The sequence below is a fragment of the Roseateles sp. genome (assembly GCF_039595295.1).
GTDB lineage: Bacteria > Pseudomonadota > Gammaproteobacteria > Burkholderiales > Burkholderiaceae_C > Roseateles.
This window is the reverse complement of the sequence record NZ_JBCNLU010000018.1, coordinates 1-106,902: the sequence shown is the minus strand read 5'-3', so window position 1 is coordinate 106,902 and position 106,902 is coordinate 1. Positions and strand designations below refer to the sequence as shown.

General features: G+C 68.8%; 90 protein-coding genes. 57 read left to right on the top strand and 33 right to left on the bottom strand.

The window, feature by feature from the left end:
* Window positions 1-801, bottom strand: an 801-nt coding sequence (locus ABDW59_RS14865; protein ID WP_343630610.1) for a DUF72 domain-containing protein, incomplete at its 3' end; no start/stop codon positions are given.
* Between the two features lie 151 nt (window positions 802-952).
* On the opposite strand from ABDW59_RS14865, the gene tadA reads away from it, so the two are divergent.
* The 12 genes from tadA (at window position 953) to ABDW59_RS14805 (ending at window position 17,280) form a co-directional block, all read left to right on the top strand.
* Complete coding sequence (gene tadA / locus ABDW59_RS14860; RefSeq protein WP_343630617.1) at window positions 953-1,573, top strand: tRNA adenosine(34) deaminase TadA; 621 nt, start codon at window positions 953-955, stop codon at window positions 1,571-1,573.
* A complete protein-coding gene (locus tag ABDW59_RS14855) occupies window positions 1,570-2,685 on the top strand; it encodes an LD-carboxypeptidase (protein ID WP_343630609.1) in 1,116 nt (371 codons plus the stop codon). The genes tadA and ABDW59_RS14855 overlap by 4 nt, the downstream gene beginning before the upstream one ends.
* A 150-nt stretch (window positions 2,686-2,835) precedes the next feature.
* Window positions 2,836-5,169, top strand: coding sequence for an ABC transporter substrate-binding protein (locus ABDW59_RS14850; protein WP_343630608.1), 2,334 nt, complete (start codon window positions 2,836-2,838; stop codon window positions 5,167-5,169).
* Window positions 5,169-6,152 carry an ABC transporter permease gene (locus tag ABDW59_RS14845; protein ID WP_343630607.1) on the top strand — a complete coding sequence of 328 codons (984 nt, stop codon included), beginning with the start codon at window positions 5,169-5,171 and terminating at the stop codon, window positions 6,150-6,152. Before ABDW59_RS14850 ends, ABDW59_RS14845 begins: the two co-directional genes overlap by 1 nt.
* Window positions 6,153-6,187: 35 nt before the next feature.
* Window positions 6,188-7,651 (top strand): ABC transporter permease, encoded by a 1,464-nt coding sequence (locus ABDW59_RS14840; protein ID WP_343630606.1) that lies wholly within the window; start codon window positions 6,188-6,190, stop codon window positions 7,649-7,651.
* Window positions 7,652-7,664: 13 nt separating this feature from the next.
* Window positions 7,665-9,566, top strand: coding sequence for a dipeptide ABC transporter ATP-binding protein (locus tag ABDW59_RS14835; protein WP_343630605.1), 1,902 nt, complete (start codon window positions 7,665-7,667; stop codon window positions 9,564-9,566).
* 474 nt (window positions 9,567-10,040) lie between these two features.
* Window positions 10,041-12,794, top strand: a complete 2,754-nt coding sequence (locus ABDW59_RS14830; protein WP_343630604.1) for a TonB-dependent receptor — start codon at window positions 10,041-10,043, stop codon at window positions 12,792-12,794.
* Between the two features lie 656 nt (window positions 12,795-13,450).
* A complete protein-coding gene (locus tag ABDW59_RS14825; RefSeq protein WP_343630603.1) occupies window positions 13,451-14,095 on the top strand; it encodes a hypothetical protein in 645 nt (214 codons plus the stop codon).
* A 100-nt stretch (window positions 14,096-14,195) separates the two neighbouring features.
* Window positions 14,196-15,047 (top strand): MotA/TolQ/ExbB proton channel family protein, encoded by an 852-nt coding sequence (locus ABDW59_RS14820; protein ID WP_343630602.1) that lies wholly within the window; start codon window positions 14,196-14,198, stop codon window positions 15,045-15,047.
* A 24-nt stretch (window positions 15,048-15,071) separates the two neighbouring features.
* The gene (locus ABDW59_RS14815) at window positions 15,072-15,500 is read left to right on the top strand and encodes a biopolymer transporter ExbD (RefSeq protein ID WP_343630601.1); all 429 of its coding nucleotides are present in this window, start codon (window positions 15,072-15,074) and stop codon (window positions 15,498-15,500) included.
* A gap of 12 nt (window positions 15,501-15,512) precedes the next feature.
* On the top strand, window positions 15,513-15,944 hold the full coding sequence (locus ABDW59_RS14810) for a biopolymer transporter ExbD (protein ID WP_343630600.1): 432 nt from the start codon (window positions 15,513-15,515) through the stop codon (window positions 15,942-15,944).
* An 85-nt stretch (window positions 15,945-16,029) separates the two neighbouring features.
* On the top strand, window positions 16,030-17,280 hold the full coding sequence (locus ABDW59_RS14805; protein WP_343630599.1) for a hypothetical protein: 1,251 nt from the start codon (window positions 16,030-16,032) through the stop codon (window positions 17,278-17,280).
* Window positions 17,281-17,442: 162 nt separating this feature from the next.
* Here ABDW59_RS14805 and ABDW59_RS14800 read toward each other — a convergent pair whose 3' ends face one another.
* The 8 genes from ABDW59_RS14800 to ABDW59_RS14765 all read right to left on the bottom strand — a co-directional run bounded on the left by ABDW59_RS14800 (window position 17,443) and on the right by ABDW59_RS14765 (window position 22,363).
* On the bottom strand, window positions 17,443-18,201 hold the full coding sequence (locus ABDW59_RS14800; protein WP_343630598.1) for a 3-hydroxyacyl-CoA dehydrogenase: 759 nt from the start codon (window positions 18,199-18,201) through the stop codon (window positions 17,443-17,445).
* Window positions 18,201-18,350, bottom strand: coding sequence for a hypothetical protein (locus tag ABDW59_RS14795; RefSeq protein WP_343630597.1), 150 nt, complete (start codon window positions 18,348-18,350; stop codon window positions 18,201-18,203). Before ABDW59_RS14795 ends, ABDW59_RS14800 begins: the two co-directional genes overlap by 1 nt.
* Window positions 18,351-18,391: 41 nt before the next feature.
* On the bottom strand, window positions 18,392-19,045 hold the full coding sequence (adk, locus tag ABDW59_RS14790; protein ID WP_343630596.1) for an adenylate kinase: 654 nt from the start codon (window positions 19,043-19,045) through the stop codon (window positions 18,392-18,394).
* Between the two features lie 189 nt (window positions 19,046-19,234).
* The gene (kdsB, locus tag ABDW59_RS14785; protein ID WP_343630595.1) at window positions 19,235-19,993 is read right to left on the bottom strand and encodes a 3-deoxy-manno-octulosonate cytidylyltransferase; all 759 of its coding nucleotides are present in this window, start codon (window positions 19,991-19,993) and stop codon (window positions 19,235-19,237) included.
* Entirely contained in the window at window positions 19,990-20,193 is a 204-nt protein-coding gene (locus tag ABDW59_RS14780; RefSeq protein ID WP_343630594.1) for a Trm112 family protein, read from the bottom strand. The genes kdsB and ABDW59_RS14780 overlap by 4 nt, the downstream gene beginning before the upstream one ends.
* Window positions 20,174-21,229 carry a tetraacyldisaccharide 4'-kinase gene (gene lpxK / locus ABDW59_RS14775; protein ID WP_343630593.1) on the bottom strand — a complete coding sequence of 352 codons (1,056 nt, stop codon included), beginning with the start codon at window positions 21,227-21,229 and terminating at the stop codon, window positions 20,174-20,176. Before lpxK ends, ABDW59_RS14780 begins: the two co-directional genes overlap by 20 nt.
* A 13-nt stretch (window positions 21,230-21,242) precedes the next feature.
* Entirely contained in the window at window positions 21,243-21,656 is a 414-nt protein-coding gene (locus ABDW59_RS14770) for a biopolymer transporter ExbD (RefSeq protein WP_343630592.1), read from the bottom strand.
* Window positions 21,653-22,363, bottom strand: coding sequence for a MotA/TolQ/ExbB proton channel family protein (locus ABDW59_RS14765; protein WP_343630591.1), 711 nt, complete (start codon window positions 22,361-22,363; stop codon window positions 21,653-21,655). Before ABDW59_RS14765 ends, ABDW59_RS14770 begins: the two co-directional genes overlap by 4 nt.
* A gap of 329 nt (window positions 22,364-22,692) precedes the next feature.
* Between ABDW59_RS14765 and xseA the strand changes: the two genes are divergently transcribed.
* Together xseA and ABDW59_RS14755 are read left to right on the top strand one after the other, a co-directional pair.
* Window positions 22,693-23,991, top strand: coding sequence for an exodeoxyribonuclease VII large subunit (gene xseA / locus ABDW59_RS14760; protein ID WP_343630590.1), 1,299 nt, complete (start codon window positions 22,693-22,695; stop codon window positions 23,989-23,991).
* A 175-nt stretch (window positions 23,992-24,166) separates the two neighbouring features.
* Entirely contained in the window at window positions 24,167-24,751 is a 585-nt protein-coding gene (locus ABDW59_RS14755) for a Fe-Mn family superoxide dismutase (protein ID WP_343630589.1), read from the top strand.
* A gap of 161 nt (window positions 24,752-24,912) precedes the next feature.
* Here the strand turns inward: ABDW59_RS14755 and ABDW59_RS14750 are convergent, their stop codons facing one another.
* Window positions 24,913-25,383, bottom strand: a complete 471-nt coding sequence (locus tag ABDW59_RS14750; protein WP_343630588.1) for a DUF192 domain-containing protein — start codon at window positions 25,381-25,383, stop codon at window positions 24,913-24,915.
* Window positions 25,384-25,418: 35 nt separating this feature from the next.
* Between ABDW59_RS14750 and ABDW59_RS14745 the strand changes: the two genes are divergently transcribed.
* The 8 genes from ABDW59_RS14745 (at window position 25,419) to ABDW59_RS14710 (ending at window position 33,025) form a co-directional block, all read left to right on the top strand.
* A complete protein-coding gene (locus ABDW59_RS14745) occupies window positions 25,419-27,776 on the top strand; it encodes a cation-translocating P-type ATPase (RefSeq protein ID WP_343630587.1) in 2,358 nt (785 codons plus the stop codon).
* Between the two features lie 49 nt (window positions 27,777-27,825).
* A complete protein-coding gene (gene ccoS, locus ABDW59_RS14740; protein ID WP_343630586.1) occupies window positions 27,826-27,972 on the top strand; it encodes a cbb3-type cytochrome oxidase assembly protein CcoS in 147 nt (48 codons plus the stop codon).
* A gap of 96 nt (window positions 27,973-28,068) precedes the next feature.
* Window positions 28,069-29,508 carry a cytochrome-c oxidase, cbb3-type subunit I gene (gene ccoN, locus ABDW59_RS14735; RefSeq protein ID WP_343630616.1) on the top strand — a complete coding sequence of 480 codons (1,440 nt, stop codon included), beginning with the start codon at window positions 28,069-28,071 and terminating at the stop codon, window positions 29,506-29,508.
* Between the two features lie 24 nt (window positions 29,509-29,532).
* A complete protein-coding gene (ccoO, locus tag ABDW59_RS14730) occupies window positions 29,533-30,159 on the top strand; it encodes a cytochrome-c oxidase, cbb3-type subunit II (protein ID WP_343630585.1) in 627 nt (208 codons plus the stop codon).
* Between the two features lie 12 nt (window positions 30,160-30,171).
* Window positions 30,172-30,351 (top strand): cbb3-type cytochrome c oxidase subunit 3, encoded by a 180-nt coding sequence (locus ABDW59_RS14725; protein ID WP_343630584.1) that lies wholly within the window; start codon window positions 30,172-30,174, stop codon window positions 30,349-30,351.
* The gene (gene ccoP, locus ABDW59_RS14720) at window positions 30,344-31,246 is read left to right on the top strand and encodes a cytochrome-c oxidase, cbb3-type subunit III (protein WP_343630583.1); all 903 of its coding nucleotides are present in this window, start codon (window positions 30,344-30,346) and stop codon (window positions 31,244-31,246) included. The genes ABDW59_RS14725 and ccoP overlap by 8 nt, the downstream gene beginning before the upstream one ends.
* A complete protein-coding gene (gene ccoG / locus ABDW59_RS14715) occupies window positions 31,233-32,675 on the top strand; it encodes a cytochrome c oxidase accessory protein CcoG (protein WP_343630582.1) in 1,443 nt (480 codons plus the stop codon). Before ccoP ends, ccoG begins: the two co-directional genes overlap by 14 nt.
* Window positions 32,676-32,737: 62 nt before the next feature.
* Window positions 32,738-33,025 (top strand): hypothetical protein, encoded by a 288-nt coding sequence (locus ABDW59_RS14710; RefSeq protein WP_343630581.1) that lies wholly within the window; start codon window positions 32,738-32,740, stop codon window positions 33,023-33,025.
* Window positions 33,026-33,080: 55 nt separating this feature from the next.
* Here the strand turns inward: ABDW59_RS14710 and ABDW59_RS14705 are convergent, their stop codons facing one another.
* Window positions 33,081-33,827 (bottom strand): cyclic nucleotide-binding domain-containing protein, encoded by a 747-nt coding sequence (locus ABDW59_RS14705; RefSeq protein ID WP_343630580.1) that lies wholly within the window; start codon window positions 33,825-33,827, stop codon window positions 33,081-33,083.
* Window positions 33,828-34,032: 205 nt separating this feature from the next.
* On the opposite strand from ABDW59_RS14705, the gene hemN reads away from it, so the two are divergent.
* From hemN to icd, 3 genes are all read left to right on the top strand, one after another.
* Window positions 34,033-35,487, top strand: coding sequence for an oxygen-independent coproporphyrinogen III oxidase (hemN, locus tag ABDW59_RS14700; RefSeq protein ID WP_343630579.1), 1,455 nt, complete (start codon window positions 34,033-34,035; stop codon window positions 35,485-35,487).
* 24 nt (window positions 35,488-35,511) lie between these two features.
* Window positions 35,512-36,327 carry a sulfite exporter TauE/SafE family protein gene (locus tag ABDW59_RS14695; protein WP_343630578.1) on the top strand — a complete coding sequence of 272 codons (816 nt, stop codon included), beginning with the start codon at window positions 35,512-35,514 and terminating at the stop codon, window positions 36,325-36,327.
* A 108-nt stretch (window positions 36,328-36,435) separates the two neighbouring features.
* The gene (gene icd / locus ABDW59_RS14690; RefSeq protein ID WP_343630577.1) at window positions 36,436-37,689 is read left to right on the top strand and encodes an NADP-dependent isocitrate dehydrogenase; all 1,254 of its coding nucleotides are present in this window, start codon (window positions 36,436-36,438) and stop codon (window positions 37,687-37,689) included.
* Between the two features lie 187 nt (window positions 37,690-37,876).
* Here the strand turns inward: icd and ABDW59_RS14685 are convergent, their stop codons facing one another.
* Window positions 37,877-38,170, bottom strand: coding sequence for a cold shock domain-containing protein (locus ABDW59_RS14685; RefSeq protein ID WP_343630615.1), 294 nt, complete (start codon window positions 38,168-38,170; stop codon window positions 37,877-37,879).
* 254 nt (window positions 38,171-38,424) lie between these two features.
* Here ABDW59_RS14685 and clpS point away from each other — a divergent pair, with 254 nt between their 5' ends.
* Both clpS and clpA read left to right on the top strand, forming a co-directional pair.
* Complete coding sequence (gene clpS / locus ABDW59_RS14680; RefSeq protein WP_067062985.1) at window positions 38,425-38,781, top strand: ATP-dependent Clp protease adapter ClpS; 357 nt, start codon at window positions 38,425-38,427, stop codon at window positions 38,779-38,781.
* On the top strand, window positions 38,778-41,099 hold the full coding sequence (clpA, locus tag ABDW59_RS14675; protein ID WP_343630576.1) for an ATP-dependent Clp protease ATP-binding subunit ClpA: 2,322 nt from the start codon (window positions 38,778-38,780) through the stop codon (window positions 41,097-41,099). Before clpS ends, clpA begins: the two co-directional genes overlap by 4 nt.
* Before the next feature lie 94 nt (window positions 41,100-41,193).
* Here clpA and ABDW59_RS14670 read toward each other — a convergent pair whose 3' ends face one another.
* Window positions 41,194-42,597 carry an alpha/beta fold hydrolase gene (locus tag ABDW59_RS14670; RefSeq protein WP_343630575.1) on the bottom strand — a complete coding sequence of 468 codons (1,404 nt, stop codon included), beginning with the start codon at window positions 42,595-42,597 and terminating at the stop codon, window positions 41,194-41,196.
* A 286-nt stretch (window positions 42,598-42,883) separates the two neighbouring features.
* Between ABDW59_RS14670 and ppk2 the strand changes: the two genes are divergently transcribed.
* Window positions 42,884-43,822 (top strand): polyphosphate kinase 2, encoded by a 939-nt coding sequence (ppk2, locus tag ABDW59_RS14665; protein ID WP_343630574.1) that lies wholly within the window; start codon window positions 42,884-42,886, stop codon window positions 43,820-43,822.
* On the opposite strand, the gene ABDW59_RS14660 is transcribed toward ppk2, so the two are convergent.
* The 6 genes from ABDW59_RS14660 to ABDW59_RS14635 all read right to left on the bottom strand — a co-directional run bounded on the left by ABDW59_RS14660 (window position 43,816) and on the right by ABDW59_RS14635 (window position 51,129).
* Window positions 43,816-45,066 (bottom strand): MFS transporter, encoded by a 1,251-nt coding sequence (locus ABDW59_RS14660; protein WP_343630573.1) that lies wholly within the window; start codon window positions 45,064-45,066, stop codon window positions 43,816-43,818. The genes ppk2 and ABDW59_RS14660 overlap by 7 nt on opposite strands.
* A 162-nt stretch (window positions 45,067-45,228) precedes the next feature.
* A complete protein-coding gene (locus ABDW59_RS14655) occupies window positions 45,229-47,184 on the bottom strand; it encodes a tetratricopeptide repeat protein (RefSeq protein WP_343630572.1) in 1,956 nt (651 codons plus the stop codon).
* 146 nt (window positions 47,185-47,330) lie between these two features.
* The gene (locus ABDW59_RS14650) at window positions 47,331-48,416 is read right to left on the bottom strand and encodes an aldo/keto reductase (protein WP_343630571.1); all 1,086 of its coding nucleotides are present in this window, start codon (window positions 48,414-48,416) and stop codon (window positions 47,331-47,333) included.
* 84 nt (window positions 48,417-48,500) lie between these two features.
* On the bottom strand, window positions 48,501-48,818 hold the full coding sequence (locus ABDW59_RS14645; protein WP_343630570.1) for a hypothetical protein: 318 nt from the start codon (window positions 48,816-48,818) through the stop codon (window positions 48,501-48,503).
* 30 nt (window positions 48,819-48,848) lie between these two features.
* A complete protein-coding gene (locus ABDW59_RS14640) occupies window positions 48,849-49,565 on the bottom strand; it encodes a response regulator (RefSeq protein WP_343630614.1) in 717 nt (238 codons plus the stop codon).
* 43 nt (window positions 49,566-49,608) lie between these two features.
* Window positions 49,609-51,129: an ATP-binding protein gene (locus tag ABDW59_RS14635; RefSeq protein ID WP_343630569.1), complete on the bottom strand. Its 1,521-nt coding sequence runs from the start codon at window positions 51,127-51,129 to the stop codon at window positions 49,609-49,611.
* A 279-nt stretch (window positions 51,130-51,408) separates the two neighbouring features.
* Between ABDW59_RS14635 and ABDW59_RS14630 the strand changes: the two genes are divergently transcribed.
* The 3 genes from ABDW59_RS14630 to ABDW59_RS14620 are packed head-to-tail and all read left to right on the top strand — an operon-like array spanning window position 51,409 to window position 57,439.
* Window positions 51,409-52,746: an efflux RND transporter periplasmic adaptor subunit gene (locus ABDW59_RS14630; protein WP_343630568.1), complete on the top strand. Its 1,338-nt coding sequence runs from the start codon at window positions 51,409-51,411 to the stop codon at window positions 52,744-52,746.
* Window positions 52,746-55,970, top strand: coding sequence for an efflux RND transporter permease subunit (locus tag ABDW59_RS14625; protein ID WP_343630567.1), 3,225 nt, complete (start codon window positions 52,746-52,748; stop codon window positions 55,968-55,970). The genes ABDW59_RS14630 and ABDW59_RS14625 overlap by 1 nt, the downstream gene beginning before the upstream one ends.
* Window positions 55,967-57,439, top strand: a complete 1,473-nt coding sequence (locus tag ABDW59_RS14620; protein WP_343630566.1) for an efflux transporter outer membrane subunit — start codon at window positions 55,967-55,969, stop codon at window positions 57,437-57,439. The genes ABDW59_RS14625 and ABDW59_RS14620 overlap by 4 nt, the downstream gene beginning before the upstream one ends.
* 91 nt (window positions 57,440-57,530) lie before the next feature.
* On the opposite strand, the gene ABDW59_RS14615 is transcribed toward ABDW59_RS14620, so the two are convergent.
* On the bottom strand, window positions 57,531-59,270 hold the full coding sequence (locus tag ABDW59_RS14615) for a hypothetical protein (protein ID WP_343630565.1): 1,740 nt from the start codon (window positions 59,268-59,270) through the stop codon (window positions 57,531-57,533).
* 297 nt (window positions 59,271-59,567) lie between these two features.
* On the opposite strand from ABDW59_RS14615, the gene ABDW59_RS14610 reads away from it, so the two are divergent.
* The 3 genes from ABDW59_RS14610 to upp all read left to right on the top strand — a co-directional run bounded on the left by ABDW59_RS14610 (window position 59,568) and on the right by upp (window position 61,795).
* Entirely contained in the window at window positions 59,568-60,302 is a 735-nt protein-coding gene (locus ABDW59_RS14610; RefSeq protein ID WP_343630564.1) for a heparan-alpha-glucosaminide N-acetyltransferase, read from the top strand.
* Between the two features lie 21 nt (window positions 60,303-60,323).
* Entirely contained in the window at window positions 60,324-61,079 is a 756-nt protein-coding gene (gene rlmB / locus ABDW59_RS14605; protein ID WP_343630563.1) for a 23S rRNA (guanosine(2251)-2'-O)-methyltransferase RlmB, read from the top strand.
* An 83-nt stretch (window positions 61,080-61,162) separates the two neighbouring features.
* Complete coding sequence (upp, locus tag ABDW59_RS14600) at window positions 61,163-61,795, top strand: uracil phosphoribosyltransferase (RefSeq protein WP_343630562.1); 633 nt, start codon at window positions 61,163-61,165, stop codon at window positions 61,793-61,795.
* A gap of 94 nt (window positions 61,796-61,889) precedes the next feature.
* On the opposite strand, the gene ABDW59_RS14595 is transcribed toward upp, so the two are convergent.
* The 4 genes from ABDW59_RS14595 to ABDW59_RS14580 all read right to left on the bottom strand — a co-directional run bounded on the left by ABDW59_RS14595 (window position 61,890) and on the right by ABDW59_RS14580 (window position 65,369).
* Window positions 61,890-63,068, bottom strand: coding sequence for a glycosyltransferase (locus ABDW59_RS14595; protein ID WP_343630561.1), 1,179 nt, complete (start codon window positions 63,066-63,068; stop codon window positions 61,890-61,892).
* 158 nt (window positions 63,069-63,226) lie between these two features.
* Complete coding sequence (locus ABDW59_RS14590) at window positions 63,227-63,787, bottom strand: chromate transporter (protein ID WP_343630560.1); 561 nt, start codon at window positions 63,785-63,787, stop codon at window positions 63,227-63,229.
* Window positions 63,784-64,365, bottom strand: coding sequence for a chromate transporter (locus ABDW59_RS14585; protein ID WP_343630559.1), 582 nt, complete (start codon window positions 64,363-64,365; stop codon window positions 63,784-63,786). The genes ABDW59_RS14590 and ABDW59_RS14585 overlap by 4 nt, the downstream gene beginning before the upstream one ends.
* Window positions 64,362-65,369 (bottom strand): D-2-hydroxyacid dehydrogenase family protein, encoded by a 1,008-nt coding sequence (locus tag ABDW59_RS14580; protein ID WP_343630558.1) that lies wholly within the window; start codon window positions 65,367-65,369, stop codon window positions 64,362-64,364. Before ABDW59_RS14580 ends, ABDW59_RS14585 begins: the two co-directional genes overlap by 4 nt.
* Before the next feature lie 205 nt (window positions 65,370-65,574).
* Between ABDW59_RS14580 and ABDW59_RS14575 the strand changes: the two genes are divergently transcribed.
* Window positions 65,575-66,081, top strand: a complete 507-nt coding sequence (locus tag ABDW59_RS14575; RefSeq protein ID WP_343630557.1) for a DUF1993 domain-containing protein — start codon at window positions 65,575-65,577, stop codon at window positions 66,079-66,081.
* A 364-nt stretch (window positions 66,082-66,445) separates the two neighbouring features.
* Here the strand turns inward: ABDW59_RS14575 and ABDW59_RS14570 are convergent, their stop codons facing one another.
* Both ABDW59_RS14570 and ABDW59_RS14565 read right to left on the bottom strand, forming a co-directional pair.
* Window positions 66,446-67,051, bottom strand: a complete 606-nt coding sequence (locus ABDW59_RS14570; protein ID WP_343630556.1) for a hypothetical protein — start codon at window positions 67,049-67,051, stop codon at window positions 66,446-66,448.
* A 132-nt stretch (window positions 67,052-67,183) separates the two neighbouring features.
* Window positions 67,184-67,717 (bottom strand): hypothetical protein, encoded by a 534-nt coding sequence (locus ABDW59_RS14565; protein WP_343630555.1) that lies wholly within the window; start codon window positions 67,715-67,717, stop codon window positions 67,184-67,186.
* 415 nt (window positions 67,718-68,132) lie between these two features.
* On the opposite strand from ABDW59_RS14565, the gene ABDW59_RS14560 reads away from it, so the two are divergent.
* The 5 genes from ABDW59_RS14560 (at window position 68,133) to ABDW59_RS14540 (ending at window position 76,540) form a co-directional block, all read left to right on the top strand.
* Window positions 68,133-69,989, top strand: coding sequence for a tetratricopeptide repeat protein (locus ABDW59_RS14560; protein WP_343630554.1), 1,857 nt, complete (start codon window positions 68,133-68,135; stop codon window positions 69,987-69,989).
* Window positions 69,990-70,025: 36 nt separating this feature from the next.
* Window positions 70,026-72,428, top strand: coding sequence for a type I secretion system permease/ATPase (locus tag ABDW59_RS14555; protein WP_343630553.1), 2,403 nt, complete (start codon window positions 70,026-70,028; stop codon window positions 72,426-72,428).
* 37 nt (window positions 72,429-72,465) lie between these two features.
* Window positions 72,466-73,674 carry an HlyD family type I secretion periplasmic adaptor subunit gene (locus ABDW59_RS14550; protein ID WP_343630552.1) on the top strand — a complete coding sequence of 403 codons (1,209 nt, stop codon included), beginning with the start codon at window positions 72,466-72,468 and terminating at the stop codon, window positions 73,672-73,674.
* A gap of 356 nt (window positions 73,675-74,030) precedes the next feature.
* The gene (locus tag ABDW59_RS14545) at window positions 74,031-75,389 is read left to right on the top strand and encodes a TolC family protein (protein WP_343630551.1); all 1,359 of its coding nucleotides are present in this window, start codon (window positions 74,031-74,033) and stop codon (window positions 75,387-75,389) included.
* Between the two features lie 290 nt (window positions 75,390-75,679).
* Window positions 75,680-76,540 carry a PEP-CTERM sorting domain-containing protein gene (locus tag ABDW59_RS14540; protein WP_343630550.1) on the top strand — a complete coding sequence of 287 codons (861 nt, stop codon included), beginning with the start codon at window positions 75,680-75,682 and terminating at the stop codon, window positions 76,538-76,540.
* 114 nt (window positions 76,541-76,654) lie between these two features.
* Here ABDW59_RS14540 and ABDW59_RS14535 read toward each other — a convergent pair whose 3' ends face one another.
* Window positions 76,655-77,635 carry a ThiF family adenylyltransferase gene (locus tag ABDW59_RS14535; RefSeq protein WP_343630549.1) on the bottom strand — a complete coding sequence of 327 codons (981 nt, stop codon included), beginning with the start codon at window positions 77,633-77,635 and terminating at the stop codon, window positions 76,655-76,657.
* A 265-nt stretch (window positions 77,636-77,900) separates the two neighbouring features.
* Here ABDW59_RS14535 and ABDW59_RS14530 point away from each other — a divergent pair, with 265 nt between their 5' ends.
* The 17 genes from ABDW59_RS14530 (at window position 77,901) to ABDW59_RS14450 (ending at window position 99,234) form a co-directional block, all read left to right on the top strand.
* The gene (locus ABDW59_RS14530; RefSeq protein WP_343630613.1) at window positions 77,901-78,533 is read left to right on the top strand and encodes an XrtA/PEP-CTERM system exopolysaccharide export protein; all 633 of its coding nucleotides are present in this window, start codon (window positions 77,901-77,903) and stop codon (window positions 78,531-78,533) included.
* A gap of 89 nt (window positions 78,534-78,622) precedes the next feature.
* The gene (locus tag ABDW59_RS14525) at window positions 78,623-80,215 is read left to right on the top strand and encodes an XrtA system polysaccharide chain length determinant (protein WP_343630548.1); all 1,593 of its coding nucleotides are present in this window, start codon (window positions 78,623-78,625) and stop codon (window positions 80,213-80,215) included.
* A 12-nt stretch (window positions 80,216-80,227) separates the two neighbouring features.
* Window positions 80,228-81,232 (top strand): XrtA-associated tyrosine autokinase, encoded by a 1,005-nt coding sequence (locus tag ABDW59_RS14520; protein WP_343630547.1) that lies wholly within the window; start codon window positions 80,228-80,230, stop codon window positions 81,230-81,232.
* Window positions 81,233-81,240: 8 nt separating this feature from the next.
* Window positions 81,241-82,893, top strand: coding sequence for a TIGR03016 family PEP-CTERM system-associated outer membrane protein (locus ABDW59_RS14515; RefSeq protein ID WP_343630546.1), 1,653 nt, complete (start codon window positions 81,241-81,243; stop codon window positions 82,891-82,893).
* Between the two features lie 15 nt (window positions 82,894-82,908).
* A complete protein-coding gene (locus ABDW59_RS14510; RefSeq protein ID WP_343630545.1) occupies window positions 82,909-83,988 on the top strand; it encodes an XrtA/PEP-CTERM system-associated ATPase in 1,080 nt (359 codons plus the stop codon).
* Window positions 83,989-84,029: 41 nt separating this feature from the next.
* Complete coding sequence (locus ABDW59_RS14505) at window positions 84,030-84,866, top strand: XrtA system polysaccharide deacetylase (RefSeq protein WP_343630612.1); 837 nt, start codon at window positions 84,030-84,032, stop codon at window positions 84,864-84,866.
* Window positions 84,863-85,996, top strand: coding sequence for a FemAB family XrtA/PEP-CTERM system-associated protein (locus ABDW59_RS14500; RefSeq protein WP_343630544.1), 1,134 nt, complete (start codon window positions 84,863-84,865; stop codon window positions 85,994-85,996). The genes ABDW59_RS14505 and ABDW59_RS14500 overlap by 4 nt, the downstream gene beginning before the upstream one ends.
* Before the next feature lie 10 nt (window positions 85,997-86,006).
* Window positions 86,007-87,230 (top strand): TIGR03087 family PEP-CTERM/XrtA system glycosyltransferase, encoded by a 1,224-nt coding sequence (locus ABDW59_RS14495; protein ID WP_343630543.1) that lies wholly within the window; start codon window positions 86,007-86,009, stop codon window positions 87,228-87,230.
* The gene (xrtA, locus tag ABDW59_RS14490; RefSeq protein WP_343630542.1) at window positions 87,227-88,840 is read left to right on the top strand and encodes an exosortase A; all 1,614 of its coding nucleotides are present in this window, start codon (window positions 87,227-87,229) and stop codon (window positions 88,838-88,840) included. The genes ABDW59_RS14495 and xrtA overlap by 4 nt, the downstream gene beginning before the upstream one ends.
* Window positions 88,837-90,045, top strand: a complete 1,209-nt coding sequence (locus ABDW59_RS14485) for a TIGR03088 family PEP-CTERM/XrtA system glycosyltransferase (RefSeq protein WP_343630541.1) — start codon at window positions 88,837-88,839, stop codon at window positions 90,043-90,045. The genes xrtA and ABDW59_RS14485 overlap by 4 nt, the downstream gene beginning before the upstream one ends.
* Before the next feature lie 38 nt (window positions 90,046-90,083).
* The gene (locus tag ABDW59_RS14480; protein WP_343630540.1) at window positions 90,084-92,003 is read left to right on the top strand and encodes an XrtA/PEP-CTERM system amidotransferase; all 1,920 of its coding nucleotides are present in this window, start codon (window positions 90,084-90,086) and stop codon (window positions 92,001-92,003) included.
* Window positions 92,004-92,010: 7 nt separating this feature from the next.
* A complete protein-coding gene (locus tag ABDW59_RS14475; RefSeq protein ID WP_343630539.1) occupies window positions 92,011-93,240 on the top strand; it encodes a glycosyltransferase family 4 protein in 1,230 nt (409 codons plus the stop codon).
* A 47-nt stretch (window positions 93,241-93,287) separates the two neighbouring features.
* Entirely contained in the window at window positions 93,288-94,448 is a 1,161-nt protein-coding gene (locus tag ABDW59_RS14470) for a glycosyltransferase family 4 protein (RefSeq protein WP_343630611.1), read from the top strand.
* Entirely contained in the window at window positions 94,441-95,757 is a 1,317-nt protein-coding gene (locus tag ABDW59_RS14465; RefSeq protein WP_343630538.1) for a putative O-glycosylation ligase, exosortase A system-associated, read from the top strand. The genes ABDW59_RS14470 and ABDW59_RS14465 overlap by 8 nt, the downstream gene beginning before the upstream one ends.
* Window positions 95,757-96,719: a polysaccharide deacetylase family protein gene (locus ABDW59_RS14460; RefSeq protein WP_343630537.1), complete on the top strand. Its 963-nt coding sequence runs from the start codon at window positions 95,757-95,759 to the stop codon at window positions 96,717-96,719. The genes ABDW59_RS14465 and ABDW59_RS14460 overlap by 1 nt, the downstream gene beginning before the upstream one ends.
* 14 nt (window positions 96,720-96,733) lie before the next feature.
* Window positions 96,734-97,759 carry a hypothetical protein gene (locus ABDW59_RS14455; RefSeq protein WP_343630536.1) on the top strand — a complete coding sequence of 342 codons (1,026 nt, stop codon included), beginning with the start codon at window positions 96,734-96,736 and terminating at the stop codon, window positions 97,757-97,759.
* Window positions 97,760-97,956: 197 nt separating this feature from the next.
* On the top strand, window positions 97,957-99,234 hold the full coding sequence (locus ABDW59_RS14450) for a hypothetical protein (RefSeq protein WP_343630535.1): 1,278 nt from the start codon (window positions 97,957-97,959) through the stop codon (window positions 99,232-99,234).
* A gap of 6 nt (window positions 99,235-99,240) precedes the next feature.
* On the opposite strand, the gene ABDW59_RS14445 is transcribed toward ABDW59_RS14450, so the two are convergent.
* The 6 genes from ABDW59_RS14445 to ABDW59_RS14420 form a co-directional block, all read right to left on the bottom strand.
* Window positions 99,241-100,902: an asparagine synthase-related protein gene (locus ABDW59_RS14445; RefSeq protein ID WP_343630534.1), complete on the bottom strand. Its 1,662-nt coding sequence runs from the start codon at window positions 100,900-100,902 to the stop codon at window positions 99,241-99,243.
* Window positions 100,899-102,029 (bottom strand): glycosyltransferase family 2 protein, encoded by a 1,131-nt coding sequence (locus tag ABDW59_RS14440; RefSeq protein ID WP_343630533.1) that lies wholly within the window; start codon window positions 102,027-102,029, stop codon window positions 100,899-100,901. Before ABDW59_RS14440 ends, ABDW59_RS14445 begins: the two co-directional genes overlap by 4 nt.
* A complete protein-coding gene (locus ABDW59_RS14435; protein WP_343630532.1) occupies window positions 102,026-103,477 on the bottom strand; it encodes a lipopolysaccharide biosynthesis protein in 1,452 nt (483 codons plus the stop codon). Before ABDW59_RS14435 ends, ABDW59_RS14440 begins: the two co-directional genes overlap by 4 nt.
* Before the next feature lie 10 nt (window positions 103,478-103,487).
* Complete coding sequence (locus tag ABDW59_RS14430; protein ID WP_343630531.1) at window positions 103,488-104,510, bottom strand: glycosyltransferase family 2 protein; 1,023 nt, start codon at window positions 104,508-104,510, stop codon at window positions 103,488-103,490.
* On the bottom strand, window positions 104,507-105,745 hold the full coding sequence (locus ABDW59_RS14425) for a GNAT family N-acetyltransferase (protein ID WP_343630530.1): 1,239 nt from the start codon (window positions 105,743-105,745) through the stop codon (window positions 104,507-104,509). Before ABDW59_RS14425 ends, ABDW59_RS14430 begins: the two co-directional genes overlap by 4 nt.
* The coding region (locus tag ABDW59_RS14420; protein WP_343630529.1) for a glycosyltransferase at window positions 105,742-106,902 on the bottom strand (1,161 nt) is incomplete at its 5' end. The genes ABDW59_RS14425 and ABDW59_RS14420, both read right to left, overlap by 4 nt.

The window sequence follows — 106,902 nt, the reverse complement described above, 5'->3', positions numbered from 1 at the left end:
GGCGATCACCGCCTCCGGCGCCGCATCGCGCAGCGAGGGCAGGGCGGCGAGCATCGCATGCAGCCGATCGAGCTGCTCGGGCATGCGGTCCAGCATCGCCAGCGGCAGCGGGCTGAGCTGGAAGACGAGGGCGCCGATACGTGACCCCAGACCTTCGAGCGCAGGCTCGATGAACTCCCGGATCGCGAGCCGCGGATCCAGGAAGGCGGTGTTGGCCTGCCGGCCTCGCCCATCCTCGCTGCGGACCTGCGCGTCGGTGACGAGGCTGGGCGCCTTCACCGTGAAGCGGAAGTCCTCCGGCACCTGCTGCGCATAGCGCTCGTACTGGCTCGCGGTCAGCGACTGGTAGAAGCCTCGATCGATGCTGACCGCGCGCAGCAGCGGGTGCCGCGCATAGGCGCTCAGGCCGTTGCGGGCCAGATTGGACTCGCCGTGCCGGCCCTCCCAGACGCTGCCTTGCCAGCCGGGATAGCTCCAGGACGAGGTGCCCAGCCAGATGCGCGGCGACAAGCGCTGCGCCAGCAGCCGCAGCGCGTCCTCGGCGGGCTGCGGCTGGATGCCGGCGCGACGTGGCTTGTGCGCCTTGCCGGACTGCGACGAGTCCGGATCGGCAGCGCCGTCGAGGTCCTGGTTGTCCGCCTCCCCGGCGGCATCGTCGAAGGCGCGGACCTGCTCGGGCGCCTCGTCACCGCTCGCCTCGCGCTTCGCCCGAACCCGTGCAGGGGCGGTGGACAAGGCCTCGTCGGGGACCGGCAGATCGCCGAAGAGCTCGTTCTGATGGGCGTCGGACTCCGAATGCATGGGCCGGCAGCATAGCCGCGGCGGCTACACTGCCGCGCGAGTCCCCGCCATGACCATCGAGTCTCCTTCCCCTTCTTCCGCTTCATCTCCCGCCTCCGTCTCCATCGCGTCCGTCGCGCCCACCGAGGTCGCGCCCGCCGATGAATACGCGATGCGGCTGGCCCTTGACCAGGCGCAGAACGCCTGGCTGGTGGGCGAGGTGCCGGTGGGCGCTGTGATCATGCGCGCCGGGCAGGTGATCGCCACCGGCTACAACCGCCCGATCACCACCCACGACCCCACCGCCCACGCCGAGATCGTCGCCCTGCGCCACGCCGCCCAGCTGCTGGGCAACTACCGGCTGCCCGAGTGCGAGCTCTACGTGACGCTGGAACCCTGCGCCATGTGCGCGATGGCGATGATGCACGCGCGGCTCAAACGCGTGGTCTTCGCCGCGCCGGATCCCAAGACCGGCGTGGCCGGCTCGGTGCTGGACCTGTTCGCGCAGAAGCAGCTCAACCACCACACCGCGCTGTGCGGCGGCGTGCTGGCCGAGCCTTCCGCCAAGCTGCTGCGCGAGTTCTTCGCCGAGCGCCGCGAGGCCGCGCGACAAGCCCGCGAAGCGCGCCGCCGCGCCGCGAGCGAGGCCGGCCTTGATGCATCGCTCGCCACCGACGGCCTGGGCCTGCTGCCCGCGCTGCCCGAGGTCCAGGAGTTTCCCGAGATCCCCGTCGGCGAGGCGCAATACCTGACCCTGAACATCGATCCCTCGCGGGACGATCCGAAGCCATGAGCTCCCTGATCCTCTACACCCCCTCCGGCGTCCTGGCGCAGGCGCAGCCGCTCAAGCGCGCCGCCAAACGGCTGGGCGCGCTCGGCTTCGACGTGGCCATCGACGAGGCCGCGCTGGCCAAGCATCAGCGTTTCGCCGGCGACGACGACACCCGCCTGGCCGCGCTGCACCGCGTCGCGGATGCCGCCCCCTCGGTGGCGCTGGCCACGCGCGGCGGCTACGGCCTGACGCGCCTGCTCGACCGCATCGACTGGACGCGCATCGCGCGCAGCGTCGAGCGCGGCACCCGCTGGGTCGGCCTGAGCGACGTGACGGCCTTGCAGCTCGCGCTGCTCGCCCACACCAAGCAGACCAGCTGGGCCGGCCCGATCGCCTGCGACGACTTCGGCCGCGCCGACACCGATGGCGGCGTGGACGAGATCACCCGCGACTGCTTCCTCGAAGCGATGGACGGCTCGCTGGAAGCCGTGGGCTTCCGCACCGAGCCGGGACTGGACGGCGTCGAGGCGCGCGGCACGCTGTGGGGCGGCAATCTCACGGTGCTGTGCTCGCTGCTGGGCACGCCGCACTTCCCGAAGATCAAAGGCGGCATCCTCTTCCTCGAGGACGTGAACGAGCACCCGTATCGCGTCGAGCGCATGCTGCTGCAGCTGGCGCAGGCCGGCGTGCTGGACGCGCAGAAGGCCGTGCTGCTGGGCAGCTTCAGCGGCTGGAAGAAGTCGCCGCTGGATCGCGGCTATTCGATGAAGAGCGTGGTCGAGGCGCTGCGCGCGCGCGTGCAAGTGCCGTTGATCTCCGGGCTGCCCTTCGGCCACGTGCCGACCAAGGTCTGCCTGCCCGTGGGCGCGAAGGCCGAGATGATGGTCGAGGGCCGCGACGTGATCGTCGCCTGGGGCCACGTCGGCCATGGCCATGATCATCACGACCACCACGGTCATGAAGGCCATGACGGGCACGACGAGCATTCGCACGATCACGTCCACGGTCATGCGCACGGGCATGACCACGACCACGACCACGACCACGACCACGATCACGATCACGATCACGATCACGATCACGGGCAAGCAGCGGCGCCGGCGAAGGCCGCCGGCAAGCGCCGTCGCTCTTGACGCGATCCTGACGCGGACGCGCACATCGTCCGCGACACCGCCGCTATGATCCGGGCCCAGCGCCAGCCGCGCCCCATGAGGGCAGGGCCCTGGCAATGATCTGGCAACGCCGCATCCGCACGATGCGGCTTTGTTTTTGGAAGGATGACGATGTCGTCGGGGCTGTGGAGCGCGTCGCGTGACGCGCAGGGTTGGCGAGGCCAACTGGCGCAAGGGGCGGGAGCCCTGACGCGGGGGCTGGCCCTGCTGGCGGCGGGCGCGGCCGCGGTGCTGCTCGCGGCCTGCAACAACAGCCCGTATCCGGCCGGATCGGCCAAGGACAACACGCTGTACCTGTCCTTCGACGAGCGCTCCCCTCGGTATCTCGATCCGACCGCCTCCTACACCTCGCCCGAGTCGGTCTATACCTACCAGATCATGGAGCCGCCCTACGGCTACCACTATCTGAAGCGGCCCTACGAGCTGATCCCGCGCGCCGCGGATCACGTGATCAAGCCCTATTACCTGGACGCCGCCGGGCAGCGCCTGCCCGACGACGCGCCCGTCGAGAAGATCGCGCAAAGCGTCTACGACGTGCCCATCCGGCCCGGCATCAAGTACGCACCCAGCCCCGCCTTCGCCAAGGATGCGCAGGGGCACTATCTCTATCACCACCTCAGCGCCAAGGACCTCGGCGACAAGCGCTCGCCATGGCAGTTCGCGCAGCAGGGCACGCGTGAGCTGGAGGCGGAGGACTTCGTCTACGCCATCAAGCGCCACGCCACCACGCGCATCGAGGCGCCCATCTACGGTCTGTTCTCCGAGCACGTCGTGGGGCTCAAGGAATACGGGGAGCTGATCCGCGCCGAGAACGCCAAGCTGCTCAAGGGCCTGCCGGAGAGCTCGCCCGACAAGCCCTTCCTGGACTTCCGCCGCTGGCCGCTCGCCGGGGCCGAGGCGGTGGACAAGCACACGCTGCGCATCCGCATCAAGGGCAAGTATCCGCAGTGGTCCTACTGGATGTCGACGACCTTCCTGGCGCCGATCCCCTGGGAAGTGGATCTGTTCTACGCCCAGCCCGGCATGGCCGAGCACGGCCTGTCCTGGAACCAGTGGCCCGTGGGCACCGGCCCGTACATGATGACGGAGTACCAGCAGGACCGCCGCCATGTGATGTCGCGCAACCCGAACTACCGCAAGGACGACCTCTATCCCTGCGAGGGCATGCCCGACGACGGCCCCGCCGGCCGGCTGGCCGACTGCGGCAAGCCCATGCCCTTCATCGACAAGATCGTCGCGACGCTGGTGAAGGAGCGCGTGCCCCGCAAGGAGCTGTTCAAGCAAGGCTATCTGGACATCCCCGATCTGGAGCGCGGCGACTGGGGCGTGGAGTTCTACGCCGATGCCAGCGACTCGCGCGAGGTCGAGGACTTCTTCAAGCAGCGCGGCTTCGCCTTCCCGCGCTCGACCGACCCGAACAACTGGTACCTGGGCTTCAACATGCTGGACCCGGTGATCGGCAAGGGCAAGACACCGGAGGACGAGGCGCGCCATCGCAAGCTGCGCCAGGCCCTGTCCATCGCGATCGACTGGGAAGAGGGCTACGGCCGCATCTTCAAGAACCGCGGCGGCGTGACCGCCTTCGGCCCGGTCCCGCCCGGCGTCTTCGGCTCGCGCGAGGCGCAGCCCGGCTTCTTCAATCCGATCACGCACAAGATCGTCGACGGCCAGGTCCAGCGGCGCTCGCTCGACGATGCCAAGCAGCTGATGGCCGAGGCCGGCTACCCCGACGGCCGCGACGCGAAGACGGGTCAGCCGCTGGTGCTGAACTACGACTTCATGCGCACGGTCACGCCCGAGGTGAAGGCGGAGAACGACTGGCTGGTCAAGCAGTTCGCCAAGCTGGGCATCCAACTGGACGTGCGCGCCACCGACTACAACCAGTTCCAGGAGAAGGTGCGCCAGGGCAAGCACCAGGTCTTCTGGTGGGGCTGGTTCGCGGACTACCCGGACGCGGAGAACTTCCTCTTCCTGCTCTACGGCCCCAACAGCAAGTCGCTGCATGAGGGCGAGAACTCGGCCAACTACGAGAACCTCGAGTACGACCGGCTGTTCAAGCAGGTGCAGGTGCTGGACGACGGCCCCGAGAAGCAGAAGGTCATCGACCGCATGGTCGAGATCGTGCAGCAGGACGCGCCCTGGGCCTTCGGCTACTGGGCCTGGACCGGGCAGGCGTATCAAAGCTGGGTGCACAACGGCAAGCCCAGCATCGTGATCCGCGATCCGGTGCGCTTCTACCGCATCGATCCGGCGCGTCGCGCGACGCTGCAATCCGATTGGAATCACCCGGTGTGGTGGCCGCTGCTGGTGCTGGTCGTCGGCGGCGTGGCCATCATCTGGATGACGCGCCGCAGCTTCCAGGCGCGCGAGACTGCCACCGCGCGCGGCACGAGCGCTCCGCTCGATCCCGTGTCGACCTCGACCGCTCCGCGAGGAGCCGACTGATGCTCAAGTACCTCGCACGACGGCTGGCCTACGGGCTGGCCATCCTGGTCGGCGTGAATCTGCTGACCTTCTTCCTGTTCTTCACCGTCAACACGCCGGACGACATGGCCCGGCTGAACATCGGCGGCAAGCGGGTGACGCAGGAACAGATCGACAAGTGGAAGGCCGAGCGCGGCTACGACAAGCCGCTGTACTGGGATGACTCGCAGCAGGGCGCGAGCCGCGTCACCCACACCGTCTTCTGGGAGCGCTCGGTCTCGCTGATGCTGCTGAACTTCGGTCGCTCCGACGCGCGTCAGGCGGTGGACATCGGCCACGAGATCAAGAAGCGCATGGGCGTGAGCCTGCAGCTGGCGGTGCCCATCTTCGTGCTGCAGCTGATCGTGAGCGTGGCCTTCGCGCTGCTGCTCACCTTCTTCCGCAACTCGCGCATCGACTTCTGGGGCGTGGTGCTGTGCGTGCTGATGCTGTCCATCTCCAGCCTCTTCTACATCATCGTCGGCCAGTACTTCTTCTCGCGCGTGCTGCGCCTGGTGCCCATCAACGGCTATGAGCCGGGCCTGGACGCGATCCGCTTCCTGGCCCTGCCCATCGTGCTGTCGCTGCTGTCGCGCCTGGGCGGAGAAGCGCGGCTGTACCGCGCGATGCTGCTGGAGGAGGTCGGCAAGGACTACGTGCGCACGGCGCGGGCCAAGGGCCTGTCCGAGCCCGTGGTGCTGATGCGCCATGTGCTGCGCAACGCGCTGATCCCCATCATCACCAGCGCCGGCGCCTATCTGCCCTACGTCTTCCTGGGCAGCCTGGTGTTCGAGAGCTTCTTCGGCATCCCCGGCCTGGGCGCCTTCGTCATCGAGGCGATCACCGGCCAGGACTTCGCCATCGTGCGCACCATGGTGTTCCTGGGGGCGGTGCTGTACATCGCCAGCAACGCGCTGATCGACGTGGTCTACACCTGGGTCGATCCGCGCGTGCGGCTGACCTGACGCGCGCGGCGCGAAGCACTGGATAGAGATTCGACATGGGATTCAAGGTCGTCATCCTCTGGACCGACGCGGCGCTGTGGGCGATGTTCGCGGCGCTGGTCCTCTACATCGTGCGGCTGGTCCGCCGTCCGCATCTGCGCGCCAACTGGCAGCGCGTGGCGCGCGACCCCGCGGCGCTGAGCGCCGGCGTGGTGCTGGCGCTGTTCCTGGGCATCACCGCGCTGGACAGCCTGCACTTCCGCCGCGCGCTGGCCGACAGCCCCAGCGGTCAGCAGTTCTACGAGACCCGCACCGAGTCCGTGCTGGACCTGCTGCTCGCGCGCCAGATCGAGATGCGCGAGACCAGCTACTCCGCGCCGCTCGCCTACCAGGGCTTCAACATGGACAGCGTCGCGCACGGCAAGGAGATCGTGCGCGAGTTCCCCCGCCTGGCCTTCGGCGGTGCGCACCTGAAGGATCCCGAACGCGAGTGGGCGGGCGACGTCACGGCCCGCGCGCTCGCGGGCCTGGCGGGCGGGGCGCTCGCCTCGGTGCTGATGGCGCTCGCCATCGCGGCGACCCTGGCGCCGCATCACGGCGGCTTCCGCCGCGGCCTGCGCGACCTGCTGGGCGACCGCACGCACTACCCGTGGCGCGCCGCCTGGGCGACGCTGTCGGTGGCGGCGCTGCTGGCCGGTCCGGCCATCGCGCTGATGGGCCACTATCACGTGTTCGGCACCGACCAGACCGGCAACGACGTGCTCTATCAGGCGCTCAAGAGCATCCGCACCGCCTTCGTGATCGGCGCGCTGTCCACGCTGGCCACGCTGCCCTTCGCGCTGGTGCTGGGCATCCTGGCCGGCTACCTGAAGGGATGGGTGGACGAAGTCATCCAGTACTTCTACACGGTGCTGACCTCGGTGCCCAATGTGCTGCTGATCGCGGCCTGCGTGCTGATGGTGCAGGTCTTCCTGGACAAGCACCCCGAGGCCTTCGCCACCGGCGCCGAGCGGGCCGACCTGAAGATCTTCCTGCTGTGCGCCATCCTGGGCGTCACGGGCTGGGCCACGCTGTGCCGGCTGGTGCGCGGCGAAACGCTCAAGCTGCGCGAGGCCGATTTCGTGCAGGCCGCCACCGCCTTCGGCGTGCGCGACACGACGATCATGGTCCGCCACATCGTGCCCAACGTGATGCACCTGGTGCTGATCTCGCTGGTGCTGAATTTCTCCGATCTGATCCTGTACGAGGCGGTGCTGACCTACGTCGGCGTGGGCGTCGATCCGGGCATGAACAGCTTCGGCGGGATGATCAACCTGGCGCGCTCGGAGATGAGCCGCGACCCGGTGGTGTGGTGGAGCTTCATCGCTGCCTTCGGCTTCATGGTGAGCCTGGTGCTGGCGGCCAACCTGTTCGCCGACGGCGTGCGCGATGCCTTCGATCCGCGCTCGCGCAAGCTGCGGCCGCAGGTGCTCTCCTTGAAGAAGAAAGCCGCGGCCAAGGCCGGCGGCGCGCAGGCCTGAGGGACGACGCGAGATGTTGAAGATCGACGACCTGCGGGTGCACCTGGACGCCGACGCCGGCCTGGTGCGCGCCATCGACGGCATGCGGCTGACGCTGGCGCAAGGCCAGACCTTCGCGCTGGTGGGCGAGTCCGGCTGCGGCAAGAGCATGACGGCGCTGGCGCTGATGCGGCTGCTGCCCGACAACGGCCGCATCGCCGGCGGCCGCCTGGACCTGGACGGCCAGGACCTGTTCGACCTGAGCGAGGCCCGCATGCGCGACGTGCGCGGCGGGCGCATCGGGATGATCTTCCAGGAGCCGGGCACCAGCCTGAATCCGGTGATGAAGGTGGGCGCGCAGATCGTCGAGGCGATCGAGGCCCACACGCCGCTGCGCGGCGAGGCGGCGCGGAAGAAGGCCGTCGACTGGCTGCGCCGGGTCGGCATCCCCGAGCCCGAGCGCCGCATCGACGAGTACCCGTTCCGGCTCTCCGGCGGCCAGAAGCAGCGGATCATGATCGCGATGACGCTGGCGGCCGAACCCGATTTCCTGATCGCCGACGAGCCGACCACCGCGCTGGACGTGACCATCCAGGCGCAGATCCTGGAGCTGCTCAAGGACTTGCAGCGCGAGCGCGGGCTGGGCCTGCTGCTGATCACGCACGACCTGGGCGTGGTGTCGGGCATGGCGCACCAGGTGGCGCTGATGTATGCGGGCCAGATCGTCGAGGTCGCGCCCGCGGCGGACTTCTTCGCCGCGCCCAAGCATCCGTATGCGCGATTGCTGCTACGCGCGCTGCCCGACGCCGAGCGCCGCGGCGAGCCGTTGGCTGCGATTCCCGGCACCGTGCCGCCGCTGTGGCAGGACTTCGACGGCTGCCGCTTCGAGCCGCGCTGCGACCGCGCCATGGTCCATTGCGGCTCGACCTGCCCGTCGCTGTCGGCGGTGCAGGACCGGCCGGCCGGCCACGAGGTGCGCTGCCTGCTCTACACCGATCCGCGCGAGGCGCTCATGCGTCCTGCAGCACGGCCGGCCGAGACGGCCGCCACAGCGAAGTCGTCGACGGACCAGGCGAACGGCAAACGGCCATTGCTGTTGGAGGTCAAGGATCTGAAGGTCCGCTATCCGCTGGCGCGCGGGCTGCTGGGCGGCACCAAGCGCTGGTTCGACGCGGTGGGCGGAGTGTCCTGGTCCATCGAGTCCGGCCGCACGCTGGCACTGGTGGGCGAGTCCGGCTGCGGCAAAACGACGACCGGCAAGGCCATCGTCCAGTTGCTGCGCCGCGTGGCGACCATCGAGGGTCAGGCCTTGCTCCATCCGCCGACGGATGCCGCGACGGGGCAGGGCGGGGCGCCGCGCGACCTGTTCGCGCTCGACGGCGAGGCCCTGCGCGAGGCGCGCCGGCAGGTGCAGATCATCTTCCAGGATCCGTTCGCGTCGCTGAACCCGCGGCTGCGGGTGCAGGAGGTGCTGGAGGAGGGGCTGCTCGCGCTCCGGCCGGAGCTCGATGCGTCCGCGCGGCTGGCGCTGCTGCATGAGCTGGTCGACCAGGTCGGGCTGCGCCGCGATGCGCTGGGCCGCTTCCCGCACGAGTTCTCCGGTGGCCAGCGTCAACGCATCGCGATCGCCCGCGCTCTGGCGGTCGAGCCGCGTCTGATCGTCTGCGACGAGCCGACCTCGGCCCTGGACGTCTCGGTGCAGGCGCAGATCCTGAACCTGCTGCGCGAGCTGCAGCGCAGCCGCGGACTGTCCTTCCTCTTCATCACCCACAACATCGGCGTCGTCGAGTACATCGCCGACGAGGTCGCGGTGATGCAGTCGGGCCGCATCGTCGAGGCCGGCGCCTGTGACGCGGTGCTGGGAAGCCCGCGTGAGGCCTACACCCGGACCCTGCTCGCGGCCGTCCCGCGCGTGGAGCGGCGCACCGCCGCCTGATCCCCGCAGCGCCTCGCCCTGTCCGGGGCGAGGCGGAATCCTGAACGTTACATGAACGACACGAAGCGCTTCGGCGCTTCGTGTCGCGCACTGCTGTGCGATCCGTGTCGTAACGCGTGACGAAGGCCGTGGGCGAAAACGACCCATGACTTCCTTCCGGTTGTCCGAAATCCGGTCAATCGCGGGTCGATTTGGGCGCTGGGAAGCGTGAAACGTCCGTTTACAACCCGTTAGGGCGAGTGTCGCCCGTTGCTGCGCAGCAACGTCGAGCGGCTGTCGCACGCTTGGTGTTTTCCCGCGAAATCCGCCCTCCGACCCCCGTTTGCCGGCCTGTTTAGGGAGATTACGGGGAGGTTAACGGGTGTACCCCCCCCGACACTCGCTCGCACGCTGGCGTGAGACGGATGCTCACCCGGTGGAGACCGACCGCCAACACCCTCGGCGGCGGTCCCAACACATCTAGGAGTGCGACACATGTTCAAAAGAAATACGCTCAACGCGGCCGTGATGGCGGCGCTGGGTCTTGCGGGGATCGCGGCTCAGGCACAGGAGGCCGCTGGGTCGCAACAACTCGAGCGGGTGGAAATCACCGGCAGCTCGATCCGTCGCGCCGCGGCCGAAACCGCCCTGCCGGTGACCACCATCACCCGCGAGGAAATCACCCGCACCGGCGCCACCACCGCCCAGGACCTGATCGGCCTGCTGCCGTCGAGCTTCGGCGGCACCGTGGTGTCCAACAACGTCGGCGCCACCGGCGGCGCGGCCACCGCCAACCTGCGGGCGCTGGGCTCCAAGTACACGCTGGTGCTGCTCAACGGCCGTCGCATCGCCAACTTCGCCTTCGGCAACAACCCGGTCGACCTGAACTCGATCCCGCTGTCGGCGGTCGAGCGCGTGGAAGTGCTGCGGGACGGCGCCTCCTCGCTGTACGGCGCCGACGCGGTCGCGGGCGTCATCAACTTCATCCTGCGCAAGGATTACCAGGGCGCCGAGGCGAATTACGCCGAGTACAAGGGCGACCATGGCAAGGGCGGCAACTCGTCGGTCATCACCGGCGTGGCCGGCTTCGGCGACCTGGCCAAGGATCGCTTCAACGTCATCGTCTCGGCCAGCCGCGAGGAAGTGACCGCCCTGAAGGCCGTCGACCGCGAGTTCGCCAAGACCGCCGTGCGTCCGGACCTGGGCATCAACAAGTCCTCGCCCCGCAACGGCATTCCGAACCTGAGCTTCACCGACACCAACGGCAACAAGTACGTCGGTGTGAACCCGCTTCGCTTCGGCGGTTGCAACGCCCCAGAGTTCGCGCTGGTCCCCGTCGCCAACCCCAACCAATGCGGCACCGACTACGCGCGCTTCATCGACCTGATCCCCGAGCAGTGGCGCGTGAACGGCACCGCTCGCGGCGTGTTCCAGCTCAATGAGGACAACCAGATCATCGCGGAGGTCATGCAGAACCGCGATCGCGTCCAGTCCTTCTATTCGCCGGCTCCGTACACCGTGCCCATGACCTACCCGGCGAACGGTCGCTTCTATCCGACCTCGATCACGCTGCCGGACGGCACCAAGGTCACCCCGACCGGTCCGATCACCGGCAACTGGCGGACGGTCGCAGGTGGCGGTCGCTCGGATATCACCGAGACCAAGATGACCCGCGCGCTGATCGGCGCCAAGGGTACGGTGGCCGGCTGGGACTACGACACCGCGGTGACGTATTCGAAGAACCAGGGCGAGATCTTCTTCGGCCCGGGCCAGTACAGCTATGCGAAGCTGACGCCGCTGATGAACGCCGGCGCGATCAACATCTTCGGACCGCAGGACGCCACCAGCAAGGCCGCTCTGGACAGCGCGCAACTGACCGGCCGTCAGCAGGAAGCCTCCTCCACCTCGACCGAAGTCGACTTCCGCGTCTCGCGCGAGATCTATCAGCTGTCGGCCGGCGCGGTCGGCCTCGCGCTGGGGACCAACTTCCGCAAGGAAAAGCTGGACCAGTTCTCCGAGCCGGTGCTGGCCTCGGGTGACGTGGTCGGCGGCAACGGCCCGGTGCCCAGCGTGAGCAGCGGCCGCAAGGTCTTCGGCGTGTTCGGCGAACTGGTGGTGCCGATCCTCAAGAACCTGGAAGCCAACTTCGCCGGTCGCTATGACAAGTACAAGAACGACTTCGGCACGAGCTTCACCAGCTTCAGCCCCAAGGCGACGCTGCGCTATGAAGTGAGCAAGGACCTGGTGCTGCGCGGCTCGGTGGCCAAGGGCTATCGCGCGCCGACGCTGTACGAAAACCTGCGCCCGTTCACCACGGGCAACAACACCTCGGCCAACTGGAGCGACCCGATCCGCTGCCCGGGTGGCGTTCCCCTGACCGATGCTCAGACCTCCAACCCGGTCGGCCTGTACAAGGACGAATGCGAGGTCCAGCTGGATTCCGCCACCTCCGGCGACCGCAACCTGAAGCCGGAGAAGTCCAAACAGTTCTCGCTGGGCATCGCCTTCTCGCCGATCCAGGACCTGACCACCTCCATCGACTACTGGAACGTGGACATCAAGGACCCGATCGTCGCCAAGTCCGAGATCCAGGTGTTGAGCAATCCCAGCGCCTACAGCCAGTACATCTACCGCTACGACCCGGTGAACGATCCGGACATGAAGAATCCGATCGCCGGCAGTCAGAACAAGGACTTCCCGATCGCCTACGTCTACCTGCCGCAGGAGAACACCGGCAAGACCTACGCGTCGGGCCTGGACTTCAGCGCGCAGTACCGTCTGAAGGCGGGCGAATGGGGCACCTTCGGCGCCCAGTTCGACGGCATGCTGCTGCTGACGCACGGCTACCAGTACATCGGCGTGCCCAAAACCTCGGACCTGGGCAAGTTCAAGGACTTCGGCGCGGTGCCGCGCTGGCGCCATGCGGTGACGTTCATGTGGAAGCGCAGCTTCTGGGACGTCTCGCTGACCAACAACTTCACCAAGGGCTATGAGGATTACACCGACCCGACCGCGGTCGGTGCCGATTACCCGCTGGTGCGCAAGGTCGGCAACTACTCGACCTGGGACGGACAGGCGTCGCTGTCGCCGACGAAGGCGCTGACCTTCACCTTCGGCATCAAGAACCTGTTCGACAAGGAGCCGCCGTCGTCCCGCAACAGCCTGAACTTCCAGGTGGGCTACGACGCGACCTACACCAACCCGATCGGCCGCCAGTTCTATGGCCGCGTGAACTACAAGTTCTTCTGATCGGGCACGCTGCTTGCTCCCACAAGACCGCCTTCGGGCGGTCTTTCAGCTTCCAAGGGGCGGACTTTCGTTTTCGGACGCGATCCGCCCCGCGGTGGTGCACCTTAAGGGTTACCTCTAGGGTGGGGCGGGGGAGCGCTGTGTCCAATACCAGTAAGATACCAGGACACCTATTCAAGCGAGCCCACAGCCGGACCGTGGGCGTGTAGAGCAGGTCCTGGCGAGTTACATCGGGTGATCAAGATGCTGGGCGAGGGTCGCATGCTGGGGCAAACCCCATGACTTGCGGTTCTGCCAAGTCGTTTATGATCAGCGTCGCGAAAGGTGGTCAATCCTGTAGTTTTGCTACAGAAATTTGACCGATCCTTGAGACGCCCGCGGCCACAAGTCGACGGGCATTTTTGTTGAGTCGGGTTCGTATCGTGCCCTGGGTTTTCGAGTCTTCGTGTGTCCCATCCCTGCATTCGGCAGGTCGGCGGTCCCTGACGCTTCGGCGGCTCGGCGTCCGCTTGGCTGGCCGCTCGCACAGCCGGCAAGACAGGCGCTGCTGACCCCAGGTTGCGGCGAGAACGCCTGAACAGACCCCACGCTGTGTCGAGTCGAACTCCCCTTGTAGTCTCGATGAAAGAAATTCGCAGTTTGATGAAGGAGCGCGCATGAACTTTGCGCAGGATAAAGGCGGGTCGTCGCGCCTGACGGGTCTTGGCCTCGTCGTGCTGGTCCACGTCCTGATCATCGGCGCCCTGGCCAGCGGCCTGGCGACGAAGATCAAGGAAGCCGTCAAGGGGCCGATCGACGTCAAGGTCGTCGAGGAAAAGGTCAAGCCGCCGCCGCCGCCGGAGAAGGTCATTCCTCCTCCGCCGGACATCAAGGCGCCGCCGCCCCCGTTCGTTCCTCCGCCCGAAGTGGTCGTGACGGCACCGCCGCCCCCGACCCCAGCGGTCGCGGTGCAGTCGAACACGCCGCCGCCGGCCCAGGAATTCCGTCCCGCGCCGCCGCCCGCCGCTCCGGCACCTCCGGCCCCTCCGGCCAACAAGGTCCGTTCGGCGATCGGCAGCTGCACCAAGATGGGCAAGCCGGAGATGCCGGCCCTCAACTGGAGCGGCAGCGCGAGCTACAAGGCCACGTTCACCGTCAAGGCGGGCAAGATCACCGAGATCTCGCTGGCGACGCTGCGCGGCGCCAACGACCGCAAGGCGGACCGCGCTCTGAAGAACGCGATCACCTCCGCGCTGGCCGAGACGTACGAATGCCCTGGCGACGCGATCCTGGAACAGGAATTCGTGTTCAACATGGAATGATCGGCGGATCGCTCCGATCCGATCGACCGAATGAAGGGGCCACCTCCGGGCCCCGACCCCTCAACCTGAGTTCAAGACTTTTTGCGTAGGAGCTAACTCCATGATCTCTCGTCTGTCTGCCTTGTTCGCGGCCATCGCCTGCGCCGCGACCCTGGCCGTCTCCCCGCTGGCCGCCCAAGCGCAAGACCAGGCCGCCTCGGCCGCCGCCTCCGCCGCCGACACGACTGCCGCTCCCGCTGCCGACATCGCTCCTGCCGCTGTTGCCGACGCTCCCGCCAAGCCGGTGGACAACCCCTACAGCCTGGGCAACATCGTTGCTCACGGCAACATCGTCGACCAGATCGTCCTGGCGATCCTGTTCGTGATGTCGCTGGGCTCCTGGTACATCCTCTTCACGAAGCTGTGGGACACCTCCAAGATCGCTCGTGAAGCCAAGGACGTCCGCGCCACCTTCTTCAAGAAGGCGTCGCTGGCCGAAGGCATCAAGGGCCTGAGCGAAACCGGCGCGTTCCGCTACATCGCCCAGACCGGCGTGGAAGCCTCGGACCACCACGAAGGTGCGCTGACCGAGAACATCGACCACAACACCTGGGTCACGATGAACATCGACCGCGCCGTCGGCGAAGTGAACTCGCGCCTGCAAGGCGGCCTGGGCTTCCTGGCCACCGTCGGCTCGACCTCTCCCTTCATCGGCCTGTTCGGTACCGTGTGGGGCATTCTGCAAGCGCTGACCCAGATCGGCGTCGCCGGTCAAGCCTCGATCGACAAGGTCGCCGGCCCCGTGGGCGCCGCGCTGATCATGACCGCCATCGGTCTGGGCGTGGCCGTTCCGGCCGTGCTGGGCTACAACTGGCTGGTCAACCGCAACAAGTCGGTCATGGGCCAAGTCCGTGCCTTCGCCGCTGACCTGCACGGTGTCCTGATGGGCAGCCGCAAGGTCGCGGGCCGCTAATCCACCCTTCCCGGAGAAGCCAATATGGGGATGAACGTAGGTTCGTCCGGTGGCGACGATGAAGTGGTCTCGACCATCAACACCACGCCCCTCGTGGACGTGATGCTGGTGCTCTTGATCATCTTCCTGATCACCGTTCCGGTGGTGACGCAGTCGGTGGGGGTGACCCTGCCGAAGGAGACGAATGTCATCCGCGTCACGAAGCCGGAAAACATTGAAATCGCGGTGACCAAGGATGGCGACATCTACTGGGGCGTGCAGCTGGTTCCGGACACGGAAACGCTGGTGGCACGTCTGAAGAAGGTGGCGGTTCTGAATCCTCAGCCGGAAGTTCACATCCGTGGCGATGAAAAGACGCGCTACGAGAACGTGGGCAAGGTGATGGTCGCGTGCCAGCGCGCGGGCATCATGTCCATCAAGTTCGTCACCGAGCCCCCGGCTCGTGGTGGCTGAAGGAGCTGAACAATGGGTATGAATGTTGGAAGCTCCAGCGGTGGTGACGATCCCGAAACCATGCTGGACGTCAACACGACGCCGCTGATCGACGTGATGCTGGTGCTGCTGGTGATGCTGATCATCACCATCCCGATCCAGCTGCACTCGGTCAACCTGGACATGCCGCCGCCCAACAACAATCCGCCTCCGCAGGAGCCGGTTGTTCACGAAGTCGCGATCGACTTCGACGGCACGGTGTTCTGGGACGGCTCGGCCGTGCCGAATCATGCGGCGCTCGAGTCCAAGCTGGCGGAAGTGGTGGCGACGCCGGATCAACCGGAAGTGCACATCAAGCCGAACAAGCTGGCCGAGTATGCGTATGTCGCCAACGTGATGGCGTCGGCGCAGCGTCTGGGCGTCAAGAAGATGGCGATGGTCGGGAACGAGCAGTTCCTGAACTGAGACCGGATGTCCGTCTGACGATGTCTGCACGAAACGCGCTGCCCGCGAGGGCGGCGCGTTTTTTTCTTTCGTAGGAGAGCAATCGATGAAACTCAAACTGCTGGCAACCGCCGCCGTGGGCGCCGCGGCCCTGGTCCTGGGTCAGGGCCCCTCGGGCAGCCTGAGCGTCCTGTCCCAAGCCGCCGCGCAAGTGCGTCCGCAAGTCGGCGGCGCCCTGAAGGCTGCGTCCGACCTGCTCAAGGCGGGCAAGGCGCAGGAAGCCATGGGCAAGATCCGCGAAGCCGAGGCCATCCCCGGCCGCAACGCCGACGAGAACGCGACGCTGGAAGGCCTGCGCCTGTCCGCCGCCTCGCGCCTGGGCGATGCCGACGGCATGGTCAAGGCCTATGACGCGCTGACCGCCGCCGGCAAGCTGCCCGCGGCCAACAAGCTGCCCACGATGGAAGCCATCGCCGGCACCTACCTGCGCGCGGGCAACGGCGCCAAGGCGCTGGAATGGGTCAACAAGTACACCGCCGCGGGTGGCAACAGCCCGGCGATCAAGCAGATCCAGGCCGCCGCCCAGCTGCGCTCGGGTGACGTGACCACGATCCTGAAGGACACGCTGGCCGACATCTCGGCCGACGAGAAGGCCGGTCGCACGCCCTCGCAGGACAAGCTGAACACCGCGCTGTGGGCCGCCAACAAGAAGGGTGACGGCGCGACCGAGTCGGTCCTGATCCAGAAGCTGCTCAATTACTACCCCACCAAGCAGCTGTGGGCGCAGTCGCTGGGCACGCTGCAGAGCAAGAAGGGCTTCGCCGCCGGCCGCTATCAGGTCGACGTGCTGCGTCTGAAGCTGGCCACCGACAACATGAAGGATGGCAACGACTTCATGGAGCTGGCCCAGCTGGCCGGCGCCGCCGGCTATCCGGATGAAGGCAAGAAGGTGCTGGACAAGGCCTTCGCCGTCGGCGCGCTCAAGCCCACCGACGACAACGCCCGTCCCAAGCGCCTGGCTGATCTGCTGGACAAGCGCATCGCCGAAGCCAAAGCTGGCGCCGCTGCCGCCGAAACGGCCGCTCGCGGCGCCCGTGAAGGCGACGAGCTGGTGAAGGTCGGCTTCGCGCAAGTGCAGCGCGGCCAGGCCGCCGCCGGCATCAAGCTGATCGAGGAAGGCATCGCCAAGGGCAACCTGAAGCGTCCGGACGACGCCAAGCTCTACCTGGGCCTGGCCCAGTTCCTGGGCGGCGACAAGGCCAAGGCGCAAGCCACGTGGCGCACCGTCAAGGGCACGGACGGCTCGGCGGATCTCGCCGGCCTGTGGTCGGTCTACGCGCGCAGCGCGAAGAACTGATCGCGCCGAACGAGGGCGCGCTCAAGCGCGTCTCTCGTCGCGGCTGCTCGTAGCCGCTGCTCGCGAACGCTCTCAAGCGACAAGGCCTCCCGGCGCAAGCCGGGAGGCCTTTCACATTGACGCGACCGGATCGGATCGCGCCGCTGGCCGCTCGCGCGGCGCTTACTTGGGCTGCATCCGGATTGCGCCGTCCAGGCGGATCACCTCGCCGTTGAGCATGTCGTTGGTGATGATCTGGTGGACCAGCTTGGCGTAGTCCTCGGGGCGACCCAGGCGCGAGGGGAAGGGCACGCTGGCGGCCAGTGCGTCCTGCACTTCCTGGGGCATGCCGAACAGCATCGGGGTGCCGAAGATGCCGGGGGCGATGGTCATGTTGCGGATGCCGTTGCGGGCCAGGTCGCGCGCGATGGGCAAGGTCATGCCGACCACGCCGCCCTTGGAGGCCGCGTACGCCGCCTGACCCATCTGGCCGTCGAAAGCCGCGACGGATGCCGTCGAGATGAGCACGCCGCGCTCACCGGTGGCTTCCGGTTCGTTCTTGGACATGGCTTCCGCGGCCAGGCGGATCATGTTGAAGGAGCCGACCAGGTTGACCGTGATCGTCTTCGAGAACACGGCCAGCGGATGCGCGCCGTCCTTGCCGACGGTCTTGGCCGCGGGCGCGATGCCGGCGCAGTTCACCAGCCCCATCAGCTTGCCCAGCGACACGGCCTTGGCCACGGCTGCCTGCCCGTCGGCCTCCTGGCTCACGTCGCACTTCACGAAAGCGCCGTTCAATTCCTTGGCCAGAGCCTCGCCACGCTCGACCTGCAGGTCGGCGATGACCACGGTCGCGCCCTCGCGCGCCAGCATGCGGGCCGTGCCCTCGCCCAGACCGGACGCGCCGCCGGTGACGATGAAGACCTTGTTCGCGATGTCCATCAGATGTCTCCTTCCACGTTGTTCACCTTGCTCAGGTTGTCGATGTCGTTCCTGCCGGCGCGGCGTCGACGGGGGTCGTCGCACGCCGATCGGCACTCGAAGTTGCCGTTGACGTAAACGTCAATTGTGGACGAGAAAATGGCGGCCACGCGGGCCGCCATCGTTCCGGTGCGCGGTCGGCGCGCGCCGATCAGCCCAGCGCGGCCAGCGCGCGCGAGGTGATCTCGTCGACGCTGCCGATGCCTTCGATGCGGCGGTATTGCGGGGCTAGCGCGTCGCCGCTGGCGGCCCAGGTCGAGTAGTAATCGACCAGCGGGCGCGTCTGGGCCTGATAGACCTCCAGGCGCTTGCGCACGGTTTCTTCCTTGTCGTCGTCGCGCTGGACCAGGTCCTCGCCGGTGACGTCGTCCTTGCCGGCCGTCTTGGGCGGGTTGAACTTCAGGTGGTAGCTGCGGCCCGAGCCCGGATGCACGCGGCGGCCGCTCATGCGCTCGATGATGGCGTCATCGGGGACGGCGATCTCGAGCACGAAATCCAGCTTCACGCCGGCGGCCTTCATCGCGTCCGCTTGCGGGATGGTGCGGGGGAAGCCGTCGAACAGGAAGCCCTTGGCGCAGTCGGGCTGCGTGATGCGTTCCTTGACCAGGCCGATGATGATGTCGTCGCTGACCAGACCGCCTGCGTCCATGACCTTCTTGGCGGCCACGCCCAGTTCCGAGCCCGCCTTGACCGCTGCGCGCAGCATGTCGCCGGTGGAGATTTGCGGGATGCCGAACTTTTGGCAGATGAAGGCCGCTTGGGTGCCTTTACCGGCGCCAGGGGCGCCCAGAAGAATCAGTCGCATGGGTCTCCTCGATACGTGGAGAGGGCGCGCCGCAGGAACGACGCGCCCTCGAAAACTGCGGGCGAGGATAGCATGGGCCAGCCTTCTCCCCGCTGACGCGGCGCCCGAATGAATTGAGGTGTAACCCTGTCGGGCCATGACCCCGCGACGCCCGCGAGGGCCGTGTTCATCGGGGGAAACCGCCGGTGATCAACCCGCGATGAGGCGCCGCACGCGCTCCAGATCCTCGGGCGTGTCGACGCCGGGACCGGGGCGCTCGTCGCTGACATGCACCGCGATGCGCTCGCCGTGCCAGAGCACGCGCAGCTGCTCCAGCGCCTCGATCTGCTCGAGCGGGCTGACCGCCAGCGTCGGGAAGCGGCGCAGGAATCCGGCGCGATAGGCATACAGGCCGACATGACGCAGCACCGCGTCCGGCTTGACGCGAGCGCCGCCGCCGGGCGCGTCGCGCCACCACGGGATGGGCGCGCGGGAAAAGTACAGCGCCAGGCCCTGGGCGTCGGTCACCAGTTTGACGACGTTGGGGTTGGCGAACTCCGAATCGTCGTCGATGGCGTGAGCGACGGTAGCCATCGCGCATGGCGGCTTCGCGGCCAGCAGCTGCGCGCAGGAGCGGATCATGGCCGGAGCGATGAGCGGCTCGTCGCCTTGCACGTTGACCACCAGCGCGTCGTCGGCCAGGCCGAGCAGCTCGACGGCTTCGGCGAGGCGATCGCTGCCGCTCGGATGGTCGGCACGGGTCATGAGCGCGCGCACGCCGTGGGCCTCGCACGCCTGGCGGACTTCATCCGCGTCGGTCGCGACCACGACCTGCGCGGCGCCGGCCAGCGCGGCGCGGCGCGCGACCTGCACGATCATCGGCGCGCCGCCGATGTCCGCCAGCGGCTTGTTGGGCAGCCGCGTCGACGCCAGTCGCGCCGGGATGACGATGTGGAACTCGGCGCTCACGCCGCGTCGCCCTCGGCGTCGGTGGGGCGCGCCTCCACCGCCAGCATCACCGGGATGCCGTCACGGATGGGGAAGGCCAGGCGGTCGGCAGGGCACACCAGCTCGCGGTCGGGCAGGCCGGTGCCGGGGGCGTTGCGGCGGTCTTCCAGCGGGCCCTTGCAGACGGGGCACACCAGCATCTCAATCAGTCGATGGTCCATGGGGGAGCAGCCGCCGCAGCTCGCGCTGCAGCGCCTCTTCAAAAGCGGGTTCGGGGCGGAAGTCTAGCGCCACCACCCAGATGCGGCAGCCTTGCAGCGCCTCGGGACGCAGCTTGACCGCGTCCTTCTCGGTGATGACGACCTCGTCGGTGCGGGCCCAGGGCAGGGGATCCAGGGTCGCGTGATCCGGCAGCGCCAGCGCGCGGAAGTTCAAGCCCTGCTCGCCGAGCATGTCGAAGAAGCGCTCCGGCCGGGCCAAGCCGGCGGCGGCGGTCAGCGCCTTGCCGCGCAGCGCGTGCAGACGGTCCATGCGGCCGGGCTCGCCGCGCCACCAGTCGGCCAGCGCGACGGCGCCGGCGAGTTGCCGGGTGCCGACGTAGCCGGGCAGGGCGGTGCTCGGACGGCCGGTGCTGTAGAGCACCAGCCGGTCCGCCGACGAGCCGGGCGGCGGCGGCAGATCGCGGGCCTGACGCAGCGGGCCGGCGGGCAGCAGCCGGCCGTTGCCCAGGCCGCGTTCGTCGAAGACCAGGATGCTGAGCTGCCGCGGGAGCCGCCAGTGCTGCAGGCCGTCGTCGGCCACGAGGATCTGGGTGTCGGGGTGGGCCGCCAGCAGGGCATGCGCCGCGGCGATGCGGTCGCGGCCCACCGCCACCGGGACGCGGGCGCGCAGGCGGAGCAGCAGCGGCTCGTCGCCCACGTCCTCGGCCCGGTCGCCGTCGGCGATCACCCGGACCGCGTTCTCATCCTTGCGGCCGTAGCCGCGCGAGACCACGCCCGCGCGCACGCCCATGCGGTTCAGCACGTCCAGCAGGGCCAGCGTCGTCGGCGTCTTGCCGGCGCCGCCCACGACCCAGTTGCCGACGACGATGACCGGCACCGGCAGCGTGGCGCTCTTCTTGAAGCCGTGGCGATACAGCGCGACGCGCAGACGCAGGACGGCGCCATGCAGCGCGGCCAGCGGCCGCAGCAGGTGGGCGAGGCGGTCGTCGTCCCGCCACGCCCGTTGCAGCCGGTGCTCGAGCGCGGCCCGGTTCATGTCCGGCGCGGGCTCATTGCGGCTTGTTGGCCGCGAAGGTCAGGCGCGGCAGATTGGCGCGCCGCGCCGCATCCATCACGTTGACGACCGCCTGATGCGGTGTCGCCGCGTCGGCGGAGATGATCACCACCGGCTCCTGCTTGCCCTGCGCGGCCTGCTGCAGCGCGGTGGTCAACAGCTCCACGCTGCGGCCCTCGACGACCTGTCGATCAATCGCATAGCGGCCGTCGGCGGCGATGGCCACGATGATCTCGGCCGGCCGGTCCTTGAGCTGCTGCGCGTCCGCGGTGGGCAGCGTGACCTGAAGTTCGGTGAACTTGGAATAGGTCGTCGACAGCATCAGGAAGATGAGCACCACCAGCAGCACGTCGATGAACGGGATCAGGTTGATCTCCGGCTCCTCGCTCTGACGACGGCGGAACTTCATTTGGCCGCCTTCGCGGGCTTGCCTTGCGCGGGCGCGGCCACTGGCGGCGGCACGGTGGGCGGGCCTGCGTGGTGCACGGGAGCGACCGGGGGCATGGCGCGGTTCACCAGGTGCGTCAGCAGGCGTTCGCTGGCCTGCTCCATGTCGATGACGTAGGCCTCGATACGGCCGCGGAAGTAGCGGTACATCATCAGCGACGGGATCGCCACGATCAGGCCGAAGGCGGTGTTGTAAAGCGCGATGGAGATGCCGTGCGCCAGCAGGCCGGGGTTGCCGCCGGTAGGGCTCTGGCTGCCGAAGATCTCGATCATGCCGACCACCGTGCCCAGCAGGCCCAGCAGCGGCGCGGCCGCGGCGATCGTGCCCAGGGTGTTCAGATATCGCTCCATCTGGTGGATCGCATGGCGGCCGGCCAGTTCGAAGACCTGTCGCAGGCGGGCTTCACCGCCGCGTGGATCGACCTGCGAGGCGCGCAGCCCCGCAGCCAGCACCTGACCGAGCAGCGAGTTCTCCGCCAGCTTGCCCACGACCTCGTTGCTGGGGATCTGCAGCTGCGTCACGCCCAGCACTTCCTCGATCAGGCTGGCCGGGGCGACGCGGGCGGCGCGCAGGCTCACCAGGCGCTCGATGATCAGGGCCAGCGCCACCACGGAACACAGCAGCAGCGGCCAGATCGGCCAACCGGCGGCTTGTATGATCGAAAACAAGGCATTCCCTCCGTTCGGGCATCTCCGGCCCGGCGGCGCGATTATGGCGCCACGCCGCTCCCGCGCCGAACACCGCCAACCCTCATCACAAGCCCTTACAAACATCCACCGATCCTGTGGATAACTTTGTGGGCAAGTCCTGGCGGAACGGCGCCAGAGCCCGTCGGCAAACGGCCCGGAACAGGTTGCCCAAAAAACAGGCAGGAAAAAGCTTTTGAAAAACAAGCGCTTATCGATATGTGACGCGGGCATGACGGCCGATATGGCCCGCGGGACCAGCATTGGCGCGGCTGTGGAGTTCCGAACCCGCGCCAGCATTGGGTTTGCGCATGGTTGATGCCCTGAAACCCGCATCGCCACGGATGGTCTGGGGTGTATCGGCCCTGTTGACGGCCCTTTCCGACGCATTGCAGGCGCGCTTCCCCGTCATTGCTGTGCAGGGCGAGCTGTCCGGCTTCACCCGCGCGGCCAGCGGCCATTGCTACTTCAGCCTCAAGGACGCCGAAGGCCAGCCGGCGATGCTGCGCTGCGCGATGTTCCGGCGGGCGGCCAGCCTGGTCGATTTCGCGCCGCGCGACGGCATGACCGTGGAGCTGCGCGGTCGCCTGGACCTCTATGGTCCGCGCGGAGAGCTTCAGTTCATCGTCGAGGCGATGCGCCGTTCCGGCGAAGGCGCGCTGTACGAGCAGTTCCTGCGGCTGAAGGCGCGGCTGGAGGCGCAGGGGCTGTTCGACGTCGACCGCAAGCGTGTGCCGCCCCCTTACGCGCGCCGGATCGGGGTCATCACCTCGACCGGCGGCGCCGCGCTGCACGACGTGCTGACCGCGCTGAAGCGCCGGGCCCCGCATGCCCGGGTCTTCGTCTATCCGACGCTGGTCCAGGGCAACGAGGCGCCCCCCCGGATCGTGCGGGCGCTGGCCCTGGCCAACGAGCGCCGCGATGCCGAGGTGCTGCTGCTGGTGCGCGGCGGGGGCTCGCTCGAGGACCTCTGGGCCTTCAACGACGAGCGCGTGGTGGCCGAGGTCGCCGGCTCGGCGCTGCCGGTCATCTGCGGCGTGGGCCACGAGACCGACATCACCCTGGCCGACCTCGCGGCGGACCTGCGCGCGCCGACGCCCACCGCGGCCGCCGAGCTCGCCACCGTGTCGCGCCAGCAGTGTCTGGAGACGCTGGACGGGCTGGAGCGCCAGCTGGTGCGGCGCGTCGAGCAGCGCCTGGACGCGGCGGCGCAGCGGCTGGACCGGATGGCGCTGCGCCTGGCCCGGCCGGGCGACGCGCTGGCCCGCCAGCGGCGCCGGCTGGATCTGCTGTCGCAGCGGCTGGGCCAGGTCGGGCCGCGGCGGGTGGGACTTCAGACGCAACGGCTGGAGCACCTGGAGCAGCGGCTCGCCCGCGCGCTGCCGGGGCAGGCGCAGCGCGGCGCGCATCGGCTGGACGCGCTGGCGGCGCGGCTGGAGGCGCTGGACCCGCGCCAGGTGCTGGCGCGCGGCTATGCCTGGCTGGACGACGGGCAGGGGCGGGCGCTGAGCTCGGTCCGCCAGCTGTCCGAGGGTCAGGACTTGCGCGCCGTCCTGGCCGACGGCGAGGCCGAGCTGCGCGTCGGGCGCGTCGTCTGCCGGGACGAGTGAGCGCGGGACGCCGGCGCAAGAGAGGCCTGCGCCGCCGCAGGGCTTTGTTTCCGGGAAACGCCACTGCGAGCGAGCATGGCCAGGCGCGATATGCGTGCTCCTGCCAGGGGCATGATTCGGATGCCTACAATCGCCCGCGACATTCGTCCACCACCTCATCCAACAGGAGTCCCACATGGAACACGTTCTGCCCGAGCTGCCGTACGACAAGAAGGCGCTGGAGCCGCACATCAGCGCGGAGACCTTCGAGTACCACCACGGCAAGCACCACAAGGCCTACGTGGACAACCTGAACAACCTGCAGAAGGGCACGGAGTTCGAGAACAAGACGCTGGAAGAGATCGTCAAGACCTCCAGCGGCGGCATCTACAACAACGCCGCCCAGATCTGGAACCACACCTTCTTCTGGTCCTGCATGAAGCCCAACGGCGGCGGCGCGCCGACCGGCAAGCTGCTCGACGCCATCAACGCCAAGTGGGGCAGCGTCGACGCCTTCAAGGAAGCCTTCCAGAAGAGCGCCGTGGGCAACTTCGGCTCGGGCTGGACCTGGCTGGTCAAGAAGGCCGACGGCTCGGTCGACATCGTCAACACCGGTGCCGCTGGCACGCCGCTGACGACCGCCGACACCGCGCTGCTGACCGTCGACGTGTGGGAACACGCCTACTACATCGACTACCGCAACGCGCGTCCGAAGTTCGTCGAGACCTTCCTGAAGAGCCTGGTCAACTGGGACTTCGCGCAAGCCAACTTCGGCAACTGATCGCGCGGCGCCCGTCACGGGCGCCTGCGACACGGCGCTCTTCGAGAGCGCCACGAGCAACGGCCCGGGAGCGATCCCGGGCCGTTGTCGTTGGGGCCGCCGCGACGGCGGCGCCGGTCCCCGTACCCAGTCGCGCGATCACGCGCTGGGATGAGGACTGTTTACTTGGGCCAGGGGCCGCCGCGCAGCTTGGCGCCGGCCTTGAAGCCGCGCTGGTCGAACCAGCCCTTGTTCATTTCGAGCACGTAGCGCACCGGCTTGGCCGAGCAGTGCGAGGCGTCGGATAGCGGCTTCATCTCGACGATGTTGACGATGGCGCCGTCGTCGGCGACGAAGGCCACCGCCAGCGGGATGAGGGTGTTGCGCATCCAGAAGCACTGGACGTTGGCGTCCTCGAAGACGAAAAGCATGCCGTTGTTGGCCGGCATCTCGCGACGATTCATCAGGCCGATGGCGCGCTGCTCTTCGGTGCGCGCGACTTCAGCGTGGATCAGATGCATGCCGGCGCCGAGCTCGACGACGGGCAGGCCGGTCTGCGGACCTTGCGCCTGGGCCAGCGCCGCGCCGGTCGAAAGAAGAAGCGCGGCGGCCGCCAGGGCCATCCGCGATGCTGCGGTCTTGATATTGAACATGGTCGACCCTTGAGGTTTGGCGGATTATCGCGGCCATGTTGCCCGCTCCAGCCGCCGCGGCACCCGCCGCCGGCCCAGGCGCGGCGGCCCGCCTCCTCAGCGAATCCGAGCCCGATGCCCGCGCGATCCCCGTCGATCCCGCGGGCTTGCGCGCTCCTGGCGACGCTTCGCCCACATCGGGCACCGATCAGCGGCTGGCGGGCTTTACCGAATGGAAAAGCGATGTGTCGGGCGCGCGCCACGCGTGCTCGCGCTTGCTGCTGTCGGGCATGCACTGCGCGAGCTGCGCCGGCCTGATCGAGTCGCTGCTGCAGGCGCAGCCGGGCGTGAGGCTCGCGCAGGTCAGTCCGGCCACGCAACGCCTGACCCTCGACTGGCATCCCGAGACGACCACGCTGGACGCGCTGCGCGCGGCGCTGGCCAGCGCCGGTTACGACTTCGCGCCCGATCTGGCCGCCCCCGCGCGCGAGCTGCGCCGGCGTGAGCATCGGCAGGCCGTGTGGCGGTTGTTCGTCGCGGGCTTCCTGATGATGCAGGTCATGATGCTGGCCTGGCCGTCCTACGTCGCGGCGCCGGGCGAGATGCCCGATGACCAGGCCGCTTTGCTGCGCTGGGGCCAGTGGGTGCTGACACTGCCGGTGATGCTGCTGTCCGCCGGCCCCTTCTTCAAGGCGGCGTGGACGCAGTTGCGCGGTGGACGGCTCGGCATGGACGTGCCGGTGTCCTTGGGCATCGCGGTGGCCTTCATCGCCGGCAGCGGCGCGACGCTGGATCCGGGCGGCGTCTTCGGGCACGAGGTGTACTTCGACTCGATCACGATGTTCGTCAGCTTCCTGCTGGGCGCGCGCTATCTGGAATTGCGCGCTCGGCACCGCGCCGCCGAAGCGCTGGAAGAGGCGGCCGGCGGCGTACCCGAGCAGGTCGAGCGGCGACGCGCCGACGGCGGCTGGGAGTGGGTGGATCCGGAGCGGCTCACGCCGCGGGATCTGGTGCGTGTCGCCGCGGGCCAGCGCGTGCCGGCCGATGCCGTCGTCGAGCAGGGCGACAGCGCGACCGATGAATCGCTGCTGACCGGTGAATCGCGCGCCGTCCGGAAGTCCGCAGGCGACGAGGTGCTCGCGGGCAGCGTGAACCTGAGCGGCGCGTTGCTGCTGCGGGTACGGCATGTCGGCGAGGACACCCGGCTGGCCGGCATCCGGCAGCTGATGACGCAGGCCTTCCAGGACCGGCCCGAGTCCTTGCGCGCGGCCGATCGCGTCGCGGGATGGTTCCTGGCCGCGGTGCTGGTGCTGGCCGGGGGCGCGGCTCTGGCGTGGCTGTTCATCGATCCGTCGAAAGCGATCGCCGTCAGCGTGTCGGTGCTGATCGTGACCTGCCCCTGCGCGCTGTCGCTCGCGGCGCCGGCCGCATGGGTGAGCGCCGCCGGCGCGTTGGCGCGGCGGGGGCTGCTGCTGTCGCGGCTCGACGCGATCGAGTCCCTGGCCGATGTGGACCTGATCGTCACCGACAAGACCGGCACGCTGACCGACGCCACGCCGCGAATGTCCCGGCAGTGGCCGGCGTCGCTGGACACGGAGGCGCTGGCGGCGGCCATGACCTTGGCCGGCGGCTCTCGCCATCCCATGTCGCGCGCCTTGATGGCGTCGCTGGAGCGGGCCGACGAGCCGGCGCCGCGCGCCGACGGACCGACGTCGACGCGGTGGCGGGCGATCGAGGAGATCGGTGGCCGAGGCTTGCAAGGCATGGACGAACAAGGGCGGACGTGGCGACTCGGCTCGGCGGCGTGGGCCTCGGGTGGCCGATCGGACGATGCGCAACTGGTGCTCGCATGCGAGGGCGTCGAGCGGGCGTCCTGGCAGTTCGTCGAGGCGCTGCGCGAGGGCGCCCGCGAGGCCGTGAGCGTGTGGCGCGATCAACGGCTGGACGTGGAACTGCTGTCCGGCGACGCGCCGCCTCGGGTTGCGCGGATTGCGGCCCTGGCCGGCATCGATCGCTGGCGCGGCGCCGCGACGCCGGAGGACAAGCTGTCCCATGTCGCCACGCTGCAGGCGCTGGGGCGGCGCGTGCTGATGATCGGCGACGGCATCAACGACGCGCCGGTGCTCGCGCGCGCGCAGGTGTCGATCGCAATGGGGCAGGGCGCGGACCTCGCGAAGGCGCGTGCCGATGCCCTGCTGGTGGGCGGGCGGCTCGATGCCGTCGCCGCTGCCTTGCCGCTGGCACGTCGTACGCGTCGCGTGGTGCGCCAGAACCTCGCCTGGGCGGCCCTCTACAACGCCGTGTGCGTCCCGCTCGCCCTGCTGGGCTGGCTGCCGCCCTGGGCCGCGGGGCTGGGCATGGCGCTCAGCTCGGCGTGGGTGATCGCGAACGCGGCACGCCTGGGCAAGTCCTGACCCTCCTCACGTCGACTGTCATTTCCGCCGCCCGCTCAAGGACCCTTCGATGGACATCCTCTATCTGCTGATTCCGCTCTCCGTGGTGCTGGTGCTGGTCGTGCTGGCGGTCTTCGGCTGGGCGCTGCAGGACGGTCAGCTGGAGTCTCTGGATCGAGAAGGTCAACGAATCCTCGAGGACGAAACACAAGCTTGACAGTCGTCAAGGTGCTCCGGATGCCGCGGCCAAACAATCGCCGCCATCTGCAAAAGACAGGCACAAGGAGCCGACATGTCAGGCACGACAAGTCCGATGGGAGGGGGGGCTCGAACCCCTGGATACGAGGATGGAGTGGTCCGAGCGTTCTCGCTGGCCTCGGTCCTGTGGGGCGTGGTGGGGATGCTGGTCGGCGTCATCATCGCAGCGCAGCTCGCCTGGCCCGAGCTCAACCTCGGCATCCCCTGGCTGAGCTACGGCCGCCTGCGGCCGCTGCACACCAACGCGGTGATCTTCGCCTTCGGCGGCTGCGCGCTGATGGCCACGTCCTTCCATGTGGTCCAGCGCACGAGCCAGGTGCGGCTCTTCGCGCCGGCACTGGGCTGGTTCGTGTTCTGGGGCTGGCAGCTGGTGATCGTGCTGGCCGCTATCACGCTTCCGATGGGGCTCACGACCGGCAAGGAGTACGCCGAGCTTGAATGGCCGATCGACATCCTGATCGCCGTGGTCTGGGTCGCGTACGCGATCGTCTTCTTCGGCACGATCGGCGTGCGCAAGGTCCGACACATTTACGTCGCCAACTGGTTCTTCGGCGCCTTCATCATCGCGGTGGCGCTGCTGCACATCGTCAACAGCGCCGAGATCCCCGTCTCGCTGACCAAGAGCTACTCCGCCTACGCGGGCGTGCAGGACGCGATGGTGCAGTGGTGGTACGGCCATAACGCCGTGGGCTTCTTCCTGACCGCCGGCTTCCTCGGGATGATGTACTACTACATCCCCAAGCAGGCCAACCGGCCTGTCTACAGCTACCGGCTCTCGATCGTCCACTTCTGGGCGCTGATCTTCACCTACATGTGGGCCGGTCCCCACCACCTGCATTACACCGCGCTGCCCGACTGGGCGCAGAGCGTGGGCATGCTGTTCTCGCTGGTGCTGCTGGCCCCGAGCTGGGGCGGCATGATCAACGGGATGATGACGCTCAGCGGTGCCTGGCACAAGCTGCGCGACGACCCGATCCTGAAGTTCCTGATCGTGGCGCTGTCGTTCTACGGCATGTCGACCTTCGAGGGGCCGATGATGTCGATCAAGACGGTCAATGCGCTCTCGCACTACACCGACTGGACCATCGGCCACGTGCACAGCGGCGCGCTGGGCTGGGTGGGGCTGATCTCGATGGGCTCGCTCTACCACCTGATCCCGCGCATGTACGGCCGCACCGAGATGTACTCCAAGCGCGCCATCGAGCTGCATTTCTGGATCGCCACGCTGGGCATCGTGCTCTACATCGCCGCGATGTGGATCGCCGGCGTGATGCAGGGCCTCATGTGGCGCACGGTCAACCCGGACGGCACGCTGGCCTGGACCTTCGCCGAGAGCGTCAAGGCGACCTACCCGTTCTACGTGGTGCGTCTGATGGGCGGCCTGCTGTATCTCGGCGGCATGCTGCTGATGGCCTGGAACGTCGTGATGACGGTCCGCGTCGGACGCGTCAGCCCGCAGCCCATTCCCCCGGTCGCCATCGCGGCGGCCGCCTGATCGCACGGACCCCAGGAGCAAGCCATGGCCAACGCCCATGCCAAACCCGCCGGACACGAGCGCATCGAGACCAGCAACTTCCTGATGATCGTGCTGGTGCTGCTGACGGTGATCGTCGGCGGCATCGTCGAGATCGTCCCGCTGTTCTTCCAGCGCTCGACCACGCAGCCGGTCGAGAACCTCAAACCCTATACGCCGCTGCAGCTCGCCGGCCGCGACGTCTACATCCGCGAGGGGTGCTACAACTGCCACTCGCAGATGATCCGGCCGTTGCGCGCGGAGACGCTGCGCTACGGGCATTACTCGGTCGCCGGCGAGTTCGTCTACGACCACCCCTTCCAGTGGGGCAGCAAGCGCACCGGTCCTGACCTGGCGCGCGTCGGCGGCAAGTACAGCGACGAGTGGCATCGCCTGCACCTGACCAATCCGCGCGACCTGGTCCCCGAGTCCAACATGCCCGCCTACGCCTGGCTGAACGGCGCGGCCCTCAACCCGCAAGAGCTGGCCCCGCGCATGCGGGCGCTGCGGACCGTGGGCGTCCCTTACACGGACGAGCAGATCGCCGCCGCCGCCGAGGAGGTCAAGGGCAAGACCGAGATGGAAGCGGTCATCGCCTACCTGCAGGTGCTGGGCACCGCGCTCAAGCGCTGAACGGAGGTCGTCATGCATGCAATCGACTTCGACCTCAACACGCTGCGATCGGCGGTGACGCTGATCTCGCTGCTGGTGTTCCTCGGCATCGTCGTCTGGGCCTATGCCCGGCGCAACCGTGAACGTTTCGAAGACCTGGGCGCGCTTCCGCTGATGGACGACGTGGCGCCCGAAGGAGGTCGTCATGAGTGATTTCGTTTCGAACGGCTGGGCACTGTTCGTCGCCGCGGCCACCGTGCTGGGGCTGGTGCTCTGCCTGGCGCTGCTGATCATCGCCAGCCGTCGCAAGGTGATGGCCGATGACAACTCCACCGGCCATGTCTGGGACGAGGACATCCGCGAGCTCAACAACCCGCTGCCGCGCTGGTGGATGGTGCTGTTCGTGCTGACCGTGGTCTTCGGCGGCATCTACCTGGCGCTGTATCCCGGGCTGGGCAGCTACGCCGGCACGCTGAAGTGGAGCAGCACCGACCAGTACAAGGCCGAGGAGGCTCAGGCCCGCGAGGCCATGCACACGATCTACGCGACCTTCGACGCCAAGCCGGTCGAGGCGCTGGCGCGCGACCCGCAGGCCATGGGCATCGGTGAGCGGCTGTTCGCCAACAACTGCGCGACCTGCCACGGCTCCGATGCCAAGGGCTCGAAAGGCTTTCCGAACCTGACCGACGAGGACTGGCTCTACGGCGGCAGCTTCGAGACCATCATCGAGACCGTCACCAACGGTCGCCAGGGCACGATGCCGCCGATGGCCGCGGCGGTGGGCTCCAGCGAGGACGTGCGCAACCTCGCCAACTACGTGCTGAGTCTGTCGGGCAGCCCTCACAACGACATCGCGGCGGCGCTGGGCAAGCCCAAGTTCGCCGTCTGCGCGGCCTGCCACGGCATGGACGGCAAGGGCAACCAGGCGCTTGGCGCGCCCAACCTCACCGACAAGGTCTGGCTGCACGGCTGGGGCGAGGGCGCCGTCATCGCGATGGTGAACAACGGCAAGCACAGCGTGATGCCCGAGCACGGCTCGCGCCTGAGCCCGGAGCAGATCCGCGTACTGGCCGCCTATGTCTGGGGCAAGTCCCATGACCGTCCCTGAACCACGGATCGAGCCACGGGCCGAGCCCCGGGTCATCCGGCTGTACGAGTCCGAAGCCAAGATCTATCCCCGCGCCGTGCACGGCTGGTTCGCCGTGTGGCGCTGGGTGCTGGTGTGGGCGACGCAGGCGCTGTTCTACGGCCTCCCGTGGCTGAACTGGAACGGTCGCCAGGCGGTGCTCTTCGACCTGGACGCGCGGCGCTTCCTGATCTTCGACCTGGTCCTGTACCCGCAGGACTTCATCTATCTGACCGCGCTGCTGGTGGTGTCGGCCTTCGGGCTGTTCTTCTTCACCGCGGTGGCGGGGCGGCTGTGGTGCGGCTACGCCTGCCCGCAGACGGTCTACACCGAGATCTTCCTGTGGATCGAGCGCCACATCGAGGGCGACCGCGCGGCGCGCATGCGGCTGGACAAGGCTGGATGGGGCGTCGAGAAGTTGCTGCGCAAAGCTGGCAAGCATGTGGCCTGGATCGCGGTGTCGCTGTGGACCGGCTTCACCTTCGTCGGCTACTTCGAGCCGATCCGGGCGCTGGGCGGCGGCGTGTTGAGCGGCGCGCTCGGTGGTTGGGAGATTTTCTGGATCCTGTTCTACGGCTTCGCGACCTACGGCAACGCGGGCTATCTGCGCGAGCAGGTCTGCAAGTACATGTGCCCGTATGCGCGCTTCCAGAGCGCGATGTTCGACAAGGACACGCTGATCATCAGCTACGACGCCGCGCGCGGTGACCCGCGCGGACCGCGCTCGAAGAAGGTCGATCCGGCGGCGACGGGACTGGGCTCCTGCGTGGACTGCGCGCAATGCGTGCAGGTGTGCCCGACCGGCATCGACATCCGGAAAGGTCTGCAATACGAGTGCATCGGCTGCGCGGCCTGCATCGACGTTTGCAACGACGTGATGGACAAGTTCGGCTACGAGCGCGGTCTGATCCGCTACGCGACGCAGAACGGCATCGACCGTCGGTGGACGGCGGCGCAACAGTGGCGACGCGTGCTGCGCCCGCGCGTGCTCATTTACGGCGCGATCCTGCTGACCGTATCGTCGGTGCTGGTGTGGAGCCTGGCGATGCGTATGCCCTTCAAGGTCGACGTGGTGCGGGATCGCGCGACGCTGGCCCGGCAGATCGAGGACGGCGTGGTGGAGAACATCTATCGGCTGCAGTTGATGAACGCGGCGGAATCGACGCAGCGCTTCCGCCTGGACGTGACCGGCCTCGACGGATTGACGGTGGGTTCGCCGCATGGGGAGCTCATGCTCCAACCCGCCGAGGCGCGTTGGATCACCGTTTCCCTGCGCTTGCCGCCGGACGCGGCGACCCGCATCGGCGGCGGCGTGCATCCGATGCGCTTCCGCATCGAGCGCGTGGGCGCCGACGGCATGAGCGCGGACCGGGAGCTGTTCGAGAAGTCGACCTTCGTAGTGCCGCGTTGAGGCCGCAGGCATCGCTGACCTCACGGCCCTCGCTGAAGCGTGACCCCGCAAATGGAGCTGACATGAACACCATCCTCACCCGCCCTGGCGCGGAACTCCCTGACAGCGGTCCCTGGTGGCGGCATCCGATGATGTGGTTGGCGCTGGGCGGGCCGGCGATCGTGGTGGTCGCCAGCATCGTGACCCTGACGCTGGCGGTCACGCATCCGGATCCGGTCATCGAGCATCGCGGTTCGGACGGCACGATGCGCCGGGCCGCCGAGGATGCCGGCGACGACAACGCCACCGCCGCGCACGAGCCCGCGATGAGGGCCCGCAATCACGCGGCCACCGGCGGGCAGCCGCATTGACGGCGGCATTGACGGCCGCCTTGAAGGCCGCCTTGAAGGCCGCATGGTCCGCCGGCTAAGCGGCCTGTCGCACCAGCTGCGACAGTTGCCGCTGCTTGAGCAGCCGGACCTCGCGGGCGCGGATCTCCAGCATGCCCTCGTCCTGCAGCTTGGACAGCGTGCGGCTGATCGTCTCCAGCGTCAGGCCGAGGTAGCTGCCGATCTCCTCGCGCGTCATCCGCAGCACCACGCTGGACGACGAGAAACCGCGCACCTGCAAGCGCTTGAGCAGATTCATCAGGAAGGCGATGACGCGCTGCTCGGCACGCATGGCGCCGAGCATCAAGAGCACTTGCTGCTCGCGCACGATCTCGCGGCTCATCAGGCGGTGGAACTGCTGCTGCAGCTGCTCGAAGTCGCGGGACAGATCGTCCAGCTTCGCGTAGGGGATGACGCAGACCTGGGAATCTTCCAGCGCCACGGCGGTGCAGGTATGCGCGCCGCCGCAGATGCCGTCCAGGCCGAGCAGCTCAGCCGCCATCTGGAAGCCGGTGACCTGATCGCGACCGTCCTCCGCGATGGCCGAGGTCTTGAAGAAGCCGGTGCGGACGACGTAGATGGATTCGAAGGTCTCGCCGGCGTGGAACAGCACCGTGTTGCGCGGCACCACGCGGCGGCCGTGGACCATGCGTTCGAGCTGTTCGATCTCGGCCGGCGCCAGACCGGTGGGCAGGCAAATGTGGCGCAGGCAGCAGGTCGAGCAGGCGACCTTGAAGGGTTCGAGCCGAGGGAAGGGGGGAGGGGGAGCGGTGTGTCTCGCCATAGGTGCGGCGCTGGGCAGGCGCGAGTGGAGGCGTGGGCGGTGCGAGGCCTGGCTAGGCAGCGGAACAAGGGCGCGGGCGGCGTCGTGCTGCGGGCCGGGACGGGCGGTGGCTTGGGGGAAGCCGCGGATTCTTCGCGGCGCGAATGGCGTCGGCAATGACATCAATCAATGACCAATTGCCAACAAAGGGTGAGGATGCCAGCCCATGAGACCTGACCCCGCCCAGTGCCAGTGGGACCCTGCGATCCCGGACCCCGATCTGCTGCGCCGCTTCGATGTCGCAGGACCACGCTACACCTCCTATCCCACGGCCGACCGTTTTCATGGCGGCCATGACGCCGTGGCCGCCAGCGAGGCGCTGGCGCTGCGCGCGTTCGGCCCCTCCGCATCGCAGCCGCTGTCGGTCTATGTCCACATTCCCTTCTGCGAGTCGGTCTGCTACTACTGCGCCTGCAACAAGGTCGTGACGCGGCATCACGAGCGCGCGACCGAGTACCTGAAGGCGCTCGAGACCGAGATGGGGCTGGTGCTGCGCCAGCTCGGTGAGCGACCGGTGGTGTCGCAGCTGCACTTCGGCGGCGGCACGCCGACCTTCCTCTGCGATGCCGAGCTCTCGGGCTTGATGGCGTTGCTGCACAAACACTTCCGCATCGCCGCCGATGCCGAGGTCTCCATCGAAGTCGACCCCCGGACGATCGACGTCGCGCGGCTGCGCCACCTGCGCTCGCTCGGGATCAACCGGCTCAGCTACGGCGTGCAGGATTTCGACCCGGCCGTGCAGAAGGCCGTCCATCGCGAGCAGAGTGTCGAGAGCGTGGCCGCGCTGATGGCAGCGGCGCGCGAGATGGGCTTCCGCTCCATCAACGTGGACCTCATCTACGGCCTGCCGCTGCAGACGCCGATCTCGTTCGCGCGCACCATCGATCAGGTGGCGACGCTGCGTCCCGACCGTGTCGCGCTGTATGGCTACGCGCATCTGCCCCACCGCTTCAAGCCGCAGCGCCGCATCGAGGCATCTGCGCTGCCGGTGGCCACTGACAAGCTGCGCATGCTGTCCGGCGCAATCGCCGGCTTCATCGCGCGCGGCTACAGCTACATCGGCATGGATCACTTCGCGCTGGCCAGCGACCCGCTCGCGGTCGCCAAGCGGGAAGGGCGCCTGCATCGGAACTTCCAGGGCTACAGCACGCAGCCCGATTGCGACCTGATCGCGCTGGGCGTGTCGGCGATCTCCAAGGTCGGCCCGTCCTTCGCGCAGAACCTCAAGACGCTGCCGGAGTATTACGCCGCGCTGCGTGAAGGTCGGCTGCCGGTCGAGCGCGGCCTCAAGCTGGATCAGGACGATCTGGTGAGACGCGACGCGATCATGGCGCTGATGTGCCAGGGACGGCTGGAGTTCGATCCGATCGAGCGCTCGCATGGCGTCGTCACGGCGGACTACTTCGCGCCGGAGCTCGAGCGTCTGCGGCGCATGGAGGCCGACGGACTGGTGACGCTGGAGCCGCGCGCGGTCCAGGTCACGCCGACCGGCTGGTTCTTCGTCCGGGCCGTGGCGATGGTCTTCGATCGCTACCTGAGGCGCGACCCCGCCACATCGGCGTCCGCCGGCGGCGCGACCGACGTGCCCTCGTCGCCGGTGCGCTTCTCCCGCATCCTCTGACCGCGCCAGCGGCGGGAGGCTCTCATGCTCGATGTGGCGCTGGCCGGTTCCGCCTTCCTGATGGGCGTCGCGGGCAGCCTGCATTGCGCGGCGATGTGCGCGGCCCCTTGCGCGGCGGTGACGGGGGGGCGGCGGGGCACCGGCGCGGCCTTTCAATCGGGACGATTGATCGGCTACGCGGCGGGCGGCGCGATCGTGGCCGCGAGCGTCGGTGGCCTGTTGCGCTGGGAGTCCGCCGCAGGCTGGCTGCGGCCGCTGTGGCTGGCGATGCATCTTGCGGTGCTTGCCCTCGGGATCATGCTGGCCTGGCGGGCGGAGCAGCCGCTCTGGTGGCGCCGGCTGTGGACCTCGCGCACGCCGGCTTCGCTGGGCGTGCCGGCATCGGCGCTGGCCGGCGGAGGCGTCGCCTGGGCCGGAGCGGGTCGCTCGGCGGGTCGGACGGCCGGCGCGTTGGGCGCGGGTCTGGCCTGGCTGGCCTGGCCCTGTGGATTGCTCCAATCGGCGCTGATGACGGCGGCACTGGCCAACGGGCCCTGGCAGGGCGCGGGCGTGATGGCGGCCTTCGCGCTGGGCTCGTCGCCCGGACTGCTGGCGGGGCCGTGGTTGCTTGCCCGCCTTGGACGCTTGGGACGCTTGGGACGCTTGGGACGCTTGGGTCGAAACGGCCGACGGAACGGGCCCGACGCGCAAGTCCCTGCTGACGACGCGGACGGCCCGATCATCGCGGGCGGCGCCGGTGTGCGATGGGCGACGCGGCTGTCGGGTCTGCTGCTGGCGGCGGGGGCGCTGTGGGCCCTGGGTCACGGCGCCTGGGCGCAGGTCCGCGCGTACTGCGGCTGATCCGGTGTGGCGGGCATGCGCGCCAACAGCCGCTTGAAAGTTTCGCTGTCATAGAATCAGCGCTTCCGGTTAACCCCACCCACCCACGCGATTCGCGGAGACGACTCCATGTACCAGCACATCAAGGTGCCCGAGGGCGGCCAGAAGATCACGGTCAACACCGACTTCTCGCTCAACGTTCCGAACAACCCGATCATTCCCTACATCGAGGGTGACGGCACCGGCTTCGACATCACCCCGGTGATGATCAAGGTGGTGGACGCGGCCGTGGCGAAGGCCTATGGCGGCGCCAAGAAGATCCACTGGATGGAGATCTACGCCGGCGAGAAGTCGACGAAGGTCTACGGTCCGGACGTCTGGCTGCCCGAGGAGACGCTGCAAGTCCTGAAGGACTACGTCGTGTCGATCAAGGGCCCGCTGACGACGCCGGTCGGCGGCGGCATCCGCTCGCTGAACGTCGCGCTGCGTCAGGAACTGGACCTGTACGTCTGCCTGCGCCCGGTGCGTTGGTTCGAAGGCGTCCCGTCGCCGGTCAAGGAACCGCACAAGACGGACATGGTCATCTTCCGTGAGAACTCGGAAGACATCTACGCCGGCATCGAATTCGAAGCCCAGAGCGACAAGGCCAAGAAGCTGATCAAGTTCCTGCAAGAGGAATTCGGCGTCAAGAAGATCCGCTTCCCGGAAACCTCGGGCATCGGCGTCAAGCCGGTGTCGAAGGAAGGCACGGAGCGTCTGGTTCGCAAGGCCATCCAGTACGCGATCGACAATGACAAGCCCAGCGTCACGATCGTGCACAAGGGCAACATCATGAAGTTCACCGAAGGTGGCTTCCGTGACTGGGCCTACGCGCTGGCCCAGAAGGAATTCGGCGCCGAACTGATCGACGGCGGCCCGTGGTGCAAGTTCAAGAACCCGAAGACCGGCAAGGACATCGTGGTCAAGGACAGCATCGCCGACGCGTTCCTGCAGCAGATCCTGCTGCGCCCGGCCGAGTACTCGGTCGTCGCGACGCTGAACCTGAACGGTGACTACATCTCCGACGCGCTGGCGGCTCAAGTCGGCGGCATCGGCATCGCCCCTGGCGCGAACCTGAGCGACTCCGTCGCCATGTTCGAAGCCACCCACGGCACGGCCCCGAAGTACGCCGGCAAGGACTACGTGAACCCCGGTTCCGAGATCCTGTCCGCTGAAATGATGCTGCGCCACATGGGCTGGACGGAAGCGGCCGACCTGATCATCGCGTCGATCGAGAAGTCCATCCTGTCGAAGAAGGTCACGTACGACTTCGCCCGTCTGCTGGACGGCGCGACGCAAGTGTCGTGCTCCGGCTTCGGTCAGGTCATGATCGAGAACATGTGAGAGCCTGCCCGGTCGTGAACCGGGCTGCCTCCAGAACCCCAGCGCGACTCGTCGCCTGGGGTTTTTTCATTGGGGCGTACGAGAGCGGGGGCGCTCGCGCACGCAAAAAGGCCCGCTTGCGCGGGCCTTCTTCGCAAAGCCCGCTGAAGCGCGGGCCCTGGGTCCTCAACGAGCGTCCGTCAGCGTGTCAGGCCGCGGCCTGCTGCTGTCCGCCGAGTGCTTCCGCCATCAGCGGAATTCCCACCGGCGTGGCGAGCTCATCACCACCTTCCGCGCCCTCGACGGGGCGGATGTTCTGAGCCAGCTGCCCCTTGGGGCCCTGGACCAGTTCGTAGGTGACCTTGCCGCCCTGCTTGAGCGTGCGGAAGCCTTCCATCTGAATGGCCGAGAAGTGCGCGAAGACGTCGCCCCCTCCTTGTTCGGGTTCAATAAAGCCAAACCCCTTGGCATCGTTGAACCACTTGACCGTGCCTGTTGCCATCTTTTTCTCCATCCCGGTGTCCTTGTCGCACCGGGGCGGATTCTCAAATCCGTGTCAAGCCAGTGTCAATTGAGGAACTCCCCGGGGTCGGGCGTCGCGAAGGTGCCAAACTCGGGGAGTCGGGCGCGGGAAATCCCGGAAATCGCCGGGTGCGAGCCACGGATTTCACCCGGTCCAGCGCATCGGGACAACAGCCTTGATAGGCTGTCGTCTGGCCCCATGTGGGGAGCTCCCGCTGTTTATAGAATCGGTTCATGTCCTTGCTTTCCCAACAATCCCCAGCGGGTCCCGGGGAGCCTCAGGTTCCGGACGATGGTGGCGCATCCACCACGCTGGAGCGCGTGGCTCAGAAGACCGAGCCGCCGCGCCTGTATCAGGTGCTGATGCTCAACGACGACTTCACGCCGATGGAGTTCGTGGTGATGGTCTTGCAGGAGTACTTCCGCCATGACCTGGATACGGCCACCCAGATCATGTTGAAGATTCATCACGACGGTCGCGGCGTCTGCGGTGTATTCACCAAGGACGTGGCGGCCACCAAGGTCGAAATGGTCCTGGCGGCGGCACGGCGCGCCGGACATCCTTTGCAGTGCATTATGGAGGCCGCATGATTGCGCAAGAGCTTGAAGTCAGCCTGCACATGGCGTTTGTCGAAGCACGCCAGCAGCGCCACGAGTTCATCACCGTGGAACACCTGCTGATGGCGCTGCTCGACAACCCTTCGGCGGCGGAAGTGCTGCGCGCGTGCGCGGCCAACATCGAAGACCTGCGCAAGTCGCTTGCGCAGTTCATCAAGGAAAACACGCCCACCGTCGGCGGGACCGACGAGGTCGATACGCAGCCCACGCTGGGCTTCCAGCGCGTGATCCAACGCGCGATCATGCACGTGCAGTCGACCGGCAACGGCAAGAAGGAAGTGACGGGCGCCAACGTGCTGGTCGCGATCTTCGGCGAGAAGGACTCCCACGCCGTCTACTACCTGCACCAGCAGGGCGTGACGCGTCTGGACGTCGTCAACTTCATCGCCCACGGCATCAAGAAGAGCGAACCGCCCGAGCCCCCCAAGGGTCCGGAAGGCAACGGTGCCGAGTCCGAGCGCGAAGAGGGCGAGGGCCAGGGCCAGGGCGGAGGCAAGGGCAGCCCGCTCGAGCAGTTCACCCAGAACCTCAACCAGATGGCTCGTGACGGCAAGATCGATCCGCTGATCGGCCGTGAGCTGGAGGTCGAGCGCGTGGTGCAGGTGCTGTGCCGCCGTCGCAAGAACAACCCGCTGCTGGTCGGCGAGGCCGGCGTGGGCAAGACCGCGATCGCCGAGGGCCTGGCCTGGCGCATCACCGAGGGGCAGGTCCCCGACGTGCTGTCCGAGGCGGTGGTCTATTCGCTGGACATGGGCGCGCTGCTGGCGGGCACCAAGTACCGCGGCGACTTCGAGCAACGCCTCAAGGCGGTGATCAAGCAGCTGAAGGACCAGCCCGGCGCGGTGCTCTTCATCGACGAGATCCACACCCTGATCGGCGCCGGCGCGGCGTCGGGCGGCACGCTGGACGCGAGCAACCTGCTCAAGCCGGCGCTGTCCTCGGGTCAGCTCAAGTGCATCGGCGCGACCACGTTCAGCGAGTACCGCGGCATCTTCGAGAAGGACGCGGCCCTGTCGCGTCGTTTCCAGAAGATCGACGTGAATGAGCCGACCGTCGACCAGACGGTGGAAATCCTGAAGGGCCTGAAGTCGCGCTTCGAGGAGCACCACAGCGTCAAGTACGCGCTGGGCGCGCTGCAGGCGGCGGCGGAGCTGTCGGCCAAGTACATCAACGACCGCCATCTGCCCGACAAGGCGATCGACGTGATCGACGAGGCCGGTGCGGCGCAACGCGTGCTGCCCAAGAGCAAGCAGAAGAAGACCATCACCCGCGCCGAGGTCGAGGACATCGTCGCGAAGATCGCGCGCATCCCTCCCGCGTCCGTGTCGTCGGACGATCGCGGCAAGCTCAAGAGCCTGGATCGCGATCTCAAGAGCGTGGTCTTCGGTCAGGATCCGTCGATCGACGCGCTGTCCGCGGCGATCAAGATGGCGCGCTCGGGCCTGGGCAAGCCGGACAAGCCGATCGGCTCCTTCCTGTTCAGCGGCCCGACGGGCGTGGGCAAGACGGAAGTCGCGAAGCAGCTCGCCTACATCCTGGGCATCGAGCTGATCCGCTTCGACATGTCCGAGTACATGGAGCGTCACGCCGTCAGCCGCCTGATCGGCGCGCCTCCGGGGTACGTGGGCTTCGACCAGGGCGGTCTGCTGACCGAGGCGATCACCAAGAAGCCGCACGCGGTGCTGCTGCTGGACGAGATCGAGAAGGCTCATCCAGACGTCTTCAACGTGCTGCTGCAGGTGATGGACCACGGCACGCTGACCGACAACAACGGGCGCAAGGCCGACTTCCGCAACGTGATCATCATCATGACCACGAATGCGGGCGCGGAGGCGATGACCAAGTCCACGATCGGCTTCACGACCAAGCGCGAGCAAGGTGACGAGATGGCCGACATCAAGCGTCTGTTCACGCCGGAGTTCCGTAACCGTCTGGACGCCATCGTCAACTTCGGCGCGCTGAACGAGGACATCATCCTGCGGGTGGTGGACAAGTTCCTGCTGCAGCTGGAGAGCCAGTTGCAGGAGAAGAAGGTCGAGGTCACCTTCAGCGACGCGCTGCGCAAGCACCTGGCGGCCAAGGGCTTCGACCCGCAGATGGGCGCGCGGCCGATGCAGCGCCTCATCCAGGACACGATCCGTCGTGCCCTGGCGGACGAGCTGCTCTTCGGTCAGCTGGTCGACGGCGGACGCCTCAACGTGGACGTCGACGACAAGGGCGAGGTCCAGCTGGACATCACCCCGCTGAAGAAGGACAACAAGCCCAAGGCCGAGCCGGCGACGGCCGACTGACGCGCTAAATCACGCCGATCAAGGTCGGCGCGGAACGAGAAAACGGGTGGCCTTGGCCACCCGTTCTGCTTGGGGACGCTTGGGAAAGCGGTCCTCAGCCGCGCAGCGGCTTGAACGCTTTGCGCATCTCCGACGCGAACAGCTCCGGCTGTTCCCAGGTGGCGAAGTGGCCGCCCTTGTCGACTTCATTGAAGTAGTACAGCGACGGATAGGCGCGCTGGGTCCAGCTCTTCGGCGCGCGATAGATCTCGCCCGGGAACACGGTCACCGCGACCGGCACGGTGATCTCGGTCGTGTGCTGATGCGCCGAGCTGAAATTGTTGTTGTTGTTCTCCCAGTAGAAGCGCGAGGACGCGGCGCCCGTGTTGGTCAGCCAGTACAGCGAGAGGTCGTCCAGGATCGCATCGCGGCCGAGGATGGCCTCGGGGTTGCCGCTCGGGTAGGTCCACTCGAAGATCTTTTCGTAGAGGAAGGCCGCCAGCATCACCGGCGAGTCGCACAGCCCGTAGCCGATGGTCTGCGGCCGCGTGACCATCAGCGCGCCGTAGGCGGCGTTGCGGCCGAAGAACTTGGCCAGGGTTTCGAAGGCCAGACGCTCATCGGGCGCGAGTCCGGCGGGCGGTGTGTCGCCGCTGTTGATGCCCTTGACCAGCTCCGGCGGCACGGTGGGCGGCATGTTGACGTGGATGCCCAGCAGACCGGCCGGCTTCTGCCGTGCCAGCGCGTCCGACACGACGGAGCCGTGGTCCCCGCCCTGAGACACGTAGCGCGTGTAGCCCAGCCGTTTCATCAGCACATCCCAGGCCTTGGCGGTGCGCTCCGGACCCCAGCCCAGCTCGGTCGGACGGCCCGAGAAGCCGTAGCCCGGGATGGACGGGATGACGACGTCGAAGGCGTCCTCGGCGCGGCCGCCGTGAGCGGTGGGATCGGTCAACGGGCCGATGGCCTTGACCATCTCCAGCACCGAGCCCGGCCAGCCGTGCGTCAGGATCAGCGGCAGCGCGTTGGCGTGGCGCGAGCGCACGTGGATGAAGTGGATGTCGACGCCGTCGATCTGCGTCATGAACTGCGGCAGCGCGTTGAGGCGGGCCTCGACCTGGCGCCAGTCGTAGGACGTGCCCCAGTAGCCGCACAGCGATTGCAGCCGGGCGAGCTGCACGCCCTGCGAGGTGTCGCGGACGGTCTCGCGATCGGGCCAGCGGGTTCTGGCCAGGCGGCTGCGCAGGTCGGCGAGGGCCGCGTCGGGGATGGCGATGCGGAACTCGCGGATCGAGTCGTCGCCCGGGGCGGCGGTGGCCGCGTCGCTGGGGCCCGTGTAGACGGACTTGCCGCCGGCGCTGATCGAGCCGGCGGACGCGCCTGCGGCGCCGACTTCGCCCGCGAATTGCAGCAGGCCCAGGCCGGTGGCGCCGGCGAGCGCCGAGCTCGCCAGGAACTGGCGGCGGCCGGGCATCAGGTCGGCGTTGGCCGAGGGAAGCTTGGAGGTCGGATCGGACATGGGGATCTCCCTGGATCAATGAGAACGGCCGAGGCCGTTCGGGTCCGCCGCACCGGGATGGGGCGGCGGTCTGGTGGGGAGGGATCACACCAAAGAAGGGTCGGCGCGCCCATTCGACGAAGGGTTGAGGACCCCCTACCAAGGGTTGCCCCCTGAGCACGACGAGAGGGGGATGGATCTGAGGCATTCCCCGACCCGAGGGGCGGGCGACCGCCGAGTCACGACACCGTCATCCGGCGCCCGAATGATCAGCGCTTCCTCCGACCACGGACTCCGCCGGCAAGACATGACCCCTGACGATCAAGACGACTTGGTGGAGCGCATCCGCCGCGAGCTGCTCGACGGCTATGACGAGGAACTGGAGCTCGAGATCGAGGACCGCTCGGTCGATGCCGCGCTGCTGGGCATCGATCAGCCCGATGGCGACGGGTCGAGCGACGGCTCCGGTGCTCATGCCGAGCGCCTGGCCTACTTCAAGCACCTTTTCCGCTTGCAGCGCGAGCTGGTCAAGCTGCAGGACTGGGTGCAGCACACGCGGCAGAAGGTGGTGATCCTCTTCGAGGGTCGCGATGCGGCCGGCAAGGGCGGCGCCATCAAGCGCATCACCCAGCGACTGAACCCACGCGTCTGCCGCGTCGTCGCGCTACCCGCGCCCAACGACCGCGAGCGCACCCAGTGGTACTTCCAGCGCTACGTGCCGCATCTGCCGGCGGCCGGCGAGATCGTGCTCTTCGACCGCAGCTGGTACAACCGCGCCGGCGTCGAGCGGGTCATGGGCTTCTGCGGCGAGGACGACGTCGAGGAGTTCTTCCGCTCCGTGCCGGAGTTCGAGCGCATGCTGGTGCGCTCGGGCATCACGCTGATCAAGTACTGGTTCTCCATCAGCGACGAGGAGCAGCACCTGCGCTTTCTGGGCCGCATCCACGATCCGCTCAAGCAGTGGAAGCTGTCGCCGATGGACCTGGAGTCACGCCGGCGCTGGGAGGGCTACACCCGGGCCAAGGAAGTGATGCTGGAGCGCACCCATATCCCCGAGGCGCCCTGGTGGGTGGTGGCCGCCGACGACAAGAAGCGCGCGCGGCTGAACTGCATCCAGCATCTGCTGGACCAGTTCCCCTATCACGAGGTGCAGCGCGCCGAGGTCCTGCTGCCCGCCCGCGAGCGGCATGAGGACTACATGCGCCATCCGGTGCCGCCGGAGATGTTCGTCCCCGAGCGCTACTGAGTCCGCTTGGGCGGAATCCATCGAGCGAGCATGGCCGCGGCGGCCAGCGCCATGAGCCCGGTCGCGGCGATGCCGCCGGCCAGCGACGCGCCGGCGATCAGCACCGACAGCAGCGCCGGCCCGCAGGAGCCGCCGACATCGGACAGGAAGCGCCAGACGCCCAGGAAGTAGGCGCGGCCGTGGCGTGGCGCGTGGTCGGCGCCCAGCGTCATGATCAGCCCGGAGCCGATGCCGTTGCCGATGCCCACGGCGGTCGCGGCCACCAGCAGTGTGATGAAGCCGATGCTGAAGGGCATCAGCAGCATCGCGATGCCGATGATGAGCATGGACGGCACGGCGACCCAGCGCCGGCCCTTGACGTCCATGACCCGGCCGGCGGGATAGAAGAACAGCATCTCGACGCCGCCGGAGATCCCGTAGATCAGCGAGGCCACGGCGGGCGCGAGCATCAGGTGATCCGACCACAGCGGGATCACCGCCTGACGCGACGCGCGCACTGCGCTGACCAGCACGACGCCCAGTCCCAGCGTGAGGAAGACGCGGCGATGGTTGGCGAGGATGGACTTGAACGAGACCGGCGCGGGCGCGGCTTGGCCGGCGGGATGCGCGGGGTGGACCAGGTCCGGCAGGCGCGCGCCGATGGCCGCGGCGGCGAGTACGCCTGCGATCCCCACGACGAAGGCGGCCGGCAGGCCGAAGGCGTGCACCGCGGCGGCGGAGAAGAAGGGGCCGATGAACATGCCGATGCGCATCACGCCACCCAGCGTGGACAGCGCGCGGGCGCGATAGATGACGGGCACGGCCTCGGTGAGGTAGCTCTGGCGGGCGAGGTTGTAGACGGCCTGGGACATGCCCACCATGAAGCACCCGGCGGCGAAGGGCACGAGGCCGTGGCTCAGGACGCTGAGCGCCATGCCCAGCGCGCTCCAGATGCCGGCGGCGACGATGGCCCAGCGCTCGCCCCAGCGCATGGTGATGATGGAGGCGGGGATGTTGTTGAGCAGCGAGCCCAGGCCGATCAGCGTCACGACGAAGGCGGCCATCGAGACCGAGGCGCCGAGGTCGCGCGCCATCAGCGGGACGATGGGCAGGATGGCGCCCTCGCCGAAGCCGAAGAGCAGCGACGGCCCGAAGGCGGCGACGGCGATCTTGCGGAAGGAGAACGCCGGCGTGGACGCGGTGTCCGCCGCGGTGGCGGTGGCGGTCGCTGACGCGGCATCGGCCGGGGAGGGCTGGGACGACATGGGCGGGCGTCGCCGGGCTGCGGCGGGTCTCGGGGGGAGTCCGGAATTGTGGCCGTCGCGGGGCCCGATGGGCATTGCGCAAAGCGCATCGCTCCGCTCGGGCGACGCTGCGCGCACGTACGGCGCATGGCACGTCGAGATGGCGTGAAGAGCGGGGCGCGCTCAGGGCGCCCGAGTCGCCGCGACGGTCAAGGCTCTCGTGAACGCCCGTTCCAGATTCGGCGTGAACTTCGCCGGATCGAAAAGCGGCAGCGTCTCACGTCGGCGGATCAGCTGATCCCGATGTGCGCGAAGCGAGCCCGGATCACGCGCGAAGTCGATGGCCAGCTCGACGTAGCGATCCTCGCTGTCCGCGATGAACTCGGGCATCTGCGCGGCGCTCACGACGCTCGCGCCGATGCGGCCCGAGAAGGACCGGCCCGACGTGGTGAGCACCGGCAGCCCCATCCACAGCGCGTCGCTCGCGGTCGTGCCCGCGTTGTAGGGCAGGGTGTCGAGGAAGAGATCGGCCGCGCCCAAGCGCGCGAGATAGGTCTCGCGATCGCAGCGCGCCGCGAAGATCAATCGCTCTGGCGCGATGCCGAGCGCGCTCGCATGGGCACGCAAGTTGAGCGCGGCCTCCTCGCCTTCGCCCAGCAGCCACAGTACGGCGTGCGGGCACTCGCGCAGGATGCGAGCCCAGATCCGGAACATCGGCGGGGTGAGCTTGGCCGGGTTGTTGAAGCAGCAGAAGACGAAGGCGTCCGCTGGCAGGCCCGCAGCCTCGCGGCTCAGCGGCGCGGGATGCGGGCGCTCGGTGTCGTTGGGCTGGTACCAGGGCAAGGATAGGAGGCGCTCGTCGTAGAAGGCGCGGGAGGCCTCGGGGATCAGCACCGGGTCGGCGAGCAGGTAGTCGTGATGCGTCGCGCCCGAGGTCCCCAGATAGCCGAGGAACAGCATCTGCACCGGTGCGATCCGTTTGGCGAAGAGCGCGCTGCGGGCCTCGTCGGTGTAGCCGCCCAGATCGACCGCGATGTCGATGGACAGCTCGCGGCAGGCGTTGCGGATCGCGTCGTCGGAGAGATGGCCCACATCGAGGAAGGTGTCGACCGAGGCGCGGATCCGCTGCTGCATCGGGTCTTCCTTCACCGCGCCGATGTTGAGCGCGACGATGTCGAAGCGCTCCCGGTCGTGGGCGCCAAAGACGCCGGCCATCAGGAAGGAGACGGCGTGGGGGCGGAAGTCGCGGGAGACGTAGGCGACGCGGATCTTGCGGTCGGTCGGAATGCCGGCGCAAGGCAGCGGCGGCGCGGGCGGCGGCAGCGTGGTTCGCGCCCACAGCCGTGCGGCGGCCTGCTGGATCGCCGGATCGTCGACGAGTCCTTCCACGATGAGCGGATGGGCGCTGGGCCTGCCTTGTGCGATGCCTTCGAGGATGCGCGCGCGTTGCGCGTCGAAGTCGCGCCAGTCGTAGATGTGCAGGGCCGCGTACAAGCGAAGTCCGGCTTCCCACGGCATGTCGGGCTCGCGCGCGAGCACCGCGTCCAGGTCCGCGACGGCGAGCGCGTAGCGGTGCTGCGCCATGTGCAGGTTGGCGCGGTTGTGCAGCGCGCCGACGAAGCTGGGGTTGGCCGCGATCGCGTCGTCGAAGGATTGGAGCGCGACGTCGGCATGGCCGGCGCTCTTGTAGATCAGGCCCTGAAGGCTGCGTGATTCGGCGTAGATGGACGAGCTGGGCGGGATCTCCGCGATGACGTCGAGCGACTCGACCACACGGCCCGCCAGACGCAGCAGGCGCGCGTACTGGAGCTGATGCGCCGCATCGCCCGGCGCATTGCAGAGCGCGCATTCGATGCCGACGAGTGCCGCGTCGATCGCGCCCATCCGCTCGTAGGAGACGCTCAGGCCGTGGAAGGCCAGCGCGTACTGCGGATTGAGCGCGATGGCCTGCTCGAACTGGGCGACGGCCTCGTCATGCCGCGTGAGCTCCTGCAGCGATACGCCCCAGTTGTAGCGGGCGGAGGGGCTGTCCGGGAGCAGCTGGGCGAGGCGGCGATAGCAGGATTCGGCGTCCGGCCAGAGGCCCGCCTGTGCCAGTCGGCCGGCGCGGGCAGCGAGCTCGCGAGGGGACTCATTCATTCGGACCGTCCGGGAGGGCAGCGATGGCGGATCATCGCCGAGATCCCCACAGGCTTCCGAGCCCGAGCCCGAGCCCGAGCCCGAGCCCGAGCCCGAGCCGGGGCCGGGGCCGGGGCCGGGGCCAACAGGCACGGATGGTTGAGCGATCAGTACCGCGCGGCGTCGCTGTCCGGAGCGCCCCACCAGGAGGGTCGGGCCTTGCCATTGACGGTGGTCGCGTGATGGATCAACAGGTCCGAGTAGGTCTCGAGCTTGCTGATGAAGTTGGGCGGTGGGGCGGAGAGGCCGTCCAGCCGGGCGATTTCCTCGGCCGACAGCGACAGCTCGAGCGCCCGAACGTTGGCGTCCAGGTGCGCCACGGTCCGCGCGCCGAGCAGGGTGGCGCTCACGCCCGCCCGCGAGCGGACCCAGGCGAGGGCGACCGCCGCGACGCCGGTCTCGTGGCGTTTGGCGATCTCGCCCAGGGCGTCGATCAGGGTGAACTCGCGCTCGCCGAAGGGGATGCCGAACTGCGTGGCGCGAGCGCCGTCGACCTGGCCCCGGTTGGCCCGGGTGTATTTGCCGGAGAGCATGCCGTTGGCCAGCGGCGACCAGGCGACGACGCCCAGCCCCAGCTCCTGCGCCATCGGCGTGAGCTCGGTTTCCACGCTGCGCTCCAGCAAGGAGTACTCCAGCTGCACGCCGATCAGAGGCGCCCAGCCGCGCAAGGTGGCCAGGGTCTGTGCCTGGGCGATCTTCCAGGCCGGCGTGTCGGAGAAACCGATATAGCGCACCTTGCCCGCGGCGACCAAGTGCTCCAGCGCGCGCAGCGTCTCCTCCACCGGCGTGGCGGGGTCGGGCACGTGCATCCAGTAGAGGTCGATGTAGTCCGTCTGCAACCGGCGCAGCGACTGCTCGCAGGCGCGGACGATGGACTTGGCGCCGGCGCCGCCGCCGTTGGGGTCGCCCGGGTAGAGATTCATTCCGAACTTGGTCGCGATCACCAGGCGATCCCGCAGCGCGCGGTCCCGGCCGACGTGCTGGCCGATGATCTGCTCGGCATGGCCGAAGGTGTAGCCGTTGGCCGTGTCGATGAAGTTCCCGCCCAGATCGAGGTAGCGCGTCAGCACTGCGGACGAGGTGGTCTCGTCGGCGCCCCATCCCCATTCCTGGCCGAAGGTCATCGTGCCGAGCGCGAAGGGGCTGACGCGCAGGCCGGATCGGCCCAGGGAGACGTAGGAGGAGAGCGACATGATCGGCCTTTGCTGCGATGGGATCCGCGCGCGGCGGAGTGCCGCGCCGGAGCCGATCACATCAGGCCCGCGATGCGCCGTCGATCAGACCTTGGTATGGGGCCGGGGCGCGGCCGTGACGAAGAGCTCCGTCGGCGTGATCGGCACATCGAGATGAAGCAGCCGGCCGCCGCGTTCGATGAAGCCCTCCAGCAGCGTGAAGAGCAGCCGTTGCGCCAGCTGAAGCGCCTGCCAGGAGTCGACGCCCTGGATGTCGCCCAGCTTGGGGAACAGCGGGGTGAGGCTGACGGGGCAGGCCCAGTCGACGTCGACTGCGCGCGGCGCGTCGATGCGCAGCGTCAGCTCGAAGCGCGAGCCGTCGGGGTCGATGGCGGTGAGGGTTCTGTCGATGAAGGCGGTCATGAGGCCCAGGCCACGTGGGGAGACGGCGCATCATCCCTCAAACCGATACCCCACCCCATAGATCGACCGGATCCGCTCGCTCCCCGCGCCGGCGCGTTCCAGCTTGCGGCGCAGGTTCTTGATGTGGCTGTCCACCGCGCGGTCGGTGACCTCGCGGCCGTCGACGTGCAGCAGGTCCAGCAGCTGCGCTCGCGCGTACACGCGGCCCGGCTGCGCGGCCAGGATGTGCAGCAGCCGGAACTCGATCGGCGTCAGGTCCAGCGGCTGGCCACGCCAGCTGGCGCGCCAGCCGGCTTCATCGATGGACAGGGCTGGCGCGTCGGTCGACGCGGCCGCCACCGCGGCGGCGGTCGCCGCTTCGTGCGCCTGGCCGCGGCGCAGCGCGGCCTTCACCCGCGCCATCACCTCGCGCGGACTGAAGGGGTTCTTCGCGATGTAGTCGTCGGCACCGAGCTCCAAGCCCGTCAGGCGGTCCGATTCCTCGGCCCGCGCCGTCAGCATCAGGATGGGCACGCTGGTGATGGCGCGCAGCTCGCGGCACAGGGTGAAGCCGTCGACGCCCGGCAGCATCAGGTCCAGCAGCACCAGGTCGTGCCGCCGCGCGGTCCAGGCCGCGATCACCTCGCGGCCGTCGGCAACGCACTCGGGCTCGTGACCCGCCGCGCGCAGGTAGTCGGCCAGCAGCGCCGACAGCTTGGGCTCGTCCTCCACCACCAGCACGCGCGCCGGCGCGACGTCCTTGGGCATGGGCGACGGCGCTGCCGCCGTCACCACGATCGGTGGCCGGGGATCAGTCATGGACCGGCAGCTCCACGCGGATCCACAGCCCGCCCAGCGGCGACGGGGTCGCCGTGATGCGGCCCTCGTGCGCCTCGACGATGCGCTGGCAGATCGACAGGCCCAGCCCCGAACCGCCACCCTGTCGACTGCGTGAGCCGTCGACGCGGTAGAAGCGCTCGAAGAGGCGGGGCAGGTGCTCGGGACCGACGCCCGGCGCGGTGTCCTGCAGATCGACCACGACCTGCCGCCCGCTCACGCGCGCGCTGATGCTCAGCGCGCCGCCCGCATCGGTGTAGCGGCAGCTGTTCTCCAGCAGATTGCCCAGCAGCTGGCGCAAGCGGCGCTCATCGCCGAACACGGGCAGCGGCTCCTCCGGCAGGTCCAGCCGCAGCGCCAGACCGCTGCCGTGCAGCCGCTCGCCAAAGGCGCCGGCCGTCACGCCGATCAGCGCGCCCAGGTCCACCACGTCCTTGCGATAGGCCAGCCCGCCGACGTCCGCCAGCGACAGCTCGTGCAAGTCCTCGACCAGCTTGTGCAGCACCGCCACCTCGCCTTGCAGCGAGCGCAGCGCCTGCGCGTCGGGCTGGCGCACGCCGTCCTCGATGGCTTCCAGCTCGCCATGCAGCACGCCCAGCGGCGTGCGCAGCTCATGCGAGATGTCGGCCATGAACTCGCGCCGCATCGCCTCGTTGCGCTGCAGGGTCAGCGCCAGCTGATTGAAGTCGCGCCCCAATCGCGCCAGATCGTCGTCGCCGCGGCCCTCGGCCACCCGCACCGCGAAGTCGCCGGCCGCGAGCTGATGCGTCGCCGCGGCAACATGCCGTACCGGCCGCAGCAGCCGACGCGTGACCCACGCCGCCACGCCGCCCGCGAGCAGCACCGCCGCCGCGCCCACGATCCAGACCGAGCGCATCTGCGCGTCGTAGAAATGCTTCTCCGCGCCCGGACTCACCGATTCGATCGGGGTCAGCGCCAGCCAGCCCACCGTCAGGCCGTCGACGATGATGGCCCGCTCGATCGCGCGCTGCGCCTGCTCCGCCGTCGCCGGATAGCCGGCAATGCGCTCGCGATTCGAGTCGAAAAGCGTGAAGCGCCGCGTCGCGCCGGTGAGCTCCGCCGGCCCGTGCTTGGCCTTGATCGCCAGCATCTCGGCCTCCGGCACCAGGGGCCGCAGCAGCCGGCCCCACAGCTCGGGCTTCTCGCGCAGGAAGTCCCAGCTGTTGCCGTTGTCCCGGTAGCCCGCCGTCACGCTGGTGCGCGCCAGCTCCAGCCGGCTGATGGCCTGCTCGTTCAGATAGCCGATGAAGTCCCGGTTCAGGTTGACGTGCGAGAACACGCCCATCGCCAGCGCCACCGCCATCGCCGTCGAGAACACCGCGGCGAAGAGCCGCGCGGTCAGGTTCAGCCGCGGCAAGGGCAGGCGCGGCCACCCCGAGCGCGCGCGCTCGGCCGGCGCGGCCGGCACGCCCGACGAGCTGGCGGTGGTCGACGACGGCGCGGCCGTTGCGGAAGAAGAGGGCGTTGAGGACATGCGATGACGGGGAACGGATCGTCGGATCCATGGCTCTCGGCGGACGCGGCGCCGCGCGCGGAAACGAAAGTCATGGAGCGACGGCCCTTCTGGGGCGGCCGTCGCGCGCGAAGGGCGCATGATGGCCGCGTCGCGGACCGGGCGGCAAGCATCTCCGCGAGCGAGGGCGGACCTTCAAGGTCTCTCCACATTCCACGCGCAGCATGCGCCGCCATGCCCAGGATTCTCACATTCCGCGCGCGCGCGGCCGCCCGCCTCGCCAACGCCACATCCGCGACGATGACTTCCTTCACCCCCGATGGCCGCATCGCGCTACCCGCGCTGAGGGTGCTGCCCGCGCTGCTGCCGGTGGTGCTCGCGCTCGGGCTGAGCGCCTGCAAGAGCGACAGCGACGGCAAGGGCAAGGGCCCGCAGACGCCGCCCGAGGTCGGCGTGGTCATCGTCGGCACGCAGGACGCGCCGCTGACGCTGGAGCTGCCCGGCCGGCTGTCCGCCAGCCAGGTCGCCGAGATCCGTCCGCAGGTCAGCGGCATCGTGCTCAAGCGCCTCTTCGTCGAAGGCTCGACGGTGCGCGCCGGTCAGCCGCTGTATCAGCTGGACGCCGCGACCTATGAAGCCGAGCTCGCCCGCGCCGCGGCGGCGCTGCAGAAGGCCGAGGCCCAAGCCGGCGTCGCCCGCACCCGCGCCGAGCGCGACGCCGAGCTGCTCAAGGCCGATGCGCTGAGCCGCCAGGCTGCCGACGACAGCGCCAGCACCGCGCGTCAGATGCAGGCCGAAGTGGCCGTGGCCCGCGCCGCGCTGGACGCTGCGCGCGTGCAGCTGGAGCGCACCCGCATCAGCGCGCCGATCGCCGGCCGCACCGAAGTCTCGTCGGTCACCGCCGGGGCGCTGGTCACCGCCAATCAGACGCAGGCGCTGACCACCGTGCAGCAGCTGGACCCGATGCAGCTGGACATCGTGCAGAGCAGCGCCGAGATCCTGCTGCTGCGCCGTCAGCTCGATAGCGAAGGCAAGGGCGATCAGGGCGCGAGCCGCCAGATCCGGCTGCTGCTGGAGGATGGCAGCGAGCATCCGCAGGCCGGCACGCTGCAGGTCAGCGGCGTGACCGTGGACCGCGGCACCGGCGCCGTCACGCTGCGCGCCACCGTGCCCAATCCCAAGGGTACGCTGATGCCCGGCATGGTCGTGCGCGCCAAGCTGGTCGCCGGCGTGGACGGCGACGCCATCGTCGTGCCGCAGCAAGGCGTGACCCGCACGCCCACCGGCGACGCGTCCGCGCTGGTGGTCGGCGAGGGCAACAAGCTCGAGCTGCGCCGCCTCAAGATCAAGCGCGCGCTCGGCAACCAGTGGGTGATCGGGTCCGGGCTCAAGGTCGGCGACAAGCTGGTCGTCGAGGGCCTGCAGCGCGTGCGCGCCAACCAGGTCGTCACGCCGGTGCCGGCGGGCTCGACCAAGAACGGCAAGAAGAAGGGCGGCGCCGAGGGCGCGGCCAAGCCCGCGTCGGCGCCGGCCTCGGCCGCGTCGGTGGCCGCGGCGGCGACGCCCGCCACGGCGGCGGCGATCACGGCTGCCGCTGCGGCTGCCATGACGATGTCGACGACGCGCGGGAGCGTCTGATGGCCTCGTTCTTCATCGACCGGCCCATCTTCGCGTGGGTCATCGCCATCGTGATCATGCTGGCGGGCGGCGCCGCGGTGAGGATGCTGCCGCTGGAGCGCTATCCCGACATCGCCCCCACCCGCATCTCGATCAACACCAGCTATCCGGGCGCGGCCGCCAAGGCCATCGAGGACTCGGTCACGCAGGTGATCGAGCAGAACCTCAAGGGCATCGACGGCCTGTTCTCGATGGAGTCCTCGAGCAACGCCTCGGGCGGCGCCAGCACGGTGCTGAGCTTCGTCGCCGGCACCGATCCCGACCTGGCGCAGATGCAGGTCCAGAACAAGGTCTCGCAGTCGCTGTCGCGGCTGCCGCAGGCGGTGCAGGCGCAGGGCGTGCGCGTGACCAAGGCGGGCACCGAGAACCTGATGGTGATCATGCTCACCAGCGACGACCCGAACATGAGTTCGGCCGACCTGGGCGACTACCTGTCCAGCACGCTGGTGGACATCATCAGCCGCATCGAGGGCGTGGGCGACGTCAACGTCTTCGGCTCCGGCTACGCGATGCGCATCTGGCTGGACCCGACGCAGCTGCAGCGCTATGCGCTGGTCCCCGGGGACATCCGCAGCGCGCTGCTGGCGCAGAACACCGAGGTCTCCGCCGGTCAGCTCGGCGCGCAGCCCGCGCCCGAAGGCCAGCGCCTGACGGCCATCATCACCGCGCGCGCCAAGCTCACGACGGCCGAGCAGTTCCGCAACATCGTGCTGCGCGTGCAGCCTGACGGCTCCGCGCTGAAGCTGGGCGACGTCGCCCGGGTCGAGCTGGGCCGCGACAGCTACACGACCAACGTCAAGAGCACCGGCCAGACGGCCGCCGGCATGGCCATCCTGCCGGCCAGCGGCGCCAATGCGCTCAAGACCGCCGAGCTGGTCAAGGCCAAGCTGGCCGAGCTCGAACCCTTCTTCCCCCACGGGATGAAGTCGACCATCACCTATGACACGACGCCCTTCATCAGCGTCTCCATCGAGGGCGTGGTCCACACGCTGATCGAGGCGATGGTGCTGGTGGTGGCGATCATGTATCTGTTCATGCAGAACCTGCGGGCGACGCTGGTGCCCGCGATCGCGGTGCCGGTGGTGCTGCTCGGCACCTTCGGGGTGCTGGCGCTGGCGGGGTACTCGATCAACTCGCTGACCATGTTCGGTCTGGTGCTGGCCATCGGCCTGCTGGTGGACGACGCGATCGTCGTGGTCGAGAACGTCGAGCGCCTGATGCGCGAGGAGGGCCTGAGTCCCCGCGACGCGACCCGCGCCAGCATGAAGGAGATCAGCGGCGCCCTGGTGGGCATCGCGGTCGTGCTGTCGGCGGTGTTCATTCCGATGGCCTTCTTCGGCGGCTCGACCGGCATCATCTACCGCCAGTTCTCGATCACCGTGGTGAGCGCGATGATCCTGTCCGTGCTGGTGGCGATGAGCCTGTCGCCGGCGCTGTGCGCGACGCTGCTCAAGCCGGTGCACAAGGGCGAGCACGCCGCCCACGGCGGCCCCTTCGGCAAGCAGCTGGACGGGTTCTTCGGCGGCTTCAACCGCCAGTTCGACAAGTTCACCGAGCGCTACGTGACGCGGGTGCGCTGGCTGACGGCGCGCGGCGTGCGCAGCTTCCTGGTCTATCTGCTGCTGATCGGCGGCATGGCGCTGCTCTACAAGTCGCTGCCGACCTCCTTCCTGCCCGACGAGGACCAGGGCAGCCTGCAGATGCAGGTCCGCATGGCACCGGGCGCCACGGCCGAGCGCATGGAGGCCGTCGCGCAGGCGATGGAGGCCTATCTGGGCGAGCAGAAGGAAGTCCAGTTCTACAACCTGGTCCGCGGCGCCAGCGGCGACCAGGGCTCGGGTCAGGGCTTCATCCGGCTGACCGACTGGAAGGAGCGCCCCGATCGCCGGCAGAGCGCCGCCGCGTTGGCCGAGCGCTTCAGCCGCGAGCTGGGCAAGAAGATCCGCGACGCCAACATCTTCATCGTGCAGCCGCCGACGGTGCGCGGCCTGGGCGGCAGCGCCGGCATCCAGCTCTTCCTGCAGGATCTGGGAGGTGTCGGCAACGAGGCGCTGGCCGAGGCGCGCGATCGCCTGATCGACGAGGCTAACAGGCATCCCGAGCTGGCCCGCGCGCGCATCAACAGCCTGACCGAGACGCCGCAGCTGCAGATCAACATCGACGATCAGAAGGCCGGCACGCTGGGCGTGGCGACCACGACGATCAACGACACGCTGTCGATCGCGCTGGGCAGCAGCTATGTCAACGACTTCATCGACCGTGGCCGCGTCAAGCGCGTGCTGGTGCAGGGCGAGGGCGCCTACCGCGCCGATCCCGAGGCGCTGCGTCACTGGTACGTGCGCAACGCCAGCGGCACGATGGTGTCCTTCAACGCCTTCGCGACGGCGACCTGGCAGAACGGTCCGCGTCAGCTGGTCCGCTACAACGGCAGCGCCGCGTATGAGATCCAGGCCGACGTGCCGCCGGGCGTGAGCTCGGGCGCGGCGATGAAGGCGATGGAATCCATCATGCGCGAGATGCCGCCCGGCATCGGCTTCGAGTGGTCGGGCCGCAGCTATCAGGAGCGGCTCTCGGGCGACCAGGCGCCGATGCTCTACGCAGTGTCGGTGCTGTTCATCTTCCTGTGCCTGGCGGCGCTGTACGAGAGCTGGTCGGTGCCCTTCAGCGTGATGCTGGTGGTGCCGCTGGGCATCATCGGCGCGCTCGCGGCCAGCCATCTGGGCGGGCAGCAGAACGACGTGTTCTTCCAGGTCGGTCTCTTGACGACGGTGGGCTTGTCGGCGAAGAACGCGATCCTGATCGTGGAGTTCGCCGAGACCCTGCTGGGGCAGGGCATGGGCTTGCTGGAAGCGACGCTCAAGGCCTGCAAGCAGCGATTGCGGCCGATCCTGATGACCTCGCTGGCCTTCATGATGGGCGTGCTGCCGCTGGCCTTCGCGAGCGGCGCGGGCTCGGGCTCCCAGCGCGCGATCGGGGTCGGCGTGCTGGGCGGCATGGGCTCGGCGACGCTGCTGGGCATCTTCTTCGTACCGCTGTTCTATCTGTGGGTGAAGCAGCGCTTCAGCCGGGCGGGCAGGGTCGCGCCGGACGTCGGCGCGCCATCGTCCGGCTCTGATGCCGAGGGCAAGGGCCACGACCAGGACCACGGCGATCGGGGTCTGGGCAACGCGGAGGTGAAGGCATGAAGCGCAAGCTCCGAATGAAGCCGTTGACGACGTCGGCGGCGGCCCCGATGACACGTGCCGTGATGGCGCTGTGCGGCCTGCTCGCGCTGAGCGCTTGCGGCAGTCTGGTGCCCGCGACGGACCCCATCCGGCCGCCGGTGCGGGAGGACTTCCGCGTGCAGACGCCGGCGGTGTCGGCCGCGGCCTCGGGGCCGAGCGCATCCGTGCCCGCATCCGCATCCGATGCGGTCGTCGCCAACGAGTGGCGCGGTTTCTTCGCCGATGAGCGCATCGATCACGTCGTCGCCATCGCGCTGGGGCAGAGCCGCAGTCTGCGGGCGAGCGCCGCGACGGTGGAGCGCGTGCGGGCGCAGTACCGGATCGCGGAGTCGGATCGGCTGCCGCAGCTGTCGGCCGGCGCGTCGGCGACGCGGCAGCGCATGGCGACCAGCGATCCCGCCACGACCTATGCGGTGAACCTCGGCCTGGCGGCCTACGAGATCGATCTGTTCAATCGCCTCGGCAGTCTGGAGGGCGCGGCCTTGTCGCGCTTCCTGGCGGAAGAGGAGAACCAGCGCAGCGCGCGGCTGAGCCTGGTGGCCGAGGTCACCAATGCCTGGCTGACGCTGGCGGCGGAACGGCAACGTCTGATGCTGGCCGAGCAACTGCGAGACAGCCAGCGCCGCACGCTGGATCTGACCGAGCGGCAGTACCAGCTGGGCGCGAGTTCCGGGCTGGAGCGAGCGCGGGCGCGGGCGGCCTTCGAGTCGGCGCGCGGTGACGCGGCGCGCAGCGCGGGCGCGGTGGAGCAGGCGCGCTTGCGCCTGGAGCTGCTGGCGGGACAGCCGCTGGCGGATGAGCTATTGCCTTTGGGGCAGGACACGCGGGTCGCGACGGCGTTGCCGGAGATTCCAGGCGGACTGCCCGCGGATGTGCTGCTGCAGCGGCCCGATCTGCGCGCGGCCGAGCAGCGTCTGCGGGCGGCGGCTTTCGATGTCGGCGCGGCACGTGTGGCGCGCTTCCCGCGATTGACGCTGACCGCGAGCGCCGGAACGCGGAGCGGGGACCTGGAGGGATTGTTCAAGTCGGGCAGCGGCGTGTGGAGCTTGATGCCATCCATCGACTTGCCGATCTTCGACGGCGGCGCGCGCCGGGCGAGGGTCGAGGTCAGCGAGGCGACGCGCAAGGAGGCCCTGGCGAATTACGAACTGGCGTTGCAGTCGGCGTTCCGCGAGACGGCGGATGCGCTGGCGGTGCGGGATCGACTTGCCGAGCGGCTGGATGCGCAGCAGGCGCAGGTCGCGGCGGCTGAGCAGACGCTGCGGCTGGCGGAGCAGAGCTATCGGCTGGGGAGCATCAGCCAACTGGAGCTGCTGGATGCGCAGCGGCAGTTGGCGACTGCGCGGCAGCAGCTGGTGACGCTGCGGCAGACGGAGCAGGCGAATCGCGTGGAGCTGATGCGCGTGCTGGGGGGGCGCTGGGGGGCTTGAGGAGGAGGGTGGGGCTCGCTGTGTGCACCGGCCCTCATCCCAACCCCTCTCCCACTTCATGGGAGAGGGGCTTCGTTGCCCTTGCTCTGCCTTAGTCCGCCGTCCCGATGACCGGCAGATCCCGAACGAAGTCGTCCATCTGATACGGGAAGCACACCACGTGCGTCCGGATCGGGCTCTTGTTGATCCTGAGGATCAGCTTCACCAGCTCCGAGTTCTCATGGCAGCGCTCGCGCTCCACGCTGGCGAAGCGATTCGGCGCCTGCCGCAGCGACGTCACCAGATCCACGCTGTTCTGCGACGGAATCAGCGCATCGCTCACGAAGTGATAAACCTGGACCCGCGCCTCGGGCAGGTCATAGCGCTGGCTCGATCCCGGCAGGCTGTTCACGTTCAGCTGCGCCACCAGCGCGTTCTGCTTCCCCTCCAGATAGGACTTCCAGAACGCCGGCAGCACCTGCTTCCCATCGGCGCTGAAGACCTCTTCGGGCTTGTACGAATAGCCCTGATAAGCCTGATACGCGTCCATCACGCGTCGCAGATGCTGCGGGATCAGATCCAGATTCCCATACCGCGAGTAATCGTCCCGCGGCAAGCCCGCCAGCGCGCGCAGCGCCGAGTCCGCGGTGCGATACGAATCGAACGGCCCACCGCCGACGGAGACCTGCTTGATCGTGACATCCTCGGCCGCCAGATTGGGCAGCGACGCCATCGCGCCGAAGCCGCCCAGCGAGCCGCCGGTGACGCGCAGCTCGCGACCGAGTTCCGCCCGCTCGTGCTGGCGGAAGTATTCGCGCACCGCGATCAGCATGTCCTGGGTCTGCGCCGCCGTGTCAGTCGCGACCAGATAGGACTGCGGCAGCTTGGCCGAGTCGCCCAGGCCGATCAGATCCGGCACGAAGAAGACGTGGCCGCGGCCCGCTGCCATCAGACCAGGAATCGTGAGCACGTTGTTGCCCGCCGAGGGCGCATCGGTCGCATCGTTGTCCGCGGCGCCGCGATGTCCGATCACCATCGGCATGCCGTTGTAGTTCGGTCGCGATCCGTCGGCGTCTTGCGTCGGCATCAGCAGCATGCCGCTCAGCGTCACCGGATTGCCCTTGGCATCGGCGCTGCGGTAGGTCAGCTTGAGCGCCTTCGCCCCGTAGCGAGCGCCGGGGCTGACCAGATGCGGCAATTCCAGGCGCGCCAGCACCTTGAGGGCCTCGCGTTCGAACGCATTTCTCGTCTCGCGGCGCGCCAGCACGTCGATGAGGTCGTTGATCTGAGCGTGTGACAGCGTCGACTGCGGATGATCCCGGTCCAGCTTGAGCGGCAGGTCGGTCGCGTCGACGAGACTGCCGCGACGCAGGGTGCCCACCCCGAACCACGCGATGCGTTTTCCGCCCGCCCGGAGTTCGTAGGTTTCATCGGTCGTCAGCGCCTCTTGCGGCATCAAGGTGATGTGACCGGCGACGCCGCCCTGAGGCAGCGCCCGCTCGCTGGACGACACCGTCCGCATCGGCACCGGGCTCAGCGACTTGCCAATGAGCGTGAAGTCATTGCAGGCGCCCGCCGTCGGCGCGGTGTAGGTCAGCGTGATCAGCGGATCGACGAAGGCGCGGTCGACCCCATTGGAGGGCGTGACGTGCAGCGCCCGGCAACCGCTCACGGACGGCGGGACGATCTCGGCGGGCTTGACGGATTTGCCGCCCTCGCCATCGCCGCCGCCGGAACAGGCCGTCAGTGCGATCGCGGGGAGCAGGAGGGCGAGCGCCCAACCCGCGCGACGGCGCTGGGGCGGGCGAGGCGACGAGGCTTGGGCGTCGCAGCGCGGGGTCGGGGCGGTCACCGGGTCGGAGGACGCGAGCCGGCGGGAGGATGAGGAATGGTGCATGGGCATGAAGCTTGACGTTGACGAAAGCGTCGATGCTCGAAGCGGCCGTTCATTCGTCCAATGGCGGCGATCGGGCAGAGGCCGGCGCACCACCGACCCATGTCTGCGTATCGCTGACTTCCAACCCGGGCGCCGGCCCGCACGCGGTTTGCCCATCGGACACACGCATCACGCCCGGGCCGTTCGGCTTTTGTAGACTTCGTCCTGATGACTTCCTCGGCCCGCCTCTCTTCCGCAAGTCCTGGCCCCCTGGTGGGGGAACCCGCTGCCGAGTCGACGCCGCGCTTCGATCGCCTGGATGCCCTGCGCGGGCTGGCGATGGTGTGGATGACGGCGTTCCACTTCTGCTTCGACCTGAGCTACTTCCGGGTCATCGCGCAGGACTTCTACCGCGATCCTTTCTGGACCTGGCAGCGCAGCGCCATCGTCAGCTTGTTCCTGCTGTGCGCCGGCGCGGGGCAGGCGGTCGCGGTCGGGCAGGGCCAGACCGCCTTCCGCTTCTGGCGGCGCTGGGGCCAGATCATGGGCTGCGCGCTGCTGGTGTCCATCGGCTCGTACTGGATGTTCCCGCGCTCCTTCATCAGCTTCGGCGTGCTGCACGGGATGGCGCTGATGCTCATCCTCACGCGCTTCGGCTTCGCTCGACTGCCCAACATCGCGCTGTGGCTGCTGGGCGCGGTCGCGATCGCTTTGCCCTTCCTGATCCAGGATCCCTTCTTCGACACCCGCACCACGAATTGGCTGGGTCTGGTCACGCGCAAGCCGCTGACCGAGGACTACGTCCCGCTGCTGCCTTGGCTGGGACCGATGCTGTGGGGCTTCGCGCTGGCGCGCGCGGCGTCCGTGCGGACCTGGATGCAGCGCCCGCTGACCAGCGTGGCGCGGCCGCTGGCGCGGCTGGGTCGCTGGTCGCTGTCGTACTACATGCTTCACCAGCCGGTGCTGATCGGCGCGCTGATGGGCGCGCGGCAGATGGGGTGGATCTGAGAGCGGCGACAATCGCGCCCCATGAACGCTCCCTCCAAGACCCAAGTCCTGTTCGGCTTCCATGCCGTCACCGTGCGGCTCAAGACCGCGCCCGAATCGGTGCAGGAGATCCATTTCGACGGCACCCGCAAGGACCAGCGCATGCGCGCGTTCCTGGAGAAGGCCCAGGCCGCCGGCGCCAAGCTGGTCGAGAGCGATGACGACCGGCTGCAGAAGCTGGGCGGCTCGCACCGCCATCAGGGCGTGGTGGCGCGGGTCAAGGCGGTGGGTCAGTCGCACTCGCTGGACGACGTGCTGGACGGCGTCGAGGGGCCGCCGCTGGTGCTGGTGCTGGATGGCGTGACCGATCCGCACAACCTCGGCGCCTGCCTGCGCGTGGCCGACGGGGCCGGCGCGCATGCGGTGGTCGCGCCCAAGGACCATGCGGTGGGCCTGAACGCGACGGTGGCCAAGGTCGCCAGCGGCGCGGCCGAGACCGTCCCCTATCTGATGGTCACGAATCTGGCGCGCACGCTGGGCGAGCTCAAGGAGCGCGACATCTGGGTGATCGGGACCTCGGACCAGGCGGAGAAGACCCTGTACGACCTGGACCTGACCGGTCCGGTGGCGCTGGTGCTGGGCGCCGAGGGCGACGGCATGCGTCAGCTCACCGCCAAGACCTGCGACGAGCTGGTGCGCATCCCCATGCAGGGCGCGGTGGAGAGCCTGAACGTCTCGGTCGCCGCGGGCGTGAGCCTGTACGAGGCGCTGCGGCAGCGTCAGGCCAAGGCCCGATAATCGCCTCACTGCGGCCCTTCGGGGCCGCGCCAACATCTGAAGGCCCCGTGTGGGGGCCGCTCTTTACCGGATCGCACACCGCCATGGCCGTCATCGAAGTCAAGCACCCCCTCGTCAAGCACAAGATCGGCTTGATGCGGGAGGGCGACATGTCCACCAAGAAATTCCGTGAGCTGACCAACGAGGTCGCCCGTCTGCTGGCCTACGAGGCGACGGCGGACTTCCCGTTGGAGAAGACCACGATCGAAGGCTGGTGCGGCGAGGTCGAGGTCGACCAGATCGCCGGCCGCAAGGTGACGGTGGTGCCCATTCTGCGCGCGGGCCTGGGCATGCTGGACGGCGTGCTGGACATGATGCCCAACGCCAAGGTCAGCGTGGTCGGCCTGGCGCGTGACCATGAGACGCTTCAGCCGGTGAACTACTTCGAGAAGTTCGTCGGTCAGCTGGACCAGCGCACGGCGCTGATCATCGACCCGATGCTGGCGACCGCCGGCTCGATGATCGCGACGGTGGACCTGCTGAAGAAGCGCGGCTGCAAGGACATTCGCGCGCTGGTGCTGGTGGCCGCGCCCGAAGGCGTGGCGGCGCTGAGCCAGGCCCATCCGGACGTCCGCTGCTGGACGGCCGCGATCGACTCCCACCTCAACGAGAACGGCTACATCATCCCGGGCCTGGGCGACGCGGGCGACAAGATCTTCGGGACCAAGGACGCGTGAGCGGCCCGGCGCCCGAGGCGCTGAAGCCCGCTTTCGCCGCTTTCGCCGCTTTCGCCGCTTTCGCCGCTTTCGCCGCTTTCGCCGCTTTCGCCGCTTAAGCCGAGCCGGTCGCGCCCGCCACCCGATCCGCATACAGCGCCTCGAGCCGACGTCCGCAGACGCGGATGTCGAAGCGCTCCATCGCCAGCGCGCGGGCCTGGCGCCCCATGGTGTCGAGCAGTTCACCGTCGCCCAGCAGGGCGCACAGGTGCTGGGCGAGCGCCTCGTGGTCGTGCTCGGCGAAGGCGAAGCCGGTGCGGCCGTGGGTGATGCCCTCGTCGCGCCCGCCGACCGACGAGGTCACGACCGGCACGCCGGCCGCCTGTGCCTCCAGGATGGAGATCGGCAGCCCCTCGGCATCGCCGGATTCGCTGACGACGCTGGGCAGGCAGAAGATCGCGCTGTGTCCCAGGAGCTGGCGCACGTCCTCCGAGGTCTTCGCGCCGAGGAAGTCGACCGGCGCGCGCAGCTCCCGGGCGATCGCCTCGTTGCGCTCCTTCAGCGGGCCGTCGCCGACCACCTTCACGCGGGCCTCGGGGAAGCGCCGGTGCACCAGGGCCATGGCGCGGATCAGCACCTCCAGCCCCTTCTTCTCGACTTGCCGTCCGACGAAAAGGATGTGCGGCGGACGCGAGCTCGGCGGGATCGGCGCGGGGTGGAAGGCGGTGACGTCCACACCGATGAAGACTTTCTCGATCTTGTTGGCGGGCAGGCCGTAGCCCATGATCGCGCGCTGGCGCACCGCCTCGGAAACGGCGATGAAGGACACGCGCGGGTCGGCGGCCATCTCGCGCAGCTGGCGGGGATAGTCGCGCAGGTGCTCGCCGGCCTTGCCGGACTCCCACCACTCGGGATGGGTGTGGATGTCGTAGCCGTGCAGGGTGACGACCACGGGCAGATCCAACTGCTTGAGCCAGGACCAGGCGGCGACGGCGTCGACGCCGAAATGCGCGTGGATCAACTCGGGGCTGGGGCCGTCGACCGGCGTCATCAGCGCGCGCAGCGAGGCGGGCATCGGCCAACCCAGCCGGCGGAACAACCGCCAGCGCCAGCGATCGAGCGCGTTGTCGGGGGTGATCAGATGGATCCGCAACCCGTCCAGGGACAGTCCTTTCGGTGCCAGGCGCTGGCCCACCAGCGTCGCCTGCCAGTTCGTCAGCTTCAAGGCCTGCTGTTTCACGAAGGTCTCGGACAACGGCAGCAAGGCGTTGCGGACCACAAGTACACGTCTCAACGCGCCCTCCGGATCGGCCTCCGTTCGAGCGAAGGCTGTTCTTGTCGATGAATGGGCGGAATCTTCGGAAAGTGTTGCAAAGTTGTAAACACTCGAAGCGGGGGGAACGCGAGGGAAACGGGCGAGGAATCGGCAGAAGGGCCGCAGGCCAAAGCGTCTTAGACGACGCCCAACGCCCCCAGCACGCCACCGCCCACGACCATCCACACGATGCCCAGCTTGGTCCGCATCGTGAGGAACAGCGTGGCCAGCATCAGCGCCAGGGTCGCCCAGCGGTGGTGTTCGTCGACGAGATAGGGCGCCGCCAGCAGCCAGCCGGTGGCGAGCATCAGCCCCAGCGTCAGCGGCGCCATGCCGACGGTGAAGGCGCGCACCCCGATGTGGTCGCGGTTGCGGCGCGCCCAGCGCGTCGCCGCCAGCACCAGCGTGGTCGAGGGCAGCATGATCCCCAGCATCGCCGCCATCGCGCCGATCAGGCCGGAGACGTTGAAGCCCAGCACCGCCACGAACAGGATGTTGGGGCCCGGCGCCGCCTGCGCCAACGCGATCGAGCTGGTGAAGCTCTGATCCGTCAGCCAGTGGCGCTCGTCGACCAGGAAGCGGTGCATGTCGGGCGCCGTCGTGATCGCGCCGCCGATCGACAGCAGCGACAGCACCAGGAAGTGCAGCATCAACGCGCCGAGCTCGGGCCAGCTCAGGCTGCCCATCAGCACGCTCATGGCTGAACGTCCCGTGCGCGCCGGAGCGCCAGCAGCGCCAGCGCCATGCCCAGGCCGCCCACGCTCAGCACGATCCAGAACAGCGGCAGCTTCAGCCAGACCGTCGCGCCGATCACCAGCGCCGCCAGCGCCAGGCCGGGCCACAGTCCCACCGGGTTCTGCTTGAGCGAGGGCAGTAGCTTCAGACCCGTCGCCAGGATCAGGCCGGCCGAGACCGCGCCCATGCCGCGCAGCGCGCCGGTCATGCGCGGGGAGGCCAGCCAGGTCGTGGACAGCGCCGCCAGGATCAGCACGATCACGGCGGGGAACACCATCATCCCGGCCAGCGCCACCATCGCGCCGCGCAAGCCGAAGAAGCGGTCGCCGATCATCAGCGAGATGTTCACGATGTTGGGCCCGGGCAGCACTTGCGCCACGGCCAGGGTCTCGACGAACTCCTCGCGTGTCATCCATCCCAGGCGCTCGACCAACTCCCTCTGAGCGACGGCCAGCACGCCGCCGAAGCCTTGCAGCGCGAGTCGGCTGAAGGCCCAGAACAAATGGCAGAGGGAGCGCGGCCCGGCGCCCCCTTCGCTCAACGCAGCACCTTCAAGGCGTCAGGGTTGACGATGCCGCTGGGTTTGCCGGCCATGAAGTTCAGGACGTTGTCGAAGGCCGCGTCGAAGTACATCTGGTAGCTGTCCAACTCCACGTAGCCGATGTGCGGCGTGCACACGGCGTTCTCCAGCCGCAGCAGCGGATGGCCTTGCAGGATGGGCTCGGACTCGAAGACGTCGATGGCCGCCATGCCGGGACGGCCACGGTTCAGGCCGGACACCAGCGCGCCGTCCGCGACCAGTTCCGCCCGCGATGTGTTGACGAAGAGCGAGGTCGGCTTCATTCGCGCCAGATCCTCGGCCGTCACGATGCCGGTGGTCTCGTCGGAGAGCCGCAGGTGCAGAGAGAGCACGTCGGCCTGCTCGAAGAAGGATTCGCGCGTGTCCGCCGCCTGGTGGCCGTCGGCCTGGGCGCGCAGCCGCGAGCCCTCGCTGCCCCAGACGATGACCTGCATCCCGAAGGCCTTCCCATACCCGGCCACCAGCTGGCCGATCTTGCCGTAGCCCCAGATGCCCAGCGTCTTGCCGCGCAGCACCATGCCCAGGCCGAAGTTGGGCGGCATGGAGCCCGACTTCAGGCCCGACTGCTGCCAGACGCCGTGCTTGAGCGTGGAGATGTACTGGGGCAGCCGGCGCATCGCGGCCATGATGAGCGCCCAGGTCAGCTCGGCCGGTGCGATCGGTGAGCCGCCGCCTTCCGCCACCGCGATTCCGAGCCGCGTGCAGGCGTCCAGATCGATGTGCTTGCCGACCCGGCCGGTCTGCGAGATCAGCTTGAGCTTGGGCAGCTTTTCCAGCAGTTGCCGAGGGAAATGGGTCCGTTCGCGGATCGTTACCAACACTTCGGCATCACGCAGCCGTACCGACAGCTGCCCGATTCCCTTGACGGTGTTGGTGAAGACCTTGGCGTTCAGCGCGTCCAGCTTGGCGGCGCAAGGCAGCTTGCGCACGGCGTCCTGGTAATCGTCGAGGATGATGATGTTCATAGGCGTGCGGGTTCCGATCCTAACCGTGTCGCCGGGCAGGCCCAAGGCCATCGGGCGAGCGCCGTGCAACAGAACTCAACAGGCACTAGCATCCGGCCCGCTTCGCATCCGGGGGGCGCCGCATCGGGCGCGTCCCCTTCGTTCATTCGCCAGCATTCGCCAGCCAATCACCCGTGATGGGCTGAGCACGACAAGGAGATCTCTCATGGACATGTACGCCGCCACCGTCCCGGTGTTCGACCGCACGCTCGCGAGCATGCAGAACTGGATCCGTATCGCGCGCGATCACGCCAAGGCCAAGGGCTTCGACGAGTCGGTCTATCTGACGCTGCGCCTGGCGCCGGACATGCTGCCGCTGCCGCGCCAGATCCAGATCGCCAGCGACGCGGCCAAGAGCGGCGCCGCCCGTCTGGCGGGGATCGAGGTGCCGAGCTGGCGCGACGACGAGGCCACGCTGGACGACCTGATCGCCCGCATGCAGAAGACGCGCGACTTCGTGAAGTCGGTGAGCGCCGAGCAGATCAATGGGAGCGAGACCCGCGCGATCTCGGTTCCGCGCCGCGACAAGGAGCCCTACAAGTTCGAGGGCCAGGACTTCGTCCGGTTCTTCAATCTGCCCAACTTCTACTTCCACGCGACCACGCTGTATGCGCTGCTGCGCCACGCGGGTGTGCCGATCGGGAAGATGGATTTCCTGGGGCAGGCGAAGTAAGGGACCGAGGTCGTACGCCAGACCTCGAATACCCTCTCCCCAGCCCTCTCCCGCAAGCGGGCGAGGGGGCATGCGGCTCGCTGCCATGCGACCACCGCGGTCGCCGTTCGCTTCCTCTCCCGCAAGCGGGCGAGGGGGCAAGAGGGCGAGGGGGCATGCGGCTCGCTGCCAAGCGACCACCACGGTCGCTGTTGACTCCCTCTCCCGCAGGGCGGGAGAGGGCGGGGGAGAGCGGGCGAGGGGGCAAGAGGGCGAGGGGGCATGCGGCTCGCTGCCGAGCGACCGCCGCGGTCGCTGTTGACTCCCTCTCCCGCAGGGCGGGAGAGGGCGGGGGAGAGGGTGGGAGCTCTCGCAGTCCGCAGTCTCAGCCCAGGCACCGCAGCGCCGCCGCGATGGCGGCGTCGCGCTGCTTGACGTAATCGTCGAAGGACGAGAACGCCCGCTTGGCCGGATCCTGGTTCAGCACGTAGATCGTGGACACCAGATGCCGTGCCGGAACGAAGATGCTGTAGAAGCTCAGCGGACCGGGCCGCGAGAGATCCTTCTGATGCAGCGCCAGCACCTCCGCGTCGCCCACGCGCTCGCGCTTGACGACGGCATCGTCCTTGGACGTCGCGGAGCGCTCCGCGATCTGCTGCATCTGCGCCAGGATGGCGGCGCGGTCCGCCTCCGCCGATTCCGGCGTCGACAGCTCCACCTTGAAGTTCACGAAGGGCAGGCCCTGCGGCGTCGCCAGCAGCACCCGGTAGCCGTCGGCCATCGACACCTGCCGCGTCCCGCTCGCCGTCGAAACCGAGCGCGTCGGGACCGATTCCGGCAGACGGCCGCGCTCCAGCAGCTTCAACTCGCCCTTGCCGACGCAATCGGCGATCGGGCCCAGCGGATCGCCGCTGCGTTCGGCGCGGGCCGGGGCCGTGGTCAACACCAGTGCGGCGGCCACCGGCAGCAGGCAGACGTGGAGCAATTTCATTCGCGATCCCTCGGAAGCGTCTTGGAAGGGACGCAGTATCACGGCGCTGAGCGCCGTCCTCGTTCCCCCGAAAGAGCGGAACGGGCACAGGGGAAACCCCCAAGAGCGGGCCGGACGCCGAACCTGCCGAACTCAGCCCAGCAGCCGGCGCAGCAAGCTCTTGCTTTGCTCCAGCTGGCGGTTCAGGAAGACCAGACGCGCCTCGGCCTCGGCCTGGTTGAAGGTCCGGGCGACCTCGGTGTAGATCGCCGTGCGCAGATGCCACAGGTCCTGCGGATGGCGGCTGTGCACGATGTGGCGAAGCAGGGCCCGGATGCGCTCCTGCGCCGCGGCGTCGCGGGAAGCCTCGGCCCGCTCGCCCAGGTCGGCCAGCGTCGTCCGGAACGAGGTCCGCAGCCGGGCCATCGCCCGGGCGCTGGCTTGTGGCCGGCGTCCGTCGCGCGGCCATAGCCGCATCAGGCTCTGGAAGATGGAATCCCCACCGCGCCGCCGTGCCGGTGCGTCGTTCATCGCCGCGCCCCCGGTGCCGCCCAGGCGCGAGACCGGCTCCGCCCAGGCGAGCGAATCGGCACAGCGCGTTTCCAGTTCTTCCAGATCCGTGGGGTCGACCGCCTCGGCCGCATCGACCATCTCATCCCAACGAGACAGACTCGGACTCGCCTTCATGGTGTGTTCTTCGTGGCGTTGCTCGGCGCGCGTCCCTCGACGTCCGGTTCCCCCATGGAACCTCCCTCAATCGCGCGGCGTCCCGGCATCTATGGCCCGGATCGCGAGACGATTGTGGTTTTCGCCCTAGCACGATGAACCCTGAATAAGGCAGTGACAGGGCCCTCACATCGTGCTCAAGTTCTCATCCGACCTGCCGATAAAGGGCTGACTGGGAGGTCGGACGGGCCTCAAGAAGGGAAATGGACGGTCGCCACCGTCCAATTGCCCGGATTCCCGTCCGAGGGGGCCGGACACAATCCGGACAGGCGGCCGAAGGGCCCGGCCGGGATGTGCCCGACCGCGCCCGCCGTGCCGGAACGACCCGCGTCGAAAGCCCGATCACATGGACATCGCCCGACCCAGCATGCAGAACTTGAGCGTTCCCGCCCCGCTGGCCCAGGAATGGGAGCAGCTGCTGACCCGCGCCCGCGAGGGCGCCCTGCCGCTGCCCGAGCTGATGGACCGGGGCAACTTCTTCCAGGGCCAGAACCTGGGCGAGGCCGCCGCCCATCTCTATGAGACCTGGCTGACCCGCGAGGACCACCCCGCTGCCGCCCGGCTGGTGGCCCTCTACAACTGGGGCACGGTGCTGGGCAACATCCAGCAGCACGCCCGCGCCGAGCAGGTCTATCTGCAGGCCCTGGCCATCAGCCCGAGCTTCGCCCAGGCGCGGCTCAATCTGGGCCATCAGCTGGAGCACCTGGGCCGCGTCGACGAGGCGCTGGCCGCCTGGGCGCAAGTCCATGACGCCGAAGGCTCGATCGAGGCGCTGGGCGCCGACCCGACGGGCCTGCGCACCCACGCCTTCAACAATGCCGCCCGGCTGCTCGAGGTCCAACGCCGTTACGAGGAATCCGAGGCGCTCATGGTCCGCAGCCTGACGCTGAATCCCGAGCAGACCGACGTGATGCAGCATTACGTGCACATCCGTCAGAAGCAGTGCAAGTGGCCGGTGTACCAGCCCTTCGGCGAGGTCACCCACAACAAGCTGCTGATCGCGACCTCGCTGCTGGCCACGCTCAGCGCGACCGACGATCCGGCGCTGCAGATGGGCGCCGCCCAGCGCTTCGTCCACGAGAAGGTGACGAAGCAGAAAGAGGTGCTGTGGAAGCATCCCGTCTCGGTCGCCGCGCGCGCCGAGGGCGGCAAGATCAAGATCGGCTACCTGTCCGGCGACCTGTGCATGCACGCCGTGGGCCTGCTGACGGCCGAGCTCTACGGCCTGCATGACCGCCAGAAGTTCGAGGTCCACGCCTTCGACTGGAGCCGCGACGACGGCACCGCGCTGCGCAAGCGGCTGCTGATGTCGATGGACAAGGTCTGGCGCCTGCACGGCCTGGACGACGCCACCGCCGCCAAGCTGATCGCGCAAGCCGGGATCGACGTGCTGGTCGACCTGCAGGGCCTGACCAGCGGCGCCCGCCCCAATATCCTGGCCCACCGGCCCGCGCCGGTGCAGGTCAGCTACCTGGGCCTGCCCGCGACCTCGCTGCTGCCGGGCGTGGACTGGATCATCGCGGACCGCTTCGTGATGCCGCCCGAGTACCTGCCCTACTGCAGCGAGAAGCCCATCTACCTGCCGCACTGCTACCAGGTCAGCGACCGCCAGCGCGAGATCGGCGCCGATCCCACCCGCGCCCAGTACGAGTTGCCGGAGAACGCCTTCGTCTTCTGCTCCTTCAACAACAACCACAAGATGAACGCCGAGATGTTCGGCGCCTGGATGGAGATCCTCAAGGGCGTCCCGAACAGCGTGCTGTGGCTGCTGGCGGACAACGAGTGGGCCCGTGCCAACCTCGAGCGCGGCGCGCGCGAGGCCGGCGTCGATCCGGCCCGGCTGATCTTCGCCCCGCGCGTCGCGCCGCCGGACTACCTGGCCCGCTTCCAGCTGGCCGACCTGGTGCTGGACACCTTCCCGTACAACGCCGGCACCACCGCCAGCGATTGCCTGTGGATGGGCACGCCCATCCTGACGCGCTCGGGCCGCAGCTACATCTCCCGCATGTGCGGCAGCCTGCTGACCGCCGTCGGCCTGCCGGACCTGATCACTTTCTCCCTGGACGAATACGTGCAGCGCGCCATCCAGATCGGCCTGAATCCGGGCCGGGCCCGCTCCTACAAGCGCTACCTGCGCGACGAGGGACGCAAGAGCGCACTTTTCGATATGCCCGCCATCGTGCGCGACATGGAGCGCGAATTCGAGCAATTGGCACTCGCCCACCGCGGCTGAACTTGACAAGATTCGCGAACCCATCAAACCCGCCCCATGACCCGGCCGCACGACCCCTTCTTCGACGGTGACCAGCGCGCCCGCCGCCCCGGCCTGCGCCTGGCGGCCGAGGACGGCCATCGCGCGCCCGGCATGCCGGAGGAGCCGCACGACCCGCTGGCCGACCTGGCCCAGCAACCCGCGATCGACCCGCTGCTGCAATGCCTGGCCTGGCTGACCCAGCACCATGGCCGCTCGCGCTCGGTCGAGTCGCTGCGCGCCGGCGCCCCGGTCGAAGGGGCGCTGAGCCCGGATCAGGCCATCCGCCTGATGCGCGAAGCCGGCTACAACGCCGGCCTGCTGCGCAAGGGCATCGAAGAGATCAACCCGCTGCTGCTGCCCGCGGTGCTGCTGCTCAACGGCGGCGACGCCTGCGTGCTGGTGCGCCGTCTGGACGAGGATCCGGCCGCCGGCGGCCTGCGCTACGAAGTCGTCTTCCCCGGCCCCGAGGCCGCCAGCTGCGTCGCCCCGGCGGCCGAGCTGGACCAGGAGTACAGCGGCTTCATCCTGGCGGTCACGCCGCAGGAGACCTCGCAAGCCCGGCCGATCGCCGGCAAGACCGATCAGCCGCTGCTGCAGCCGGACTCGCACTGGCTGTTCGGCACGCTACGCCGCTTCATCCCGTATTACCGCTCGGCCATGCTGGCCGCGCTGCTGAGCAACGTGCTCATGCTGGTGTCCGGTCTGGTGACCTCGGTCATCTACGACAAGGTCATCCCGCATCACGCCTTCGTCACGCTGTGGACGCTGGCCGTGGGCGCCGGGCTGGCGCTGCTGTTCGACCTGTTCTCGCGCCAGCTGCGCAGCCACCTGATCGACCTGGCCGGCCGCAAGACCGACCTGATCGTCGGCGCCAAGCTGTTTCGCCAGACCCTGGGCGTGCGCATGGAACACCGCCCCGCGTCCGCCGGTTCCTACGCCCATTACCTGGCCCAGGTCGAGGTCGTGCGCGACTTCTTCACCTCGGCCACGATGTCGGTCCTGACCGATCTGCCCTTCGTGCTGCTGTTCGTGGCGATGACCTTCATCATCGGCGGCCCGCTGGGCTGGGTGCTGGTGCTGGCCATCCCGCTGATGCTGGCGATGAGCTTCGGCATCCAGGGCTATCTGCGCCGCGCGATGCGCACCAACATGACCGAGTCCGCCGACCTGCACGGCACCTTGGTCGAGGCGCTCGAAGGCCTGGAAGACCTGAAGACCTCCGGCGCCGAGGGCCGCTTCCTGCGCCGCTACGAGCAGAGCACCGCCATCGTCGCCGAGTCCGCGCTGCGCGCCCGCACCATGGCCAGCTGGAGCATGAATATCTCCATGACCATGCAGCAGGCGATCAACCTGGTGATGCTGGTCTGGGGCGTGTACCTCATCAGCGAGAGCACCATCAGCGCCGGCGCCCTGATCGGCGCGGTGATGTTTGCCGGCCGCGCCACGGTGCCGCTGAACAGTCTGGTGAGCCTGGCCACCCGTTATCAAGGCGCGCGGGCCGCGATGCTGTCGCTCAACGCCGTGATGAGCGCGCCGCTGGAGCGCGAGTCCAACCGCAACTACGTCCCGCTGAATCAGATCACCGGCCGCATCGGCCTGAACGACGTCGGTTTCAGCTATCCGCCGCAAGGGGATGCGCAGTCGCCCAAGGTGCTGCGCAACGTCACGCTGCGCATCCAGCCGGGCGAGCGCGTGGCCATCCTGGGCCGCATCGGCTCCGGCAAGTCGACGGTGTTGCGCATGCTGGCGGGCCTGTACCAGCCGACCGAAGGCATGGTCGACGTCGACGGCATCGACCTGCGCCAGGTCGATCCGGCCGAGTTCCGCGGCAAGGTCGGCTTCGTGTCCCAGGAGCCGCGGCTCTTCCACGGCACGCTGCGCGACAACGTGCTGATGGGCCGCCATGTCGACGCGCAGCGCCTGGTCGAGGTGGCCAAGCTCACGGGCCTGGACCGCGTCGTCGCCGGCCATCCGATGGGCTGGGACCTGCCGGTCGGCGAGATGGGCTCGCTGTTGTCGGGCGGTCAGCGCCAGCTGGTGGCGCTGGCGCGCAGCCTGGTCGCCAAGCCTCAGATCCTGCTGATGGACGAACCCACCAGCTCCATGGACGCCCAGTCCGAGATCGCCTTCCTGCGCCAGCTGCGCGACGCCGCCGGCAACTGCACGCTGATCATGGTCACGCACCGTCCGGCGGTGCTGGAACTGGTCTCGCGCATCGTCGTCGTCGACAGCGGCCGCCTGGTGATGGACGGCCCGCGCGACCAGGTACTGGCCGCGCTGTCGGGCGCGCGTCCGCCGGGTCAACAGGCGGCTCCGGGACAACCGGGCCAGCCCGGTCAGGGCCAGCCGGCCGAGCAGGGCGCGCCAGTGCACGTCCATCCGGCCGCCCAGGCCATGAATCGCGCGGCCTCGGTCTGATCCGAAGCCGCTGATCCCACACCCCCGAGCCCCCGCCATGTCGCAGTCCCGCAGTCTCAGCCGCGAAGAAGGCCTGTTCGTCGGCAGCGTCCAATCGGCGCTCATCGACGAGCCGCTGCCGCGCGCCGTCTGGGCGCTGTACCTGATCGGCGCGGTGCTGCTGGCGGGCATCGTCTGGGCTTCGCTGGCCACCGTCGACGAGGTCACCCGCAGCGACGCGCGCATCGTGCCGGACGGCAAGGAGCAGGTCATCGCCAGCCTGGAATCGGGCACCTTGGGCAAGCTGCTGGTCCATGAGGGCGAGGAGGTCGAGGCCGGCCAGGCACTGGCCGAGCTGGACCCGACTCGCGCCGAGGCCGCCGAGAACGAGAGCCAGGCCAAGCGCCTGGGCCTGATGGCGCAGGTGGCGCGGCTGCGTGCCGAGGCGCTGGGCGTGGCGCTGAAGTTCCCCGACGAGGTGCGCCATGTGCAGCGCCTGGTCGACAGCGAGACCGAGGTCTTCGACACCCGCCGCCGCGTCTTGGACGAGGCCGTCTCCAGCAGCAACCGCAGCATCGGGCTGTTGTCCAGCGAGCTCAAGCTGGCGCAGGACATGGCGTCCAAGGGGCTGATGTCCAACGTCGAGGTGATGCGGGTCACGCGCCAGGTCAACGAACTGCAGCAGCAGCGCAACGAGCGCATCAGCCGCTTCCGCCAGGATGCCAGCACCGAGCTGTCCAAGGCGCAGACGGATCTGGCGCAGCTGGACGAGCAGCTGGTGGTGCGGCGCGACGCGGTGACGCGCTCGGTGCTGAAGTCGCCGGTCAAGGGGCTGGTGAAGAACATCAAGATGAACACGGTCGGCGGCGTGATCTCGTCGGGCTCGCCCATCATGGAGATCGTGCCCATCGGGCCGCGCATCCTGGTGGAGGCGCGCATCAAGCCCAAGGACATCGGCTACATCCAGGTCGGCCAGGAGGCGGTGATCAAGCTCAACGGCTATGACTTCAACGTCAACGGCGGGCTGCATGCCAAGGTCGAGTACGTCAGCCCGGACGCGCTGGGCGAGACGGAGAAGAACAACGAGGGGACGTATTACCGCGTGCTCATGACCGCGGAGCGGAACACGCTGCGCGCGAAGGGTGAGCCGCTGCCGGTCATCCCCGGCATGACGGCGATGGCGGATATCCGGACCGGGGAGCGCTCGGTGCTGAGCTATCTGCTGCGGCCGATGCTGAAATCGCGTGAGGCGATGCGGGAGCGTTGAGCGCCGAGCGCGGAACGCCGAGCATTGACCCCGAAGACCCTCTCCCCAGCCCTCTCCCGCAAGCGGGCGAGGGGGTAGGGCGGGCGCTCTCCCGCAAGAGGCGAGGGGCCATGCAGCTCGGTCCCGTATGACTCCCTCTCCCGCGGGGCGGGAGAGGGCAGGGGAGAGGGTGGGAGCGTCGCAGTACGCCAGCCCCTGCGGCCGCCGATAGCGGAACAAGCAGGTGGACGACAGCCTTATCCGGGCTTCTGAATCCGCGTGGAATGGTCCAGTACAGGCATGGGAAATTGCTTGCAGTACGCGTGACCATGACAGCCTCCACTCCGCGCCGGAGCACTCGGCGCGCCCTGACTTCCGTGTTCCACTCCGCCGCCGCGGCCGCTTTGCTGGCCGGCGTGGCCGCGCCCGCCTGGGCGCAGGACCCGCCGCCAAGCCGCTGCTCCGACGAGCGCACCTTGCCGCCCGCGCAGCTGTCCGCCAAGGATACGGCGCTGCTGGCGATCAGCGACTCCGACCCCCGCGCCCAGCTCCAGGAGCTGGTGCAGCGCGCGCTCGCCCGCAGCAAGGCGATCGGCGCGGTGCGGCTGCTGACGCAGTCCGCCGAAGCCGACCTCGCCGAAGCCAAGGCGCAGCGCCTGCCGACGGTGACGCTGGGCCTGACCGCCGGCCACACCGGCACCATCCTGCCCGGCGACGGCCCCGGCAACACCACCAGCGGTATGCAGGGGCGCGGCTCCGTCAGCGTCAGCGCGCCGCTGTGGGATTCCGGCCGCATCACCAAGCTGACCGAATGGCGCGCCCAGCTCGCCGACGCGGCCCGCTTCGGCCAGTCCAGCGCGGAGGAGCAGCTCGCGCTGCAGACCGTGTCGCTGGCGCTGGACCGCGGCCGCTATCAGCTGCAAGCCCAGGTCTACAGCCAGTACGTGCGCAAGATGGCTTGCCTGGTCGAGGCGCTGGACATCATCACCAAGGCCGACCGCGGCCGCGCCAGCGAGCTGGTGCAGGCGCAGAAGAGCCTGCAGCAAGCCGACCTGCAGTACGAGCAGACCACCTCCGCCCTGCGCCAGACCGAGGTCCGCCTGAAGCGCTTCGTCGGTGACGAGCTGCCCCGCAGCGCCGCGATGAGCGCGGTGCTGGCCCGGCTGCCCGATCTTGACGAGATGATGGCCGACGTGATGGTCTCCGCCGACGTGGCCCAGGCCTCCGCCACCGCCCAGGCGCAGCGCAGCTACGCCGAGTCGGTCCGCGCCGGCCAGCAGCCCAGCGTCAGCCTGCTGGTCTCCGGCAACACCACCGTCGGCCAGGCTCGCCAGACCGACTGGATCGGCGGCGTGACCGTCAACATCCCCATCGTCCAGCCAGGCGCGGATTCGGCGCTGACCTCGGCCCGCCGCCGGGCCCAGGCCGCCTCGCTGCAGCGTGACGAAACCATCGAGGCCAAGCGCTACCGCGTCCAGGAGATGTACGAGGCCGCGTCCTCGTCGCTGGACCGCTCGCGCCGCCTGGTCGACATCCTGCGCAGCAGCGAACGGGTGCGCGGTTTCACGCTCCAGCAATGGCAGCAGTTGGGACGCCGCTCGCTGTTCGACGTGATGGCCGCGGAGGGCGATTACTACTCGATGCGCATCTCCCATGTGAACGCGCTCTACGACGCCCAGCAGGTGATCGCCATCATTTGGTCGCAAGGGCGAGGGGTATCCACCCCGCTGCGTTGAGCGCCGGCCGGGCCATGCCCGGACCGCCAGCGCCAATGCCGATCCGCCCGCTGATCCGACTTCCTCTTTGACCCGCAGATCGCCTCCCGGAACGGGTGGCGTGCTGCGGGTTTTCCCTTTGCGAAGGTGGTCTGGCGCACTGTCGAAAAAGCTTACAGCGGGCCGTGCGGATGCCACGGTTGCCAATAAATTTCTTTATGAATCAATAACTTGACGAGCTGGCACGCTAGCTGCTTATCAAGAGCAGGCGACCTGAGAGGCTCGCTTCCCTCAAACAGGAGAGATTGATCATGATGAACAAGTTCAAGTTGGCCTGGGGTGGCGCGCTGCTGGCAATCGCTGGTGTGGCTCACGCCGATCCCTTCTTCATTGATGTCGGTACGGCCTTCGGCGCGCCCGGTGGCGGTCGCGTTTGCGCGACCTGCACCTCGATGAAGGACCAGTTCACCCTGCGCTATGACTCGCGCACCGTGATCACCGACGTCGGCACCCAGAACAACGGCATCACCGCCGGCGACACGACGCTGACCAGCGGCGGTCTGGCTGTCGGTGGCTGGGACACCAACGTCATCACCAGCCTGATCCCGAAGCAAGTTTTCGGCAACAACAGCGACAACGGCTACGGTGTTGATTGGCTGCTGAGCTTCTCGTTCAGCAATCTGGCTGGTGTCGTGACCGGCAATCTGGGTGCCGCTCCGCTGATCACCTACGGCCCGACCACGATCTCGATGTTCCTGACCTTCGACGGCAACACGAGCATCCGCTTCATGGACATCGCCATCTCCGGCGGTCAGTCCGACGGTCTGGGCACCGTGCTGTCCGGCAAGGCTGACTTCACCAATGTGGATCCGCTGATCGCCGCTCAATACGGCAACCTGTTCCACTCGTCGACCTACAGCTGCAACGGCTCCAGCGGCTTCTACGACATCTGGAAGAACTGCGGCGACCAGACCGCGATCAGCGTCGTGACCCACTTCGACACCGACATCACCGAGACCAACATCACCGCCAACGGCAACGGCACCTACACGATCGCCTCGAACCACGACGGCAGCGTGACCTTCGCCGTGCCGGAACCGGCGTCGCTGGCTCTGGTCGGTCTGAGCCTGGTCGGCCTGGCTGGCATCCGCCGCCGCAAGAACGCCGCCTGATCGGCATCCGCTCGCAGCCGGTGAAAGCCGGCTCGAACGACAAAGCCCGCCAATCGGCGGGCTTTTTCTTTGGGCGCTGAGATCGAGGGCAGGGCGGTGATCCCTGCTCGGCCTTCAGCCCTTCTTCTTGGGCAGCAGCAAGCTGCGCACGTACTTGAACATCAGCCGCGACATCGGATTGCGCCCGCCGCCCGGGCGCCAGGTCTTGACCATCTTGTTGAGGTAGGCGTCGAAGTGCAGGCCGCGCGGCGCGACCCGCGTCTCGCCGCGCTTGAGCAGCAGCTTGATGCCGTTGGCGCAGGCCACGCCGGCCGCCAGCTCGATGCCGATGCAGGTGGACGGGACCTTGCGCTCGAACAGATTCACCGTGCCGCGGTTGAGCAGGTAATGCCGCTGCAGCATGGCCGGCGAGACGCCGACGATGAACTTGATGATCTGCTCGCGGAAACGCTGCTCGGGGTCGCGCTCGGCCTCGGCGCTCAGGCCGCCCTCGAAATCAAAGTAATCGTCGAAGCTCATGCCCTCGGGGTCGAAGGCCAGGAATGCCGTGCCCATGCCCATGGGGGCCGCGGTTACCGCCGGAATCCCCAGCTCCTGGCAGCGCTTGAAGACCTTGCGCCGCAGATTCAGCGCGAAGATATCCAGGCTGTCCATATACAGATGGGAGCCGTGCAGAAACTCGTCGATGTTGTGGTCGTGGATGCCGCCGGGCATCAAATGGAGTTTGACCTCGGGATTGATGTCGGCCAGCGTCTCGGCCAGCGTGTCGAGTTTGTCCCGGCCCACCGTGGATGCGAACGCGCCGGCCTGCCGATTCATGTTGGGCCAGTCGAAGATATCCAGATCGGAAATACGGAAACCGCCCACGCCCAGTCGCGCCAGCGTCAGTGCATGGGTGCCGCCGACCCCGCCCAGCCCCCCGATGGAGACCCAGGTGTTGCGCAACTGCTCCTGCTCGGCTTCGGTGAGCCAGCCGATATTGCGGGAGAAGGCGTCGTGGTAGCGGAAGGGTCCCAGATCGTGGGATTGCGGCGCGGGGTTTGACGCGGGATTCGGCACGGGATTCAGCTCGGGATTCGTCGCGGAATTCGACATGGCCGTCCTCCTGATCTCTTGTGGGAGGCCGAGTGTATGCGCCACCCGCCCGCGCCGCCACGGCGGCGTGCGGCCGGTGGCGTCCAAGGGGTTTCCCTCGGTGCCTGGAAGCAACTGCGCGGCACGCGCGGAACTGCTTCAATCGGCGTTTCGCGGATAGCACGGAATTCCGTCACGTCAGGAAGAGGGCGCCCTCAGTCCGGGGGGTTCCCCCTGGGGCGCCGCTGAGGTGCAATCCGCTCAGCTTCCTGCAGGGGTGGACATGATGAAGAAGACTGGATCGAAGAACGTCCTGGCCAAGTTCGGCATCGCCGCATTGGCTGTTGTTTCGCTCGCGCTGTCGGGCTGCTCCACCGGGAAGCTGCCGCCCGCGCCGGTAGCCGCTTCACAAGCGGATTACAGCTACGTCGTCGGCGCCGGCGACACCCTCAACATCATCGTGTGGCGCAACCCGGAGCTGTCGCAGACCGTGCCCGTGCGCCCGGACGGCAAGATCGCCGCCCCGCTGATCGACGAGCTGCAGGTGCAGGGCAAGAACTCGGTCGAGATCGCCCGCGACATCGAGAAGCAGCTCGGCAAGTACGTGCGCGATCCGGTGGTCACCGTGGTCGTCACCGGCTTCGTCGGCCCCTACAGCGAGCAGATCCGCGTCGTCGGCGAAGCCGCCAAGCCGCAGTTCCTGCCCTACAAGCAGAAGATGACGCTGCTGGACGTGATGATCGCCGTCGGCGGTCTGACCGATTTCGCGGCCGGTAACTCCGCCACCATCCTGCGCACCGCCGAGGGCAACAAGCAGTACTCGGTCCGCCTCAAGGACCTGATCCGCCGTGGCGACGTGTCCGCCAACGTCGAGATGCGCCCGGGCGACATCCTGATCATTCCCCAGAGCTTCTTCTGACCGGGGGCTGACCCCGCTCTCCGCAGTACCGGCCCGCCGCGCGCGGGCCTTCCCGGCATGACTCGCCGGCGCAACAGAGATCGCCCCGCATGGATTCCCTCATCGCGCAACTGATGGCCGTCTTCAAGCGGATGTGGCGCTACCGCTGGCCCGGCCTGATCGCGGCCTGGCTCGTCGGCATCGTCGCCGCCGTGGTCGTCTTCGTCGTCCCCGACCGCTACGAAGCCAGCGCGCGCGTCTACGTCGACACCCAGTCCATCCTCAAGCCGCTGATGTCCGGCGTGGCCGTGCTGTCCAACACCGAGCAGCAGGTGTCCATGCTCAGCCGCACGCTGATCAGCCGCCCCAACGTGGAGAAGCTGGTCCGCATGGCCGACCTGGACCTCAAGGCCAACAGCAAGTCCGACCAGGAAGCGCTGATCGACCGCGTGACCCGCAACCTGTCCATCCAGACCGCCGGCAACAGCGCCAACAACCTGTACCTGCTGTCCTATCGCGACTCCTCGCCCGAGGTGTCCAAGAAGGTCGTGGCCTCGCTGCTCAACATCTTCATGGAGTCCAGCCTGGGCAACAGCCGCCGCGACAGCACCACCGCCGCCACCTTCCTGAACGAGCAGATCAAGAACTACGAGACCAAGCTAGAAGAGGCCGAGGCCCGCCGCAAGGAGTTCCGCCTGCGCAACCTGGCCATGACCGCCGCCGACGGCAAGGACTCCGCCGCCCGTCTGGCCGAGGCCAACGGCCTGCTCGAGGCCGCCCGGCTGCAGCTGCGCGAGGCCGTGAGCGCGCGCGACTCGGCTCGCTCGCTGCTCGAGGCCGAGCAGAAGCGCGCTTCCGCCGGCGGCACGCTGTCCAGCCTGATGCAGGAGAGTTCGCAGAAATTCGCCACGCCCGAGCTGGACAACCGCATCTCGGAGCTCAAGCGCACGCTGGACCAGCTGCAGCAGCGCTACACCGACCAGCATCCGGACGTGGTCAACACCAAGCGCCAGATCAAGGACCTGGAAGACCAGCGCCGCCGCGAGGTAGCCGACCTGCAGAAGGCCGCGCTGGCCAGCCCGATCGCCGCCGGCGGCCGCAACGACAGCCTGGCCAACCAGGAGCTGGCGCGCACGCTGGCGACCAAGGAAGTCGAGGTGGCCCAGGCCCGCGCCCGCGTGGACGAGTTCGCCGGCCGCTATGCAGTGGCGCAGGGCGCCATCAAGATGGCGCCGCAACTCGAGGCGGAGTTCGCGCAGCTGAACCGTGATTACGACGTCATCAAGAAGAACTACGAGGAGATGGTGTCCCGGCGCGAATCGGCCTCGCTGTCGACCGACCTGGACAACACCTCGGGCGTGGCGGACTTCCGCATCATCGACCCGCCGCGGGCCACGCCCAAGCCGGTGGCGCCCAACCGCCTGATGCTGATGGCCGGCGGCCTGGTTGCCGCGCTGCTGGCCGGTCTGGTGACGGCCTTCGCCGCCAGCCAGATCCGCCCGGTCTTCCACGACCTCAATGAACTGCGCCACCGCCTGGAGCTGCCCATCCTGGGTGCCGTCTCCCGGCAGGAGACGCCGGAAGACCGGCGTCGCGCGAAAGTGGATCTGCTGCGCTTCGGCGTGGCGTCCGGCAGCCTGGTGAGCCTGTACGCGCTGGGCCTGATCGGCATGGCCATCTGGCTGAGCCGCCAGGTCGGCTGAAGGGACGACGCAATGACGAGCCTGATCGAACAAGCCGCCCGGCGGCTGGAACAACTGAAGCAGGCCGGCGTGGACGTCGGCCAGCCCACCCCGGTGGCGACGCCGACCGCCGCGCCGGCGCCGGCCGAGGCGCTTGCGCAGCCGGTCGCTCAACCGGTGGCACAGCCGGCCGTGGTGCCGCCCGTGGTCACCGCCCGCCCGGCCTCCGACGGCCATTCCAAGCGCATCGAGCTGGACCTGGACGCGCTGACCGCGCAGGGCTTCCTGACGCCGCAGGCGCCGCGCACCGTGATGGCGGACCAGTACCGCAACATCAAGCGCCCGCTGATCCGCAACGCGATGCACAAGGGCGCCTCGTCGCTCAACCATGCCAACCTGATCATGGTGACCAGCGCCCTGCCGGGCGAGGGCAAGAGCTTCACCTCGCTGAACCTGGCCATGTCCATCGCGGCCGAGTTCGACAACACCGTGATGCTGGTGGACGCCGACGTCGCCCGCCCGTCCATGCTGCGCATGCTGGGCCTGCCGCCCGGCCCCGGCCTGCTGGACGTGCTGGAGAAAGAGGCCGACATGGCCAGCGTCCTGATCAAGACCAACGTCGACAAGCTGACCCTGCTGCCCAGCGGCCGCCCGCATGCGCGCGCCACCGAACTGCTGGCCAGCGACGCGATGAGCGCGCTGCTGGACGACATGGCCAAGCGCTATCCGGACCGGATCATCATCTTCGACTCCCCGCCGCTGCTGCTGACGACCGAGTCGCGCGTGCTGGCCTCGCACATGGGCCAGGTCGTCGTCGTCGTCCAGGCCGAGCGCACGCCGCAGAGCGCGGTGCAGCAGGCCGTCGCCGCGATCGAGAACTGCCCGCTCAAGATGGTCCTGCTCAACCAGGCCAGCCCCAAGCCGGGCAGCGGCTACGGCTATGGCTACGGCTACGGGTATGGCTACGGTTACGGCTACGGCGAGACCGACGGCGCCGGGCATGCCGGCGCGGGCTCGGCCGGAGCAGGCAAGGCCTGACCCCGACGATGAGCGCAATGACGCCGATGACCCGCCCCTTCGTCGCCCGCCGCCGGCCGCTGTCGCTGGCCAGCCTCGCCGCCTTGGGCGCGCTAGCGGTGCTGGCCCACGCGTCCGCGCGCGGCCAGGAGGCAGGAACCGGCGTCGACGCCAATGCCAGCGCCGCCGTCGGCGGCAAGGCCAGCGGCTCGACCGGCGGTCGCAAGGGCCTGTCGGTCACGCCGCGCGTGTCCGTCACCGAGACCTGGACGGACAACCTGACGCTGGCGCCGGACGGCGCGCGCGACAAGGCCTTCATCACCGCGATCTCGCCGGGCATCACCATCAACAGCAACAGCGGCTGGCTGCGCGGCGTCTTCGACTACACCCTGGACGGGTTGATCTACACCAAGAGCCCCGAGAAGTCGCGGGTCCAGAACCAGCTCAACACCAAACTCACCGGCGAGCTGGTGCCGCAGGCGCTGTTCGTGGACGTGACGGGCAACATCAGCCAGCAGTCCATGTCGGCCTTCGGCCAGCAATCGCCCAGCAGCCAGCTGGACAGCCCCAATCGCACCGAGACCCGCACCCTGCAGGTCTCCCCGTACTGGCGCGGCACGCTGGGCCAGTTCGCGACCTTCGAGCTGCGCGCCAGCGGCCAGATCCGCGACAGCAGCGACGGCGGCACCGGCCTCGGCACCGCCAGCAGCGGCGACAGCAAGGAAGGTCAGCTCAGCCTGAACCTGCGCGGTCCGCAGGGACGCACGCTCAACTGGGGCCTGTCGGCCACCACGCAGCGCGTCCATTACGACCAGACCGGCGTGGACAACCGCACCAGCACCGCGCTGGGCTCGCTGTACTGGATCCCCGACGTGGACTGGACGCTGGGCGTCAATGCCGGCGTCGAACGCAGCGATTACTTCGGGAAGGACACGACCGCCGTCTACGGCGTGAACTTCCGCTGGACGCCCACGCCGCGCACCCGCATCGACGGCGACTGGCAGCGCCACAGCTACGGCAACAGCCATCTGCTCTCGCTCGAGCATCGGATGTCGCAGATCTCGCTGCGCGCGGTGAACTCGCAGAGCGTGGTCACCGCCAACACGCCCAGCGGCCTGGGTACGAACTATCAGCTGCTGGACCAGCAGTTCCAGGCCTCCGAGCCGGACCCGGTCAAGCGCGACCAGCTGGTGCGCCAGCTGCTGGCGCTGATGGGTCTGTCGCCCGACGCGATCACCGGCAACGGCTTCATCAGCAACGCCGCCTCGCTGCAGCGCCGCACCGAAGTGTCCGTGGCCTACAACGGCCAGCGCCTGACGGCGACGCTGTCAGGCAGCGACAGCACCTCCTCGCGCCTGGGTCTGGCGCCGACAGGCACCGGCGACCTGTCGCTGACCGACCGGCTGCGCATGCGCGGCGCATCGGTCGCGCTGGGCTACCGCCTCACCCCGCTGAGCACCGCCAGCGTCTCCTACACCCGCCAGCACAGCAGCGGCGACGGCGTCGGCTCGACCGACATGAAGTCGCTGCAGGCCAACGTCGCGATCCGGCTGGGACCGCGCACCGACGCCAACCTGGGTCTGCGCCACACGACCTCGACCGACAAGGTGTTCGTGGCCAACCTGGGCGGCTCGGGCTATCGCGAGAACGCGCTGTTCGCGTCGCTGTCCCAGCGCTTCTAACGCTTCATCACCGTCATGTACGAGGCCTTCTACGGGCTGGCGAGCAAGCCTTTCCAGCTCAGTCCCGATCCCAGCTTCTACTTCGGCAGCAAGCAGCACCGCCGCGCCAAGGCGTATCTCGACTACGGCGTGCTGCGCAGCGACGGCTTCATCGTCATCACCGGCGAGATCGGCGCGGGCAAGACCACGCTGGTGCGCGGTCTGCTGGACAGCCTGAACCGCAGCAACGTCGTCATCGGCAACGTGGTCACGACGCAGCTGGACGCCGAGGACACGCTGCGCCTGGTAGGCGCCGCCTTCGGCGTACGCGTCAAGGATCTGCCCAAGAGCGAGCTGATCATGGCCCTGGAGGCCTTCTTCGTCAGCGAGGCCAGCCGCGGCAAGCGCTGCCTGCTGATCGTCGACGAGGCGCAGAACCTGACCGCGCGCGCGGTCGAGGAGCTGCGCATGCTGTCCAACTTCCAGTTCGGCAACCAGTCCCTGGTGCAGACCTTCCTGGTCGGCCAGCCGGAGTTCCGCGCCATCCTGCAGCGGCCGGAGATGGAGCAATTCCGCCAGCGCATCGCGGCCAGCTGCCACATCGGTCCGCTGGACGAGGAGGACACCCAGCGCTACGTCGAGCACCGCCTCAAGTGCGCCGGCGCCGAGGGCAAGCCCAGCTTCGACGCGGACGCCTTCGGCGCGCTGCACAAGGCCAGCCAGGGCATCCCGCGCCGCATCAACACGCTGTGCGACCGGTTGCTGCTGCTGGGCTTCATGCACGAGAACCCGCACCTCACCGCCGCCGACGTGGAGGAGGTGGTGAAGGACCTGGCCAATGAATCGGCGTCGGCGCCACCGCCGCCGCTGCGTGGCGTGAACGGCGCGCACGCGGCCGACGACGACGAGGTGGTGCTGGACCTGGACCTGTCCCGGCTGCGCGCCCGCGTGGGCGGTGATGCCGATCTGGGCGCGCTGGCGCAGGACCTGGCGGGCCTGAGCCTGGACGGCCAGGACGCGCGGCTGCAGCGCATCGAGGACAGTCTGCTGCGCCTGGAGCGGATCAACACGCAGACCTTGGCGCTGCTGCAGAAGCTGGTGGGGGTGGTGAAGTGACGAGCATCCTGAACGCCGGCGGCCGGCCGATCCGCAACGCGATGAGCATCGACGTGGAGGACTACTTCCAGGTCTCCGCCTTCGCCCCCTACATCGCCCGCGGCGACTGGGACAGCCGCGAGTGCCGCGTCGAGCGCAACGTCGGCCGCATCCTGGATCGCCTGGACGCCAGCGGTGTCAAGGCGACCTTCTTCACGCTGGGCTGGATCGCGCAGCGCTATCCGCAGCTGGTGCGCGAGATCGTCGCCCGCGGCCACGAGCTGGCCAGCCACGGTTTCGGCCATGAACGCGCCAGCGACCTGGACCGCGCGTCCTTCCTCAAGGACGTCGGCGACGCGAAAGCGCTGCTGGAGGACCTGGGCGGCGTCGAGGTCAAGGGCTACCGCGCGCCCAGCTTCTCGATCGGCAAGGACAACCTCTGGGCCTTCGACGTGCTGGCCGAATGCGGCTACCGCTACAGCTCCAGCGTCTATCCCATCCAGCACGATCATTACGGCATGCCGGATTCGCCGCGCTTCGCGTATGAAGTGCGGCCGGGCCTGATCGAGGTCCCGGTGACCACGCTGCGCTGGCGCGGCAAGAACTATCCCAGCAGCGGCGGCGGCTGGTTCCGGCTGCTGCCCTACGGCGTGACGCGCTGGATGATCGAGCGCTTCAACCGCATCGAGGGCCGCAGCGCGGTCTTCTACTTCCATCCCTGGGAGATCGATCCGGAGCAGCCGCGCATCCCCGGCATCGACGCCAAGACCCGCTTCCGCCATTACGTGAACATCGACCGCACCGAGGCCCGCATCGCGCGCCTGCTGGGCGACTTCCCGTGGGGCCGGATGGACGAGATCTTCCTGGCACCGGAAGGCGCCGCGCGGATGGCCGCATGAGCGCGCTGCCGGTGTCCGGGACGCCCGCCTCGAGCGCGGGATCAAGCGCGGCCGAGACGACGGGCGCCACGGCGGCCGGCGCGGCCGTGGGCAGCCCGAAGGTGCATCGTCTGGCGCTGGACGACGCGGACGGCGCGCGGCGCTGGGACGCCTTCGTGCGCGAATGCCCGTCGGCGACCTTCTTCCATCTCTCGGCCTGGCAGCGCATCATCCGCCGCCAGTTCGGTCATCAGGGCTTCTTCCTCTACGCCGAGCGCGACGGCCGCATCGAAGGCGTGCTGCCGCTGGCGCAGAACAAGAGCCGGCTCTTCGGCCATGCGCTGGTGGGGCTGCCCTTCGCGGTCTACGGCGGCGTCGCCGCGCTGAACGAGCATGCGGCCACCGCGCTGGAGAACGAGGCGCAGGCCATCGCGCGCCAGCTCGGCGCGGAGCATCTGGAACTGCGCAACGTCCAGCGCCGTCATGCCGACTGGCCGCATCAGGATCTGTACGTCACCTTCCGCAAGGAGATCCTGGCGGACGAGGAGGCCAACATGCTGGCCATCCCGCGCAAGCAGCGCGCGATGGTGCGCAAGGGCATCAAGAACAACCTGAAGGCCGAGATCGACCGCGACGTCGGCCGCTTCTTCGCGCTGTACGCCGACAACGTCCACCGCCACGGCACGCCCGCCATGCCCAAGCGCTACTTCCAGACGCTGCTGGACGAGTTCGGCGACGACGCCGAGGTGCTGATCGTCAGCAGCGAGCAAGGCGAGCCGCTGTCGGGCGTGCTCAGCTTCTACTTCCGCGACGAGGTGCTCCCGTACTACGCCGGCGACGCGGTCGCCGCGCGCGACCTGGCGGCCAACGATTTCAAGTACTGGGAGCTGATGCGCCGCGCCTGCGCGCGCGGTCTCAAGGTTTTCGACTACGGCCGCAGCAAGCAGGGCACGGGCAGCTACTCGTTCAAGAAGAACTGGGGCTTCGAGCCCACGCCGCTGAACTACGAGTACCAGCTCTACCAGCGCGACGCCGTGCCGCAGAACAACCCCAGCAACGCCAAGTACCAGCTCATGATCAAGGCCTGGCGCAAGCTGCCGATCTCCGTCGCCAACTGGCTCGGTCCCTTCATCGTCCGCAGCCTCGGTTGAGGATCCCGGCATGGCCAACATCCTCTACCTGGTCCACCGCCTGCCGTACCCGCCCAACAAGGGCGACAAGCTGCGCTCGTACCACCTGCTCAAGCACCTGGCCGCCGGACACAAGGTCTGGCTGGGCAGCTTCATCGACGACGCCGAGGACTGGGCCCATCTGCCCGCGCTGCGCGAGCAGTGCGCCGAGCTCTTCGTCGCCGGCTTGAATCCGCTGACCTCGCGCGTGGCCAGCCTGCGTGGCCTGCTCACCGGCGAGGCGCTGAGCCTCCCGTACTACCGCCATCGCCAGATGCGCGACTGGATCGCCCGCGTCGCGCGCGAGCAGCGCTTCGACGCGGTGGTGGTGTTCTCCTCGACCATGGCCCAGTACGCCGAGCAGCTGCAGCAGCTGGCCGGCCCGGTGCCGATGCTGGTGGACTTCGTGGATGTGGACTCGGCCAAGTGGTCGGACTACGCCAAGGCCAACCGCTGGCCCATGTCCTGGCTCTACCGGCGCGAGGGCCGCGAGCTGCTCGCCTACGAGCGCCGCGTCGCCGAGCGCGCGCGCTGCAGCTTCTTCGTCACCGAGGGCGAGAAGGCGTTGTTCCAGCGCCTGTCCGAGACCGCCGCGCCCGTCGAGGCGCTGGGCAACGGCGTGGACAGCGGCTATTTCGCGCCGCTCCCTCAGCAGGCCAGTCCTTTCGATGCCGACGAATTGCCGCTGGTCTTCACCGGCGCGATGGACTACTGGCCCAACGTCGACGCGGTGCAGTGGTTCGTGGCCGAGGTGCTGCCCGAGCTGCGCCGTCGCTGGCCCACGCTGCGCTTCACCATCGTCGGCCGCGCGCCGACGCCCGCGGTCCTGGCACTGGCCGGCGACGCGGTGCGCGTCACGGGCACTGTCCCCGACGTCCGTCCCTATCTGCAGCATGCCGCCGCGGTGGTGGCGCCGCTGCGCCTGGCGCGCGGCGTGCAGAACAAGATCCTGGAGGCGATGGCCGTGGGCCGCCCTGTGGTGGCCGCGCGCAGCTGCGTCGAGGCGCTGGGCGCCGACGGCGTGCAGGCCGGCCAGGACCTGCTGTCGGCCGACAGCGCGGCGGACTATGTCGACCTGGTCCATGCGCTGCTGAGCGCGCCCGCGCGCGCCCAGGCCATCGGTCGTCAGGCGCGCGAGCGCGTGCTGCGACAGTTCAGCTGGCAGGCCCATCTTTCCAAACTCGACGGCTACCTGCCGCGGGAGCAGGCGGCATGAGCGCGACCATCCCCTCCGCCGTGCGGCTGCAGGGCATCCCCCAGGTCTGGCGCCGCCCGCTGGCGGTGCTGCTGCTGCTGGTCGTGGCGCTGTTGCTGCTCTATCGCCAGACGGCGGTGGGCATGGTCTCGATCTGGTGGCGCTCGGGCACCTTCACCCACGCCTTCCTGGTCCCGCCGATCGCGCTGTGGCTGGCCTGGCGCCGCCGCGCCACCGTGCTGCCGCTGACGCCGCGCCCCGTGCCCTGGCTGGCGTTGCCGCTGGTCGCGCTGGGCGCGGTCTGGCTGTTCGCCGACTTCGCCGCGATCAACGCCGCGACGCAGCTGATCCTGGTGGCCATGCTGGTGCTGCTGGTGCCGGCCGTGCTGGGCTGGGCGGTCACCCGCGAGATGGTCTTCCCGCTGGCCTTCCTGTTCTTCTGCGTGCCGGTGGGTGAATTCCTGCTGCCGCAGCTGATGGACTGGACCGCCAAGTTCACCGTCATCGCCCTGCGCCTGAGCGGCATCCCGGTCTATCAGGAGGGGCTGCAGTTCATCATCCCCAGCGGCCAGTGGTCGGTGGTGGAGGCCTGCTCCGGCGTGCGCTACCTGATCGCCTCGGCCATGGTGGGCACGCTCTACGCCTACCTGAGCTACCACTCGCTGCGCCGCCGCATCGGCTTCATCGCCTTCGCGCTGGCGCTGCCGCTGGCGGCCAACTGGGCGCGCGCCTACCTGATCGTGATGATCGGCCACCTGTCCGGCAACACGCTGGCGGTGGGCGTGGACCACCTGATCTACGGCTGGGTCTTCTTCGGCGCGGTGATGCTGGCGATGTTCCTGATCGGCTCGCGCTGGGCGCAGCCGGATCTGCCGATGGTCGCGCGCCCGCAAACGGCGCCGGCCCGCGCCGCCTCGTGGTGGCCGGCGGTGGCCGCCGTCGCGCTGGCGGTGGTGCTGCCGCAGGCCGCGGGCGCCTGGCTGCGCCAGGGTCATGCGGCGCCGGTGACGACGCTGCCCATGCTCGCCGCCGCGCCCGGCTGGGAAGCGCGCGAGCTGCCCGCCGACGCCTGGTCGCCCGACTTCGACGGCGCGAATGCCGCGCTGCATCAGCAGTTCCTTGCGCGCGATCCGGCGCTGGGCGCGGAGGCGCCGGCCGTCGGCCTGCACCTGCAGTTCTTCCGCGACCAGGATTACGAGCGCAAGCTGGTCGCCTCCAGCAATGCCGTCGTCGCGGCCGAGGACAAGCACTGGGCCGTCACCGGCCAGGGCAGCGCGAGCTTCACGCCCGCCGGCGCCGCGGCGGTGCCGGTGCTGAGCACGCAGGTCCGCGCCTCCTCGCTGAACGCGATCAACGCGCCGCGCATGCTGGTGTGGCATGTCTACTGGATCAACGGCCGGCCGATGACCAACAGCACCCAGGCCCGCCTGTGGGGCGCGCTGGAGCGACTGCGCGGGCAGGGCGACGACGCGGCGCTGGTGCTGGTCTACACGCCGTTGGACGAGCAGGCTCCGCGCCGCCTGGACGCCTTCCTGCGCCAGCACTGGGGCGTGATCGACGCCGAGCTGCGCCAAGTGCGCGACGCGGGCCAGAAGGCCGCGCCGGTGGCCACGGCGGGAGCGGTCCGATGAGCGCCGTCCCGGTCGATCCGCTGGACGCGGCCGGCCTGGCCGCCCGCGCCGCCGACACGCGGCCACTGGTGCTGCACGTGATGTACCGCTTCGACACGGGCGGACTGGAGAACGGCGTCGTCAACCTGATCAACCACATGCCGGCGGAACGCTACCGCCATGCCATCGTGGCGCTGACCGAGGTCACCGACTTCCGCCGCCGCCTGCAGCGCGACGACGTCGACTGCTACGCGCTGCACAAACCGCCGGGGCAGGGCTTCTGGCTCTATCCGCAGCTGTACCGGTTGTTCCGCGCGCTCAAGCCGGCGGTGGTCCACAGCCGCAACCTGGCGGCGCTGGAAGTGCAGCTGCCGGCCTGGGCCGCGCGCGTGCCGGTGCGGGTGCACGGCGAGCACGGCCGCGACGTCGGCGACCTCGACGGCCGCAACCGCGCCTATCAGCGCGTGCGCCGCTTCTACAAGCCCTTCGTGTCGCACTACATCGCGCTGTCGCGCGACCTGGGCGACTACCTGACCGACGCCATCGGCGTGCCGTCCGCTCGGGTGAGCCAGTTCGTCAACGGCGTGGACACGCAGCGCTTCCAGCGCGCGGGCGTGGAGGCGATCCCGGGCTGTCCCTTCGATCCGGCCGCGCACTGGCTGATCGGCACCGTGGGCCGCATGGCGCCGGTGAAGGACCAGACGATGCTGACCCGCGCCTTCATCGCGCTGATCGCGCAGGCGCCCGAGCTGCGCGAGCGCGCGCGGCTGGTGCTGGTCGGCGACGGCCCGCTGCGGGCGCAGTGCCAGGCGCTGCTCGACGAGGCCGGCTTGAGCGATCTGGCCTGGCTGCCGGGCGAGCGCACGGACATTCCGGCGGTGATGCGCGGGCTGCACGTCTTCGCGCTGCCTTCGCTGGCCGAGGGCATCTCCAACACCATCCTCGAGGCGATGGCCAGCGGCCTGCCGGTGGTCGCGACCGAGGTCGGCGGCAACGCCGACCTGGTCACCGCCGGCCGCACCGGGCTGCTGGTGCCGGCCGCCGCGCCGGACGCGATGGCCGCGGCGCTGCTGCGGCTGGCCCGCGATCCGGCCGAGGCGGCGGCCATGGGCGAGGCCGGCCGTCGCCGCGTCGAGGACGACTTCAGCATGCGGGCCATGGTCGCCCGCTATCAAGGCCTGTATGACACGTTGCGCGGCCACAATGCCGGCAGCGGCAAGAACTGACGTCGGCCTCACAGCCGGCAAAGAGCGGGAACACGACCATGTGCGGAATCAGCGGACTCTTCGACACCCGGGGAAAGCGCGACTTCGATGGCGCGCTGATGCATCGCATCAACGACGCGCTGCATCATCGCGGCCCGGACGAGGGCTCCATCCATCTGCAGCCCGGACTGGCCTTCGGCCACCGGCGGCTGTCCATCATCGACATCGCGACCGGCCAGCAACCGCTGTTCAACGCGGACCGTTCGGTGGGCATCGTCTTCAACGGCGAGATCTACAACTACCAGGCGCTGACGGCCGAGCTGACCGCGCTGGGCTATCAGTTCCAGACCAAGAGCGACACCGAGGTCATCGTCCACGCGTGGTCGGCCTGGGGCGAGGACTGCGTGCAGAAGCTGCGCGGCATGTTCGCCTTCGTCATCTGGGACAAGGCGCGCGATCAGCTCTTCATGGCGCGCGACCGGCTGGGCGTGAAGCCCATGTTCTATGCGCTGCTGGATGACGGCACCCTGGTCTTCGGCTCCGAGCTCAAGGCGCTGCTGGCCCATCCCGGCCTGAAGCGCGACATCGTGCCGCAAGCTGTCGAGGAGTACTTCGCGCTGGGCTACGTGGCCGAGCCGCGCACCATCTTCCGCCAGGCCCTGAAGCTGCCGCCGGCCCACACGCTGGTGATCAAGCGCGGCGATCAGCGCCTGGGCCAGCCGCGTCGCTACTGGGACGTCAACTTCACGACGGACAACAAGATCGACGAGGTCCAAGCGCAAGAGGAGCTCACGCGCCGCCTGCGCGAGGCGGTCAAGCTGCGCCTGATCTCGGAAGTGCCGCTGGGCGCCTTCCTGTCGGGCGGCGTGGACTCCAGCGCCGTCGTCGCGATGATGGCCGGCGAGACCAACGGGCCGGTCAAGACCTGCTCGATGTCCTTCGACGACCCGCAGTACAACGAGTCCGAGTTCGCCCAGATGGTCGCGGACCGCTACAAGACGGATCACCACGTCGAGATGGTCCAGAGCGACGATTTCGACCTGATCGACACGCTGGCCCGACTCTACGACGAGCCCTATGCCGACAGCTCCGCCATCCCGACCTACCGCGTCTGCCAGCTCGCCCGCAAGCATGTGACGGTGGCGCTGTCGGGCGACGGCGGCGACGAGAGCTTCGGCGGCTATCGCCGCTACAAGCTGCACATGATGGAAGAGCGCATGCGCGCCAGCCTGCCGCTGGGGCTGCGCAAGCCGCTGTTCGGCACGCTGGGCAAGCTCTATCCCAAGGCCGACTGGGCGCCGCGCGTGTTCCGCGCCAAGACGACGTTCCAGGCGCTGGCGCGCAACTCGGTCGAGGCCTATTTCCACACCATGTCCGTGATCCGCGACAACGAGCGCATGCCGCTGTACAGCGCCCCCTTCAAGTCGGAGCTGGGCGGCTACAACGCGCGCGACCTGTTCCTGCAGCATGCGGAGCGCGCGGGCACCGACGATCCGCTGGCGCTGATCCAGTACATCGACACCCACACCTACCTGGTCGGCGACATCAACACCAAGGTCGACCGCGCCTCCATGGCGCATTCGCTGGAAGTGCGCGAGCCGCTGATGGACCATCCGCTGGTCGAGTGGCTGGCCACGCTCCCGTCCCACCTGAAGCTGCGCGGCGGCGAGGGCAAGTACCTGTTCAAGAAGACGCTGGAGCCGCACCTCCCGAACGACGTGCTGTACCGGCCCAAGATGGGCTTCGCCGTGCCGCTGTCGCGCTGGTTCCGCGGCCCGCTGCGCCAGCGGGTGCGGAACTCGCTGCTGGGAGGACCGCTCGCGGATTCCGGCATGTTCGATCTCAAGACCGTGGGCCAGATGGTCGAGCAGCACGAGAACGGCAGCCGCGATCACAGCACGCCGCTGTGGACCCTGCTGATGTACGACGCCTTCCTGCGCAACGTGATGGGCGCGTCGTCGATGCGAGAGGCGGCCTGAGCTCCTCATGAAGATCCTCTACCACCATCGCACCGCGTCCAAGGACGGCCAGGCGGTCCACATCGAAGAGATGATCGGCTCGCTGCGCGCGCTCGGCCATGAGGTGCGGGTCGTCGCGCCGGGCGGCGAGTCCGCGCCGGAAGAGAAAGCCAAGATGGGCGACGACGCCGGCTGGGTGCATCGCCTGCGCGCCAAGCTGCCCAAGTTCGCCTACGAGCTGCTGGAACTGGCCTATTCACTGGTGGCCTATCGCCGCCTGGCCGCCGCCGCGCGCGAGTTCCAGCCCGATGTGATCTACGAGCGCTACAACCTCTACCTGCTCAGCGGGCTGATGCTCAAGCGCCGCACCGGTCTGCCGCTGCTGCTGGAGGTCAACGCGCCGCTGGTCGATGAGCGCGCCAAGTTCGGCGGTCTGGCGCTGCCGCGCGTCGCGCGCTGGGCCGAGGACACGGTCTGGCGCGGCGCCGACGCGGTGCTGCCGGTCACGCGGGTGCTGGGATCGATGGTCGCCGCGCGCGGCGTGCCGCTGGAGCGCATGGTCGTGATCCCCAACGGCATCAACGAGGAACACTTCGACGCCGCCCCGTCGCCCGAGGCCGCCAAGCGCGCGCTGGGCTGGGACGGTGCGCTGGTGCTGGGCTTCACCGGCTTCGTGCGGGACTGGCATGGCATGGACAAGGTCATCCGCTGGATGGCCACCGAGGCGGCGCCTGCCAACGCGCGGCTGCTGGTGGTCGGCGACGGCCCCGAGCGCGCGAATCTTGAGCGCCTGGCCGCGGAACTCGCGCTCGGCGAGCGGGTGCGCTTCACCGGCGTGGTCTCGCGCGACGCGGTGCCGGCGCATGTCGCCGCCTTCGACATCGCGCTGCAGCCGGCGGTGGTGGCCTATGCCTCGCCGCTCAAGCTCTTCGAGTACCTGGCGCTGGGCAAGGCCATCGTCGCGCCGAGCACGCCCAACATCGAGGAAGTGCTGGACGACGACGTCAACGCGCTGCTCTTCGATCCGGCCGAGGCCGACGGGCTGGAGACGCGTCTGGCGCGACTGGCGTCGGACGCCGCGCTGCGCGAGCGGCTGGGGCAGGGCGCCCGCGCGACCATCGGCCGTCTGCACCTGACCTGGCACGGCAACGCGGAGCGGGTCGTGACGCTGGGCCAGTCGCTGCGCGCCGGTCGCGGCGTGGCGGGCGCGATCGCGGGCGCCGCGGAGTCGGCCGCCTCCACCGACGCGAGGGTCTGAGCGTGCTCAAGCTGCTGACCTTCTCGACGCTGTATCCGAACTCGCAGATGCCCAGCCACGGCATCTTCGTGGAGACCCGGCTGCGCCACCTGGTCGCCTCGGGCCAGGCGCAGTCGCGCGTCATCGCGCCGGTGCCCTGGTTCCCGCTCAAGGGCGAGCGCTTCGGCGAGTACGCCAGGTTCGCCGCCACCCCGGCGCGCGAGTCGCGCAACGGGCTGGAGGTCGAGCATCCGCGCTTCGTGCGCCTGCCCAAGGTCGGCATGAGCAGCGCGCCCTACACGCTGGCCTGGAGCTTTCTGCGCGCCGCCAAGCGGCTGCAGGCGCAGGGCTATGACTTCGACCTGATCGACGCGCATTACTTCTACCCCGACGGCGTGGCCGCGGCCTTCGTCGCCAAGGCGCTGAACAAGCCGCTGGTGATCACCGCGCGCGGCACCGACATCAACTTGATCCCCGAGTACGCCTTCCCCCGCAAGCTGATCCTGCGCGCGGCCGATCAGGCCGACGCGATGATCACGGTCTGCGAGGCGCTCAAGGACGAGCTGGTCGGCCTGGGCGCCGACGCGGCCAAGGTCACCGCGCTGCGCAACGGCGTGGACCTGGCGCTGTTCCACCCGTCCGGCCGCGACGAGGCACGCGCCGCGCTGCAACTGGCGCCGGGCCGGTTCACGCTGGCCTCGGTCGGCCATCTGATCGAGCGCAAGGGCCATGAGCTGGTCATCGGCGCGCTGGCCGAGCTGCCCGATGTGGACCTGCTGATCGCCGGCGCCGGCCCGGAGGAGGGCGCGCTGCGCCGCTTGGCCGAGTCGCTGGGCGTGAGCGCGCGGGTGCGCTTCCTGGGCGCGGTGCCGCAAGCGCGGCTGCGCGAGGTCTATGCCGGCGTGGACGCGCTGGTGCTGGCCTCCAGCCGCGAAGGCTGGGCCAACGTGCTGCTGGAGGCCATGGCCTGCGGCACGCCGGTGGCGGCCTCGAATGTGTGGGGCACGCCCGAAGTCGTGGCGGCGCCCGAGGCCGGCGAGCTGATGCCCGAACGCACCGCGGCCGGCGTGGCCGAAGCGGTGCGCCGCCTGCGCGCCTCGCCGCGCGATCGCGCCTTGACGCGCCGCTATGCCGAGCGTTTCAGCTGGGACGCGACCACGCAAGGCCAGCTCGATCTGTTCCACCGCATCCTGGCCGCGCGTCGGTCGCCGGAGCTGCGTCATGCGTGACCTCATCATCCTGGGCCTGTTCACGGCCCTGATCTACAAGACCTTCAAGGATCCGGTGTGGGGCGTGCTGGGCTGGGTGTGGATGGGGGTGATGAACCCGCATCGGCTGGCCTACGGCTTCGCGCATGCGGCGCCCTGGTCCATGGTGATCGCGCTGGCGCTGTTCGCGAGCATGCTGCTGAACCACAAGAAGCTGGAGCGCTTCCCGACCAACGGCGTGACCCTCCTGCTGGCGCTGTGGATCGTGTGGATCGGGGTGTCGCCGCTGATCACGTCCTTTTATCCGGGCAAGGAATTCATGTACTGGTCGCGCGCCTTCAAGGTGCTGCTGATGGTGCTGGCGGCGCTGCTGGTGATCCAGAAGCGGCGCGACCTGGACTGGCTGGTGCTGGTGCTGGTGATCTCGATCGGCTATTACGGAATCAAGGGCGGCGTGTTCACCGTGCTCACCGGGGGCTCGGCCCGGGTGTGGGGGCCGGAGGGCTCCTTCATCGAGGACAACAACTCGCTGGCGCTGGCCACCATCATGACGGTGCCGCTGATCCGCTACCTGCAGCTGCAGGCGACGAAGCGATGGCAGCGGCATCTGGCCAGCGCGGCCATGCTGCTGTGCATGGCCTCGGCGGTGGGCTCGCAGTCGCGCGGGGCCTTCCTGGCGATCATCGCGATGTCCTTCTTCCTGTGGCTCAAGAGCCGCAACAAGCTGCCGCTGGCGCTGGTCGTGCTGGTGGCGCTGCCGCTGATCTTCGTGTTCATGCCGGACAGCTGGTCCGAGCGCATGAGCACCATCAAGACTTACGACCAGGACTCGTCGGCGATGGGCCGGATCAATGCGTGGCATACCGCATTCCGCATGGCGGTGGACCTGTTCCCGCTGGGCGGCGGCTTCACCGTGGCGGGGCCGGCGGCCTTCCAGCGCTACGCGCCGGATCCGTCCATCGTGCTGACCGCCCACAGCATCTACTTCCAGGCGCTGGGCGAGCACGGCTTCATGGGCCTGTTCATCTTCGTGGGCATCTTCGCGTTGACCTGGCGGCGGGCCTCGGCGGTGATCAACCGCAGCAAGTCGGTGCCGGAGCTCCAATGGGCGCGCGACCTGGTGGCCATGTGTCAGGTGGGGCTGATCGGCTACGCCACAGGGGGCGCTTTCCTGAGCCTGGTGTATTTCGACTTGCCCTACTACCTCGTGCTGATCGTGGTCGTGGTGGACCGCATCGTCGCGCGCGAGATGGCCGAGCGGGTCAAGGCCGCGAAGGCGGCGGGCACGATGCCGCGTGATGTGCACTCGCCCTACTGGGGAGGCACCTGATGCTGGCCTCGTTGAGCCTGCTGGGCTGGCCGGGCGGCGCGCCCGCGCTGAGCATCCTGATCTATCACCGCGTGCTGCCGCGGCCCGATCCGCTGCGGCCGGGCGAGATCGACGCCGCGCTCTTCGAATCCCAGGTGGCTTTCCTGTCCCGGCACTTCCAGCTGATGACGGTCAGCGACGCGGCGGCCGCGCTACGCGAGGGGCGACTGCCGCGGCGCGCTGCCTGCATCAGCTTCGATGACGGTTATGCCGACAACTGGACGGTGGCGCATCCCATCCTGGCGCGTCACGACGCGCGCGCCACGGTGTTCGTCGCGACCGGCTATCTCAACGGCGGTCGCATGTTCAGCGACACGGTGATCGAGTTCGTGCGGCTGGTGCCGGGACCGGTGCTGGACCTGGCGTCCGTCGGCATGGGCCGCCATGCGGTGTCGACGGTGGCCGAGCGGCTGCAGGCGATCAGCGCGCTGCAGGTGCAGCTCAAGTACCTGGCGCCCGACGAGCGCGACGCGCAGTTGCGGCGCATGCTCGCCGCGGTGCCCGTCGGCGCGCTTCCCGAGGATCTGATGCTGACCGATGCGCAGCTGCGGCAGCTGGCCGATGCCGGTCATGAGATCGGCGGCCACACGGTGGATCACACGGTGTTGACGACGCTGACGCCGGAAGGCGCGCGGGCGCAGGTGGCGAAGGGACGCGATCACCTGTCCGCGCTGCTGGCGCGGCCCATCCGCAGCTTCGCCTATCCGAACGGTCGCCCCGCGCGCGACTACGACGCGGGCCATGCGGCGATGCTCAAGGAGCTGGGCTTCGAGGCGGCGGTGAGCACCGCGGCCGGCGTCGCGCGCAGCGGCGCGGATCCGTTCCAGTTGCCGCGCTACACGCCGTGGGGCTCGTCCATCACCATGTTCGCGGCCCGCATGATGCGCAACGCCCGCATGGGACGGCCGGCGGCCGTCGTCTGAGGCCGCGCGCGAGCATGACGTCGAGCGTCGAGGCCGCGGTGCCAGGACTTGCTCATCCCGAGAATCCGTCCGAGCAGCCACCGGGGCCGCCCCCGGAGCAGGCGCTGGTGGTCTTCTCCTCGCGCGAGTCGGGTGAGCTCCTGCATGCCAACCTGATGGCGCTGAGCGAGGCGGTCGCCACGTCGGGCGCGCGCACCGAGGTCGTCGTGCTGGTCAACGGCAACGCCGCGCTGGTCGAGGATCTGCGGCGCCGGCTGAGCGAGGCGCCGCCGCAGTACGCGGTCTCGCTGTGGCGCATTCCCTTCGGTGACAAGGCCAACGCCTGGAACCAGTACGTGCACGCGATCTGGCGCGGCGAGCGCCTGGCCTTCTTCATCGACGGCTATGTCACGCTGCCGCGTGAGGCGATGCCGCGCTTGGCCGCCGCGGTGGCGGCGGGCGGCGATCATGTGTTGGGCGGCACGGGCATTCCCTCGGTCGGCCGTGAGGCGCGCGCGCTGCGAGAGCAGCTGCTGCGCGACGGCGGCTATCACGGCAACTTCTGCTGCCTGAAGGGCGAGACCATCGCCGAGATGCGGGATCGCGGGCTGCGCCTGCCGGTCGGGCTGTACCGGACGGACTCGCTCATGGGCGCCTTGCTGAGCTTCGGTCTTCATCCGGAGCAGGGCCGCTGGGACCCCAGCCACATCGCGGTCTGCGCCGACGCGACCTGGCAGCTGCCGCCCAAGCAGTGGTGGCGCTGGTCCGATCTGAAGGGCCAGTTCAAGCGCCTGCTGCGGCAGGGCAAGGGCCGGGTGGAGAACGCGGCGGTGAAGTTCTTCCTCGCCACGCGCCAACAGCGCTTCGAGAGCCTGCCCAACACGGCGCGGGCGCTGGTGGCCGACTGGCGCGCGCAAGCGCCGATCGAGTCCGAGGCGCTGTTGCGCGCCGGCGCGCTGAACCGGCGCGGCTTCCGTGAGCTTGTCGCGCAGGCGGATCCCGTGGCCGGCGACCTGCTGCCGCGCTTGATCTGGCGGGGCGAGGCGGCTACGCGCGCGTGAATCGCGCGGCGCTGCGCGGTCAAGCAGCCCGGGCCTGAGCGGCGCGGGGCGTACCACACCGATTTCAGGGAAGTTTGCGTCTGCGCAAAGATTGGCCCCGAGATCGAGCCGAAAGGGCCTCGACAAGGCTTCTCCAGCCCGTTTGCTGCTTTTTGAGGCAGACGGATGGGCTAAGAATTTGCGGTCTGGAGGATTCAATGCCGCACATTCATTCTCACGATTCACCTCGTCAGGTCGATCATTTCCATGCCCCGGCAACCGACCCGGAACTGATCTTTCACCGTACCGACCTGGCCAAGCAGGTCGCCAGGGACTTGAAGTCGCCTGCCGGCGCGGCGGGGCTTCTGCTCTCAGGCCCGCGCTGCATCGGCAAGAGCACGTTCGTGCGCTTCGATCTGCTGCCCGTACTGCAGGCCGATCCCGGTCTGCACCTCATCTTCATCGACTTTCGCGAGGTGCATCCGGGTGATGCGGGTCGCGCGATCAACGAGGCCTTGATCGACGCGCTGAAGGCCCACGACGGCGTCGTCATGCGCGTCGCAAGAAGCCTGGGGCTGACCCATGTGAAGGTGGGCGGACTCGAGATGAGCGTGGACCAAGCCAGTCCGACCCACGACAAGGCCACCGCTGCCTTGCTGAAAGCACTGTATGCCCGTGCCGGGAAGCGATTGGTGTTCGTGCTCGACGAGGTGGAACTGAGTCGGCAGACGGAGGCCGGTCGCAACACGCTACTCGCGCTGACGGGAGCCGCCCATGCGCTGAATCTGGCCCTGGGCCGGGGACCCGGCGTAAGGATCCTCGCCACGGGCTCTCGCGAGCACAAACTGCGGCGCATGGTCACCGAGAGACAAGAGCCCTTCTACGCGGCCAAGCTGATGTCTCTGCCGCCCTTGGGCGAGGACTTCGTCGAGTGGGTGAGGGCGCGGCTTCCGGTCCTCCATCGTCCGGACGTCCGTCTGATGCACCGAGGATTCGACCATCTGTTGCACCGACCTCGCGAGCTGATGTCGGTCTGCGATGCGCTGGTCGAGGCCGACCTGCGCCTGCCCAAGGCGATCGACGAGGTGTTCCTGCTGATGGTCGGGCGAGCGGCGGAAGCGGGCCGGGAGGCCTTCATGATGCGGCTGAGCCGGCTGTCCAAGCGGGGGCTCGCGATGATGTGCACGATGGCCGAGTTCGGCCCTCGCTTCGCGCCTCACCTCGATCCCTGCCAACGACGACTGGGCGAGCTGACCGACAGATCCTGCAAGGGGACGCAGGAGGCCTTGTTTTCGACCGCGGAGATCGAGTCCGCCCTGAATGAGCTGGCCGCGCAGAGACTGGTCTGGCAGGACTCCGGCTTCCTGTTCGAGGAGCCTCGCGCGAGCGAATGGCTGCTCGCCCTCAACCCCCTTGAACTCCTCAAAGCCCATGTCGAGCCGGCGGCTTCGCTCATGCCGCCGCCCGGACTGGACTTCCCGACGCTGCCGTCCTGACCGACCTCACACCCGATAGTTCGGCCGCTTTGCCCGCAGCCACTGCTCCAGCATCATGAGGATCCAGACCATCTCCCCGTAGTACCCGGGGTGCTCCCGCAGCCGCTGCGTGAGCAGGCTGTCGATGAAGGCGGGGCGCACGATGCCGCGGGTGGCCAGGCTGCCCAGCGAGTCCGCCGCCAGCGCGTTGAGCTGTGCGTCGCGCGTGGCCCAGACGCCGAACGGCAATCCAAAGCCCTGCTTCTTCTTCACGATGATCTCGGCCGGCAGGAAGCCCTTGAGCGCCTCCTTGAAGAACCAGCGCAGCTTCAGTCCGCGCAGCTTGTAGTCCGCCGGCAGCCGCTCGGAGAAGGCCAGCAGCTCGTCATCCAGCATCGGGAAGCCGACCGAGGTGCCCGCCAGGCCAGTCGTGCCCACGACCTTGGGCAGATCGGTGTCCGCCAGCGTGTAGCGCCAGTCGAAGGCCAGCATCTTGTCGACCAGCTGCCCGGTCTTGATCGCGTTCCAGACCTGGCGCTGCTGCTTCTGCGGCCCCAGCGGATCGACGCGGCGCAGGAAGTCGCTCTCCAGCACGTCCGTCATGCCCAGCCGCGTCAGCAGGTTGTAGCTCTGCAGCCGGTCGGGCATGGGCACGCGCGCCTGGTCGATGTAGCTCGCCCCCTTCTTCAGCAGCGGCAGCTTGCCCAGCGGCGAGTTGAAGGCCGGTTGCAGCAGCAGCTCCCGCGCCGGACCCGGAATGCGGCCGTACCAGGAGAACACCGTCTGCTTCGCATAGCGGGTGTTGCCGCCGAAGAGCTCGTCGCCTCCGTCGCCCGCCAACAGATGGCGCACGCCGTCGTCATGGGCCTTGCGCGCGCAGTAATAGGCCGGCAGCGCCGAGCTGTTGCCGAAGGGCTGGTCGTAATGCGAGGCCACCTTGGCGATGCCCGCCACCAGGTCCTTGGGCGTCACGTAGTACTCGTGATGCCGCGCGCCGAAGTGCTTCGCGGCGATGCGCGCGAACGCCATCTCGTCGTAGCCCTCGGCCTCGAAACCGATGGAGTAGGTGTCCGCCGGCCGGCCCGCGACGCGGCTCAGCATGCCCGCCACCGTCGAGCTGTCCGTGCCGCCGCTCAGGAAACAGGCCGCGTCGCCGCCGCGCAGCTGCCGCTGCACCGAGCGCTCCAGGATCTGCTTGAACTCGTCCTTGAGGTCCTCGAACTTGGGCGCCGGATCGGCCTTGAAGCTGGGCGTCCAGTAGGGCGTGACGCGCAGCTCGCCGCGCTCGAAGATCGCCACGTGTCCCGGGGGAAGCCGGAAGATGTTGCGGAACACCGTCCGCGGCGACGGGATCACGTGGAAGTAGAGGTAGTCGAAGAGGGCTTGCGGATCCAGATCCGCATCGTCGCCCGCCAGGTCGTCGGCGCGCGTGGCGAAGCGCAGCTCATGACCGACGATGCGATAGCACAGCGGCTCGATGCCGAAGCGGTCGGTCGCCAACACCGTGCGGCCCGAGGGCTGGCGCCAGGCCACCGAGAAGCGGCCCGTCACCTGGGCCAGCGCCGGTGCCGGATCGCCGGTGGCCAGCAGCTGCTGCCAGGCGGCGTCGCGCTGCGCCTCGCTCGAGTCGGCGGGAAGTCCGGGCAGGCCGGGCTGGCCGGTGGTCAGGAAGGTGGCGGTGCTTGTCATTGTTTTGGGGACTGGGTCGAGAAGGACGCCTCCCTGGCGTCCGGATTGGCGGCGCCTGGCGCGGGCGCAGTGTGCGGCGACGGCGTGACGACGGCATCGGGATCGCCCCCGACGCGGCCCGAGGCGCTCAGCCCGATCCAATGCGGCCCCCGCGTCAGGCAGACGGCGCGGTGGCGACGAATGCGCGGGATCTCCGGCAGCACGTGCGCCAGCGCGCCGAGCTCGGCGAGCGTCTCGCGCCAGTTCAGATAGACGAAGAGCTGCTGCGCGGCGGTGAAAAGGTGCCCGCCCAGCGCGTACCAGACGTGGCGCAGAGCCCGGGCCTCCGGGCGCTTCAGGTCGAACACGATCTGCGAGCGCAGCCGCGAGCCGCGCCGGCGCAGGTGCTTGAGCAGCGGCTGGGCCTGCTTCACATGGAAGCCGCGCAGATGGCGGAAGGTCGCGCCCGGCACCAGCGCGATGCCGAAGCCGTGGTGCTTGGCGCGGGCGCAGACGTCGTCGTCCTCGCAGTACAGGAAGAACAGCGGATCGAAGCCGCCGACCTGCTCCAGGAAGGTCCGCGTCAACAGCCAGGCCGCGGCGGGGAGGGCCTCGGCGCGGTAATGCGGCGCGATCGTGTGACCCCGCAGCGCGTCGGTGAGGTAGGGGATGGCGTGCGTGGCGACGTAGTAGCGCAGGAAGGTCGGATCCAGCGCCTGGCCGCCGGCGTCCAGCTGCAGCGGGCACAGGATGCCCAGCGAGGGATCACGCGCGGCCTCGCGCTCCAGATGCTCGACGGCGTCGGGTGCGAGCACCGTGTCCTGGTTGAGCAGGAAGACGTGGTCCGCGCCGTCCGCCAGCGCCCGCGCGATGCCGGCGTTGTTGGCGCGGCCGAAGCCCAGGTTCTTGGGCTCCTGGATCAGCGTGACCTCCGGGAAGCCGCGCACGATCGCGCAGGTGTCGTCCGAGGACGCGTTGTCGACCACGATCATGCGCAGCGGCACGGTGCTCGCGCGCAGCGCGCGCAGGCAGTCTCCGATCCAGGCGGCGCCGTTGAAGCTCACGACCACGCAGGCCACCCGAGGCGCCGCGACGGCCTCGGCGGCGTCGATGGCGGAAGGGGGAGCGTGATCGTGAAGCTGGCTCATGACGTGACTCGGTTGCGCAGATGGAGCAGGACGCGGGAGACCTCGCCCGCAAGCGGATGACGCAGCGCCTGGGCGCTCACGACCAGGCCGATGACGCCGACGCCGCCCGTCAGCAGCAGGCCCACCAGCAGCGGCAGCTCGTAGCGATGGCAGAGCCCCGCGACCAGCGCCTGCGGCGCGATCGATCCGGCGGACACCATCGCGCTGCGCAGGCTGGGCCCGAGCAGCGTGCGCAGTGTCGCGCCGAACAGCGCGCGCAGCGTCTGCATGTACAGCGCCAGCGCGATCAGGTTGCTGACGATCCAGGCCGCGGCCACCGCCATCAGGCTGATGTGGGAGGCGATCAGCAGCACCACCAGGTGGACCGGGCTGTAGATCAGGTTGATGCGCAGCCGCTTGGCCACGTTGCCGGTGGCGTTGAGCAGGTTGGGGCCGAAGCTGTGCAGATAGGTCGGCATCAGGCCCAGCGCCAGCACGGTGCAGATCGGGCCGGCCGCGGCCCATTGCGGGCCGAGCAGCAGCAGCATGATGTCGCTGGCCATCAGCGCCACGAAGCCGAAGAAGGGCCAGGCGATGGCGGTCATCAGCGCGGTGCTCTGCGCATACAGCGCCGACAGGTCCGCGCCCTGGCGATGCTGGTCGGCGAAGACCGGCGTGGCCACGCGCAGCACCGCCGAGGTCACGTTGGACCAGAACATCTCCAGCAGCCCCAGCGCGCGGCTGAACAGGCCCACCGCGGTCAGGCCGAAGCTGCGCGCGATCAGGAACTCATGGGCGTTGCGGGTGAAGACCTCCAGCAGCCGACTCAGCACGAAGTACGAGCCGTAGCCGAAGACGTAGCGCAGCCCGGTGAAGCCCGGCAGCAGCAGCGTGCCCGTCGGACGCATGAACAGCAGCAGCAACGCCTGGAAGCTGGTGTTGGCCACGCTGGCCCAGGCCAGGCTGCGGAAGCCGAATCCGTTGAGCGCCAGCAGCACGCCGGTGCCCGCATGCACCATGGACGAGGAGAACTGGATGATGAAGATGCGCCGGAACTCCATGTTCCGGTTCAGCAGCGCGAAGGCCGGCGAGGCGAATGGGAGGATGGCGAAGTTCAGCGCCAGGATGCCGATGACGTCGACGACCGCGGGCTCCTTCAGATAGATCGCCAGCGGATGCCGCGCCAGGATGGCGACCAGGCCCACGCCCCAGCCGATCGCGATGGCGCCGGCGTAGGCGGCGCGCATCTTCTCGACGGTAAGGTCCTTCTCCTGGATCAGGTACTCGCTGATGCCGAAGTCCCGCATCACCGTGGCGATGGTGACGAAGGCGGCGCAGACGGAGAACACGCCGATCTCCTGCGGCGTGAGCAGGCGCGCCAGCGCCATGGTCGAGGCCAGGTTGACGATCAGGCTGGCATAGCGCTCGGCGAAGGACCAGCCCAGGGCCCCGCGGACCTTGGTGTTCATGCGGGCAACCTCATGCGGTCGCGCTCCTGGAGCGGCGCAGCAGCTTCTCGCCCAGCACGCGGAAGGGCACGGCCACCGCGAAGAACAGGAAGGTCGGATCGAAGCGCAGGATGTCCCGCACCAGCTTGAAGTTGATCTTCTTGCCGTGGCGCACGCGGTGCAGCAGGTCGCGCACCACGTCCTGCTGCAGGTTGCGGATGGTGCGCTGGTTGTTGCTGCGCTGGGTCTCGGTCATCGTGTAGAAGCGCGGCAGCGAGGTCCACACGAAGAGCTCGTTGCGCAGCCGGTGCAGCGAGCGCTCGGTGCCCCAGCCGGCCCCCTGATAGATGTTGATGCCCTCGCCGTTGTTGCAGTCCACGGCGGTGGAGAAGCAGAAGCGCGCGCCGCCGTTGCCCAGATCCATCCAGAAGAAGAAGTCCTGGCCGTTGAAGAACTCCTCGCGGAAGCGCAGCTTCGGGAAGCGGTCGAAGCGGTAGACCACGGTGGAGGTCTGGATCACGCCACCGCCGTCGCTGGTGATGTGCTCCAGCGGCGAGACGCCCAGGTCGAAACCGGGCGGCTGCGCGCAGACCGACTCGTGCGGCTTGTCCAGCGTGCCGATGCGCTCGAAGTTGGTCTGGTCCGGATAGTTGAAGGACCACCAGTCGGCGAAATAGCCGTCGAAGCGATCGCCCATCACCGCCAGCGCGTTGGCCAGGTGCTCGGGCCGCCAGTCGTCGTCGGAGTCGAGGAAGGCGACGAACTTGGTGCCCGCGGGCACCAGGTCCAGCGCCTTGTTGCGGGCCGAGCCGGCGCCCCCATTGGCCTTGCGTTGCACGGTCATTTGCGCGCGCGGGAACTCGGGATGCGCGTCGACTTCGGACTGGGCGCTGATGGGCGATTCGTCGTCGACGACGATCACGTGGATGCGGTCGGCGATGGTCTGCGCGAAGGCCGAGGCCAGCGCCTTGGCCAGCAGGCCGCTCTGGCGCTGGAAGTGCGGGATGACGACGGCGATCAGCGGCGCTGTCGCGGACATGGGGGTGGCGGTCATCGGGAAGCTCCTTGGACTTCGGCCCGCGCGCCGGAAGGCGCGGCACCAGGGGGAGTGACGCCTTCGGCCGCATCCGCGGCGACGGGCGTCGATCCCGCGGGGGCGGCGGGCGTGACGGAGGAATTCGGGGCGCTGGCGGCGGTCGCGCCAGCATCGGTGGCAGCCGCTTCGACGGCAGGGGCGGACGTCGCGGCTTCATCGGCCGGGCTGCCGCGCAGCAGACGCTTGAGCGTCGGCAGCCAGCCCCAGCGATACAGCGTGGCGTGATAGATCGGGCGGCGGGTCTCGGTCCAGCGGGTGTGCCACTCCATGACCTTGCCGTAGAACTCGATGTGATGCAGCGGACCGCCCGCGGCGGCGGCGTCGAACAGCTGCTGGAACTGCAACTGACGCATCAGCGTGGACGGCGATACCGCCTTGTGCGCTTCGTCGTAGGCGGTCTTGAGGATGACCAGGGTGGCGCCGGACTCGATGCACAGGTCCATGGACACGACCACCTCGTCGAAGCGGTAGGTGTAGATGCGGGCGCGGCCCAGGCGGGCGAAGTGCTCCAGCATTTCCCGATAGAAGTCGTACTGCGGATGGCCGGGCGCGATGGCCGTGCCCTCCTGGCCCTTCCAGCCGCTGGCTTCCAGGCGACCGTAGTCGGCCAACGCGGGCGCGACGTCCTCGGGCCGGGTCAGGCAGTCGATGCGGGTGACGGTGCCGGCGGTGTCCAGCTTCTTCTGCTGCTTGCGCAGGTTCTGGCGCAGGTTCTTGCCGCGCGCTTCCCAGTAGCTCTCGAAGTCGCCGCGCAGGTCGACCCAGGCGGTGTCGATGTAGTCCTGGCCGTGCAGCCGCGCGCTGTCCTCGGCGCGCGGATGGAAGCGGCTGTCCAGCTGCGTCAGGCCCAGACCCAGCGCGGGGAAGGGCAGGGCGCGCAGCAGCGAGGCGGCCAGCGGCTCCAGCGCCACGTCGCTCGCGCTCAGCCAGGCGCCCAGCGGCAGCTGCGAGGGCTGGAAGGTCGTCCACTGGCCGTTGCCGCCCTTGACGACGATGGCCGCCGCGTCGGGCGCGCGCGGGTCGCCGTGCAGGGCCAGGCGCTCGGCGCCCGTGCCGAAGGCGCGCAGCAGCGGCCGGATGAAGCCGCTCTCGAGGAAGGGCAGGCCCGCGACGCGCGCCTGCAGCGCATCCCACGCGGCGGCGTGAGGCGCGAAGGCGTCGGCATCGGGCAGAGGGTGGAGCGTCCAGGTCATGGGCGGGCTTCGGCGGTGGGCAGGGGGGACGCGCAGACCTCGTCCAGCACGCGCGCCAGCTCGCCGGCGCGGGACTCGCGAGAGGCGGCGTTGACGGCGGCCGGCGCGGGCAGCGGTGCGCGGGCGTTCAAGAGGGCGTCCAGGAAGCGGCGCAGCATGACGCCGACCATGGGGCCGTCCTCCAGCGCGGCCTGATGCGGCAGGCCGGCGCGGCGCATCAGCTGCGCGGTGTCGCCCGCCGGATCGGCCAGGGTCAGCACCGGGCGGCGGGCGCGCAGGTATTCATAGGCCTTGGCGGGAATCTGGTCGTTGCAGTCGCCGGACTGCAGCAGCAGCAGGCCGTCGGCTTCCAGCATCTCGGCCAGCGCCTGGGCGTAGGGCAGCGGCGGGGCGATCTCGACGAGGTCCTCGACACCACGCTCGATCGCGAGCGCGCGGACGAACTCGTCATGCGCCGTCGCGCGCAGCCGCAAGCGCAGTCGCGCGGCATCGATGCGGCCTTCGGCTTTCGCGGCGGCCAGCGCCTCGAACAGCCGCACCGGGCTGCGCCAGTCCGGGTAGACGACGCCGCTGTGCAGCAGCACCAGGGGGCGGGTCTTGCCTGGGGCGTCATTGGCGGGGCGCAGCGCGCGCTCGGCCTGTTGGAAGGCGGATTCGGAGTAGCCGTTCTCGATCACGCGGATGCGATCGGCGGCGGCGGGGAAGCGCTCGGCATAGAGCCGCGCCGCGCCCGGCGTGGTGAAGGTGAAACGCGCGGCCTGCGCGAAGACCTTGCGCTCGACGGCGGCGAAGCTGCGCCACAGCACCGGATCGGACGGATAGCCGTCGTGGGCCATGGGATCGCGGAAGTCGGCGACCCAGGGCAGGCCGCTCAGGCGCGACAGCCAGTAGCCGATCAGGTGCGCGGTGGGGATGGGATAGGTGCTCCAGATCGCGTCGGGGCGGGTCTCGCGGATCAGCTTCAGGCCGGCGGGCACGGCCCCCAGCAGCCAGCTGTGCCAGCGGTCCGGCCGCGCCAGGAAGCCGGGGTAGCGGCGCGCGACGGCCAGGTGGCGCGCCGCGTCCAGCGCGAAGGCGCGCCGCACCGGCACATCGGCGGGGACCTCGGCCATCAGGTCCTCGCTCAGTTGCTCATGCACGCGTGAGTGCGCGGTCAG

Coding starts and splice junctions, on each gene's coding strand:
- tadA (WP_343630617.1), top strand. CDS start 953: ATGCGGCTGGCCCTTGACCAGGCGCAGAACGCCTGGCTGGTGGGCGAG.
- ABDW59_RS14855 (WP_343630609.1), top strand. CDS start 1,570: ATGAGCTCCCTGATCCTCTACACCCCCTCCGGCGTCCTGGCGCAGGCG.
- ABDW59_RS14850 (WP_343630608.1), top strand. CDS start 2,836: ATGTCGTCGGGGCTGTGGAGCGCGTCGCGTGACGCGCAGGGTTGGCGA.
- ABDW59_RS14845 (WP_343630607.1), top strand. CDS start 5,169: ATGCTCAAGTACCTCGCACGACGGCTGGCCTACGGGCTGGCCATCCTG.
- ABDW59_RS14840 (WP_343630606.1), top strand. CDS start 6,188: ATGGGATTCAAGGTCGTCATCCTCTGGACCGACGCGGCGCTGTGGGCG.
- ABDW59_RS14835 (WP_343630605.1), top strand. CDS start 7,665: ATGTTGAAGATCGACGACCTGCGGGTGCACCTGGACGCCGACGCCGGC.
- ABDW59_RS14830 (WP_343630604.1), top strand. CDS start 10,041: ATGTTCAAAAGAAATACGCTCAACGCGGCCGTGATGGCGGCGCTGGGT.
- ABDW59_RS14825 (WP_343630603.1), top strand. CDS start 13,451: ATGAACTTTGCGCAGGATAAAGGCGGGTCGTCGCGCCTGACGGGTCTT.
- ABDW59_RS14820 (WP_343630602.1), top strand. CDS start 14,196: ATGATCTCTCGTCTGTCTGCCTTGTTCGCGGCCATCGCCTGCGCCGCG.
- ABDW59_RS14815 (WP_343630601.1), top strand. CDS start 15,072: ATGGGGATGAACGTAGGTTCGTCCGGTGGCGACGATGAAGTGGTCTCG.
- ABDW59_RS14810 (WP_343630600.1), top strand. CDS start 15,513: ATGGGTATGAATGTTGGAAGCTCCAGCGGTGGTGACGATCCCGAAACC.
- ABDW59_RS14805 (WP_343630599.1), top strand. CDS start 16,030: ATGAAACTCAAACTGCTGGCAACCGCCGCCGTGGGCGCCGCGGCCCTG.
- ABDW59_RS14800 (WP_343630598.1), bottom strand. CDS start 18,201: ATGGACATCGCGAACAAGGTCTTCATCGTCACCGGCGGCGCGTCCGGT.
- adk (WP_343630596.1), bottom strand. CDS start 19,045: ATGCGACTGATTCTTCTGGGCGCCCCTGGCGCCGGTAAAGGCACCCAA.
- ABDW59_RS14780 (WP_343630594.1), bottom strand. CDS start 20,193: ATGGACCATCGACTGATTGAGATGCTGGTGTGCCCCGTCTGCAAGGGC.
- lpxK (WP_343630593.1), bottom strand. CDS start 21,229: ATGAACCGGGCCGCGCTCGAGCACCGGCTGCAACGGGCGTGGCGGGAC.
- ABDW59_RS14770 (WP_343630592.1), bottom strand. CDS start 21,656: ATGAAGTTCCGCCGTCGTCAGAGCGAGGAGCCGGAGATCAACCTGATC.
- xseA (WP_343630590.1), top strand. CDS start 22,693: ATGGTTGATGCCCTGAAACCCGCATCGCCACGGATGGTCTGGGGTGTA.
- ABDW59_RS14755 (WP_343630589.1), top strand. CDS start 24,167: ATGGAACACGTTCTGCCCGAGCTGCCGTACGACAAGAAGGCGCTGGAG.
- ABDW59_RS14750 (WP_343630588.1), bottom strand. CDS start 25,383: ATGTTCAATATCAAGACCGCAGCATCGCGGATGGCCCTGGCGGCCGCC.
- ABDW59_RS14745 (WP_343630587.1), top strand. CDS start 25,419: ATGTTGCCCGCTCCAGCCGCCGCGGCACCCGCCGCCGGCCCAGGCGCG.
- ccoS (WP_343630586.1), top strand. CDS start 27,826: ATGGACATCCTCTATCTGCTGATTCCGCTCTCCGTGGTGCTGGTGCTG.
- ccoN (WP_343630616.1), top strand. CDS start 28,069: ATGGGAGGGGGGGCTCGAACCCCTGGATACGAGGATGGAGTGGTCCGA.
- ccoO (WP_343630585.1), top strand. CDS start 29,533: ATGGCCAACGCCCATGCCAAACCCGCCGGACACGAGCGCATCGAGACC.
- ABDW59_RS14725 (WP_343630584.1), top strand. CDS start 30,172: ATGCATGCAATCGACTTCGACCTCAACACGCTGCGATCGGCGGTGACG.
- ccoP (WP_343630583.1), top strand. CDS start 30,344: ATGAGTGATTTCGTTTCGAACGGCTGGGCACTGTTCGTCGCCGCGGCC.
- ccoG (WP_343630582.1), top strand. CDS start 31,233: ATGACCGTCCCTGAACCACGGATCGAGCCACGGGCCGAGCCCCGGGTC.
- ABDW59_RS14710 (WP_343630581.1), top strand. CDS start 32,738: ATGAACACCATCCTCACCCGCCCTGGCGCGGAACTCCCTGACAGCGGT.
- ABDW59_RS14705 (WP_343630580.1), bottom strand. CDS start 33,827: ATGGCGAGACACACCGCTCCCCCTCCCCCCTTCCCTCGGCTCGAACCC.
- hemN (WP_343630579.1), top strand. CDS start 34,033: ATGAGACCTGACCCCGCCCAGTGCCAGTGGGACCCTGCGATCCCGGAC.
- ABDW59_RS14695 (WP_343630578.1), top strand. CDS start 35,512: ATGCTCGATGTGGCGCTGGCCGGTTCCGCCTTCCTGATGGGCGTCGCG.
- icd (WP_343630577.1), top strand. CDS start 36,436: ATGTACCAGCACATCAAGGTGCCCGAGGGCGGCCAGAAGATCACGGTC.
- ABDW59_RS14685 (WP_343630615.1), bottom strand. CDS start 38,170: ATGGCAACAGGCACGGTCAAGTGGTTCAACGATGCCAAGGGGTTTGGC.
- clpS (WP_067062985.1), top strand. CDS start 38,425: ATGTCCTTGCTTTCCCAACAATCCCCAGCGGGTCCCGGGGAGCCTCAG.
- clpA (WP_343630576.1), top strand. CDS start 38,778: ATGATTGCGCAAGAGCTTGAAGTCAGCCTGCACATGGCGTTTGTCGAA.
- ABDW59_RS14670 (WP_343630575.1), bottom strand. CDS start 42,597: ATGTCCGATCCGACCTCCAAGCTTCCCTCGGCCAACGCCGACCTGATG.
- ppk2 (WP_343630574.1), top strand. CDS start 42,884: ATGACCCCTGACGATCAAGACGACTTGGTGGAGCGCATCCGCCGCGAG.
- ABDW59_RS14660 (WP_343630573.1), bottom strand. CDS start 45,066: ATGTCGTCCCAGCCCTCCCCGGCCGATGCCGCGTCAGCGACCGCCACC.
- ABDW59_RS14655 (WP_343630572.1), bottom strand. CDS start 47,184: ATGAATGAGTCCCCTCGCGAGCTCGCTGCCCGCGCCGGCCGACTGGCA.
- ABDW59_RS14650 (WP_343630571.1), bottom strand. CDS start 48,416: ATGTCGCTCTCCTCCTACGTCTCCCTGGGCCGATCCGGCCTGCGCGTC.
- ABDW59_RS14645 (WP_343630570.1), bottom strand. CDS start 48,818: ATGACCGCCTTCATCGACAGAACCCTCACCGCCATCGACCCCGACGGC.
- ABDW59_RS14640 (WP_343630614.1), bottom strand. CDS start 49,565: ATGCCCAAGGACGTCGCGCCGGCGCGCGTGCTGGTGGTGGAGGACGAG.
- ABDW59_RS14635 (WP_343630569.1), bottom strand. CDS start 51,129: ATGTCCTCAACGCCCTCTTCTTCCGCAACGGCCGCGCCGTCGTCGACC.
- ABDW59_RS14630 (WP_343630568.1), top strand. CDS start 51,409: ATGACTTCCTTCACCCCCGATGGCCGCATCGCGCTACCCGCGCTGAGG.
- ABDW59_RS14625 (WP_343630567.1), top strand. CDS start 52,746: ATGGCCTCGTTCTTCATCGACCGGCCCATCTTCGCGTGGGTCATCGCC.
- ABDW59_RS14620 (WP_343630566.1), top strand. CDS start 55,967: ATGAAGCGCAAGCTCCGAATGAAGCCGTTGACGACGTCGGCGGCGGCC.
- rlmB (WP_343630563.1), top strand. CDS start 60,324: ATGAACGCTCCCTCCAAGACCCAAGTCCTGTTCGGCTTCCATGCCGTC.
- upp (WP_343630562.1), top strand. CDS start 61,163: ATGGCCGTCATCGAAGTCAAGCACCCCCTCGTCAAGCACAAGATCGGC.
- ABDW59_RS14590 (WP_343630560.1), bottom strand. CDS start 63,787: ATGAGCGTGCTGATGGGCAGCCTGAGCTGGCCCGAGCTCGGCGCGTTG.
- ABDW59_RS14580 (WP_343630558.1), bottom strand. CDS start 65,369: ATGAACATCATCATCCTCGACGATTACCAGGACGCCGTGCGCAAGCTG.
- ABDW59_RS14575 (WP_343630557.1), top strand. CDS start 65,575: ATGGACATGTACGCCGCCACCGTCCCGGTGTTCGACCGCACGCTCGCG.
- ABDW59_RS14570 (WP_343630556.1), bottom strand. CDS start 67,051: ATGAAATTGCTCCACGTCTGCCTGCTGCCGGTGGCCGCCGCACTGGTG.
- ABDW59_RS14565 (WP_343630555.1), bottom strand. CDS start 67,717: ATGAAGGCGAGTCCGAGTCTGTCTCGTTGGGATGAGATGGTCGATGCG.
- ABDW59_RS14555 (WP_343630553.1), top strand. CDS start 70,026: ATGACCCGGCCGCACGACCCCTTCTTCGACGGTGACCAGCGCGCCCGC.
- ABDW59_RS14550 (WP_343630552.1), top strand. CDS start 72,466: ATGTCGCAGTCCCGCAGTCTCAGCCGCGAAGAAGGCCTGTTCGTCGGC.
- ABDW59_RS14540 (WP_343630550.1), top strand. CDS start 75,680: ATGATGAACAAGTTCAAGTTGGCCTGGGGTGGCGCGCTGCTGGCAATC.
- ABDW59_RS14535 (WP_343630549.1), bottom strand. CDS start 77,635: ATGTCGAATTCCGCGACGAATCCCGAGCTGAATCCCGTGCCGAATCCC.
- ABDW59_RS14530 (WP_343630613.1), top strand. CDS start 77,901: ATGAAGAAGACTGGATCGAAGAACGTCCTGGCCAAGTTCGGCATCGCC.
- ABDW59_RS14525 (WP_343630548.1), top strand. CDS start 78,623: ATGGATTCCCTCATCGCGCAACTGATGGCCGTCTTCAAGCGGATGTGG.
- ABDW59_RS14520 (WP_343630547.1), top strand. CDS start 80,228: ATGACGAGCCTGATCGAACAAGCCGCCCGGCGGCTGGAACAACTGAAG.
- ABDW59_RS14515 (WP_343630546.1), top strand. CDS start 81,241: ATGAGCGCAATGACGCCGATGACCCGCCCCTTCGTCGCCCGCCGCCGG.
- ABDW59_RS14510 (WP_343630545.1), top strand. CDS start 82,909: ATGTACGAGGCCTTCTACGGGCTGGCGAGCAAGCCTTTCCAGCTCAGT.
- ABDW59_RS14505 (WP_343630612.1), top strand. CDS start 84,030: ATGAGCATCGACGTGGAGGACTACTTCCAGGTCTCCGCCTTCGCCCCC.
- ABDW59_RS14500 (WP_343630544.1), top strand. CDS start 84,863: ATGAGCGCGCTGCCGGTGTCCGGGACGCCCGCCTCGAGCGCGGGATCA.
- ABDW59_RS14495 (WP_343630543.1), top strand. CDS start 86,007: ATGGCCAACATCCTCTACCTGGTCCACCGCCTGCCGTACCCGCCCAAC.
- xrtA (WP_343630542.1), top strand. CDS start 87,227: ATGAGCGCGACCATCCCCTCCGCCGTGCGGCTGCAGGGCATCCCCCAG.
- ABDW59_RS14485 (WP_343630541.1), top strand. CDS start 88,837: ATGAGCGCCGTCCCGGTCGATCCGCTGGACGCGGCCGGCCTGGCCGCC.
- ABDW59_RS14480 (WP_343630540.1), top strand. CDS start 90,084: ATGTGCGGAATCAGCGGACTCTTCGACACCCGGGGAAAGCGCGACTTC.
- ABDW59_RS14475 (WP_343630539.1), top strand. CDS start 92,011: ATGAAGATCCTCTACCACCATCGCACCGCGTCCAAGGACGGCCAGGCG.
- ABDW59_RS14470 (WP_343630611.1), top strand. CDS start 93,288: ATGCCCAGCCACGGCATCTTCGTGGAGACCCGGCTGCGCCACCTGGTC.
- ABDW59_RS14465 (WP_343630538.1), top strand. CDS start 94,441: ATGCGTGACCTCATCATCCTGGGCCTGTTCACGGCCCTGATCTACAAG.
- ABDW59_RS14460 (WP_343630537.1), top strand. CDS start 95,757: ATGCTGGCCTCGTTGAGCCTGCTGGGCTGGCCGGGCGGCGCGCCCGCG.
- ABDW59_RS14455 (WP_343630536.1), top strand. CDS start 96,734: ATGACGTCGAGCGTCGAGGCCGCGGTGCCAGGACTTGCTCATCCCGAG.
- ABDW59_RS14450 (WP_343630535.1), top strand. CDS start 97,957: ATGCCGCACATTCATTCTCACGATTCACCTCGTCAGGTCGATCATTTC.
- ABDW59_RS14445 (WP_343630534.1), bottom strand. CDS start 100,902: ATGACAAGCACCGCCACCTTCCTGACCACCGGCCAGCCCGGCCTGCCC.
- ABDW59_RS14440 (WP_343630533.1), bottom strand. CDS start 102,029: ATGAGCCAGCTTCACGATCACGCTCCCCCTTCCGCCATCGACGCCGCC.
- ABDW59_RS14435 (WP_343630532.1), bottom strand. CDS start 103,477: ATGAACACCAAGGTCCGCGGGGCCCTGGGCTGGTCCTTCGCCGAGCGC.
- ABDW59_RS14430 (WP_343630531.1), bottom strand. CDS start 104,510: ATGACCGCCACCCCCATGTCCGCGACAGCGCCGCTGATCGCCGTCGTC.
- ABDW59_RS14425 (WP_343630530.1), bottom strand. CDS start 105,745: ATGACCTGGACGCTCCACCCTCTGCCCGATGCCGACGCCTTCGCGCCT.